Here is a 115,343-nt window from a genome sequence, read left to right as displayed (position 1 = left end):
CTCCCGCAACTCCTGTACCGGAACAAGGCGTTCCGAATTCATCGCCGCCGACGGATCCCGAGCACGTCGACTACCCTCTGGTAGCCGCCCCCTGACCTTCCGTTGTGGGGATTTATCGATACCGTGACCAGCGGTTTCGCGCTCAACTTCCCCCGCTGATAACGATTTCGAGTCGGAATGGTTATCAGACCGTACGACGGGACACCGGGGGCTTCCCCGTCCCTAGGATTCCCGGATACTCATGAGGCACTTGCTTCCAGTGGGGCAGTGAGTCTGCTGGCGGGTGCTCCCCCCACGCGTCTCGATCGAAGACGCGGAGCAGCCCGCACGGAGGGGAAATCCATGTTTTCAGTTCGGAGGCGCGGCGTTGCCCGCCTTGCCGCCGCGACGATGGTTTCGGGTCTCGTCGTTGCGGGTTCGATAGCCATCGCGGGACCGGCGATGGCCGACGGGGCCGACCAGGGAACGGGCGGCGCCACGGCGACGCTCGGCGACCTGAAGATCTACGACACCGTCGAGATCAAGGACTCGAACCGTGAGGTCTCGGCCGGCCTGTTCGAGATGGCCGTCAAGCCCGGTGGGTTCATCCAGACCTACTGCATCGACCTCTACACCGGTGCGAAGACGGGCCAGGAGTACAAGGAGGTCGGCTGGGACCAGTCGTCGCTCCACAACAACAAGGACGCCGGCAAGATCCGCTGGATCCTGCAGAACTCCTACCCGCAGGTGAACGACCTCACGAGCCTGGCCGCCAAGGCCGGTGCCACGCAGCTCACCGAGAAGACCGCCGCCGCTGCCACCCAGGCCGCCATCTGGCACTTCTCCGACAAGGTCGACGCCGTTCCGGTCAACGCCGACGCCGCGAAGCTGACGAAGTTCCTGGAGGAGAAGGCCGTCGAGCTCGACGAGCCCACCGCCTCCCTGAGCCTCTCCCCGTCGTCCGTCGCGGGCAAGGCGGGCAGCCGTCTCGGCCCGATCACGGTCGACACCAACTCCGGCACGGCGAAGGTCTCCCTCGCCCCCGGCGCCCCGGCCGGCGTGACCGTCGTCGACAAGGACGGCAAGGCCGTCACCAGCGTCGCCGACGGCTCCAAGGTCTACTTCGACGTTCCGGCCGGTACCGCCGACGGCACCGCCGAGCTGAACGTCCAGGCCGACACCACCGTCCCGATCGGCCGCGCCTTCGTCGCCACCAAGGTGAAGAGCCAGACCCTGATCCTGGCCGGCACCAGCACCTCCACCGTCTCCGCCAAGGCCTCCGCGAGCTGGGCGAAGCAGGGTGTGGTCCCCTCGGTCACCGCCGAGAAGAACTGCGCCAAGGGCGGCGTCGACATCACCCTCGGCAACAAGGGTGACGAGGCCTGGGAGGTGGACCTCAAGGGCGTGAAGTACTCGATTGCCGCCGGCGAGTCGAAGACCGTCACCGTCCCGGTCGCCGAGGACGAGGCGTACAAGTTCACCATCACCGGCCCGAACGGCTTCGAGAAGGTCATCGAGGGCGTCCTCGACTGCAAGACGGCCACCCCCGGCCCGACGCCGTCCGAGACCCCGACCGACACCCCGTCGCCGTCCCAGACCCCGGCGACCGGCGGCACCACCTCCGGCACCACCGGCGGCGGCGACCTCGCCGAGACCGGTAGCTCCAGCGCCACCCCGATGATCGCCGGCATCGCCGCCGCGCTCGTCGTGGTCGGCGGCGGCGCGATCTTCTTCCTCCGCAAGAAGAAGACCGCCGGTCAGTAACCCGCAGCGGCCGAGGACGGCCCCGTCGCGCACCGCGCGGCGGGGCCGTCCCGTTTCCGCCATCCCTCCGCCATCCGCTCCGTCGTCCACCCACGGTGACGGCCGGGTCACTCGGAGAAGGGGCAGGTCAGGCTCGCGAGGTGCCGTCCCGGCGGTACTGGTTTCCGCCGACGGGGCTCGGTCAGGCAAGATGGGACCTATCTGCCCACTCACTCCTTGCCGGACGGTTTCTCTTGGCTGAGTACATCTACACCATGCGCAAGACGCGCAAGGCGCACGGCGACAAGGTCATCCTCGATGACGTGACGCTGAGCTTCCTGCCCGGTGCGAAGATCGGTGTGGTCGGCCCGAACGGTGCCGGTAAGTCCACCGTGCTGAAGATCATGGCCGGCCTGGAGCAGCCCTCCAACGGTGACGCGTTCCTCTCGCCCGGTTACTCCGTCGGCATCCTCATGCAGGAGCCGAAGCTGGACGAGTCCAAGACCGTGCTGCAGAACGTCGAGGACGGCGTCGCCGAGGTCAAGGGCAAGCTCGACCGGTTCAACGCCATCGCCGAGGAGATGGCCACGAACTACACGGACGAGCTCATGGAGGAGATGGGCAAGCTCCAGGACGACCTGGACCACGCCAACGCGTGGGACCTGGACGCCCAGCTGGAGCAGGCCATGGACGCCCTGGGCTGCCCGCCCGGCGACTGGCAGGTCAACAACCTCTCCGGTGGCGAGAAGCGCCGCGTGGCGCTCTGCAAGCTGCTCCTGGAGGCCCCCGACCTGCTGCTCCTCGACGAGCCCACCAACCACCTCGACGCCGAGTCGGTGAACTGGCTGGAGCAGCACCTCGCCCAGTACAAGGGCACCGTCGTGGCCATCACCCACGACCGGTACTTCCTCGACAACGTCGCCGAGTGGATCCTCGAGCTCGACCGCGGCCGCGCCATCCCGTACGAGGGCAACTACTCCACGTACCTGGAGAACAAGGCCTCCCGCCTCAAGGTCGAGGGCCAGAAGGACGCCAAGCGGCAGAAGCGCCTCAAGGAAGAGCTGGAGTGGGTCCGCTCCAACGCCAAGGGCCGTCAGGCCAAGTCCAAGGCGCGCCTCGCCCGCTACGAGGAGATGGCCGCCGAGGCCGACAAGATGCGGAAGCTGGACTTCGAGGAGATCCAGATCCCGCCGGGCCCGCGGCTCGGCAGCATCGTCGTCGAGGTCGAGAAGCTCAACAAGGCCTTCGGCGAGAAGGTCCTGGTCGACGACCTGTCCTTCACCCTGCCCCGTAACGGCATCGTCGGCGTGATCGGCCCGAACGGCGCCGGCAAGACCACGCTCTTCAAGATGCTGCAGGGCCTGGAGACCCCGGACTCCGGCGACATCAAGGTCGGCGAGACCGTCAAGATCTCGTACGTCGACCAGGGCCGCGCCAACATCGACCCCAAGAAGACGCTGTGGGAGGTCGTCTCCGACGGCCTGGACTACATCAACGTCGGCCAGGTCGAGATGCCGTCCCGTGCCTACGTGTCCGCGTTCGGCTTCAAGGGCCCGGACCAGCAGAAGCCGGCCGGCGTGCTCTCCGGCGGTGAGCGCAACCGCCTCAACCTCGCGCTCACCCTCAAGCAGGGCGGCAACCTGCTGCTCCTCGACGAGCCGACCAACGACCTCGACGTCGAGACCCTCTCCTCGCTCGAGAACGCGCTGCTCGACTTCCCGGGCTGCGCCGTGGTCGTCTCCCACGACCGCTGGTTCCTCGACCGGGTCGCCACGCACATCCTGGCGTACGAGGGCGACTCGAAGTGGTTCTGGTTCGAGGGCAACTTCGAGTCCTACGAGAAGAACAAGATCGAGCGCCTCGGCCCGGACGCGGCCCGTCCGCACCGCGCCACCTACAAGAAGCTCACCCGAGGCTGATCAGCTCATGGCCCGGCACATCTACTCCTGCCCCCTCCGCTGGTCGGACATGGACGCGTTCGGCCACGTCAACAACGTGGTCTTCCTCCGCTACCTGGAGGAGGCGCGGATCGACTTCATGTTCCGGCTGGCACCGGGGGACGGAAGTCCGTCGTTCTCCGGCGGGTCCGTCGTGGCCCGCCACGAGATCGACTACCTGCGACCCCTTGTGCACCGGCACGAGCCGGTCACCATCGAGTCCTGGGTGACGAAGATGGGCGCGGCCTCGCTGACGATCGCGTACGAGATCAAGGACCCCGACGTCACGTACGTGCGGGCGTCCACGGTCGTCGTGCCGTTCAACCTGGAGACGCAGCGTCCGCGCCGCATCTCCGACGAGGAGAAGTCCTTCCTCAAGGAGTACATGGACGACGGGATGACCTCGGCCCCGTGACTCCTCTCGCTCCGCTGCACTTCGACGACGCCAGGGAGGCGGCGGGCCTCGCCGCCTTCCTGCGCCGGCTGCTGCACTACGACCGGGCCGCCGCCGTCCGCCTCCAGGCCGGGGGCGGCGCGCTCGCCGTGTTCGGACGCCCGCCGTCGTTCGAGGTCATCGCGATCCGCACGGCCCGCCTGGTCGACTCCGTCGACCTGGACGTGACCGTGTCCGCCGGCGAGCTCCTGGAGGGCATCGAGGAGTCCGCGGGCAAGGCGGTCGTCCCCGACGCCGTCACCGGCCCCCCGTGGGCCGGGGTCCTGCCGCCGCGCGGCGGCTGGGAGCCGGTCGCCGGGCTGCCGGACGCAGCCGCGATGCGCGGCGCGGTCGGCGCGGCCGTGGCCGAGTTCCGCACCCGCGACGAGGAACTGCCCGAGGAGCGGCGCACCCGCGCCGAGCGCGACCGCATCGGCCGCGAGATCTGGTCCCGCACCCTCGCCGACACGGGCCTCCCGCTGCGCGCCGTGCACGCCGCCCAGTCCCTCGGCTTCCTGCCGGACCTCCCCGGTGCCCAGCTCCCGGTCGCCCTGTTCGCTGCCGGGCCCTGGCTGCGGCTGCGCACCCCGTACGGGTCGGTCGCGCTCCGTACCGTACAGACGTCCCTCACGGTCACGCCGGCCGCCCGGTGACGGAACCGGCGACCGATGTGGTGCTCGCCGTCGACGCCGAGCTGACCTCCGACGCGCTCGACACGCTTTTCCACGCCTCCTGGCCCGGCCACCGGGACACCGACTTCACCGCCGTGTTCGCCCGCCGGCTGCTGCATGTCACCGCGTGGCGGGACGGCCGGCTCGTCGGCTATGTGAACGTCGTCGGCGACGGCGGCGCGCACGCCTTCCTGCTCGACACCACCGTCCACCCCGGCGAGCGCCGCCGGGGTCTTGGCGTCGCGCTGGTACGCGAGGCGGCCGAGGCCGCGCGCGGGCGCGGCGCGCACTGGCTGCACGTCGACCACGAGCCGCACCTCGCCGCCTTCTACGAGCAGTGCGGTTTCAAGCCCACGGCCGCCGGGCTCCTGGCCCTGCGCTAGCGGACGATTGGGCGGATTCAGCCCTTGTCGTCCGGCCACACCCCGATGTGGTCCTGCTCCAGTTCGAGCGCCACCCGGTGCCGCATCTCCAGGGCCTCGGTGTACTCGGCGGGCAGCTGGAGCCGGCCCGCGCGGTCGAGCATCGCGTACTCCCGGGCCACCAGGGACTCCTGGCCCGTCTCGTCGACCTCGGTGCGGCGCAGCACCTCGGAGGAGGTGCGGCCGTCGCGGATGGCGACGGTGCGGCGCACCTCGGAGGCGACCGCCTGGTCGTGGGTGACGATCACGATGGTGGTGCCCAGCTCCTCGTTGGCGCGCCGGAACGCGGCGAAGACCTGCTCGCCGGTAGCCGAGTCCAGCTCGCCGGTGGGTTCGTCGGCGAGCAGCACCGAGGGGTTGTTGGCGAGGGCGACGGCGATGGCCACCCGCTGCTGCTGACCGCCGGACATCTGGTGCGGGCGCCGGTCGGCGTGCTCGGACATGCCGAGCATCGCGAGCAGCTCCTCGGCCCGCCGGGCCTTCTGGCGGGTGCCGCCCTTGCGCCCGTCCTTCAACTGCATGGGAAGGGCCACATTCTGAGCCGCCGTCAGATAGGGGAGGAGATTGCGGGCGGTCTGCTGCCAGACGAAGCCGACGACCTCGCGGCGGTAGCGCAGCCGGGCCTTGCCGTCCATGGCGAGCAGGTCGCAGCCCGCGACCTTGGCCGCGCCGGCGGTCGGCACGTCGAGCCCGGCCAGGATGTTCATCAGGGTCGACTTGCCGGAGCCGGAGGCGCCGACGAGCGCCATCAGCTCGCCCTCCGTCACCAGCAGGTCCAGGCCCTGGAGGGCCTGCACCTCCACCCCGTCGGTGGTGAAGATGCGCACCAGCCGGTCGCAGGCGATCAGCGCGTCGTGTCCGTACGAGGGCCGGTCCCGGCGCGCCGTCGCCCGCCGCTCCAGCTCCTCCAGGGTCGTCGTAGAGGTGCCACTGGTCCCCGAGGTTGTCGTGGTCATCGTGCGTCTCCTGCCCTGAGTTCCTTGATCGAGCCCCTGCGGGCCACCCACCACGCCTGCGTTCCGGCCACCGCGCCGGTGAGGAGCACCACCGCGACCGCCGGGACCGCGAGCGACCAGCCGTCCGCCCGCAGCGCGGTGCCCAGGGCCATCGCCTCGTCCGGCGCGGCGGCGAGCGCCAGCCGGATCAGGTCGATGCCCGGCGAGAGCAGCGCGATCGTCGCCCAGCCCACGAGGACGCCGCCCACGGCCGCGAGGACCGCCTGCGGCAGCGCTTCGAGCCCGAGCAGCTGCCGGCCCTGGCGGCGGGTGAGGCCCATGGTGCGCAGCCGGGCGAGCAGCGTGGTGCGCTCGGGCGCGGCCTGCAGCAGCGAGAGCAGCACGGCCAGGACGGCGTAGCCCGCGCCCGCGCCGATCGCCGCGCGGTAGATCCGCTCGGCGCCCGTCTGCATGGGCGAGTCGACGTACGCGGCCCGCCTCTCCGCGCGCAGCACCACCTGGAGGGTCTGGTTCACCCCGCTGACCGCGCTCCGCAGCGCCGGCCCGTCGAGGGCGCCGTCCTTGCCGCCGGTGACGAGCAGGGAGGTGGCCGCCCGGTTGGTGAGGTCCGCGCCGTTGACGACGAGGAACTCCTTGTCGGGCAGGCCGGGGGTGGCGGTGCGGACGGCGACCACCTTCACATGGAAGCGGCCGGCCGCCGCGGTGATCTCCATGGGCTTGTCGCCGAGGCGTTCGGCGACCCGCGGCGAGGCGATGGCCGGGATCACCCGGGCGTTGTCCCCGACGTGCCCGGGGCCGCCCGTGCCGGTGGCCTTGAGCAGCCCGGCGGGGAAGCCGCCGATGCCGGTACGGGCCGCGAGCCGGGTGTACGAGGCGGGCTCGACGCCGATCAGCGGGGCGCCCATGCCGTGGTCGGAGGTGCCGCGGTGCGAGGGCAGTTCGAGCCCGTACTCGACCTGCACGGGCGACACCTCCCGGACGCCGGGGACGCCCCGTACCTTCTCGGCGACGCCGGCGGGCAGCGGGGCCGAGGCCAGTTCGCCGACCACCCGGGCGTCGGCGCCGGTGGCCAGGTAGGCGGCCGTGTCGCGGACGTCGGACACCCCGGTGAGCACGGAGCCGCCGAACGCGGCCGTCGTCAGCGCGAGCAGCAGGGCGAGCAGCGGCAGCGCGCCCGAGGCGGACGAGCGGCCCGCCCGGGCGAGGGACAGGAAGCCGATCGCGCCGCGCAGCCTGCGGATGGGCCGGGCGGCCCAGCGCAGCGGCAGCGGATAGAGCCGCACGAGCGCGAACGCGGCGATCAGGGCGACGAGCACCGGCGCGGCGCTGACCAGGTAGTCGCCGGAGTCGCCGGTGCCGCGGCGGCGCAGCGCGGTGACGGCGGCCACGGCGAGGACGAGGAAGGTCAGTTCGGCGACGGTGCGGCGGGTGGAGGGCCGGGCGCCGATCAGGTCCTCGCGGCCGCCGTGCAGCTGGGGCCTGCGGTGCAGGAACACCGCGCGCACCGGCAGCACCAGGGAGGCGACCGCGGCGACGGCGGCGGCGCCCGCGCAGGCGGGCAGCAGCCGGGCCCCGGCGCCGCCCGCGAGCAGCACGGCGAGGAGCAGTCCGAGCGCGGCGGCGGGCACGGCGATCGCGGCGGTCTCGGCGAGCAGCCGGCCGCCGATGCCGGTCAGGGAGGCGCCGCGCGAGCGCAGCAGGGCGAGTTCGTGGTGCCGGCGGGCGGTGAAGAGGCTGCCGGTCATGGCGAGGACGACGAGGGCGACGGCGCCGATGCCGAAGGCGGCGACGGCGACGACCGAGGCGATGGCGGTGCGGGTGCCCGCGTACCCGGCGAGGATCTCGTCGAGGTCGGTGCCGAACGCCCCGCCGGCGCCGAGGACATCGCGCAGCTTCACCAGGGCCGGTCCGTCGCCCGCCGAGTCGAGGGCGGCGGTGAGCCGTTCGGTGTCGAGGGCGGTGAGGTGGCGGACGTCGGGCGCGAACCGCCAGTACTGCTCGGGCTCGCCGAGCGTGCCGACCGTCGCGGGCGCGCTCTCGGGCGATACGAGGAGGGTGCCCACCCAGTAGTAGCGGGGCTCGTCCTCCTTCGTGGCGTCCAGGAACGGGTCGTGAAGGACCGGCTCGGTCGCCCAGTAGGGGCCCTCGGTCCCGCGCGGCTCGACGATGCCGGTGACGGTGACCGGCTTCGGGTTGCCGTCGACGCCCGGGACGTGGACGACGGAGCCGACCCTGATGCCGATGGCCTTGGCGGTCTTGGTGCTGACCGCCGCCTCCATGCCGCCCGCGCTTCCGTCGGCCGTGCCCCGTGGCATACGGCCGGCCGTGAGCGTGGCATGCCCGGCCAGGTCGGACGGGGCGTCCAGGACGAACTGCGGGGCCACCCCGTCCGGCCGGGTCAGGAACGGATCGGGCGCCGTCAGCCGCTTGGTCGTCCGCACCCCGTACGCCGACCCGACGGGGTCCGCCCGCAACGGCGCCGGCAGCGCCGGGAGCAGCTCGTCCCGGATCGCCCTCAGCTTCTCCGGCGCGAACTCCGCCGCCCGCGCCTCCGGCGCCAGGCTGCTCGGCACGTCGGTGGTCAGCGTCAGCGCGCTGGTGCGCGGCTCGGCACTGCCGACGGCGTGCCACAGCCCCTCGGTCTCGTACGTGTCCACGGTCCGCGGCAGCGCGGCGGCGAGGAACGCCGTCACCAGCACGAGCAGCCCATACGCGAACGCCGCCCCCGGCGCCGTCCGCAGTCGGGTACGGACCCAGGGCGCCACGGAGCGGACGGGCTTGCGGGGCATGGCGTTCGCCTTTCCGCGGGCGGGGGAGGTGGAGGACGGTGGCTGCGGGGAGCGGGTGGCCGGCATCAGACGCCCCCTCGGGTGGCGGCCGGCAGCATCGCGGTCCCCGTGGTCGGTGTCGTCACTGGTCCCCCTGGGTGCGCAGGGTGGACGCCGGGTCCGTGCGGCGGAGGGCGATGGTGGCGACGATCGTCAGGGGGAGCGCGGCGACGGCGGCGAGGAGCAGGGCCACGTGGGGGAGGGGGAGTTGGACCAGAGGGGTGGGGACCGGGCGGTCGGCCTGGGCGGTGAGGACGATCAGGGGGACGACCGCGCGGGTGAGGACGGTGCCGAGGGCGACGCCGACGAGCAGGCCGATGCCGACGAGGAGGCCCTGTTCGGCGGCGAGCAGGCGGGCGAGTTGGCGGCGTGGGGCGCCGAGGGCGCGGAGCAGGCCGAACTCGCGGCTGCGTTCCCGCAGGGAGCCGGCCGAGGAGACGGCGAAGCCGACGGCGGCGAGGGCGGCGGCGGCCGCCGCGACCGCCATGAGGGCGGAGTTGGGGCCGGCGCCGAGCGGGTCGCCGAGGAGTTCGGCCGCGGCCTCGTCCCGTACGAGCACCAGGGAGGGGTCGGCGTCGCTGCCGGACCGGAGGGTCCTGGCGACCTCGGCGGCCTTGCCCGGGGCGGTGGTGAGCCACCACTCGGTGGGCGCCAGGGTCGCGCCCGGGGCGCCGGACAGGGCCTGGTTGGCGGTGTTCAGGTCGACCAGGATCGCGCCGCCGTCCTGCGGGACGGAGTCGGGGGAGGCCGCGGTGACGGCCCGGGCGCCGGGCCCGGTGGTGGGCAGTTCGCGGACCGTGCCGGCGATCGTCACCTTGAGGGTGGCGCCGCCGAAGGTGACGCCGACGGTGTCGCCCTCCTTCGCGCGGGTCGCCGCGAGGAAGGCGTCGGTGGCGAGCGCCGGGACCGTCGCCGGCCGGGCGCCGCGCGGGGCGGACAGGGACAGCGTGTAGCCGTCGGTGCCGGGACCGGCCTCGCCGGGCCCGACGGTGAAGGGCGCGGAGAGCAGCACGCCGGAGCCGGAGCCGGAACCGGAGCCGGAGCCGGCAGCCACCGGCTGGGCCGTGGTCTCGCCGTTGTCGCGCTCGGCCCGGTACTCGCCGGTCCATTCGGCAAGGGAGCCGCTCGTGCCGCTCGTGCCGATCGGCCGCTGGGCCTTGCCGGCGCCCATCGAGACCAGCCCCTCGACCGCGAGCCGGTGCGGGCCGCCGTCCGCCGCCTCGCCGCTGATCTCCAGGCCGGTCAGCACGAAGCCCCGGGCGTCCGCGAGTTCGGGCAGGGCCACCTGGAGCCGGTGGCTGCGCCCGTCGGCCGGGAGGGTGCCGAGCAGCCGGCGGTACGGGACGCCGTAGCCGTCCTCCAGGACGACGGTGACCCGGGCGGGCGGTGGGCCGCCGGGTGCGCCGGCGCGCAGCGTGAGCGCCAGGGCGCGGGTGTCCCCGGGCAGTTCGACGCCCGTACGGGGACCGGCCTTGGGCTGTACGGCGGCGAGCCGCTCGGCCGCCGAGCCGCCCGCGAGATCGGGGCGGAACAGCATGCCGTCGGCGGCCCGCCGGGTGTCCATGGCGAGCACGGTGGCGTTGCGGCCGGTGAGGTCGGTGCTGCCCCGGTGCACCGGCGCGGCCTGCCGTACGCCCGGCATGGCCGCGAGCCGCTCGGTCCTGGCGAGTTCGCCGGGGCCCGCGCTCAGCACCCGCAGGTCCGCGCCGGTGCGGAAGTCGGCCTGGTCGCGCTGCGAACGGTCCCAGGAGTCGCGCTGGCCGATCGCCAGCATTCCCATGGCGACGGCGAGTACGAGCAGCAGCACCGGGCCCGCGCCGCGCAGCGGCCGGCGGCTGAACTGCCAGCCGGCGAGCGCCGCCGGCAGACCCCGGCCGCCCGCGGCGCGCCGCTCGGCCAGCCGGGCCGCGGGCGGCAGCAGCCGCAGGGTGAGGACGGTGCCGGCGAGCAGCCCGAGCGCGGGCGCGGCGACCAGCAGCGGGTCGACGCCGAGGGTGCCGGTACGGTCCCCGGCGAGCGCGCCGCCGCCGGTCTGCCGGTCGAGCTGCCAGTACGCGATGCCCGCGACGAGCAGCAGCGCGAGGTCGGCGCCGGCCCGGACGGGTCCGGGCAGCGCGGCGGAACGGCCCTTGCGCAGCGAGATCCCGGCGCCGTCCCCGGTGGCGAGCGCGGGGGCGACGACGGCGGCGGCGCAGCACAGCGCGACCGCGGCGGCCACCAGCCAGACCGTGGGCGGGGGAGCGGCGCCGAGCCCGCCGCCGAGCGCGTCGAGCGTGGTCCGGTCGGCGACGAGCCGGGTCAGCGGGCCGGAGAGCAGCGGCGCGGCGATCGCGGCGGGCAGCGCGAGGAACAGCGCCTCGACGGCGGCGAGTCCGGCGATCCGGCGGCGCGAGGCGCCCCGCGCCCGCAGCAGGTCGGTCTCGCCGGAGCGTTCGGTGCTGAGCAGCCGGGCGACGAGCAGCAGCGCGTAGGCGGCGAGCAGCACCAGCTGCACGGCCACGATGGAGAGGGTGGAGCGGGCGACGAGCAGCGCCCGGTCGGTCTGCTCCAGGACGGTCGGCAGCGAGGTGGTGGCGCTGATGGTGGTGCCGAAGCCCGCGGTGTCGGCGAGCAGCGCCTTGGGGCCCTCGGTGGCGGCGGTCCGCAGACCGTCCATCCGGTCGGTGGTGAGACCGGTGTAGTCGGCCACGCCGAGCCAGGAGGTGTCGCCGGCGGTGAGCCGCCCGGAGCCGAGCAGGGCGGGATCGGTGAGCAGCGGGCCGTACGTGGTGAAGACCAGGGTCTTCACGCCGCGGCCGGCCGCCGGGTCGAGCTGCCAGTAGAGGTCGGCGGTGTCGACGGGCCGGTAGACGCCGGTGATCCGGGTCGTCACGGTGGCGCCGGTGAGCCGGTCGGTGAGCTTCAGGACGGCGCCCGGGGCCACCCCGAGCCGGCGCGCGGCCTCCTCGGGCACGGCGCTCTCGACCGCGTCGCGGGCCCCGCCGGCCTTCGGCCAGGTACCCCGCACCAGGCTGATCCGGGAGCGGTCGAGCGCCGCGAACTGGGTGAGGTCCGGCTCGCCGGAGCGCGCGGCGGGCGGCTGGAGCGAGCGGGGCAGGGCGTACGGCCCCGAGGTCTCCAGCTTCCGCACGGTGACCGGGAGCCCGGCGAAGGTCCGCTCGGCGCCCGCGCGGGCGGCCGCGTCGGCGCTCGCCCGCTTGGCGTCCGGGATCCGGCCGCTGACCACGAGGGCGGCGGCGGGGGCGGAGCGGCCGGTGAGGGTGCTCCGCAGCGCGGCGTCGCCGACGGAACCGGAGAACGCGGCCAGGGTGGCGAGGACGGAGGTGGTCAGGAGGACCGCGAGCAGGGCCGCGGCCAGGAGCAGCCGGTGCGCCCTGACGCGCAGCAGTACGAACCCCGTCACCCGGTTCCCCCCTGAAAACACCGTGATCGTTCACTATCGAACGTTCTTCGGATGCTTTCAGAGGGCATCGGATCCGGAAACCGCTTTCGCGCCCACCTTGACGCGATCGTGACCGTTATCCGGCGTCAGGTCACCGGAATGTGTTCGTCCGCGAGCAGGCGGTCAGTCCGCGGCCGGTGGGGCGCTCAGCCGCCGCTCAGTCAGCGGTGTTGATCATCGAGGCGGCGGCGTACGTCAGATAGCGCCACAGCTGCTCCTCGTGCTCCGGCGCCAGCTCCAGCTCGTCCACCGCGTCCCGCATGTGCCGCAGCCACGCGTCGTGCGCCGCCCGGTCGACGGTGAACGGCGCGTGCCGCATCCGCAGCCGCGGATGGCCGCGGCGGTCGCTGTAGGTGTTCGGACCGCCCCAGTACTGCATGAGGAACAGCGCGAGCCGCTCCTCGGCCGGGCCCAGGTCCTCCTCCGGGTACATCGGCTTCAGCAGAGGGTCCTCCGCGACGCCCTGGTAGAAGCGGTGGACCAGGCGACGGAAGGTCTCCTCGCCCCCCACCTGCTCGTAGAAGGTCTGCTCCTGAAGCGTGCCGCGCGGAATCTCGTTCACCGTTCCATCGTCTCAGACGCACCGGACGAGGACCGGAGGTCTAGGACCTGTGGCCGGATCCGGGCGGGGCGCAGGACAGTGGAGACATGGAGGAGGCACGGCGCGACCCGTTCGCGGAGGAGGGCGCGCGGGCCCGGCGGGCACTGGTGCGGGAGATCGAGGCGTACGGCGCCCTGCGCGAGCCCGTCTGGCGCGCGGCCTTCGCCGCCGTCCCGCGCCATCTCTTCGTGCCGTCCTACTACGTCGCCGGGCCCGCCGGCTACGAACGCCGCTGGTCCGGCGACCCCGACCCGGCCCGCCGGACCCGCTGGCTGCGCGGCGCCTACCGCGACCTCGCCCTCGCCACCCGGGTCCGGGACGGCGAACTGCTCTCCTCCGCCAGCCAGCCCTCCCTGATGGCGAAGATGCTCGAAGCCCTGGACGTACGCGACGGGCACGACGTCCTGGAGATCGGCGCCGGCACCGGCTACCACGCGGCGCTGCTCTGCCACCGCCTCGGCGACGCCCACGTCACCACCGTCGACCTCGACGAGGAGATCGCCGAGTCCGCCCGCGCCCACCTCGCCGCCGCCGGGTACCGACCGGCCGTGCTCACCCGCGACGGCGCCCGCGGCTGCCCCGAGCGCGCCCCGTACGACCGGATCGTGGCGACCTGCGCGGTGCCCTCCGTCCCGTACGCCTGGCTGGCCCAGTGCCGCCCCGACGCGCGGATCCTCACCCCGCTCTCCACCGGCCTGCTGGTGCTCGCGGTCCGCGACCGGGACCGCGCCGAGGGCCGCTTCCTGGCCGGCTCCGCGTACTTCGTCGCCCTGCGCGGTTCCGCCGCCCGCACCCCGCGCCCGCGCACCGCCGGAGTGCCCCGGCGGGTGTACGAGGACGAGGGCTTCCAGTTCCTGACCGGCCTGGCCGGCGACCGCCTCGACCTGCGCGAAGCGCTCTCGCTCTGGCAGCGCGAACGGCGGCCGGAGCGAGAGCGCTTCGGGGTGACGGTGAGCGGCGGCCGGCAGTGGGCCTGGCTGGACGACCCCGAAGGGCCGTATGCCTGGCCCCTGCCGGAGCTCTAGCCGTTCTTCAGGGCTTTCGGCTTTCAGCCGCGCCGTACGGTGATCGTCGTCCAGGCGCCGACGTGCACCCGGTCGCCCTCCTGGAGCTGCACCGGCACATAGGGCTGGATCGGGTCGGGCGAGCCGTTGATCGTCGTGCCGTTGGTGGAGTTCTGGTCCACCACCGCCCACGAACCGTCCGGCTGCGCCACCAGCACCGCGTGCTGGTGCGAGACGCCCGGGTCCTCCGGCGGCACCGACAGGTCGATGTCGGGCGACTCGCCGGTGGAGTGCCGGCGGCGGCCGATGCTGATCTGGTTGCCCTGCAGCGGGATGTGCTGCTCGGGGGAGTACGCGGGGAGGTTGAGCCCCCCGGCCTCCGGGCCGCTGCGCTGCATCATCGCCATGAAGTACTCGCGGTCCGGGCCGATCACCGCGGTCCAGCCGAGCTGCGGCTGCGGAACCTGCGGCTGAGGAGCCTGAGGCGCCTGCGGGGCCTGGGGCTGCGGGACCGGCGGCGGGCCCTGCTGGAACTGCGGCGGCGGACCGCCCATCGGACCGGGACCCATCGGCGCGGGGGCCGGGGCCGGGGGCTGCGGCATCGAGGGCGGCGACAGCATCCAGTCGTCGTCGGCCCGCGGCTGCGGCGGGGCGGGCTGCGGGGGCGCGGCCTGCGGCGGCGCGGCCGGGAAGCCATGCGGGGCCTGGGGCGCCTGCGGGGCCTGCGGCATCGGCGGGCGCGGCGGCGCCTGGTGGTGCGTCGGGTCGGCGCCCAGCGGCTCGGCCGGCCGGTTCACCTGCGAGGGCCGCGAGCCCTGGTAGTCGAACGGGTCCGGCTGCTGACCCTGCATCGGCTGGCCCGGAACGGGCTGCGGCGGCATGGGCTGAGGCGGCATCGGCGGGCCCTGCGGCGGCTGACCCTGCACCGGCGGGGACTGGAAGCCCGGCGGCAGGTTCAGACCGGGCGGCGGACCCTGCGGACCCGGGCCCTGCGGCGCGTGGGGCGCGCTCTGCGGGGCGAGCGGGGTGTAGGAGGTCGCCGTGTTGGTGAGGAAGTTCCAGCGGCACTCCTCGCAGAACGGCGCCATGTGCTCGCGCGGCGTCCGGCACTGCGGGCAGAGCTCCGCCTGGGCGGTGGCGTTCGGGTCGCCGCCCGGGCCGAAGCCGCCGGGCGCGGCGGGCGGCGGCGGGACCGGCCCGCCGGGAGCACCCGGACCACCAGGGCCGGGACCACCGGGGCCGGGATATCCGTACGCGGGAGGCGGCGGCGGGGGAGGCGGCGGTACGGCACCCGTCGGCGCACCCGCCCCGGCCGCCATGCGGTGGCCGCAGACCTCGCACCAGTCGTCGGAGACCGACTGGTGTCCGTTCGGGCAGGTCGGCATGTCGGTGCTTCCCCCTCTCCTCGTCCTCGCCCTGCCGGGCGGCGGCTTCCTCGCCCTGACGGGCTACTTCTTCACGCGAACGGTCTTGGTGGAGCGCGTCTCGAGAGTCATCTCGTCCGCTTCCGCGACCTTCGCCTTCAAACGCACAGTACCCGTCGCGGCGTCGACCACGTCCACCACCTTCGAAAGCAGTTTCGCGGTATCGGCGTTCCCGGAGGCCGCCGCGAGCTGCACCGCGCGCCCGAGTTTGGCCGTCGCGCCGTCGTGATCGCCCGATTTGCGGGCGTCCATGCCCTGCTGGATGGCGTCGGCCAGCTCGGCCTGCCCGGTGTAGTGCGCGACCTGCGCGTTGATCGCGGTGGACATCACCATGTCGTCGGTCCACACCGCCCGTACCAGTCCCTGGGACAGCGTCACCGGCGCGCCGCCCGCCGGGTCCGGGACGATCAGCGAGACCCGGGCCGCCAGCATCTCCTGGCCGACGGCGGCCTGGGGCACCCGTACCGACACGTGGTAGTCGCGGGACTCGTCGCCCCACGAACCGGTCGGGTAGTCCCCGGCGCGCGGGCCCGCCTCGGTGCGCCGCCCGGACAGGTCCTCGACCGTCGGCGCCACCTGCTTCACGAAGCCGATCTCCACCCCGACCGGGGTCCACAGGCGCAGGGCGACGTCGGCGACCTCCTTGCCCATGGCGCCTTCCATCATGGTGGTGAAGTCGGCGGCGAGTCCGGCCGGGTCGGCGACGATGTCGGCGGTGCCGAGCAGCGCCGAGGCGATGCCGCGCACCTCCTCGACCTCCCAGTCGGTGCCGACCCCGCGCGCGTCGCAGGTGAAGCGGCCCGCGCAGGCGTCGAGCGCGGCCCGCAGGTCCTCCGGCGACTCGTGCTCGTTGCGCCCGTCGGTCAGCAGGATGCCGTGCCGGATGGCGGCGTCGGCGGAGGAGAGCAGCCGGTCGGCGAGGCGCAGCCAGGTGCCGATGGCGGTGCCGCCGCTCGCGCTCAGGGCGCGCAGCGCGTCCTTGGCCTCGGCGCGGGTCCGGGCGTCGGCGACGGCGAGCCGCCCGCCGCCCGGGTACACCTCGCGCGCGATGTGGGTGCCGGCGACGACGGCGAAGGAGGTGCCGTCGCGCAGGGTGTCGATGGCGGCGGCGGTCGCCTCGCGGGCGCCGCGCATCTTGGTCGCCGGGTAGTCCATCGAGCCCGAGCAGTCGAGCATCAGGACGACGGCCGCGGACCCGGCCCCGCCCCCGCCGGCCGCCGGCAGGGCGCCGTGCGCGGTGCCGCCGCCGGTCGCGGTCACGGTGACGATCGCGTTGACGTCCCGGCCGCCCTCCGGCAGGAACTCGTTCTGGTACACGTCCACCGAGAACTGCGGCCCGGTGGGTTTGGAGAAGTTGGCCATGGTGATTCGGCTCCTCGGCTCACGAGAAGAGAAGAAGGAAGGTCACGTACGAGTCGGCTGCGGAGCGGACGGCGCCGGGAGCGCGAACGGCAGCAGCGCGACCGTGATGTTGTCGTGGCCGCCCCCGTCCAGGGCGTGGCCGACGAGCACCTGTGCCGCGTGCAGCGGGCGTTCGGCGGCGTCCGGCGGCATGATCCGGGCCATGTCCTCGGCGCCCTCGGCGTAGTTCCACAGGCCGTCCGTGCAGACCACGACCACGCCCGGCCGGTCCGGCTTGAACGCGGCGGTGTGCGGCTCCAGTTCGTAGCTGTCGGCGCCGAGCCAGCCGGTGATCGCGTGGGCGCGCTCGTCGGCGTACGCCTGCGCCTCGTTCATCAGACCCGCGGCCACCATCTGCGCGGCCCACGAGTCGTCCTCGGTGAGCCGGGCGGGCGGTGTGCCGCGGTCGTCGGGCACCCAGTAGGCCCGGCTGTCGCCGACCCAGCCGACGGTCAGCAGTCCGTCGGCGACGATCGCGCTGACGATGGTGCAGGCCGGGGCGTTCTGGTGCTCCCGCTCGCCGGCCGCCGGACGCTCGGCGAGCGCGGTGACCGCGTCGGCGGCGGCCACGATCGCCTCCTGCATGGCCTGCTGCGGGTGCGTGCCCTGCGGCAGCGCCGCGAGCAGCGTGGTGCGGGCGGCGGTGGCCGCCGCGGCGGAGGCCTCGTCGGGGCGGGTCGCCGAGGACACGCCGTCGCAGACCACGGCGAGCGCGGCCGGCAGCCCGCCGGGCAGCGCCGCCGAGGCCACCGCGAAGGAGTCCTCGTTGCGGTGGTGCCGCAGCCCCCGGTCACTGACGGCGGCCACCGCCGCCAGCTCCTCCTCCATGTGATCGCGGTCGCGCGGCTGCGCGTGCCCGCAGTGCTCGCAGTACCCGTCCCCGTCGACCCGTCCGGTCCGGCAGGCCACACACACCTTCCGGTCGTCGCCGGCCGCGGCCGCCGCCGCACCCGCCGCCCCTGCGGCAAGGGCCGCCCGCGGATCGGGCGCGGGCAGGGTGAAGTCCCCGTCCCCGTGCTCACCGGTCGCGCCGGTGGGGGCCGCGGCCGCGCCTGCCGGGTCGGCCACCGCCCCCTCGCCCGCCTCCGGCACCCCGTCCGTCCGCACCGGGATCGTCGGCAGGTCGCGGCCGCCCGAGTCGGTGCCGGGCAGCTCGCCGGGATGCTGGGTGGCCGTGGTCAGGGAGTTGGGGTCGCGGGGCGGGGCGTCCGGCCAGTCCACGGGCAGCGCGATCGGGACCGTCGGGCGGTCCGGGACCTCGGCCGCCGAGAGGTCGTAGCCGCACGCGCCGCAGAACTTGTCCCCGGACTCCAGGGGTTCGGCGCACTCGGGGCAGGTCCCCAGGGGGTGCGGGGGCTTCGGTTTCAGCGGCATACTCACACCCACGTCCTGGGGCGGAAGCGGTTGGCCCGCTCCACCAGTTCGATCCTCTCCTCGCCGCGCTGGGCGAGCCGGGCGAGCACCCGGTAGGAGCGTTCGAGGCCGAAGCGCAGTCCGCGCTCGTCCAGTGCGCTGCCGAGCAGCACCGTGCCGGCCGGGCCCGCGCCCGGGCTGCCCGAGAGCACCCAGTCCAGGGCCGTGCCGAGCACCTCCGTCGACAGCTGCTCGCGGCGCACCGCGTCCAGGCCGAAGCCCTGCAGCGCCGAGACCTGCGCGGCGGCGGCCGTCAGGTCCGCGCCCAGCGGCTCGTTCGCGGGCCGCCGGCGCAGCCGGGCCCGTACCGCCGCGACCCGGGCCGCCGTGTAGTGGATCGACGACTCCGGCACCGACTCCAGGGTGCGCACCGCGCCGGGCCGGTCGCCGGCCGCGAGCTGCACCCGGGCCAGGCCGAAGGCGGCGCTGACATAGCTGGGGTCGGTCGCCCACACGAGCCGGTAGTACTCGGCGGCGTTGTCCAGCTGGCCGAGCAGCTCCGCGCACACGCCGAGCGCCAGCTTGGGCGTCGGCTCGCCGGGGAAGGCGTCGTAGATCGCGTCGAAGGACAGCGCCGCGCTCTCCCGGTCGCCCGCGATCAGCGCGGTCACGCCCCGGTACCAGACCACCCGCCAGTCGTCGGCGTGCCCGTCCTCCAGGTTGTCCAGGCTGCGCCCGGCGGCCACCAGGTTGCCCATCTCCAGGCGCGCCCGCAGCTCGCGCAGCCGCAGTTCGAGCGAGGCCACCGGCGCCGCGTGCAGCGCGGTGATCAGCTCGGCGGGCGCGGCGGCGAGCAGACCCGCGAGGAAACCGGCGTTGGGATCGGCCGCGTCGACCCGCGGCACCGGCAGCGCGAGCGCCGTCGCCGGCACGTCGAAGAGGCGCAGGAAACTGCCCGCCCGGCCGGTCACGGCGGTCGGCAGCGAGCGCCGGGCCCGCCGGGTCTCGCGCGCGCCGAGCACCGACACGTCCTCGGTCAGCTCCTCGAACAGCTCGGTGTCGGTGACCCGCGTCTCGGCGCCGAACAGCGTCGAGAGCGCCGGCCGAGGCCGCCCCGACTGCAGCGCGACGACCTCCCGGAGGACACCGGTCAGCTGCTCCGCCATCTCCTGCGCGGAGCCGAACCGGCGCGCCGGATCGGGGTCGGTGGCGCGCACCAGGAAACGGTAGAAGGACTCGTAGGTGCGGAAGACCTCGATGCCGTCCGGCTCGGGCAGCGAGTCGGCGAAGACATTGGTGTAGCCCTGGAAGTCGAAGGTCAGCACCGCCAGGGTGCGGGCCACCGTGTACAGGTCGCTCGCCACCGACGGGCCGACCTCGGCGACCTCCGGCGCCTGGTAGCCGACCGTGCCGTAGATCGCCGACTCGTCGTCGTCCATCCGCCGGACCGCGCCCATGTCGATGAGCTTCAGCTGGTCCTCGGTCTGGATCGCGTTGTCGACCTTGAAGTCGCAGTACAGCAGGTTGCGGCTGTGCAGATGGCCGAGCGCCTCCAGGGCCTCGATGCCGTACGCGCAGGCCTGCTCGACCGGCAGCGGATCGCGCCGTCCGTCCGGGGTGCGCCGGTCGTTGGCGATCTCCTTGAGCGACTTGCCGCCCACGTACTCCATGACGATGTAGCCGTCCAGGGAGCCGGTGCGCTGGTCCAGGTGCTCGACGAAGTTGTAGATGCGGACGATGTTGGAGTGCTCGATCTCGGCGAGGAAGCGCCGCTCGGAGATCGCCGCGGCCATCGCGTCCTGGTCGCCGGTGTCGAGCAGGCCCTTGAGCACCACCCAGCGGTCCGAGACCGCCTTGTCGACGGCCAGATAGATCCAGCCGAGACCGCCGTGCGCGAGACAGCCCGCCACCTCGTACTGCCCGTGCACCACGTCGCCCGCGCGCAGCTTCGGCACGAAGGAGTACGGGTGCCCGCATTTGGTGCAGAAGCCCTCGGTGCGGCCCGCCCGGTCTCCGCGCGAACGGCCCACCGGCGCACCGCAGTCGGAGCGCGAGCAGAATCGCTTCCTCTCGGGAACCTCGGGGCTCTCCATCACCGCGGCCCGCGGGTCGGGACGCGGTACCTCCGGCACCGTGACCAGGCCCGCGCCCAGCCGGCCGCGCGCCGAGGCGCCGCTCGACGAGCCCGAGCTGCGCACCGACACCGAACGGCCCGTGTTCCGCCCGGACAGCGAGCGCGACAGCCGCCCCGACACCGAACGCCGGGACGCCGAGGAGCGCGCCGACCGCGAGGACGTACGGGCGGAGGGCGCGGAACGGCCCGAGTCGCCGCCCCGGCCGGCCACGGCCATCCCGGTCCTGGTCGCCTGCAGCATCCCGCCGGGCGCGACGACCGGGGCGAGACCGCACGTGTCGCAGTACAGCTCGCCGCCGCCCATGTCCTCGTACGAGCCCTCGCACGTCGGACGCTGACAGCTGCTCACTCCGGTTCCCCCGCTCACCACTCGTTCCTCTGATCCCTCGGCCCGGACAGTACGTCCGCCGCCGCCTGCTGGTAGCGCAGCACCGCCTGCTCGGCGACCCGCAGATCGCAGGGGGCGCTCCACAGCATCCGGCGGGCCGCGTCGTACCGCTCGACGAGCAGCGGGTCCTCCGCCGCGCCGAGCCGGGCCACCTTCGCCTTGTACGCGTCGAGCCGGCCGCGCAGTTCCGCGCGGACCGCGAGCGGCGCGGTCACCGCCGTCAACGACTCGCGGGCCCGGAGGAGTTCCTCTTCCGCCTCCTGCTCCAGGGCATCGAGCAGCGGCGAGAGCCGGTGCCAGCGGGCGTGCCTGCGGTGCTCGGCGGCCGCCGCCAGGCGTTCCTGGAGGGCCATCGGCGGCCCGCTGACCGCCGGCACCTCGGACGCGGCGATCTTCGCGAGCACCTCGCCGCGCGCCGCCCGCGCCTCGGCGAGCGTGCGGTCCGCCCGGGACAGCACGTCGCGCAGCCGCAGCAGCCGCTCCTCCGCGTCCTGCCGGACCTGCAGCACCGCCTCGATCTCGCGCCGGATGTCCTCCAGGGCGCGCGCCGCCGTGTCGTACCGCTCGGTGTCGGGCCGGCCGCCGCCGGGCGCGGAACTGCCCTGCGCGGGCCGCCAGAAGGCCAGCGGGTCCGACACCACCTGGATGCGCAGCGCGGTCAGCTCGGCGGTGATCGACTCCAGTTCGTCCCCGGCCGGGTGCTCCCCGGGCCGTACGCCCACCGAGTGCGCGAGCGACCGGGTCCGGCCCAGCTCGGCGGCGAGCAGGTCTATCCGCGCGGGCAGCGCCGACCAGACCGCGTCGGCGGTGACCACCACGTCGAGGGAGGACGCGTACAGCTCGTTCATCCGCGTGACGAGCCCGTCCAGGGTGAACCGCTCGGCCAGCGCGGCCTGTTCCAGGGCTGCTCCCGGTACGTGCACGCTCTCGCCGCGCAGCCGGTCGGTCAGCTCGACGAGCTCGTCCCGCCCGGGCCAGCGGCGCCTCGCCCGTACCTCACGGGTGTCGTGCAGGGCGGCCGTGTACGCGTCGAAGTACGCCCACAGCAGGGTGATCGACCGCTCGGCGGTCTGCCAGCGGTCCCGGGTCGTGCCGGTCAGCTCGGCGCCCTCGAGCAGTCTGCGGCCGGCGTGGTCCTGGAGGGCGAGGAGCGAGTCCTCGACCGCCTTGTGCTCCGCGCCGAGCCGCGCCAGCGCACGGTCCACCTCGTCCCGGTCCATCACCGGAGAACCGGGGGGTCCCGCGACGCCGCCCATCGATCACCTCTCGTCTCGTGCTGCCTGTCCTGGGGTTACGTGTGTGGGGGGGGCCTACCTGTACATGGGGGCCGGCGGCCCGGCGATCCCCGGCAGGTCCGCCTTCAGCCACTTGTCGTACGCCTGCTGCCAGGGGCCCTGCCGGTACTCGACGAGCACCTGGTTGACCCGGCGCACCAGGTCGTCGTTGTGCAGCTTCGCCGCCACTCCGTAGTACTCGGTGGTGAAGGGCCGGCCCTTGAGCTCGACGGCCGGGTCCTGCGCGGCCTGGCCGGCGGCCAGCGCGTTGTCCGTGACCACCGCGTCGACCTCGCCCAGCTGCAGCCGGGCCAGACAGTCCAGCTGGTTGGGCACGGTCAGCAGGTCCGGGTCGTCCTTGGTGCCGTCGCCGACGTCCTTGTAGACCGCGCCGAAGGACTTCTCCTGGAGCGCCTCGAAGGCCGTCGAGCCCTCCGCCGTGCACACCCGCTTGCCGCTCAGCGAGCTGTCGTAGCCGGTGATCGGCGAGGACTTCGGCGCGAGCACCTGCTGACCGGCCTGGAAGTAGGCCGTGGAGAAGGCGACCTGCTGGATGCGCTTGCAGTTGATCGTCATGGTCCGCACCACGAGGTCGACCTTGTCGCCCTCGAGGGCGGCGATCCGCTGGTTGGTCGGAATCGCGCGGAAGATGACCGCGTTCTCGTCGCCGAGGATCGACTTGGCGATGGCCTTCGCCAGGTCGATGTCGAAGCCCTCCAGCTCGCCGGGGGTCTCCTTGACCGAGCCGTCGGGCTGCCGGGTGACCGTCGGCGGCGTGCGGAAGCCCCACTTGTAGCTGTTCTGGTCGACGCCGACGATCAGCTTTCCGCGCTTCTTGATCCGGGTGACCGCCTCTCCGTCGGCGGTCGACGGCGTCAGCGAGGCCTCCGGGTTCTGACAGCTCTCCGCGCTCTCCGCCCGCACCTGCACGCCCTTGCCGACGCCCGGCCCGGGCCCGGGCGACGGCACGGCGCCGTCGGCGGCGGTACGCGGCAGCGCGAACAGGGCGAGCGCGGCGGTCAGCGAACACGCCACCCCCATCGCGGCCACCCCGCCCCACCCACGGAGCCGTGCCGGCCCGCGCCGCGCGGGCGCGCCGCCGCCCGTGGTGCCCGTGGTGCCCTGCGGGCCGGGGACCGTCCCGGTCGTACGCTCGACGCCGTCCGGCAGCATCCCGCCCCCTCTCACCGGTACTCCGACAGTCTGCGGTTGACGCCGGTCACGGCGCACCCCGCGGCGAGCACGCCGAGGACCGCCGCGCCCAGCGGCAGCCCGGTCAGCGCGTCCCGGCCGCCCTCGGCGGCCAGGGTGAACTCGTCCTGCTCGTGCGACAGCGCCCGGCCGAGCGCCGCGTCGACCCGGTCGAAGGACTCGCCGGTCGAGCCGGTGCGGCCGATCACCTTGTTCATGGCGGCCGTGAAGTCGCCCGCGTCGTCGAGCTGCCGGGCCTGGGCGTGCCGGGTGCGCCACTCCTCGGTGCGGCTGGTGGCCTCGGCCACCGGGTCGCGGCCCGCGCCGTCGTCGGCGAGCCGGCCGGCCTCCTCCAGGGCGGCGGTCAGCGTCTTCGCGCTGCTCGTGTAGTCGGCCTCGTACTTGTCGTTCTTGCCGTCCTCGGTGAGCACGGCGCCGCGGCCCACCACGGCCAGGTTCTCGTTGGCGCGGGCCTTCAGGGAGCCGATCCGGGCCTCGTTGAGGACCTGCAGGGACTCCTGGCCGTGCGCCCGGGCGTCGTCGAGGCCGGCGCGGGCGAGCCCGTGGCCGGCCACCAGCCAGAGCAGCGCCACCGCGCAGGCGGTGGTCGCGCCGAGCAGCCCGCGGTTGAACACCCGGTTGGTGCGCAGATAGCTGCGGCGCTGCGCCCAGCCGAGCACGGCGAGCGCGAGCAGCCCGAGGCCGATCGACAGGAACGGCCAGGTGCGGGCCTCGTCGTCGTCCTGGGCGAGGCGCTCGGTCTCCGCCGCGTACAGCCGCTCGGCGGCCGGGAGCAGCTGCTGCGTCATCGTCAGGTTCGCGTAGCGCAGATAGGCGCCGCCGAGCGGCAGGCCCTGCCGGTTGGCGGCCCTGGCCCGCTCCACCAGACCGGTGTAGCGCGGCAGATGCTCGTTGAGCGTGGCGATCTCGCGGCCCGAGCCGCCGTCCGCGTCGGTGCTCGCGGCGGCCTTCACCAGGAGCCGGGAGGCGGTGGCGATGTCGTCCGTGTAGCGCTTGCGGAGCTGGTCGGACTCCTGCGGACCGGCCAGGAAGCCGCTGGCCGCGGTGGCGTCCGCGTCCGCGAGGGAGCGGTAGATGTCGGCGGCGTCCGCGCTCAGCGGCTGGCTGCGGCCCACCACGTCGTCCGCGTACGAGGCGCGGTCGAGCACCTCGTACGCCGTGACGGCGCCGAAGGCGACGACGAGCAGTGCCAGCACGGCGCCGAGGATCCGCAGCCGGCCAGGCTCGGTGGTGGCGGCGCGGCGCAGCACGGCGCGGGCCTCGGCCCAGGCGCCGGGCCCGTCGGGCGGCGGCGGCGCCGCAGCCGGGCCCGGCCCGGCCTGCCCCGCGGCTCCGCTCTGCGCGGGCACGCCGGAACCCGGCCGCGCGGGCGCGGTGGCGGTGCCCTGCGCCGCCGAGGCGGCGGGCGCGTTCGGCGGGTATGTCACGTGACCTCCCCCTCGGTCTCAGACGTCGACCCGTCCTGCCGGTGGCGGGGCGGACGGCTACTACCCGGCCAGCAGTATGGCCGCAGTGCCCGTCCCGTACACCGGGATTGACTCGATCTTGTTCCTATCGTGCCCCATGTCCCCCTGTGCGTCGCAGGCGAACCCCCTTCCTCAGGAACACGAGTGGTGGCCGGAATCGGTTCCACCCCGAACATCCTCGAACGAGTGAACATGCGTGCGGGGCGCCCCGGGAAGAGCGCCCCGCACACATGCGTCACGTGTCATGCGTCTCGTGCGTCGTACGGCGGCTCAGGCGTAGTACGCCCGCAGGCGCGCCGCCGCCTCCGGCGGAGCGCCGGCCGCGTCCAGGGCGAGCAGCCCCGCGCCCAGCACCGGCGGCGCCGTCACCACGACCGTCCGCGCCTTCGGCGCCTTCACGGCGAGGACTTCGGCGATCCGCCCGTCGAGCCGCGGATGCCGGGCGGCGAGCACGCTCCCGCCGAGCACCACCGGCGCCTCCTCGGCGAGCAGTCCGAGGCGGCCGAGCGCGACCGAGGCGAGCGCCACGACCTCGTCGGCGAGCCGGTCCACCAGGGACCGCGCCACCGGGTCGCCCTCCGCGCTCGTACGGAAGAGCACCGGCGTCAGCTCGTGCTTGCGCTCCGGCGGGATCCGGCCCAGGTGCAGCGCCTCGATCAGCGCGTACATGCTGGGCAGCCCGAAGTGCGTCGGCAGGGCGTGGGCGAGCTCGGTCGGCCCGCCCCGCCCGTCCTCGGCGCGCGCCGCGAACCACAGGGCCTCGTCGGCGAGTCCGCCGCCCCCGCCCCAGTCCCCGGAGATCTTGCCGATCGCCGGGAAGCGCGCCGTACGCCCGTCGGGCAGCATGCCGACGCAGTTGATGCCCGCGCCGCACACCACCGCGACACCGCGCGGTTCGTCGACCCCGGCGCGCAGGATCGCGAAGGTGTCGTTCCAGACGTGGACCGCGCCGCCCCAGCCGCGCGCCTCGAGGCCGGCCTTCAGACCGGCCTCCTCCACCGGCAGATCGGCATTGGCGAGACAGGCCGCGATCTGCGCGAACACCGGCTCCACGCCCGCCGCTTCGCACGCCCGCCCGACGATCTCCGCCAGCGCCTCGACCGCCGTCTCCACCCCCACCAGCGGCGGCTGGAACCCGCCGCCGCGAGCCCCGCCCAGGACCGTGCCGTCCGGGGCGAGGACCGCGACGTCGGTCTTGCTGTTGCCGGCGTCGATCGCCAGCAGCGCTCCGTTCAGGCCCACGCGAGGTGCTCCCGGTTGTGCGCGATCAGCCGGTCGGTCAGCCCGTCGGCGTACCCGAACTGCCCCACCAGCGGGTGCGCGAGCAGCGCCTTGAACACCCGGTCGCGGCCGCCGCGCAGCGCCGCCTCCAGGGCCAGGTCCTCGTACGCGGTGACGTTGGCGATCAGCCCCGCGTACAGCGGGTCGACCGGCGCCACCGGCAGCGGCACCGCCCCCTGCGGCCCCACCGCGGCCTGCACCTCGATGACGGCGTCGTCCGGCAGGAAGGGCAGCGTGCCGCGGTTGTACGTGTTCACCACCTGGTACGGCGAGCCACCGCCGCCCAGCAGGGACGCGGCCAGGTCCACGGCCGCCTCCGAGTAGAAGGCGCCGCCGCGCTTGGAGAGCAGCTCCGGCTTCTCGTCGAGCGCCGGGTCGCCGTACATCTCCAGGAGCTGCTTCTCCATCGCGGCCACCTCGGCGGCCCGCGAGGGCTTGGTGCGCAGCTCCTCGACGACGGCGTCGTGCGCGTAGAAGTAGCGCAGGTAGTACGAGGGGACGACGCCGAGCCGGTCCACGACGGCACGCGGCAGCCGCAGGTCGTCGGCGACGGCGTCGCCGTGCTCGGCGAGCAGCCGGGGCAGCACGTTCTCGCCCTCGGGGCCCCCGATCCGTACCCCGGTCTCCCAGGTCAGGTGGTTGAGCCCGACATGGTCGAGGTGGACGTCGGCCGGGGCGACGCCGAGCAGCGCGGCGAACTTGCGCTGGAAGCCGATCGCCACGTTGCACAGGCCGACGGCCTTGTGGCCGGCCTGGAGCAGCGCCCGGGTGACGATGCCGACCGGGTTGGTGAAGTCGATGATCCAGGCGTCCGGGTTGGTCCTGCGGACCCGCTCGGCGATGTCCAGGACCACCGGCACGGTGCGCAGCGCCTTGGCGAGACCGCCGGCGCCGGTGGTCTCCTGGCCGACGCAGCCGCACTCCAGCGGCCAGGTCTCGTCCCGCTCGCGGGCGGCCTGTCCGCCGACCCGCAGCTGGAGCAGCACGGCGTCGGCGCCGTCGACGCCGGCGTCGAGGTCGGAGGTGGTGACGATCCGGCCCTCGTGGCCCTGCTTGGCGAAGATCCGCCGGGCCAGGCCGCCGACCAGGTCGAGGCGGTCGGCGGCGGGGTCGACGAGGACGAGTTCGGTGACGGGCAGGGTGTCGCGCAACCGCGCGAACCCGTCGATGAGTTCGGGGGTGTAGGTGGAGCCGCCCCCCACGACAGCGAGCTTCATTGAACAGTCAGCCCTTCACTCCGGTCAGTGTGACGCCCTCGACGAATGCCTTCTGGGCGAAGAAGAAGACGAGGATCACGGGGGCCATGACCAGGACGGTCGCGGCCATGGTCAGATTCCAGTCGGTGTGGTGCGCGCCCTTGAAGGACTCCAGGCCGTAGCTCAGGGTCCAGGCGGCCGGGTTCTCGGAGGCGTAGATCTGCGGCCCGAAGTAGTCGTTCCAGGCAGCGAAGAACTGGAAGAGCGCGACGGCGGCGATGCCGGGCTTCGCCATCGGCAGCACGATCCGCAGCAGGGTGCGCAGTTCGCCGCAGCCGTCGACGCGGGCGGCGTCGAGGTATTCGTTCGGGATGGTCAGCAGGAACTGGCGCAGCAGGAAGATGGAGAAGGCGTCGCCGAAGGCCATCGGGATGATCAGCGGCCACAGCGTGCCGGACAGGTCCAGCTGCTTCGCCCAGAACAGGTACATCGGGATGACGACGACCTGCGGCGGCAGCATCATCATCGAGATGACCAGCATGAGCGCCAGCCGGCTGCCGCGGAAGCGGAACTTGGCGAGGGCGTACGCGACCGGGACCGACGACACCACGGTGAGGACGGTGCCGAGGCCCGCGTACAGCAGGGTGTTGCGCCACCAGGTGAGGAAGCCCGGGGTGTCGAGCACCGCCGTGTAGTTGTCCCACTCCCAGGTGGCGGGGACGAGGTCGCGGGTGAGCGTCTGCTGGTCGCTCATCAGCGAGGTGAGCAGCACGAAGACGAAGGGGAGGACGAAGAACAGCGCGGCGGCGATGCCGAGCGCGTGGACGGCGATCCAGCGCAGGACCGCCTTGCGGCGGGCGGCGCGGGCGGCCGGGGTGCCGGCGGACTTCCGCTCGGCGGGCGCGAGTTCGGGTGCTTCGAGGGTCTGGCTCATGGTTCAGTCACCTGCCTGGACGAGACCGCCGCGGCGGCGCATGAGCAGCAGGGTGAAGACCATGGCCAGGGCGAAGAGGATCAGGGCGGTGGCGCAGGCGGCGCCGTAGTCGAAGCGCTGGAAGCCGAGGTTGTAGACGAGCTGCGGCAGGGTCAGCGTGGACTTGTCCGGGTAGCCGGGTTCGAAGGACTGTCCGGAGCCGCCGATGACGCCGGAGGCGACCTTCCCGGCCACGAGCGGCTGGGTGTAGTACTGCATCGCCTGGATGATCCCGGTGACCACGGCGAACATCACGATGGGCGAGATGTTCGGCAGCGTGACGTAGCGGAAGCGCTGGAAGGCCGAGGCCCCGTCGAGCTCGGCCGCCTCGTACTGCTCCTTCGGTACGTCGAGCAGCGCGGCCATGAAGATGACCATGAGGTCGCCGACGCCCCACACCGCGAGCATGGTGAGCGCGGGCTTCGACCAGGCGGGGTCGTTGTACCAGGCGGGGGCCGGGACGCCGAGGCCTTCGAGGATCGCGTTGACCGGGCCGGTGCCGGGGTTGAGGAGGAAGACGAAGGCGAGCGTGGCGGCGACCGGCGGGGCCAGGTAGGGCAGGTAGAAGAGGGTCCGGAAGACTCCGGCGCCGGTCTTGATCTTCGTGATGAGCAGGCCGACGCCGAGTCCGAAGACGACCCGGCAGGCGGTCATCACCACGACGAGCCAGAGGGTGTTGCGGAGCGCCGGCCAGAACAGCGGGTAGTCCCGGAAGACGTACGTCCAGTTGGTCAGGCCGCTGAAGGTCGGCGGCCGGAAACCGTCGTAGTCCATGAAGGAGAAGTAGACGGTGGACACGAGGGGGTACGCGAAGAAGACCGCGAACCCGATGAGCCACGGGGAGAGGAAGGCCGCGGTACGAAGCGCCGCGCGCCGGCGCTTCGAGCGGAGGGTGATCGTACTGGTCATCGCGCCTACTTCGCCTTGGCGATGTCGGTGTCGATCTGCTCGGCGGTCTTCTGCAGCCCGCCCTTCAGGTCGGTCACCTCGCCCTTCTCGTACTGCACGGCGAAGTCCTGGAGGGTGTTGAGGTAGGTGGCGCCGTTGACGGCCCCTGCCGCGGTGTTGGACTTCGGGTGCTGCGCGATGTCGAGGAAGGTCTTGAAGCGCGGGTCGAACTTCAGGTTCGGGGACTTCAGCGCCTCGAAGGTGGAGGGCACGTTGCGGATGCCGTTGGCGAAGGCGACGACGGCCTCGGTGTCCGTGGTCATGAACTTGACCAGTTCCCAGGCGGCGTTCTGCTTCTTGCTCTGCGGGGCGATGCCCATGACCGTGCCGGAGAGATAGCCCTTGCCGTAGTCGGCGGCCTGCGCGTCCGGGACGGGCATCGGGGCGACGCCGATGTCGAAGGCGGCCTTGGCGTCGGTGGCCATGCCGAGCCGCCACTCGCCGTCGAGCTGCATGGCGACCTGGCCGGTGTGGAAGGGGTGCTTGGCGCCCCACTCGTCGCCGAAGGTGGTACGGAACTTCTCCAGCTTGGCGTAGCCGCCGAGCTCGTCGACCATCTTCTTCTGCACGGTCATCATCTCGGCCACGCCGGCGTCGGTGCCGACCGTCGACCTGCCGCTGGCGTCGAAGTACGCCGGGCCCCAACTGCCCAGGTAGTGCTCGGTGGTGGTCTCGTAGCCGCGGTAGTTCGGCATGAAGCCGAGCTGCGCGTAGCCGTCGCCCTTGGGCTTGGTGAGCGCCTTGGCGGCGGCGAGCAGCTCGGAGTAGGTCTTCGGGGGCTTCTCGGGGTCGAGACCGGCCGCCTTGAAGGCGGTCTTGTTGTAGTAGAGGCCGTACGCGTCGGTGAGCAGCGGCAGCGCGCAGCGCTTGCCCTCGAACTGGGTGTAGTCCAGGAGCGTCTTGGGGATGATCTTGTCGAGTTCCAGCTTGGACTTGGCTATGAAGGGCTGGAGGTCGGCGAAGGCCCCGGACGAGCAGAACTTGCCTATGTTCGACGTGGTGAAGGAGGAGACCACGTCGGGCCCCTTCGAACCGCCGGTGCGCAGCGCCTGGTTGAGCTTGTCGTCGTTGATGTTGCCGACGACGTTCACCTTGATGTTGGGGTGGGCCTTCTCGAAGCGCTTGATGTTGTCGTTGATGGCCTGCACCTCGGAGGGGGCGGACCAGCCGTGCCAGAAGGTGATTGTCGTCTGCGCGTTGGGGTCGTCGGTGGCGCCGTTGTTCGCGGAGCCGGTACAGGCGGCGGCGAAGAGCGCGACGGACGTGGTGGCGGCGAGGGCGGCGGCGAGTCTGCGGTGTCGGCGCGGTGCGGGCATGGCGGAATCTCCCTGGAACGGGGACGGGGTGGTTGTGGCTTTCTGGGACTACCTGGACGTGTCGAAGACCTCGTCGCGGGTGGCGGCGAGGGCGGATTCGAGGGCGCCGCGGAGCACCGGGTCGCGGTCGACGGCGGCGAGGACGAGCCGGGGCCGGGAGGCGGCCAGATCGGCGAGCTGGGCCTGGACGCGGGAGCGCAGCGGCTCGCCGCCGGGGCTGATGGCGAGGCCGGACAGCACGATCAGCTCGGGGTCGAGCACGGCGACGAGGGCGGCGAGCCCGGTGGCCAGGCGCTCGGCGTAGGTGTCGAGGAGCGCGGCGTACCGCTCGTCCTCGGCGTGCCGCTCGGCGGCCTCGGCGAGCAGCCGGGCCGCGGTCTCGACGTACGGCTGCTCGCGGGTGTCGATCCCGCAGGCCTTGGCGATCCGGGGCACCGACTGCACGCCGGCGAGCTCCTGGAAGCCGCCGGAGTTGGCCTTGGCGACCTGCCGTACGAGCGGGGTGCCGGGCACCGGCAGGAAGCCGACCTCGCCGGCGCCGCCGGTGAACCCGCGGTGCAGCCGCCCGCCGAGGACGAGCGCGGCGCCGACGCCGCCCTCGTTCCACAGCAGCACGAAGTTCTCGTGGTCGCGGGCGGCGCCGAGCCGCTGCTCGGCGAGGGCGACCAGGTTGACGTCGTTCTCGTACTCGAAGGGCATCGGCAGCGCGACGGCCAGCTCCTCGAGCAGCGTGGGGGAGTGCCAGCCCGGCAGGTGCGAGGCGTACCGCAGCCGCCCGGTGGCCGGGTCGAAGGCGCCGGGCGTGCCGATGACCACGCGGTGTACGTCCCCGAGGGCGAGCCCGGCGGCCTTCACGGCCCCGCCGAGCGCGTCGACCACCTGCCGCACCACGTCCTCGGCCCCGCGCCCGGGCGTCGCCACCGCGAACTCCCCGACCACGGCGCCGGTCACATCGGCGACCGCCGCGCGGATCCCCTCGGGCGTGACGTCGAGCCCGGCGGCGTACGCGGCCCGCGGATTCACCCCGTAAAGCTGCGCGTTCGGCCCCGGCCGCCCCTCGGTCGTCCCGGTCACCACGACGAGCCCGGCGGCTTCGAGTCGGGCGAGGAGCTGCGACGCCGTCGGCTTCGACAACCCGGTCAGCTTCCCGATCCGCGTCCGCGACAACGGCCCGTGCGCGAGCAGCAGATCCAGCGCGGCCCGATCATTCATGGCCCGCAACACCCGCGGCGTCCCGGGCGTCCCGGCTGCTCCCGTACTCGTACCGGCCACGACGCCCACCTGTCTGTGTACTGTTAGGAAGGTTTCCTATTGTGTTGGGAGGAACGTAAGGCCGCGGTCATCGGGGCGTCAAGGGCCGGGAACGTGAAGAACCAGCAGAAATGATCAGCCCTCAGTGGTCGGTGTGGGGACCGCATCGGTAACGTGCGGGGGAAGAACGGCCGTTCGGATTTCAGACACGGGGGTATCGGGAATGTCGTTCGAGGACGAGTGGGCCGCGGAGAAGGCGGCTGTCGCGACGCGGCTCAACCAGCTTCCCGACGCGGGAGGGGGGCACGCAGCGCCGGCCGCGAAGGGTTCGGCGGACTATGTGGTCGAGGACGACGACCTGGGCGAGATCGGCCACGCCGCGTACGGCCTGTTCAACGGCCTGCAGACGGGCGGCAAGCACGCGGACACGGCGAGCGAGACCGCGGGCACGAGTCTGAAGGGCGACGGCTTCGACTCGGGCGCCGCGCTCACGGAGGTGAACAAGACCTGGGAGACACAGGTCAAGACGCTGCTCCAGGCCTGCGCGCACATCTCCAACCACCTGAACTACACCAAGAAGTCCGCCAAGGCGGACGACGACTGGATCGCCGCCCAGATGCGCATCCTCGGCCCGGTCCCGCCGAACGTCGACGCCGCCGTGCCCGCGTCCCAGATCGACAAGTACTTCCGGTAAGGAGCCGAGCCAGACATGCCCACGTTCGAGCAACTCCTGAACGCCAAGCTCGGCCCGATGAACACCGCGGCCACCCAGTGGACCCAGATGATCTCGAAGCTGACGCAGCTGAAGACCGACGCGTCGGCGATGAAGACCAAGGCCGACAAGTCCACCTGGCGCGGCGAGAACGCCTCCGTGACGAAGGAGTTCGTCACCAAGACGGCCAAGGAGTTCGATGACGCCGTCACCGAGGCCGAGTCCGTGCGCGACCTCCTCCAGGACGCGTACACCCTGCTCAAGTCCGCGCAGGACGACCTCAAGAACGCGTACGACAACCCTCCGCCGGGCATCACCATCTACCCGAACGGTGTGCTCTCCCACCGGGTCCACCCCGATCGGCGATCGAAGGACAGCACGGAGCCCATCGCCACGGAGGCCCAGTTCGACGCCCTCAGGGAGAAGCTCGAAGGCATTCTGAAGCGTGCGAACGAGGCCGACGAGCTGTGCGCGTGGGGCCTGCGCGCGCTGATCAAGAACCACCCCAACGACTTCGGCAGCACCGACATCAACGGTGTCGCCGAGGCGAAGGAGATGCGCGCCGAGGAGAAGCAGCAGGCCGAGAACGGACGCGAGGCCGCCAAGCTGTACGCCCGCTGGGAGCACCTCGACGACAAGGAGCGCGAGCGGCTCCTCACCCTCGTCGAGGGCGGCAAGAACCACCCGGCCTTCGCCGCCGAGCTGATGACCAACCTCAGCTACAACGGCCGCGACGGGCAGGAGGCGGTCCTGCTCCTGGCCGGCAGCATGGAGCACGGCGGCCGCGACGGCTCGGTCTCGGCCACCGACGCCCGCCTCTACAAGGCGTTCTCCGGCAGCCTCGCCACCGCCACCGGCCCCGACTCCCCGCTCGGCTCCCCGGGCGGAATGACCTCGGCCTGGACCGACCGCCTCATCGGCCTGGCACGTGACGGCAACGGCCTGCCGAACCAGCACCCGGGGCAGCTGGGAGGCGGGGCGACGGGGCTGAGCACGCTGACGAAGCTGATGGCGGCGGACAATGACGCCTACGAGGTCTACGACCCGAACAAGGACCCCAAGGAGAAGTCCTCGCCCTGGAAGAAGGACGAGGGCGACCCGGTGTTCAGCGAGGCCTTCCTGACGGAGGTCGCCGACACCATCCGCGAGTGGGAGACGAACACCGACGACCCGTACGACGGCTACATGAAGAACTGGCAGGGCACCCAGGAGGACCCGATGAAGGGACTGCTGAACGCCATGAGCCGCAACCCGTCCGCCTCCACCGCGTACTTCGACCCGAACACCACGGACAACCTGAAGTACTTCATGGAGGAGCGGAAGTGGCCGGGGGGTGACGTCGAGAGCAAGATGCCGGAGGAGACCCAGTACACCTCGGCCCGCGCCGAGTTCGGCCTCGCGCTCGAGGCGGCGTCCACCGGCCGCGTCCCTGGTTCACCGCTGCACCCGGTGCCCGCTCACCACGACGGCGCCGAGACCGCGATCTTCGAGCGGGTGATGAGCGAGTACACGGAGGCGCTCCGCAAGGACCAGAGCGCCGTCCCCGTCTCCATGCGCCTGCCGATGGCCGACATGATCGCCGACTACGGCTCCGACGTGCACCAGATCCTGGGCAAGAAGATGGACGGGCCAACCGACTTCAACGAGCTCACGATCGACCGGGGGGACCTCACCCGGATCATCCGCTCCACAGCGGAGGACCCCAACGCCTACAAGATCATCCACGCCTCGCAGAGCGTGGTCATCGGCGAGGGGCTCAACCACTTCCCGGCGGAGTCCTTCCGCGAGAAGGACGAGGAGCTGCGGGCCTGGGTCAAGCAGTCGGCATCGGCGCTCGGGCACCTCGACGGTGTGCGCGGCGACGTGATCTACGACATGGGGCAGGCGGAGAAGGACGCCAACAACTGGAACAAGATGGTCAACTACCATGTCGTCGGCGGACTGCTGACCCCCATCCCGGTCGTCGGCGACGGGGTCCAGCGCACGGTGGACTGGGCTCTGAGCGGGGCCCTGAACAACGACAACGCTAGGGTCGACGCCGCGACCCGAGACAACATGATTAAGCATTACGACGAGGGTCAGCAGGAGATGTACCGCCTGCTGCGCGGGATGGCGACGAAACGCGGGCTCACGCCGGAGGAGCTGGACGCGAGCCCCGGTGAGTACGAGGACGGCCTCCAGTCGACCACCGAGCAGTGGTATGCGTACGGCATGGGGGAAGCGGATAAGGCGATGGGACAGTGACCGATGGACAAGAAGTGGCTGCCGCTGACCGTCGTGCTCGGCGTCGCCGGGGTAGCCGTCGTGACGGCGAGCCTCTGGCCTGAGGAGGAGAAGCCGCCGCTGCCGCGGACCTTGTGTTACGGGGCGCTCAGCCGGCAGACGGCGGAACTGATCGACGACGGCAAGGGGGGCGAGGTCAGCGCGGAGGAGTGGGAGAGCCCGGGCAAGGGCGAGCTCAAGGTGTTCAAGGGGTGTGGCGTGATGCGCGCCAACCCCGACAACGACTACCCCCGAGGCACCTTCAACCTGATCATCCAGGACGAGCTGCACGACTCCGGCCCCAGGAAGGATTCCGTCCCCCTCGGCCCTGGCTTCAAGGGCTGGGTGCGCCCCGACGAGGCCAAGGCGACACTGCCCGCCGGCTGTGCCGCCCGCATGGGCTCGACCGCCCCGTACATCACCGTCGAGCTCATCACCCCCTCGCAGGAGGAGAAGAAGAAGCTCGTCGACCGGGGCACGGCCATCCACAGAAGCACCACGGTGCTCCGCGAGGCGGCCACGAACCTCGCGCGTCTCGCCGGCTGCTGAGTCGCGCCATCCCACTGAAGAAGAGCGGTGGTCGAGATCGCCACTTTGCATGGGGCGATGGGCGGGATGGCGAAGGAGCCTGGGCACACGGAAAAGGGACCGGTGGCAGCGCGCCATGGGGGACGCTGACAAGGCGATGGGACAGTGACCGATGGACAAGAAGTGGCTGCCGCTGACCATCGTGCTCGGCGTCGCCGGGGTGGCCGTCGTGACGGCGAGCCTCTGGCCTGACGACAAGGAGAAGCCGCCGCTGCCGCAGACCTTGTGTTACGGGGCGCTCAGCCGGCAGACAGCGGAGCTGATCGACGACGGCAAGGGGGGTGAGGCCAGCGCGGAGGAGTGGGAGCGGAAGGGCAAGGGCGACTACGCGGTGTTCAAGACGTGCCACGTGATGCGGGCCAACCCGGACAGTGACTCTCCCCGCGGGATCTACCAACTGATCATTCAGGACACGCAGAGCGCCTCCGGCCACAAGAAGGACTCCGTCCCCCTCGGCCCCGGGTTCACCGGCTGGGCACTCCCGGACAGGGCCGAGGCCACGCTGCCCGTCGGCTGCGCCCGCCGCATGGGCTCGACGGCTCCCTACATCACAGTCGAGCTCATCGCCCCCTCGCAGGAGGAGGAGCAGGGCCTCGTCGACCGGGATACCGCCATTCGCAGAAGCGCCACGGTGGTGCGCGAGACCGCTACCAACCTCGCGCGTCTCGCGGGCTGCTGAGCCGTGGCCCAAGGGTACGGCCGACTTGTGGAAGGCAACCTCGACAAGGCAAGGGAAGCCATGCAGTGATGGAGAGCCGCCGCCGAACGGGTCCCGAAGACGATGACGCGGGGTGCCTGCGGTGGGTGATGGTGTCCCGGGGTGGGGGTGGGTGGTTCTGAGGCGGCTTCGGGGCGGTCAGGCGGCCGGGGGCTCGAACCTTATGGCCGGGCTCGGGCCAGGGGTGAGGCGCACCTCGGCGTGCAGGGCCTCGGCCAGGCGCTCGATCAGCTCCAGGGAGGGCTCGGTGCCCCCCTCCTCGATGCGCTCGATCTCGTCCGGCTCCATCCCCGCCAGCGCGGCGAGACGCTTCACGCTCAGGGCGCGCTCGATGCGGCAGTCGTACACGGCGAGGCCGAAGGCGAGACGCTTCCGGATGGCCGCACGCTCGGGATCGTCGCCAGGGGCCCGGTCGCGGAGCCAGCGCATGTGGGCGGTTGTGCTGTACCCGCTCATACCGTCCTCCTGTAGCTGTCCGCCGCCGTGCCGTGATCGCGTTCGCAGACTTTCCGGGCTCCTCGCGCCCTTTGTACCTCATCCTCTTCGTGCTGGCGCGTCTTGCGGAACACGGTCAGGAACACCACCCTCCCGGGGGCGAACCAGTACGTCACCCGCGCGGCCACCGCACCGTCCCTGATGCGTACCCGCAGCTCCCACACGCCGCCACCGAGGGGCTTCGCGAGCGACCCGGGCATGTCCGTGCCGCATGCGGCGAGCATTCCGGCGACCTCGTCCACGCGCTTGTAGTCGGACGCGCTCAGGGTGTCCAGCCATTCCCGTACCTCGGGTTCGATCTCGAATTCGTGCAGGCTCACGAGCTCCCCTCCTCCGGGCCGTCCTACCGGGCATCACCGGGGGGTGGGGAACTCTTTGATCGTCATCTTGGGCGGGTCGTGCGGGTGGTTGCGGATCTCCACCACGCAGTCCACCGCCGCCGATTCGTCGCGCTGCGGCCCCACTCCCATGTAGTGGTCGAACCACTGGACGAGCGCCGCGCAGGAGGGGCAGCCCGGGGACGGCTCGGGGCGGGGGCGGAGGCCGTGGTCGGCGGACAGCACGTAGGCCGTGCGCGGGACGGGGGTGGTGAGGACGCGGATGCGGGCCCACTCGTCCTCCGTGGGCGGCCGCAGGTCCGCCGGCGCCGCGGTCCACTCGATGCCGCCGCCCGGCGGGCGCAGGTAGAGGGTGCCGCCTTCGTGTGCGGTGACCTCGCCGAGGTGGGGCGTTCCGTTGCTGGTGTCGGCGACGAAGGAGCCGAGGGCGGGGGAGGGTTCGGGCATGACGGTGCCTCTCTGTAGCGAATCCACTACCAGGGGTCGTCAGCGTGGCGTAGGGTCGAGTCCCCCTTCAACTGGGCAGACTCGAAGGAAGAGTTGTGGTCAATCGCAAGGAATTACGCCCGGAGGACGGCCCGCGCGCGGCTTACGGTGCACATCTGCGCAGGCTGCGGGAGCGTCGGAGCTGGACGCAGGAGGACCTGGCGGGGCGGGTGAGCTACTCCAGCCAGCACATCTCTGCGGTGGAAACTGCTCGCAAACCGCCGACCCTCCCGTTCTCGCGGGAGCTCGATCAGGTCTTCGGCACAGTCGGAACGGCGGACTCGCTGGAACGCCTGTGGAGCGAGATGCGGTACGGCAACCTGTTGGAGGGCTTTTCGGAATACGTCGCCTACGAGGGCCGGGCGGTCGAGATCCGGTCGTTCCATCTCGGGATCATTCCGGGGCTGTTGCAGACGCCGGGGTACGCGCAAGCGCTCGCGAACAGCCACGTGCGGCGCGGCTCCCTCACACAGCAACAGGCGGACGAGCGCGTCGCGTTCCTCATGGAGCGGCAGGGGGCGCTGGTGAAGGACCGCCCGCCCATGCTGCTCGTGGTGATGGATGAGAGCTGCATCCGTCGCCCTGTTGGCGGTCCCGACGCCATGCGGGCGCAGTTGGAGCGGCTGGTCGAGTTCGCCGAGTTGCCGAACAGCGTGTTTCAGGTGGCACCGTACGACATGGGCGAGCGGCGCCCGTTCGACCTCCCGGTCAACCTGCTTACGCTGGCCGACCGTTCGATGATCGCGTACGCGGAGACCCATGCGCAGGGGCATGTCGAGCGGGAGCGCACAGCGGTGGTGTCCCTCTTGACGGCCTACCATCAACTCCAGGCGGAATGCCTCTCCCAGGCAGACTCCGTAGCCATGGTCGAGCAGGTACGAAAGGGCATGTCATGACGACCGAGTCCCCCCGTTGGTACAAGTCCTCCTACAGCAACAACGGCGAGTGCATCGAGGTCGCCATCAACCTCGCCGCCGCCCACCACACCGTCCCCGTCCGCGACTCCAAGAACACCGGCGGCCCCGTCCTCGGCCTCTCCGTCGCCGCCTTCTCCGCCTTCGTCGCGAGCGTCAAGGACGGCCGGCTCGGCCGCTGACCGGCCACGATGCCGCCTTCGCCTGCCCGGACTACTTGCCCAGCCTTCGCGCCGCTCGGCGGGCCTCCAGGCGTGCCACCGCCTCGGGGCTGCGGTTGTGCCAGAAGACGAGGGTGGCCAGCGCGAGGGTCGGGACGGTGAAGTAGACGGGGAAGGTCCAGCTTCCCGTGTTCACCTTGTGGTGCAGGGCCAGGGCGAAGGTGCCGAGGACCGGGATCGTGTAGACCCGCAGGGCGAGGGAGTATCTCGGAGACATGGGCGCAGATGCTACGGCTGCCCCTGGCCGAGGAGGCGGACGGGCCTGGTTACTTGAACGGACCTTGACCATGATCGGCGAAGGGGCGCCCCGCCGTCGTACGGCGGGGCGCCCCTTTCTCGTGTCGCGGCGGCGGGCTACTTGTTCAGGTCCGGCTTCGGCAATGGCGTCGCCGCCGCCGACTGCGGGGAGGCCGGGGAGGCGAAGGCCGAGGGGGCCGACATGCCGGCCGTGGGGTCGGCGGGCTTGGACTCGTCCGCCTGGGGCGGGATGCCGCCGACGATGCGGATGCCGGCGGCGTCGAGGGCGCGCTTGATGCGCCAGCGGAGTTCGCGTTCGACGCCGAGCTTCTTGCCGGGCATGGTCTTGGCGTTGACGCGGATGGTCATGGAGTCGAGCAGGACCTCGGTGAGGCCCAGGATCTCGACGGGGCCCCAGAGGCGCTCGTTCCAGGGCTCGTCCTTGGACATGGAGTCGGCGGCCTCGGTGATTACCGCGCTCACCCGGTCCAGGTCCTCGGTGGGGCGGACGGTGACGTCGACGGCGGCCGTGGCCCAGCCCTGGCTGAGGTTGCCGATGCGCTTGATCTCGCCGTTGCGGACGTACCAGATCTCGCCGTCGACGCCGCGCAGCTTGGTGACGCGCAGGCCCACCTCGACGACCTCGCCGGAGGCGACGCCCGCGTCGACGGAGTCGCCGACACCGTACTGGTCCTCCAGGATCATGAAGACGCCGGAGAGGAAGTCCGTCACCAGATTCCGCGCGCCGAAACCGATCGCGACACCCGCCACACCGGCGGACGCGAGCAGCGGCGCCAGGTCGATCTTGAAGGCGCCGAGGATCATCAGGCCGGCGGTGCCGAGGATCAGGAAGGAGGCCACGGAGCGGAGCACGGAGCCGATCGCCTCGGAGCGCTGGCGGCGGCGCTCGGCGTTGACGAGGAGGCCGCCGAGGGCGGTGCCCTCGACCGCCTGGGCCGAGCGGTTCATGCGGTCTATCAGCTTGGTCAGGGCCTTGCGGACCAGCATCCGCAGGGTGAAGGCGACGACCAGGATGAGGACGATCTTCAGGCCGGTGTTCAGCCAGGTGGACCAGTTCTGCTCCACCCACCCCGCGGCGTTCGTCGCCTTCTCCGCCGCCTCGTCCAGCGTCACCGGAACGTGCGTGGGATCGTCGGCGGCGGCGGTTCGCAGGGCGGACCAGGACAGGGGCGGCACGAGGGGACCTCCAGGCAGGCGTTCGCGAATCATCCACACTAGCGGGGGCAGGGGGGTGCCCCCGTTGACGTGTGCACACAGGTGCACCCGGAAAGACGGCCCACATGCGGGGATGACTCCCGTGCGGCGGCCGATGTGGTCGAGAACACCTCAGGACCATTACGTATACGTGGTGGCGCACCGGCCCGCTGTGAGGAGAGACTGAGAGCAGTTTCGTCCCGGCGCGAGCCACGCGCCGCCGGCGTCATAGGAGGCATCCGTGCCGCATGTCCTGGTCCTCAACGCGTCGTACGAGCCGCTCGGCGTCGTACCGCTCCGCCGCGCGCTCGTCCTCGTCCTGGAGAACAAGGCACTCTGCCTCGAGGAATCCGGCGCCTTCATGCACAGCGAGAGCCGTGTCGTCGCCGCGCCCAGTGTGGTGCGGCTGAAGCGGTTCGTGCGGGTCCCCTACCGGGGGCCCGTTCCCTTGACCCGCAGAGCCCTGTTCGCCCGCGACGGCGGACGCTGCGTGTACTGCGGTGGCGTCGCAACCAGCGTCGACCACGTCGTTCCGCGCAGCCGCGGGGGGACGCACGCCTGGGACAACGTCGTGGCGGCCTGCCGCCGCTGCAACCACGTCAAGGCCGACCGGCACCTGCGTGAGCTGGGCTGGCGGCTGCACCATCAACCCGCGCCGCCGACCGGTCTGGCCTGGCGGATCATCGGTACCGGCCATCGCGACCCACGCTGGCTGCCGTACCTCCAGCCGTACGGCGCCGACGACGTCCTGGCCCGGATCGACTCCGTCGCCACCGCCTCCCCGCAGGAGGCCGTGACGACGGGTTGAGCCGGGCCTTTCGCGTACGAGAGACACCCAGATCTACGGGGAGTCGGGCGGCGTACCGTCCGACTCCGGCTCCTCCGTGTCCGGGCCCGTCGGCGCGCCCGCAGGCGCCACCGCGTACGTCTCCACCGACCACAGCGAGTAGCCGTACTCCGTCGCCCGCGCGTCGCCCTGCACCCGCAGGAACCGCGTGTCGGCGGCGTCCATGCGCACCGACTCCCGCCCGCCCCGGCCGTCCCGTACGGTCGCGGCGGTACGCCACACCCGCCCGTCGGCGGAGACCTGGACGCGGTAGCGGGCGGCATAGGCGTCCTGCCAGTGCAGCACCACCTGCCCTATCCGGGCCGGCTCGGCCAGCTCCACCTGCCACCAGGCGCCGTCCTCGGCCGGCGAGGACCAGCGGGTCGCCGGATCGCCGTCGGCGGCGAGCGCGGCCGGGAAGTCGGGCGTCTCGTCGCCGGAGGACGAGGCCGTGCCCGTACGGACCAGGTCGGGGCCCTCGGTACGCGGGAAGGCGCGCACCGTGAGGACCTGCCGCTCGCCCGCGAAGGAGACGGGGACGGTGTACGAGCCGGAGGGCACGCCGGGCGCCACCGACACCTCCAGGGGCACGGTGGCCGTCGTGCCCCGCGGCACGACCGTCTCGTCCCTGGGCAGGCGCACGGTGATGCCCTTGGGAGCCTCGGCGGTCAGCGGACCGCGCACCTCGGCGGCCCGCCGCCCCTCCAGGGTGACGTCCACCCGCTGCGCGGGGCCGCCGATCTCGGCGTCGGCTTCGGTACGGGACAGGGCGAGCCCGGCCCGCGGCTCGTCGGCGAACCACGGCACGAGCGAGCGCACCCGCGGCGGCGCGCCGGCGCCGCCGGTCCACACGATCCGCAGCGCCTCGGCCCGCAGCCCCTTCAGGTCGGCCTGGGTCCAGCCGGACGCGGCGAGCGGCCCGATCCGCCGCCAGCCCTCGCCCGGCACGTACGCCTCCAGGAAGCCCGTCCCCCGACCGCCCCCGGCGGGGTCGACCGGGTCGGTCATCACGGTCAGGGTCTCCACCGGCCGCGTACGGTCCAGCCGGACGGTGTACGTGTCGCCGTCGCCGGAGGCCGCGCCCCCGGCCGCCCCGCGGTCCTGCTTCGGCTCACCGGTGCGCGACGGCGCCCGGTCGGCGCCGGTCCAGGCTGCCGACTCGGCGGCGGCCCGGTCGAGGAAGGCGTCCAGGACGCCCTTGCCGACCGTCACCCGCCCGGCGCCACCCGCAGCACGCAGGGCGGCCCGCTTCCGCTCAAGATCCAGCTGGGCCCGCCAGGCCCCTGCGCCGTCGCCGCGCGCCTGGGCGAGCAGCATGTCGACGGCGGTCTCGCCGGCCGCGCCGTACCGGGAGAGGCGTTCGAGCCACGGCCCGGCCTCGGCGCCCAGGCTGCCGTCGGCGGTGCCCTGCAGGCGCGCGGGCGCCTCGCGCATCACCGTGAACGCGGCGCGCAGCTCGCGCCCCGCCTTCTCCCGTACCGCCGGGTCGTGCTGCGCGCGGGCGGTCCAGAAGGCGGCGGCGAGCGGCTTCAGATAGGCGGACTCGGCGTCCGGGGCGAGGAGCGAGGAGGCGCCGTTCCCGGCGAGCGCGCGCAGCGCCTCGCGGGCGGCCGGATCGGGGCCCGCCAGCTCGTCGACGGCGGCCTGCCAGGACTCCTGCGGCCGGTAGCCCTTGGGGTTCCAGGCGAAGTCGGCGGCGGTGAACAGCGGCACCCGGGAGGCGGCGGCCTGCTCCATCGCGTTGGCGAGGAAGGCGGCGGACCCGGCGGCGACGGCCGGCTCGCGGCCGGTCGCCGGGCCGAGGAAGAGCCGGTCCTGCGCGTAGTCGTTGACCGGGTAGTTGTCCATGGTGACCAGCGGGTGGCGCAGCGCGTCCCGGGCCCCGGCCAGCTCCCGGCCCGTGATGGTGCGCGGTACGGCGCCGACGCCGGTCCAGGCCACCTCCACGCGCCGGTCGAGGGCGCCGGCGAGCGCGCTCCGGTAGTCGGTGGCGCCGTCCTGGTAGTACTCGGTCGGCATCAGCGACAGCGGGGCCGCGCCCGGGTGGCGCCGGGCCAGGTGGGCGGCGACGGCGTTCGCCACGCGCGCGTGCGCCCGGGCGGCGGCCTCGGGGCCGCTGCCGAAGGCGTCGGCGTCCGCGTCGCAGCTCCACTCGCTGTAGCTGACGTCCTGGAACTGCAGCTGGAAGGCCCGCGCCCCCAGCGCCCACATGGCGTCGAGCTTCCTGGTGAGCGCGGCGACGTCCGCGTCCGATGACAGACACATGGCCTGGGCAGGGGCGACGGCCCAGGCGAGGGTGACGTGGTTGGCGGTGGCGCGGGCGGCGAGCTCGCGGAAGGCGGCCCGCTCGGCGGCCGGGTAGGGCTCGCGCCACAGCGCGCGGCGGTAGGGGTCGTCGCCAGGGGCGTACAGATAGCGGTTCTGCTTGGTGCGGCCCATGAAGTCGATCTGGGCGAGCCGTTCGGCGGGCGTCCACGGCTCCCCGTAGAAGCCCTCGGTGAGGCCGCGGACGGCGGTGCCGGGCCAGTCGCGCACCACGACGCCGGGGACGACCGCGCCCTTGGGACCGGCTCCGGAGCCGTCTGCGGAGCCGATGAGCTGACGGAGGGTCTGTACGGCGTGGAAGAGGCCGTCCTCGCCGGCGCCGTCCACGACGACGGTGTCACGGCCGGCCAGCCGGCCGGTGGCGAGCCGGTAGCCGCCGTCCGGCAGATCGCCCCGCTCGGGCACCCTCAGGGCGCGCAGCGCCGCGTCCGTCTCCACGCTGTCGCCGAACCGGATCACCGGCCCGCGGCCGGGCAGCGTCTCGTGCACGGTGCGCACCCCGGCGGCCCGCAGCAGCCCGCGCAGGGCCCCGGCGGCGTACGGATCGGCCTCGGGCGCGACGAGCAGCGTCACCTCGCTGCCGAGCGGCACGGCCGCACCGGCCGGGGCGATCGACTGGGGCCGCGGCCAGACCGGGGGCACGGCCGCGGACTGCCGGTCGGGGGAGGTCACCGGGGAGCCGGGGGAGCCCGGAGAGCCGGGGGCGGCGTGGGCGACACCGGGCAGGGCGCCGCCGAGGAGTCCGCCGATGACCGCCGCGGCGACGGCGGTGGCCGTCCGCTTCCTGCGTCCGAGGGACACCCGGGGCTCCTCTCCGCCCGAAGATCACGATCGTGGATCGCGCCCGATGGTCACGATTGGATGACGAGCCCACCACCCGGGCCGACGGAGTGTCAATGCGGCAGGGCGAACTGTCCGCATTGCCCGGTGCGGTTTCGGCGAGGTGGCACGCTTTCGCCACATCCCGCCGGTAAAACGGGAATCGCTGGGTAGGGCTCCCTCTGCTGTCTTACCTGTCGAGACGAACACCGGGAGATCCCGTGACCGCGCCCGCGACCGACCACGCCTGCAAACGGATAGCGATCCCGAGGCAGAGCGCGCCGTTCAGCAGTGCGTCGCCCAGCAGCGAACCGCTCACCAGCGAACCGCCGCTCGCCGACGCCGCGCCGCTCACCAGCGAACCGCCCCTGATCGAGGCCGCCCCCCTGACCAGCGAACCCACCGCCCGCGCCACCGCGGGCGGTTCGGAGTCCCCCGGAGTGTGACGTGACCCTGGCCCGCCTCGCCGACCTGCACGGCGTCGCCACCTCGTACGCCCCCTCCGAGGGCGTCACGGTCCCCGTGTCCGAGGCCACCGTGGTGGCGGTGCTGCGCGCCCTCGGGGTGGACGCCTCGGGCCCGGAGGCGCTCGCCGCGGCGCTTGAGGCGGCCGAACGCACCGCCCGGGAACGGCTGCTGCCGCCCACCGTGGTCCGCTGGCAGGACGACGAGGGCGAAGCGGGGGAGGCGACAGAGGCGGGCGCTCGGCGCGGGCTCCGGCCGCCCCGCGGACTGCCACCCGGCACCCGGCTCACCGTCACCACCGAGGCCGGCCGGACCGTCACGGGCGCCGACTGGCGCGCCCTGCCCACCGGGGTGCACCGGCTGGTCGCCGAGGCCCCGGACGGGCGCCGTACGGCGAGCACCCTGATCGTGGCCCCCGCGCGCGTGCCCGCGCCGGTGGAGCAGGCCGGGGGTCGGGCCGGGGGACGGGCCTTCGGGCTGCTCGTCCAGCTCTACTCCCTCCTCTCCGCCCGTTCCTGGGGCATGGGCGACCTCGGTGACCTGCGGGAGCTCGCCGACTGGGCGGGCCGCACCCACGGTGCCGGCTTCGTGCAGGTCAACCCGCTGCACGCGGCGGTCCCCGGGGCGCCGTCCGACCCCTCCCCGTACCGCCCGTCCTCCCGCCGCTTCCCCGATCCGGTGCATCTGCGGATCGAGGACATCCCGGAGTACGCGTACGTGGACCCGGCCCGCCGCGACGAGCTCGACCGGATCCTCGCCGACGCCGCCGAGCTGCGCGAGAGGGTGCTCGGCAAGGGCGCGCTGATCGACCGGGACGCCGTGTGGGAGGTCAAGCGGCGCGCCCTGGAGCTGGTGCACACCGTCGAGCTGGGACCCGGCCGCCGGGCCGACTACCGCGACTTCCTGGCCGGCCGCGGCCGGGCCCTGGAGGACCACGCCACCTACCAGGCGCTCGCCGAGCGGCACGGCCACCACTGGCGCCGCTGGCCGGAAGAGCTGCGCGACCCGGAGGGGGCCGCGGCGGCGGTCCGGGCGGACGCCGACCTGGCCGCCCGGGTCGACTTCCACTGCCGGCTCGCCTGGCTGACGGACCGGCAGCTCGCCGACGCGGCGGACACCGCACGGCGGGCCGGGATGCCGGTCGGGATCGTCCACGACCTGGCCGTCGGCGTGCACCCGGACGGCTCCGACGCCTGGGCGCAGCAGCGGGTCTTCGCCGCAGGGATGTCGGTCGGCGCGCCGCCCGACGCATTCAACTCCCGGGGCCAGGACTGGGGCCTGCCGCCCTGGCGCCCGGACGCGCTCGCCGCCGCGGGCTACGCCCCGTACCGAGGTCTTCTCCGCGAACTCCTCCGGCACGCGGGCGCGCTGCGGATCGACCACGTCATGGGGCTGTTCCGGCTGTGGTGGGTGCCGGAGGGCGGCGAGCCGACCGAGGGCACGTACGTCCGTTACGACTCCGAGGCCATGCTCGCCGTCCTGGTCCTGGAGGCCCACCGGGCGGGCGCCTCGGTGGTCGGCGAGGACCTGGGCACGGTCGAGCCGGGGGTGCGCGAGGCGCTGGCCCGGCGCGGGGTGCTCGGCACCTCGGTGCTGTGGTTCGAGCGGGACTGGGCGGGCGGCGGGCGGCCGCTGGCGCCGGGGGAGTGGCGGGCCGACTGCGTGGCCACCGCCACCACCCACGACCTGCCGTCCACCGCCGCGCGCCTGTCCGGCTCCCATGTGACGCTCCGCCACCGGCTCGGGCTGCTGAGCGGCTCCGCGGACGGGGACGGGGGTCTGGCGCGCGAGCGGGCCCGGGACGCGGCGGAGACCTCGGAGTGGCTGGGGCTGCTGCAGCGGCTCGGATTCCTGCCGGAGGGGCCGGGCGACGAGGCGGCCGAGGTCCGGGCCTTCCACCGCTTCCTGGCGGCCACCCCGGCGCGCCTGGTCGGGGTGTGGCTGCCGGACGCGGTGGGGGACCGGCGGCCGCAGAACCTGCCGGGCACCTGGGACCAGTACCCCAACTGGCGGCTGCCGGTGGCGGGGCCCGACGGGCAGCCGATGTCCCTGGAGGAGCTCGCCGCCTCGCCCCGGGCGCACGATCTGCTGAGGGGGGTCTCGGAGGCGGTCTCGGATGCGGACGCGGACGCGGTCGCGGAGGCGCGCGGAGGGGGCGTGCGTGCCCGTACGGCACCCCCGGGCGCGCGGTCCGTTTAGGTGTTCGCTACTTTTGCACCGTGGACAAGAAGAACGCCCTGCGCGCCGGCGCCGTCGCGGCCGGTACGACGCTGATGATGCTGCTCATGTCGTCCCCCGCGCTCGCGAACACCCGCGACGACGGTGACGACCCGGCCCCCAAGCTGGAGGTCATCGAGACCATCGGTCTGTACGTGGCCGCGCCGATCGCACTGTTCCTGATCATCGCCGGCCTGGTGATGGTCCTCGACAAGTCCCGGAAGCAGGCCTAGGCCTCACTCGTACGTTCACGAGGGCGCCGCGCGGTACAACGGGTACCGCGCGGCGCCCTCGTGCGTCCTCAGGACCCCTGCCGGGGTGCTACTGCGTCCTCACGCGGTGGTGGCGAGCAGCTTCCGCAGCAGCCCGGCCAGTTGCTCCGCCTCCTCGGTGCTGAGCGCGGCCTCCAGGGCGGCCCGCTGCTGGGCGAGGCCCGCGCCGACGGCCTGGTCGACGAGCTCCCGGCCCTCGTCGGTGAGGGTGACCCGCAGCCCGCGCCGGTCGTTCGGGTCGGGGCTGCGGGTGATGAACCCGGCCCGCTCCAGCTTGTCGAGGCGGCCGGTCATCCCACCCGTCGTGATCATGAGCGTGGCGGTCAGCTCGCGCGGTGAGAGCGTGTACGGCTCACCGGAGCGGCGCAGCGTCGCGAGCACGTCGAACTCGCCGAGCCCCATGCCCCCGTACGGCTTGTACGCCTGGTCCACCTTTCCGCGCATGGCGCCGGCGAGCCGGTAGATCCGGCCGAAGACGGCCATCGGCAGCGTCTCCAGGTCCGGGCGGACGGCCGCCCACTGGTCGGTGATGGCGTCGACGGCGTCGTGATTCTCCATGCCCGCAGTCTCCCTCTCTCCTGAGCTGCTTGCAACTAAGTCACTTACCGAAAAGCCACTTGCGCATAAGTAGCTTAGTGCTAAGTTAATTACCGCTGAGCAAGTCGCCGCAGAGGGGGAACCGTCATGTCCCGCAAGGCCGCCACCGTCGCCCTGACCGCCCTGGCCCCGATCTCCTGGGGCTCGACCTACTTCGTCACCACGGAGTTCCTGCCGCCCGACCGGCCGCTCTTCACCGGACTCATGCGGGCGCTGCCCGCCGGACTGCTGCTCCTCGCCCTCACCCGCAAGCTCCCGCAGGGCGCCTGGTGGTGGAAGTCCGCGGTCCTCGGCGCCCTCAACATCGGCGCCTTCTTCCCGCTCCTCTTCCTCGCCGCCTACCGCCTGCCCGGCGGCGTCGCCGCCGTCGTCGGCTCGGTCGGACCGCTGTTCGTCGTGGCCCTCGCCGCCCTGCTCCTCGGTGACCGGCCCACCGTGCGGGGGCTGCTCACCGCCATCGCCGCCGCCTTCGGTGTCAGCCTCGTGGTCCTGAAGGCGGGAGCCGCCTTCGACACCGTCGGCGTGGTCGCCGGACTGCTCTCCTCCCTGTCGATGTCCGCCGGCACCGTCCTCACCAAGCGCTGGGGCCGCCCCGAGGGCGTCGGCGCCCTCGCCCTGACCGGCTGGCAGCTCGCCTCGGGCGGCCTCGTCCTGCTGCCCGTCGCCCTGCTGATCGAGGGCGCCCCGCCGGCCCTCACCGGCACCAACCTGGCCGGCTACGCCTATCTCGCCTTCGGCAACACCGCGATCTCCTACTTCCTCTGGTTCCGCGGCATCGAGCGGCTCAGCGCCTCCTCGGTCACCCTGCTCGGCCCGCTCTCGCCGATCACCGCCGCCGTCATCGGCTGGGCCGCCCTCGGCCAGGCCCTCGGTCCGGTCCAGGTGCTCGGCATGGTCATCGCCTTCGGCGCCACGCTGGCGGGCCAGCTCTCGCCCCGGCCCCGCGCCGTGAAGGAGCCCGCGGAGGCGCCCAAATCGTTCAGCTCTTCTGAAAAGAACGGTCAGGAAGTTTCGATGGACCTGGAGGTTTCTGCGGTGCGACGGTAGCGTCCATGAGCCTGATCGCCGCCGAGAAAACCGCCACTGGCAAGAACGCCACTGACAAGAACGCCGCTGAGAACGAGACCGCCACCGAGAGGCCGGCCCCCGCGAGCAACCACCGGGGCGCCGGCCTCGGCGTGCTCCTCGCCCTGCTCGCCACCGTCGTCTGGTCCGGCAGCTTCGTCGCCACCCGCGACATGGCCGACTCGATCCCGCCCGTCCAGGCCGTGTTCTGGCGCTGGATCATCGCGCTGCTCGCCGTCGCCCCCTTCGCCGCCCGCCCGCTGTGGCGGCAGCGGGCCCTGATCCGGCGGCACCTCGGCTTCGTCGCGCTCGCCTCGCTCTTCGGCGTCGCCCTCTACAACACCCTGGTCCACCAGGCCGGACTGACCACCTCCGCCGGCAACATGGGCATGATCATGGCCGCCTCGCCGGTGATCATGGCGGGCTACGCGCGGCTCGGCGGCGAACGGCTCGGCGCCCGGCGCCTCCTCGGCCTGCTGACCGCCGTCCTCGGCGTGCTGCTGCTCGTCGGCAAGGGCTCACCGACCTCGGACTTCACCCCCGGCGACCTCTGGATGTTCGCCGCGGCCCTGTCCTTCGCCACGTACAGCGCACTGCTCAAGCGCAAGCCCGCCGAGCTCGACGGACTCGCCTTCCTGCTCACCACCTTCGTGCTCGGCGCACTGATGCTCGCCCCCGCCTACGCGATCTCCCTCACCGTCCAGGGCGGCTTCCCGGTCACCGCCGGCACCGTCGGACCCCTGCTCTACGTCGGCGTGTTCTCCTCCGCCGTCGCCTTCTTCGCCTGGAACCGCGCCATCGCCCTGATCGGCGCCGCCCGCGCCGGCGTCGTCTACTACCTCCAGCCGGTCTGCGTCGCCCTGCTCTCCGCCCTCCTCCTCGGCGAACGGCTCGGGCTCGCCGGCGCCGGGTGCATGGTGCTCATCCTCGGCGGAGTGGCCCTGAGTTCGGCCCGGCAGCGGGGCCGGTAGGTTGCGGCCCATGACCGAGTGGGACATCAAGAAGCTCCAGATCCTCCGCACCCTGCGCGACCGCGGCACCGTCACCGCCACCGCGGAGGCCCTCCTGATGACCCCCTCCGCCGTCTCCCAGCAGCTCACCAACCTCTCCAAGCAGCTCGGCGTACGGCTCCTGGAGGCCCAGGGCCGGCGGGTCCGGCTCACCGACGCCGCCCATCTGGTGCTGCGGCACGCCGAGGCCGTCTTCGCCCAGCTGGAGCGGGCCGAGGCCGATCTCGACGCCTATCTCAGCGGCGAGGCCGGCCGGATCCGGGTCGCCGCCTTCTCCACCGCCGTCTCCGCCCTCGTCGTCCCCGCCGTACAGGCGCTGCGCCCCGCCCACCCCGGGCTCGACGTCCGGGTCCGCGAGGCCGAGGCGGCGGAGGCGTACGAACTGCTCACCGCCGGCCAGGTCGACCTGGCGCTCTCCCTCGCCGCCCACGCGCCCACCGCCCGCGACCCCAAGTTCAGCCGGGTGCCACTGCTCGCCGACCCGCTCGACGTCGCCCTGCCCGCCGGGCACCCGCTCGCCGACGCGGCCGGACTGCGGCTCGCCGACCTGTCCGCCGAGCCGTGGATCTTCGGCGGCTCCGGGCCCTGGTCCGAGATCACCACCGCCGCCTGTGAGGCCGCCGGCTTCGTGCCCGAACAGGCGCACAGCGCGGCCGGCTGGACCGCGATCCTCGCCCTGGTCGAGGCCGGGATGGGCGTCGCCCTGGTGCCCCGGATGGCCGCCGCCGAACGCCGTACCGGCGCCGGGGTCGTCATGCGGGTGCTCTCCGCCGACCAGCCGCGCCGCCATGTCGTCGCGGCCGTCCGGCGCGGCTCGGAGGAACGCCCCGCCGTCGCCCGGGTCCTCGCGGCCCTGCGCCAGGCCGCCGTCCAGCGCGAGACCGCCCAGACCGTTCAGTAGCACTACAAAGACCTGTCGAAAACATTCGATGGACCTGAGTCATGCTCCGGCGGCACAGTCGAAGCATGAGCCTCGACGCGAACGACCCGATCCAGGACCAGGACCCGCACGCCAACGACGCCGCGCCGTACGCCGGCGGCGACCCGTACGCCGACTACCGCACCGGTGACTTCCCCTTCACCGAGCTCGTCGACCTCGCCGACCGGCGCCTCGGCGCCGGTGTCGTGGCCGCCAACGACGAGTTCTTCGCCGAGCGGGAGAACCTGCTCGTCCGCGAGCGGGCCGTGTTCGACCCCGAGCACTTCGGCCACAAGGGCAAGATCATGGACGGCTGGGAGACCCGGCGCCGCCGCGGCGCCGACGCCGACCACCCGTTCCCGGCGCCCGAGGACCACGACTGGGCGATCGTCCGCCTCGGCGCCCCCGGCGTCATCCGCGGCATCATCGTCGACACCGCCCACTTCCGCGGCAACTACCCGCAGAAGGTGAGCATCCAGGCCGCCGCCGTCGAGGGAACCCCCAGCCCGGAGGAGCTTCTGGAGGCCAAGTGGGAGGAGCTCGTGCCGCCCACCCCGGTGCGCGGCCACGCCGCCAACGGCTTCGCGATCACCGCCGAGCGCCGCTACACCCACCTGCGCCTGTGCCAGCACCCCGACGGCGGCATCGCCCGCCTCCGCGTGCACGGCGAGGTGGTCCCGGACCCCGAGTGGCTGGACGTCCTCGGCACCCTCGACCTGATCTCGGTGCTCAACGGCGGCTCCTACGAGGACGCCTCCGACAAGTTCTACTCCTCGCCCACCCAGATCATCCTGCCCGGCACCTCGCGCAAGATGGACGACGGCTGGGAGAACCGCCGCCGCCGGGTCCGCGGCACCAACGACTGGGTGCGCTTCCGGCTCGCCGCCCAGGGCGCCGTCCGCGCCGTCGAGATCGACACCGCCTACCTCAAGGGCAACTCGGCGGGCTGGATCTCCCTCCAGGGCCGCAACGGCGGTCCCGAAGACGGCGCAGAGTGGTTCGAGATCATCCCGCGCACCCGCCTCCAGCCCGACACCCTGCACCGCTTCACGCTCGCCGCCCGGGCCGTGGTCACCCATGTGCGCCTGGACGCCTTCCCGGACGGCGGCGTCGCCCGGATGCGTCTGCACGGCAGCCTCACCGAGGACGGCGCCGCCGAACTGCGCGCGCGGTACGCCCGCCTGACCGACTGACGAGCTCCCCGTCGACGCACGGAAAACGATCACTACGCTCTGCGGACATGAGAATCCTCCACAGAGCCGTCACCGTGCTCGCGCTGCTGGCCGCCGCGGTCCTGCCGACCGCGGCGCAGGCCGCCGCCGACACGGTGGACCCCGGCACCGCGCCGTCGGTGCGCACCCTCTCGTACAACGTCTGCGGCGGCTACACCTGCCAGAGCGCGCTCGACCTGCCCACCTGGACCGCCAAGGTCAAGGACCAGACGCTCGCCTGGGACACCGACGCGCTGTTCCTCCAGGAGCTGTGCTTCGGCCAGTGGGCCGCGCTGCGCGACGCCCTGCCCGGCTACACCGGCGTGTGGACCTCGACCGTCAACGACGTCTCCGGCTGCGGCAAGTGGTCCACCGACAAGCGCTTCGGCCTCGGCGTCTTCGTCAAGGCGCCGGCCGTCGACCGCTACGCCGCCAACCTCACCGTCCCGGCGGGCGAGGAGGGCCGGGCGGTGCTGTGCGCCCGCGGACCGATCGACGGGCGCACCACGCTCCTCTGCAACACCCACCTCGCCCAGTACATCCAGCCCGACAACGGCTCCTCCCAGGTCATGGCCAAGGTCGACACCTGGGCCGCCGGGCTCCCCGTCATCCTCGGCGGCGACCTCAACGCGGGCCCCGACTACCCGGCCCTGGACCCGATACGGGCCGGGCTGCCCGGCACCGGGCCGTTCGCCGAGGCCGACGAGAACGACCAGGAGTGGTTCACCCAGGCCTGCCGCGACGCCGGCGCCACCGAGTGCCGCTCCGGCGAGCCCACCACGTACACCGGCAAGAAGTTCGACCACGTCTTCCTCAGCGCCCGTGACTTCCACACGGTCCGCGCCGACGCCCTCGAACCCGAACCGGCGCCCGCCGCCCCGCTCTCCGACCACCTGCTCCTGCGCGCCGCCGCCTACCCCGAGCCCCGGCCCGGCAGCGGCACCGACGGCGACCTCACCGGCGACGCCCGGCCCGACTTCGTCGCCGTGAAGGACGACGGCAATCTGCGCCTCTACTCCGGCACCGGCGGCGGCACCCTCGCCGGCATGCGCCAGATCGGCACCGGCGGCTGGGCCGGCGCCGCCGTCAGCCACCGCGGCGACTGGACCGGAGACGGCCGCGAGGATCTGCTCGCCCGGATCGGCGACACCCTCTGGGTCTACCCGAACGCCGGCAGCGGCGAGCTCGGCACCCGCGTCGCCATGGGCGGCCGCCCCACCGGCTGGAGCGACGCCACCCCGCTCGCCGCCGGCGACGTGGACGGCGACGGCCTCCCCGACGTCCTCGCCCGCAGCGCGACCGGCCTCTGGCTGCACCGCGGCGGCGCCGCCGTCGACGGCAAGCCGACCTTCGCCGCCAAGGCCGCGCTGAACATCGGCGGCCCCGAGTGGGCCGGCCACGACGTGATCCTGCCCGGCGACGTCACCGGCGACGGCAGGGCCGACGTGTGGGGCCGCGACCGGGCCACCGGCGCGATCAAGCAGTACGCGAGCCAGGGAGCGACCGCGCTCGCCGCCCCTGTCGCCCTGACCGGCGGCCCCTGGACCGTCGCCGACCGGCGCCTCGCCGTCTCGGCCGGCGACGTGACCGGCGACGGCCTGCCGGACCTGTGGACCACCCGTACCGCGGGCACCGCCGAGAACCTGGAGTTCCTCCCGGGCACGGCGACCGGCCTCGGCACCCCGACGACGATCGGCACCGGCGGCTGGCAGTGGCTCACGAACCTCGGCTGAGCCGCTGAAACGGGAAGGGCCCCGGACCGACACCGGTCCGGGGCCCTTCACCGAGGAGGAGCTACGGCCGTCAGGCCGCCGCCGCGTCCGCCGCCTGCGCCTTCAGGGCGCGCTCGACGCCCGCACGGCACTCGGTCACAAGCCGGCGCAGCGCCGGGGCCGGGTCGTTCGCCGCGATCCAGGCGTCCGTGGCGTCCAGGGTCGCCTGCGACACCTGGAGCGTCGGGTAGAGGCCGACCACGATCTGCTGAACCATCTCGTGGCTGCGGGTCTCGGAGACGTGCTTGATCGACGAGAAGTACTTCTCCGTGTACGGGGCGAGCAGCTCGCGCTGGTCGGCCTGGACGAAGCCGCCGATCACCGCCTCCTGCACCGCGTTCGCCAGCGTGTCGGACTCCACGACCGAGGCCCAGGCCTCGGCCTTGGCGGCCTCCGTCGGGCGGGCCGCGCGGGCCGTGGCGGCGTGGCGCTCGCCCGCGGCCGTCTTGTCGCGCTCCAGCTCGGCCGCGATCTCGGCCTCCTCGAAGCGGCCGGCCGCCGCGAGCCGCTGCACGAACGCCCAGCGCAGCTCGGCGTCCACCGCCAGGCCCTCGATCGTCTCGCCGCCGTCGAGCAGCGCCGCGAGCAGGCCGAGCTCGACGTCCTCACGGGCGGTCGCCGCGAAGGCCCGCGCCCACGCCAGCTGGTGGTCGCTGCCCGGGGCCGCCGCCCGCAGCTGCTGCTGCGCGGCCGTACCCCAGCGGGCCAGGCCCTCGGCGCGCCACTCCGGCGCCGCGTACAGGTCGAGGGCCACCTTCACCTGGCCCTGCAGCGACTGCACGACGCCGATGTCGGTCTCCTTGGTGATGCCGGAGAGCACCAGGTCCAGGTAGTCGCGGGTGGCGAGCTCGCCGTCCCGGGTCATGTCCCAGGCGGAGGCCCAGCACAGCGCGCGCGGCAGCGACTCGGTGAAGTCGCCGAGATGCGCGGTGACGTTCTTCAGGGACACCTCGTCGAGGCGGACCTTGGCGTACGACAGGTCGTCGTCGTTCAGCAGCACCACGGCCGGGCGCTGCTTGCCGGCGAGCTGCGGGACCGGCGTCAGCTCGGCCGCGTCGATGTCCAGCTCCAGGCGCTCGGTGCGCACCAGCTTGCCGGCCGCGTCGAGGTCGTACAGGCCGATCGCGATCCGGTGCGGACGGAGCACGGCCTCGCCCTTGGCGCCGGCGGGCAGCGCCGGGGCCTCCTGGCGGACGGCGAAGGAGGTGATCGCGCCGTTCTCGTCGGTCTCGATCTCGGGACGCAGGATGTTGATGCCCGCGGTCTCCAGCCACGCCTTCGACCAGGCCTTCAGGTCACGCCCGGAGGTCTCCTCAAGGGCGCCGAGCAGGTCGGCGAGGCGGGTGTTGCCGAACGCGTGGCGCTTGAAGTACGCCTGCACGCCCTGGAAGAACTCGTCCTGCCCGACGTACGCCACCAGCTGCTTCAGGACGGAGGCGCCCTTGGCGTAGGTGATGCCGTCGAAGTTGACGAGCACGTCCTCCAGGTCGTTGATGTCCGCCATGATCGGGTGCGTGGACGGCAGCTGGTCCTGACGGTAGGCCCAGGTCTTCTCCGCGTTGGCGAAGGTGGTCCAGGCGTTCGGCCAGCGGGTGCCCTCGACGGAGGCCTGGCAGGCGACCGAGGTGAAGGTGGCGAACGACTCGTTCAGCCACAGGTCGTTCCACCACTCCATGGTGACCAGGTCGCCGAACCACATGTGGGCCAGCTCGTGGAGGATGGTCTCGGCGCGCCGCTCGTAGGCCGCGTCCGTCACCTTGGAGCGGAAGACGTACTGGTCGCGGATGGTGACCGCGCCCGCGTTCTCCATGGCGCCGGCGTTGAACTCCGGCACGAAGAGCTGGTCGTACTTGGCGAACGGGTACGCGTAGTCGAACTTCTCCTGGAACCAGGTGAAGCCCTGCCGGGTCACGTCGAAGATGTGCTCCGCGTCCAGGAACTCGGCGAGCGACGGACGGCAGTAGATGCCGAGCGGCACGACCTGGCCGTCGGCGCCCTCGTACGACGAGTGCACCGCGTGGTACGGGCCGACGATCAGCGCGGTGATGTACGAGGAGATGCGCGGGGTCGGCGCGAACTCCCACACGCCGTCCTTCGGCTCCGGGGTGGGCGAGTTGGAGATCACGCTCCAGCCCTCGGGCGCCTTCACGGTGAACTGGAAGGTGGCCTTCAGGTCGGGCTGCTCGAAGGAGGCGAAGACCCGGCGGGCGTCCGGCACCTCGAACTGGGTGTAGAGATACGCCTGCCCGTCGACCGGGTCGACGAAGCGGTGCAGGCCCTCACCCGTGTTGGTGTACGCGCAGTCGGCGACGACCTTCAGCTCGTTGCGGCCCTGCTTCAGGTGCGGCAGCGCGATCCGCGAGTCCCGGAAGACCGCGGCCACGTCGAGGGCGTGCCCGTTCAGCACGACCTCGTGCACGGCGGGCGCGACGAGGTCGATGAAGGTCTCCGCGTTCTCCGCGGCGGAATCGAAGCGGACGGTGGTGACGGACCGGTAGGTGCCGCCCTCCTGCGCACCCGTGAGGTCGAGGTCGACCTCGTACGCGTCCACGGACAGCAGCTTCGCCCGCTGCTGAGCCTCTTCACGGGTCAGGTTCGTACCAGGCACCCGGTCAACTCCTCGGTTTCGTGACGTTTGGGCCATCCTTCCACGGGGTGAGCGGGAGGCGCACGGCACATTTCCCAGGGCGAACAAGAAGGAACGGCGGCCACCGTCACCGGTGACCGCCGTTCCTCCGTACGGCGGGGATCAGCCCTGCAGTTCCTTCGCGACGAGCTCCGCGATCTGCACGGCGTTCAGCGCCGCGCCCTTGCGCAGGTTGTCGTTGGAGAGGAAGAGCGCGAGGCCGTTCTCGACGGTCTCGTCGACCCGGATGCGGCCCACGTACGAGGCGTCCTTGCCGGCGGCCTGGAGCGGGGTCGGGATCTCGGAGAGCTCGACGCCCTCGGCGTCCTTCAGCAGCTCGTAGGCCCGCTCGACGCTGATCGGACGCTCGAAGCGGGCGTTGACCTGGAGCGAGTGGCCGGAGAAGACCGGGACGCGGACACAGGTGCCGGAGACCTTGAGCTCGGGGATCTCCAGGATCTTGCGGGACTCGTTGCGGAGCTTCTGCTCCTCGTCGGTCTCGTGGGTGCCGTCGTCGACGAGGTTGCCGGCGAGCGGGACGACGTTGAAGGCGATGGGGCGCCGGTAGACGTTCGGCTCGGGGAAGGCGACGGCCTCGCCGTCGAAGGCCAGCTGGTCGGCCTGCTCGGCCACGGCGCACGCCTGGGTGCGCAGCTCGGCGACGCCGGCCACGCCCGAGCCGGAGACGGCCTGGTAGGTGGTGGCGATCAGCGCGGTGAGGCCGGCCTCCTGGTGGAGCGGCTTGAGCACCGGCATCGCGGCCATGGTGGTGCAGTTCGGGTTGGCGATGATGCCCTTGGGGCGGTCCTTGACCGCGTGCGGGTTGACCTCGGAGACCACCAGGGGGACCTCGGGGTCGCGGCGCCAGGCGGAGGAGTTGTCGATCACCACGGCGCCCTGGGAGGCGACCTTCTCGGCGAGGGCCTTGGAGGTGGCGCCGCCGGCCGAGAAGAGCACGATGTCCAGGCCGGTGTAGTCGGCGGTGGCGGCGTCCTCGACGGTCACGCCGTCGACGACCTTGCCGGCGGAGCGGGCGGAGGCGAAGAGACGCAGCTCGTCGACCGGGAACTTCCGCTCGGCCAGAATCTTGCGCATGACTGTGCCGACCTGACCGGTGGCTCCGACGATTCCGACCTTCACGGGGACTCCTCCGTACGAGTGTGCAGGTGCTGCGGCTTCCATGATGCGTATGTCCCGGGTCGCCTTGTCCAATCCATTGTCCAAGGGCCGGACAGGTCACGGGACGGTCACATGCGGGGGGACGGCGAAGGGGTGGGCACCGGTTCCGGTGCCCACCCCCTCGTACTCCCGTGGATGCTACGGGGTGACCTTCTCGATCACCACGCTGCCGGTGCCTGCGGCGGTGCCCCGCGCGTTCACCAGCTGCACCTCGCCGAAGAACTGCCGGCCCTCGGGCGCGGCGGCGTTCACGACGACCTCGGCGGAGACGTCCGCCGAGCCGCCGTTGGCGAGCTGGACCGGCTTCGACTCGTCGACCTTCACGGTGCCGAGCGCGGACGAGTAGTACACGTCCTTGTAGTCGTAGGCGGTGCCGCCGGCCGCCTGCACGGAGTAGCCGTCGATGACGACGGTGTACGTGCCGGGGGCGGGCTTGAGCAGGGTCACGGCCTCCTCGGAGTCGCCGTCGGCGGACTGGCCGACCTGCTTGCCGTCGAGCGTGACCGTGAGGTCGAGGTCGGCGGCCAGGTCGGAGGTGTTGCCGATGGCGATGTCGAGGCGCTCCACGCCCTCACCGATGGTGACGGTGCGGGTCTGCTGCTCGTGGTGCTGGATGGTCGGGCGCTCGGACTTCTGCGAGCCGAGCGAGCCGCCCTTGAGGTGCCCGTCGATCGCGGCGAAGCCGTTGCCGACCTTCCACTGCACGGCGGCCGGGGTGCCGATCTTCGCCTCGGCGACCTTCTGGACGGCCGGGTCGAAGTCGGCGCCGAGGACGGACACGTTCAGGGTGAACGGGTTGTCCAGGTCCGGCGAGGTGCGGCGGGACTCGACGATGATCTCCCAGACGCCCGGGATCGGGTTGGCGTAGGAGCGCAGGTCGGGCCGGCAGGCGTTCGCCGGGTTGTAGTGCGGGTAGCACTGGTTCGACGCGGAGTCGTCCACCGCTACGCCGTACGGGTGCTGGGTGATGAACCGGGTCTGGCTCTTCTCCTTCAGCCCGCCGATCGAGACCTCGAGGGTCTTGGCGCCCTTCGGCACGGTCACGAAGTAGGACTTGTGACTGTTGCGCTGCGTGGTGCCGGTGGCGGTGAAGCCGAAGCCCGGCGCGACCAGGTCGTTCGACACGACCGAGGTGGCGAGGATCTGCTTGTCGACGCCCTCGGTGCGCTCGTCGTCGGCCTCCAGGATCACGCTGTGCACGCCGGCGGTCCGCGGGCGGGCCTCCAGCCTGACCGTGACCGGCTTGTTCAGCGGCAGGTCGATCTCGTCGTCGCCGAGGATCCGGAAGGTGCCGTCGTTGTACTTGAGGTCGAGCTCGTGCTCGATGGTCCGGTTCGGGCCGCTCGTGCGCGTGACGGTGACGTCGTAGACCTTCTTCTGGCCGACCTTGAGGCCGCCCTCGCGGTCGTACACACCGGTGCCGGTGTGCGGGGCCGGGAAGATCGCGGTGTCGACCGGGGCCTCGACCTTGTAGTCGTGGGCGGTGGCACCGTCCTTGATCGACTCCCAGGCCTCCTCGATGTCGATGAGGCCGGCGCCCTGCTCGTGGGCCGCGACGCCCGAGATGCGCTTGGCGGTCGAGGTGAGCGCGGTGCGCAGGGTGAGCGGGGAGAGCGCGATGCGCTTCTGCTTGGCGGCCGAGATCAGCAGCGCGCTCGCGCCCGCCGCCTGCGGCGAGGACATCGAGGTGCCGTTGAGCATGCCGTAACCGGCGGGCAGCGGGTAGCCGGCCTCCGCCACGCCCTGGCCCTCCAGCCAGGTCGGGATGGAGTTCACGGCCGAGCCGGGCGCGGTGATGGTGGGCGTGAAGCCGCCGTCCTCACGCGGGCCGCGCGAGGAGAACGGGAACATCGCGTACTTCTTCTCGACGGCCGAGCCGTAGTTGGCGGCCCAGGTGTCCTTGGAGACGGCCGCGCCGACCGAGAGGACCTTGTCGGCCAGGCCGGGGTCGCCGATCGTGTTGATGCCCGGGCCCTCGTTGCCGGCCGAGATGACCAGCTGCACGCCGTACTCGTCGATGAGCCGGGTGTAGAGGCGGGCGCGCACGTTGTCGCCGTCGTTCTGCAGCGGCAGACCGCCGATGGACATGTTGACGATGTCGACGCCGCGGTTCACGACGAGGTCCATCATGCCCTCGGTGAGCGCGGTGTTGGTGCAGCCGCCGGTCCACGTGCAGGCGCGCATGGAGACGAGCTTCGCGCCGGGCGCGGCGCCGCTCATCTTCCCGCCGAACAGGCCGTTGGCGGCGGTGATGCCGGCCACGTGGGTGCCGTGCGCGGACTCGACGAGACCGACGTTGACGAAGTCGGCCTTCTTGCCGACCCAGGTGCCGCCCAGCGGGTCCATCGGCACGTCCTTGCGGATCTGCACGACGAACGGGACCTTCTCGGCGACCGGGGTGGCCGGGTTGTCGGTACCGAAGTAGCCGACCTGGTTGCCGTCCTTGTACGGCTTCATCGGCGCGTTGTCCGTGAAGTCGCCGTTCTGGTCGGTGTCGACCCGGACGGTGCCGGCGGCGGCGTCGTAGAGCAGACCGAAGACGTCGGTGGTGTCGCCGTCCCGGTTGATGTCGCCCTTCGGGTCGCCGCCCGCGGTGACCGACTCGCGGAACACGCTGAAGCTGTAGGAGCCCTCGGGGGCCTTCCAGCTCTGGCTGCTCGCGGTGAAGACCGGGCCGGTGACCGGGGTGATCTGGGCGCGCCAGGTGCCGTCGCCCTCGGTGATCGGGTCGGTGGCGGTGACCCAGTCGACGATCTTGCGCTCGCCGGTGGTGGTCTTCTGCAGCGCCGGGTGGCCGAGGTCGACACCGGAGTCGAGGATGCCGATGGTCACGCCGCGGCCGTCGGCCTTGGGGTGCTCCTTGACGAAGTCGACCGCGCCCGTCTCATACGAGGGGTTGTACGGGTTCTTCGCCGGGGTGTACTTGCCGGGCGCCGGGTAGGTCCGGGTGACCGTGGTGCCCTCGACGGCGCCGGTGGTGCCGGCGTCCGGGGTGGGGTCGTCGAGCTCGATCTCCGCCTGGAGGTCGATCGACTGGACCGAGGAGAGCTTGGTGGCGGCCTTGATGGCCGCGTCGGCCTTCGCGGTCGGCAGGGTGGCGCGGACATAGCCGAGCCTGTCGTCCTGCTTGCCGACGGAGGCGCCGGGGACGGCGTCGAGCTGGCCGGCGACCTGCTCGGTCGCGCCGGGGGCGGTGGCGACGAGCACGGTGACGTTCGGCTGGTGCGCGGCCTCGGCCTCGTCGAGGCGCTGGGCGTCGGTGACGCCGAGCTTGTCGGCCGGGTCGGCGGTCTTCGCCGGGGAGGTGGCCGGGGTGCCGGTCGCCGGGTCGTCGGCGGCCAGGACCGGGGCGGCGCCGCTCGCGATCAGCGCGGTCACGAGTCCGGCGGCGGCGGCGATACGGGCCGCACGTCTGGTCCCGGGGGTCGAGCGCCCGGGTATGGAGCTCTGCGATTCGGGGGTGGTCATTTACATCCCTGAAGTGAAAGGAGAGGGTCCGGATTTCGGTACCGGATGACCGCTCAGCCTTTCGCAAGTGACAGGGGTTTGGGGAGAGTTCCCGGGCGGCGGAATGCGGGCGTGGCGCACATCCGCCACTGGGGATCGTGCGCCACGGAGAACGAATCACCTCAACAGGGGTGATTCGTCAGAGGGTTGGGACGGGGGTCGATATAGGGGTTGATAGGGGGGTTGACGAGGGTGCCGGAAAGGGGGTCGGGGAGGGGCTTGGGGAGGGGATCGGGGAGAGGGCCGGGAAGGGTCACTGGTCCTTCGTGCGGGCGTAGTGCCGGGAGGCCTTGGCCCGGTTGCCGCACAGGGCCATCGAGCACCAGCGGCGGGTCCCGTTCCGCGAGGTGTCGAAGAAGTGCAGGATGCACGCCTCGTGGGCGCACTTGCGGATCCGGTCCGGCTGGGTGCGCAGGAGGTCGAGGTAGTCGCGCGCGGCGGTCCAGCCGGGACCCCAGGCGGGGTCGGCGAACTCCGGCCGCTCGCCCGGGCCCTCGGTGCTGAGCACGGCCCGGATGCGCCCGTGGTCGAGGACCGCGTCCACCCGCGCGGTGGCCGCCGGGTCGCCGGGCCGGTCGACGAGCGCGCCGAGCGCGTCCCGGGCGGTGAGGGTGTGCCGCAGGGTGGCCGGGTCGGCGGCGAAGCGCCCGTCGAGTCCGTTGGCGGCCAGCCAGATCGCCAGCCCGTCGGTGTCCGTCAGCAGGTCCTGCCGTACGCCGTCCGCCATCCAGCGGGTGTTGAGCAGGTCCAGGGAGACGGGCTCGCCGGTGAGCGGCCGCGGGTCGGGGGCGGGGGCGGCGGCGGTCGGGACGGTCATGGCGGGCGCCCTCCTCGGCGGCGGCGGTTTTCGGACTAACCCTTGAAGGTTACGTGACTGGTTGCGCGATGGCGTCGCTAACCTCTAAAGTCCCGATGAAAGGTTAGCTGTCATCGGTCGTGAGGGGTGGGGCAGGCCCCTGGGCCCGCATCCCTGGAGGAACCATGCGCACGCACCTCCCCGGCTCCACCGTCCTCGAACGCACCGGCATCACCCCGGTGGCCGCCGCCTTCCTGGAGGCCCAGCCGATGCTGGTGCTCGGCGCCGCCGACCCGGCCGGCCGGGTCTGGGCGAGCCTGCTCACCGGCCGCCCCGGCTTCGCACGCGCCACCGGCCCGCACACCTTCTCCGTCGCCGGTGGCATCCCCGCCCACGACCCGCTCGGCACGGCGGTCACCGGCAGCGACACCGACATGGACACCGACACCGCCGGCACCCCCGTCGGCACCCTCGCCGTCGACCCGCGCACCCGGCGCCGGCTGCGCCTCAACGGCCTCGCCCGCCCCAGCGCGCGCGGGCTGCGCGTCGAGACCGAGCGGGTCTTCGCCAACTGTTCCGCGTACGTGTCACAGCGCCGGCTGTACGGCACGGGCGACGCGGGCGTCGTCCTGGGGCCCGGGGTCGGGGCCGTGCGGCGCGGCACCGCGCTCAGCCGCGCCCAGCAGCGCCTGGTCAAGGCCGCCGACACCTTCTTCGTCGCCAGCGCCACGCCCGACGGCGCCGACGTCAGCCACCGCGGCGGCCGCCCCGGCTTCGTCACCGTCGAATCGCCCACCGAGCTGAGCTGGCCCGACTACCCGGGCAACGACATGTTCCGCACCCTCGGCAACTTCGCCGCCGACGGGCGCGCCGGACTGCTCCTGCTCGACTGGCCCACCGGCACCACCCTCCAGCTCTCCGGCCTTGCCCACACCGAGTACGGCCCCGGTGGCCGGACCGTCCGCTTCCGCCTCGACCACACCGTCCAGGCCCGGACACCGATCCGCTGGTCGGCCCCCGTGACCCCCACTCCTCAACCCGCCGCTCACCCCGCCTCGAACCTCACCGCGAAGGACCACCTGTGACCACCGCCCAGCCCGCCGCCGCGCCCGCCGTCGCCGTCCGGCCCGCCTCGGCGCCGCCCCGGCCCCGCCCGCGCGTGCTGCTCGCCTCCACGGCCATCAGCGTCACGGCGCTCCTGCTGCTCGTCGCCGTCGGCACGGTCCTCCACCAGCCGCTGCTCATCCCGCCGCTCGCCGCCAGCATGGCCCTCGTCGCGGGCGCCCCCGACCTGCCGCTCGCCCAGCCCCGCTCGGTCGTCGGCGGCCAGCTCCTCTCCGCCCTCACCGGCTTCGCCGTCCTCGCCCTCGCCGGCCCCGGCCTCTGGTCCGCCGCCCTCGCCGGCGGCCTCGCCCTCGGCGTGATGGCCGCCGCCCGCACCCCCCACTCCCCGGCCGCCGCCACCGCGGTCATCGTCGCCCTCCAGCACCCCCCCGTTCTGGACCTTCCTGGCCCTCCTCGCCCTCGCGGCGGTGCTCCTGGTCGCCGTCGGCCTGGCGGGCGCGCGCGTGACGGGACGGCGCTATCCCGCGTACTGGATCTAGGGCCCGTCCCCGTTTCCCCCTAACCTCCCGGTATGAAGCAGGAGTTGCGGGTGGCGGCCTACGCCGTGTGCGTCCGGGACGGGGAGATACTGCTCGCCCGCTGGGTCGCCAAGGACGGGCGCAAGCGGTGGACACTGCCCGGAGGCGGGATGGACCACGGCGAGGAGCCGGTCGAGACCGTCGTGCGGGAGGTCGAGGAGGAGACCGGGTACGTGGCCGAGCCCACCGTGCTGCTCGGGATCGACTCCATCCGGCGCAACTGGCTGCGCCGGATGGGCGGGCCCGGCGACTGGCAGGGGCTGCGGATCATCTACGAGGCGCGGATCACCGGAGGCGAGCTGCGGCACGAGACCGACGGCTCCACCGACCTCGCCGCCTGGCACCCGCTCGACTCCGTACCCGCCCTCGACCGCGTCGATCTCGTCGACATCGGCCTCCAGCTCTGGCGCGACCGGCCCCCCTCGGGCCGCTCGCACCTCACCGATCCGGCGAACGGCTGAAAAAGGATCAACCGTCCGGACGGGTCTCAACCCGCCGCTCACCTCCCGCGGTCCCCTCCCGTGACCGCAGTTCACGATCACGGGAGACCCGGGAGTCCGCATGTCAGCCACACGCACCGCACGCACCGTCCGTACCCTCCTCGCCGCCGGACTGGTCGCCGGCCTCACCGCCACCGCGCTCGCCGCACCCGCCGTCGCCGCCACTGCGGCCCCGTCCGCCCCGGCCGCCTCGGCGAAGCCGTCCCACGCCCTCACCCAGCAGGCCCTGGACGCGGTCGTCGCCGAGGGCGTGCCCGGCGCCGTCGCGCAGGCCCGGGACGGCAAGGACCGCTGGACCGGCACCGCCGGCGAGCGCAACGGCAACGACCGTTTCCGGGTCGGCTCCATCACCAAGACCTTCACCGCCACCGTGCTGCTCCAGCTCCAGGCCGAGGGCCGGCTCGACCTCGACGACCCGGTCGAGAAATGGCTGCCCGGCGTGGTCCGCGGCCACGGCCACGACGGCCGCGAGATCACCGTCCGGCAGCTGCTCAACCACACCAGCGGCATCTACGGCTACACCGAGGACCCGGGCTTCCAGGAGAAGGTCTTCGGCCCCGGCTTCCTGGAGCACCGCTACGACACCTGGACCCCGGAGCAGCTCGTCGCCATCGCGATGACCCACGAGCCCGACTTCGCGCCGGGCACCTCCTGGAACTACTCCAACACCAACTTCGTGCTCGCCGGCATGGTCATCGAGAAGGTCACCGGCCGCCCCTACGGCAAGGCCGTCGAGAACCGGATCATCAAGCCCCTGAAGCTGCGGGCCACCAGCGTCCCCGGCGCCAAGTCCCGTATGCCGCAGCCGCATTCACCCGCGTACTCGAAGCTGACCCTGGACGGCACCGGACCGGTCCACGACGTCAGCGACCTCAACCCGAGCCTCGCCGGCGCGGCGGGCGAGATGATCTCCGACGCGAACGACCTGCAGACCTTCTACCGCGCCCTGCTCAAGGGCCGACTGCTCCCGAAGGCCGAGATGAAGGAGATGACCGACACGGTCGCCACTCCCCTCGACGGGGGGTCGACGCGGTACGGACTCGCGCTGACGCAGACGAAGCTGAGCTGCGGGAAGGAGGTCTGGGGCCACAGCGGCGGCATCCATGGATCCACCTCGCACGCCGTGGTCACCAGGGACGGCGCGCACTCGCTCGCCGCGAACCTCAACGCCGACTGGACGGGTGACACCCAGCCCCTCCTGGAGGCGGAGTTCTGCGGCACGGCCCCCAAGCAGTAGGGGTCAGCGGGGCAGGACGACGACATAGGCGGGCGGCTGCCGGTCGGCCGCGGCCATCAGGGCCGTACGGACCACGGTCGCCTGCTGGTCCATCGCCTCGCGCAGCTTGCGCGGGGTGAGGTGGACGACGGTGATGCCGAGCCGCTCCAGGTGCTCGCGCTTGCGCGTGTACTCCGTCCACAGCGCGTCGTCGTCCTGCCGCGGCGCCCGGGTGTCCAGCTCCACCGCGACCGCCTGGTCCGGCCAGTAGGCGTCGACGCCGCCGAGGTGCGGGCCGCCCGGCAGCCGCAGGTCCACGTTCCACAGCGGGTCCGGCAGCGCGAACTCCCGCACCATCGCGTACAGCCGGTCCTCGGCGATCGACCGGCCCTCGGCGAGCAGCGAGTCCACCGCGTCCACCACGTGCGGCCGGGTCAGCAGCCGGGCCCGGTTCAACTCCCGTACCACCGCGCCCGGTTCGCAGTGCCCGCCGCTGACCGCCTCGGTGAGCAGCTGGCGTACCACGCCCGCGTCGTTCAGCGACGCGACCGCGTCGGCGAGCGCCCGGGGGACCGGGGCGACCGGCATCCCGTCGATCTCCACCGGCTGCGGCGGCTCGGCGGTCCGCACCACCCGGACCTGCCCGGTGGACCGCACCCGGCGGGTGCGCGGGACGAGCACGTCGACCCGGTCGATCATGCCGGTCGGGGGAGCGGAGGCGAAGCGGTGCAGGGAGAGCGCGGCGAGCCCGGTGAGCATCGCCTCGGGGCGGGCGTGCCGGAGGGCCTCCCGGAACCGGTCGGCGCCGGTGTGGGGGAGGGGGGAGAGGGAAGCCTTGGGGGTGTTGTGGTTCATGTCGACGGTCTTCCGTCGTCCGAGCCTCAACTAACCGCTGTTACAAGCGCGTCGACGAATCCGGACAAGCCGGGGCTAAAGTACGCGCGTTCGAGTGCCGAGTAGGCCCCCGTCACCGGGGGCCCACCCGCTCGTACGGCTACGCGGCGCGCGCGTCGCACTCCTGGGCCCGCAGCGCCCGGGCCAGGTCGTCCCGCGCCTCCAGGACGAGCCGGCGCAGCGCCGGGGCGGCGTCGGCGTGGTCGGCGAGCCAGGCGTCGGTCGAGGCCAGCGTCTCGTCCCGGTCCTGCAGCCCCGGGAACAGCCCGCGCACCACGTCCATGCCGATCTGGATCGAGCGCTCGGCCCAGATCCGCTCGATCACCGCGAAGTACTTCTCCGCGTACGGCGCGATCAGCTCGCGCTGCGAGGGCCGCACGAAGCCCGCGATCGTCGCCTCCACCAGGGCGTTGGACAGCGCGTCCGACTCGACGACCTGCGCCCAGGCCTGCGCCTTGACCGCCGCCGACGGGCGGGCGGCCAGACAGCGCACCTGGTGGCGCTTGCCGGTCGCGGTGTCGTCCCGGGTCAGCTCCGCGCCGATCCGCGCCTCGTCGGCACGCCCGTGGGTGGCCAGCGGCTCCAGGAACGCCCAGCGCAGCTCCTGGTCGACGTCGAGGCCGTCGATGCCGGCCGAGCCGTCGAGCAGGCCCTCCAGAAGCTGGAGGTCGGCGTCCGAGGAGGCCACGGCGGCGAAGAAGCGCGCCCAGGTCAGCTGGTGCTCGCTGCCCGGCTCGGCGAGCCGCAGCTCGCGCAGCCCGCCCTCGGCGAGCAGCCGCCCGCCCTCCGGACGCCACTCGGGCGCCGCGTAGTGGGTGACCGCCGACTGCGCCCAGGCGTGCACCATCTGCAGCACGCCGATGTCGGTCTCGCGGCCCGCGAACTCCAGCGCGACCTTGACGAAGTCACGGGCCGGCATGAGGCCGTCGCGGGTCAGGTTCCACAGCGCCGACCAGCACAGCGCGCGGGCCAGCGGGTCGGTGATGTCGCCGAGGTGCGCGCGCAGCGTGGCGAGCGAGCCCTCGTCGAAGCGGACCTTGCAGTACGTGAGGTCGTCGTCGTTGACCAGGACCAGGTCGGGCTTCTCGGCGCCCGCCAGCTCGGCCACGACGGTGCGGGCGCCGGTGATGTCGGCCTCCACGCGCGCGTACCGCACGAGATCCCCGCCGGAGAGCTTGTACAGGCCGACGGCGGCGCGGTGCGGGCGCAGCTCGTCGCCCTCCTGGACCACGGCGAGCTCGGTGATCCGGCCCTCGGCGTCGTAGGTGACGTCCGGGGTGAGGCTGTTGACGCCGGAGGTCTGCAGCCAGGACTTCGCCCAGGCCTTCATGTCCCGGCCGGAGGTCTCCTCCAGGACGGTCAGCAGGTCGCTGAGGCGCGTGTTGCCGTAGGCGTGGCGCTTGAAGTAGCGGCGGGCGCCCTCCAGGAACGCGTCCCGGCCCGCGTACGCCACCAGCTGCTTCAGGACCGAGGCGCCCTTGGCGTAGGTGATGCCGTCGAAGTTCAGCTTGGCGTCCTCCAGGTCACGGATGTCGGCCGTGATCGGGTGGGTGGACGGCAGCTGGTCGGCGCGGTACGCCCACGCCTTGCGGTTGTTGGCGAAGGTCACCCAGCTGTTGGTGAAGCGGGTCGCCTCGGCGAGCGAGAAGGAGCCCATGAAGTCGGCGAAGGACTCCTTCAGCCACAGGTCGTCCCACCACACCATGGTGACCAGGTCGCCGAACCACATGTGGGCCATCTCGTGCAGGATCACGTTGGCCCGGCGCTCGTACGCCGCCTGCGTGACCTTGCCGCGGTAGATGTACTCCTCGCGGAAGGTGACCATGCCCGGGTTCTCCATGGCGCCGAGGTTGTACTCGGGCACGAAGGCCTGGTCGTACTTCCCGAAGGGGTACGGGTAGTCGAAGTTGTCGTGGAAGAAGTCGAAGCCCTGCTTGGTGATCAGGAAGACGTCGTCCGCGTCGAAGTGCTTGGCGAGCCCCTTGCGGCACATGGCGCCCAGCGGGATCTCCAGCTCGGAGCCGTCGGCGAGGGTGCGCTTGTACGTGTCCGTGACGTAGTGGTACGGACCGGCGACGACACAGGTGATGTACGTGGAGATGGGCGCCGTCTCGGCGAAGTGCCACCGTCCGTCGGCGTCCTGCTCGCCCACGCCGTTCGACCACACCGTCCAGCCCTCGGGCGCGTCCACCGCGAAGCGGTACGGCGCCTTGAGGTCGGGCTGCTCGAAATTGGCGTAGACGCGACGGGCGTCGGCCGGCTCGTACTGGGTGTAGAGGTAGACCTCGCCGTCCTCGGGGTCGACGAAGCGGTGCATGCCCTCGCCGGTGCGGCTGTAGGCGCACTGGGCGTCGACGACCAGCACGTTCTCGTCGGCGAGGCCGTCGACCGCGATCCGGGAGCCGTCGAAGACGGCCTTCGGGTCGAGCTCGCGCCCGTTGAGGGTGACCGCGTTCACCGAGGGGGCGATCAGGTCCACGAAGGTGGCGTCGCCCGAGCCGGTGCGCCGGAAGCGGATCGTGGTCACCGACCGGAAGGTGCGCACACCATCCCCGGACTCGCCGACCGCCGAACGCAGGTCGAGGTGGACCTCGTACCCGTCGACGGTCAGCAGCTCGGCCCGCTCGCGGGCCTCGTCGCGGGACAGATTCTCACCGGGCACGGGGCACTCCTTCGTGACGCCATCGAAACAGCACCGATCCTGCCATGTGCCACTGTCACCCGGCACAGGGGAATGCGATCCGGGGCTTGAAGCGTTGCGTCCTTCGGCGCAACGCTGACCGAGACCTTTTGCCGAGGAGACTTCATGTCCGAGAGCAGGACCACCGCAGAGTTCTTCTTCGACCCGCTGTGCCCGTGGGCCTGGATGACCTCCCGCTGGATGCTGGAGGTGGAGAAGGTGCGCCCGGTCGACGTGCGCTGGAAGGTCATGAGCCTGGCCGTGCTGAACGAGAACCGGCTCGACGAGCTGCCCGAGCAGTACCGGGAGATGCTGGAGACCCAGGCCTGGGGCCCGGTCCGCGTGGTGATCGCGGCCCAGCAGCTGCACGGCGACGAGGTCGTCGGCAAGCTCTACACGGCGCTCGGCACCCGGTTCCACAACAACGGCGAGGGCCCGACCCGCGAGGCGGTCGTCGGCGCGCTCACCGACGTCGGCCTGCCGGCCGAGCTCGCGGACTTCATGGACAAGGACACCTACGACACCGAGCTGCGCGCCTCCCACCAGGAGGGCATCGACAAGGTCGGCCAGGACGTCGGCACCCCGGTGATCTCCGTGCCCGGCCCGGACGGCGACGAGGTCTCCTTCTTCGGCCCGGTGGTCACCCCGACCCCGCGCGGCGAGGCCGCGGCCCGGCTGTGGGACGGCACCCTGCTCGTCGCCGCGACGCCCGGCTTCTTCGAGATCAAGCGCACCCGGACGGCGAACCCCAGCTTCGAGTAGTCCGCCCGCCCCTGTGCCGTACGGAAGAACCCCCGCGATTCACGTCATCGCGGGGGTTCCTCTTTCATCCGCCTGCCCGGTGAAGGTTGAGAAGACGATCACGAGCAGGAGTACGGGGAGCGCGGAGGCTCAGATGCCGATCAGCGGGGTGCGGCCCTTGGCGTCGGCGTAGCGCTTCTGCACGTCCTGCCAGTTGACGACCTGCCACATGGCCTCGATGAAGTCGACCTTCTGGTTCTTGTACTGCAGGTAGAAGGCGTGCTCCCAGGCGTCGAAGACCAGGATCGGGACCGAGCCCTGGCCCACGTTGCCCTGGTGGTCGTAGACCTGCTCGACGATCAGCCGGCCGCTGATCGGCTCGTAGGCGAGGACGCCCCAGCCGGAGCCCTGGGTGGTCGCGGCGGCCTTGGTCAGCTGGGTCTTGAACCCGGCGAAGGAGCCGAAGGACTCGGTGATCGCGTCGGCGAGCTCGCCGACCCCGTCGGCGGCCAGCGGCTCGCCGCCGCCTCCGTCCTTCGGGCTGTTCATGTTGTTCCAGTAGATCGAGTGCAGGATGTGGCCGGACAGATGGAAGGCCAGGCTCTTCTCCAGGCCGTTGACCGACCCCCACTGCTCCTTGTCGCGGGCCTCCGCCAGCTGCTCCAGGGTGTCGTTCGCCCCCTTCACATAGGCCGCGTGGTGCTTGTCGTGGTGCAGCTCGATGATCTGCGGGTTGATCACCGGCTCCAGCGCCGCGTAGTCGTACGGCAGTTCAGGAAGCGTGTAGATCGCCATGGGCCGACCCCTCCGAAGGCTTATTGCACATCATATGCAAGTGCAGGCTAGCAGCAGGTGCTGTCGAAGTTGATCAGCCCTCGGGCCTAGGTCCACCGCGCCCCGTGACTGCTTCCGTGCGCTCCGCCGATCGGAGTAGTCCGCCCTGTTCCGGCCCGTTCAAGATCCATAGCGTGCGGGGCATGAAGCTCACCCTGAGATTCGCCGTCGCCGCTGCCCTCGTCGCCCTGCTCACCACCCCGGCCCAGGCCGCCGACCCCTGGCAGCAGGTGGGCACCGACGCCCGCAGCGGCGTCAGCGGCCTCGCCAGTGAGGGGCCGGGCAGCGACAGCGCCCTGTACGTCAACGACAACAAGCGCTCCGGGCAGCCCCGGCTCTCCCGGGTCTCGTACCGGGACGGCGCCCTCGCCGTCGGGCGGCTCACCTGGAGCGGGGCCGAGCCCAACGACCTGGAGGCCATCGAGGCCGTCCCCGGAGCGCCCGGCGAGTACCTGGCGCTCGCCAGCCGCGGCATCGTCTACCGGATCAAGGTCGACGGCGCCACGGCCACCGTCGTGGACTACGCCCCGCTGCCCGCGATCGGGCAGGGCGACGACTACGAGAGCTTCGCGCTCGTCGCCCGGGACGGGAAGCTCGCCGCCCTCTGGGCCGACCGCGGCGACGGCCCGGACCGCCCGGCCACCCTGTACGCGGCGCCGCTCACCTTCGCCGCCTGGGGGCAGCCGCTGTTCGGCGCCGTGACCCGGCGCGCGTACACCTCCTCGTACCCGCAGGGCGACGGCACCCGGCACATCTCCGACCTCACGGTGACCGACTCCGGCCGGATCCTGGCCGGTTCGGCCTCGGACGCCGGTGACGACGGCCCCTTCGACTCCGCCGTCAGCGACATCGGCCAGCTGAGCCTGTCGGCCACCGGCCGCGTCCGGGTCGCCCTCGCCCCCACGCCCACCCTCCTCGGCACCTTCCCCGGCTACAAGGTCGAGGCGGTGGAGTGCCTGCCGGGCACGGGTGACGCGCTGCTCGGCACGGACGACGAGAACCAGGGCGGATACGTGCGCACCGCCCCGTACTGCGCGTGACCGCGCACAGAAAACACGGTGCCCCGCCGAGCAGAGGCTCGGCGGGGCACCGCACGTCCGATGACGGGATCCGTCAGACCTCCTCGGCCGCGGGCGTCACCGCGCCCGCACCGGCCGGCTCACCGGCCCGCGCCTTCTGCCGCACCACCCCGATCACGGCGAGGACCAGCGTCATCGCGCCCGTCGCGTACAGCTGCACGCGGGTGTCCGCCTCGCGGGCCATCAGGAAGAAGATGACCGCCATCCCGGCCAGGGCGACATAGGTCAGGCCCGGGTAGAGCCACATCCGCACGACCAGCTTCTCGGGCGCTTCGCGCTCCAGACGGCGGCGCAGCACCAGCTGCGAGGCCGCGATGAAGATCCAGACGACCAGGATCACGCCGCCGATCATGTTGAGCAGCCACGGGAAGATCTTGTCCGGCGACCAGTAGTTCAGGCCCACGCAGACAAAGCCGAAGAAGCAGGAGGCGAGCACGGCCGGGCGCGGCACGCCGGCGGAGACCTTGCCGAGCACCTTCGGGCCGAGGCCGCGGCCGACCAGGGAGAAGGCGATGCGCGAGGAGCCGTAGATGTTGGCGTTCATCGCGGAGAGCAGGGCGACCAGGACCACGACGTTCATGATCTGGCCGGCGCCGGGGATGCCCAGGTGGTCGAGGGCGGCGACGTACGGGCCCTTCTCGACGACCGCCTTGTCGTCCCACGGGATGAGGGTGACGACGACGGCCATCGAGCCGATGTAGAAGAGCGAGATGCGCCACATCGCGGTGCGCACGGCCTTCGCGACGCCCTGGACGGGGTTGTCGGACTCGGCGGCGGCGATGGTGACGGTCTCCATGCCGCCGTACGAGAAGACCGAGGCGAGCAGGCCGATGACCAGGCCCTCACTGCCGTTGGGCAGGAAGCCGCCCTGGCCGAAGAGGTTGGCGGTGCCGGGGGAGTCGGTGCCGGGCAGCACGCCCGTGATGGCGAGCACGCCGAGGCCGAGGAAGAGCGCGATCGCGCCGACCTTCAGGGCGGCGAACCAGAACTCGAACTCGCCGAAGTTCTTCACGGCCGCCAGGTTGGTGCCGCAGAACACCAGCATGAAGAGCGCGACCCAGGCCCACTCGGGCGTGCCGGGCAGCCAGCCGGTGACGATCTTCGCCGCGCCGATGCCCTCCAGACCGACGGCCACGCTGAGCAGCACCCAGAACGCCCAGCCGGAGGCGAAGCCCGCCCACGAGCCGAAGGCCCGCTCGGCGTGCGAGGAGAACGAGCCGGAGGACGGGTACGCCGCCGACATCTCGCCCAGCATGCGCATCACGAGCATGACGAGCAGACCGGAGAGCGTGTACGCGAGGACGATCGACGGTCCGGCGGCGGCGATGCCGGCGCCGGAGCCGACGAACAGGCCGGCGCCGATGACGCCGCCGAGCGCGATCATCGACAGATGGCGCTGCTTGAGGCCATGGGTCAGGCCCCCGGTGGGGGTCGTCGCGCCGTCCTTGCGGTCGGCCGGCGCGGGCGCGGTGGTCCGAGACATGGGCGAACTCTGTTCACTAGCTGAGACAGGGGAGGTGGCCCACAGTCTGTGGGGCCGCCCCGCTCACAGGGAACAGGTGTCCGCTATACGGGCACCGGTTTCACACAAGGTGAAGATTCAGGTGCGGCCCGTGCGGATCTCGCGCACCCACGCCACCACCAGGACCGCCGCCGTCGCCCCCGCCGACCACAGCACCTGCGGCCGCGCCCCGTCGTCCAGCAGCATCAGGACGAGCACCACGCCCATCGCCGCGAGCGCCACCCAGGTCAGCCACGGGAAGCCCCACATCCGCAGGGTCAGCGTCTCCGGCGCCTCCCGCTCGATCCGGCGCCGCAGCCGCAGCTGGGACACCGCGATCAGCGCCCACACGAACAGCAGCACCGCGCCGACCGCGTTGAGCATGTAGAGGAAGACGGAATCCGGCCACTTCAGATTGAGCAGCACCGAGACGAAGCCGAAGGCCACCGAGGCGAGCACCGCCCGCAGCGGCACCCCGCCGCCCGAGACCTTCAGCAGCCCCTGCGGCGCCTCCCCGCGCTCGGCCAGCGAGAACACCATCCGGGACGAGCCGTAGAGGTTGGCGTTCAGCGCCGAGAGCAGCGCCACGAACACCACCACGTTCATGATCTGGCCGGCCCCCGGCACCCCGATCGCGTCGAGCACCGCCACGTACGGCGACTCGCCCGGCTCGATCGCCGTCCACGGCAGCAGGGTCACGATCACCAGCATCGAGCCCACGTAGAAGAAGAGGATGCGCCACACCGCGCTGCGCACCGCGCGCGCCACATTGCGCGCCGGGTCGTCGGACTCGGCCGCCGCGATCGTCACGACCTCCAGACCGCCGAAGGCGAAGACGACGGCGAGGACCCCGGACACCACCCCGGACCAGCCGTGCGGCAGGAAACCGCCCTGACCCGTCAGATTCGCGAGCCCCACCGGATCCGTGTCAGGGAGCCAGCCGACGATCGCGAGGACCCCGAGCGCCAGGAAGAGGACGATCGCGCCGACCTTCAGGGCGGCGAACCAGAACTCGAACTCGCCGAAGTTCTTCACCGCCGCCAGGTTGGCCGCCGTGAACACCAGCATGAAGACCAGCACCCAGCCCCACTGCGGCACTCCGGGCACCCAGCCGTGCGCGATCCGGGCCGCGCCCGTCGCCTCCACCGCGAGCACCACGACGAGCAGGAACCAGTACAGCCAGCCCACCGAGAAGCCCGCCCAGCGCCCGAGCGCCCGCTCCGCGTGCACCGAGAACGCGCCGGAGGCCGGCATCGCCGCGGACATCTCGCCCAGCATCCGCATGACCAGCATCGCCAGCGCGCCCGCGAGCAGATACGAGACGACGATCCCGGGACCCGCGACCGCGATGCCCGCGCCCGAACCGACGAACAGACCGGCGCCGATCACCCCGCCCAGGCCCAGCATCGTCAGATGACGCTGCTTCAGCCCGTGCGAGAGCGGCTCCGGTTCGGGGGCCAGGCGGGACGGCGGGGCGGGTGGTGCGTCGTGCATGTGGGGGGCTCACGCTCTTCGGTTGTTTATGGGGACCCCACAGTCTCTCCGTTGAGGCGGCGCCGACGCAAAAGGGACCTCCTGGCAGGTCTTCCCCGTGACGAGCGTCACGTGGCGCGCGGGCGTGAGCGGCCGACTTGTTCGATCTCCACGAAGAGCGCGCCCCGGGCTTTGTGGGCGGCTGACCGTGATCGGGCGTTCACTCCTGGCATACGGTCGAGCCTGCCCCTGTCCCCTCGCCCCGCGGAGTACCGATGAGCACCGCCGCCGCCCCCGTCTCCTCCCTCCGTTCCGGTACGGTCCTCGCCGACCTGATCCCGGCGAGCCGCGTCCGCGACCTCGCGCTCGTCGTCGGCGGCGCCGCGCTCACCGGCCTCGCCGCGCAGCTCACCGTGCCCGTCCCGGGCTCCCCGGTCCCGGTCTCCGGCCAGACCTTCGCCGCCCTGCTCGTCGGCACCGCCCTCGGCGCCCGCCGCGGCTTCCTCTCCCTCGCGCTGTACGCCGTCGCCGGCATGGCGGGCGTGCCGTGGTTCGCCGAGGCGTCCTCGGGCTGGGCCATGCCGTCCTTCGGCTACATCCTCGGCATGCTGCTCGCCGCCACCGTGGTCGGCGGCCTCGCCCGCCGCGGCGCCGACCGCTCGGTGCTGCGCACGGCCGGCACGATGGTGCTCGGCTCCGCGATCATCTACGCGGTCGGCGTGCCCTACCTGGCCCTCGCCACCGGCATGTCCTTCGGCCAGGCCGTCGCCGCGGGCCTGACGCCCTTCCTCATCGGCGACGCCCTGAAGGCGGCCCTGGCCATGGGCCTGCTGCCCGCCTCCTGGAAGCTGGTCGGCGGCCGCCAGGGCTGACCATCCCTTCCTTCCTTCTTTCTGCGTTCACCCGAAGAGGTTCGCCGGATCGAGCTCCGACTTGACCGCGGCGAGCCTCTTCGCCGTCTCCGGGTCGTACAGCCCCTCCGTGCGCTCCCGGTCGCCGAACACGAAGTTCACCGCGCGGCCGAGGGTCCGCGGCGCCAGCGCCGCCTCCACGCGCGCGTGCAGCTCCCGTACGGGCGCCGCCCCCGCCTCGTCCAGCGGATACAGCGCCCGCACCAGCCAGCCCGCCTCGCGGTACGGCACCGAGGCCGGCCCCTCCGCGGCCAGCGCCCCGCCCAGGTGGTTGAGCTGCACCACCGCCATCCGCCCGGCCTCCGGCCCGGTCAGCCGCAGCACCTCCACCAGGGCGTCGACGTCCGCCGTGTCCAGCAGGATCCCGTCGCCCCAGTAGGCGTGCGGGAAGTCCGGGTCGGCGTGGATCGAGGGGCTCTCGCTGTACGGGAGCTCCCGCAGCGAGTCCGAGAGCGCGGGTCCGAGCGCCCGCAGCGGCGCCACCAGGCGCTCGCCCTCGACGGCGTCCCCCGTGAAGGCGACCCGCACCGAGAGCACGTACCGCCCGCGCAGCCGCGGCGGCAGAGCGGGCGCGTCGGGGTGGACGAGCGCGGCGAGCGAGGAGGTCAGGGCGGCCGGCAGGCCCTCGGCCCAGCGCACGTACCCCCGCAGCAGCCCGGCCGGGTCCACCGCCGCCCCGTCGAAGGCGATCGAGCCGCCGTAGAGCCGCGCGACCGGCACCAGGTCGACGGTCACCTCGGTGACCACGCCGAACCGGTGCACGGCTCCGCCGCCGAGCAGCGCTCCGAACGCCGCATCTCCCGGCACCAGGCGTCGCACGGCGCCGTCCGCCGTCACCAGGTCGACCGCGCGCACCCGGTCGGCGGCCCAGCCGTGGGTCCGGCCCAGGATCCCGAGCCCGCCGCCGAGGAGATAGCCGACCGCGCCGACGCCCGGCGAGGAGCCGTTCAGCGGGGCCAGGCCGTGCGGCGCGGCCGCCTCGACCACCTGCCCCCAGCGCGCCCCGGCGCCGATCCGCGCGGTGCGGGCCACCGGGTCGACCTCGACCCCGTCCATGGCCCGGGTGTCGATCAGGACCCCGCCCTCGACGGGCCCGCCGAGCCCGTGCCCGGTGCTGGTGACGGTGACGGACAGGCCGTGCTCGGCGGCGTACCGCACGGCGGCACGGACGTCCTCCGGCCCGGTGGCGGAGACGAGGCGGTCGGGCCGGACGGCGAAGGCGGTCTGGAAAAACACGGAAGCTCTCCGTTCCCGAGGGGGTGGGTGTACGGAGAGCTTCCGCCTCATACCTGACAGCCTCCGTCAGGTATGGGAAGCGATCGCGGTGATCGCGGTTCGGACGGTGATCGCGGTTCAGACCGTGTCGACGAGCTCCGACTGCGCCTTGGACTTCCGGACCCGGTCCTTGACCAGGCCGATCGCCAGGACGAGCGCCGCGACGAGCAGCGAGAGCACGACCTGCTCACGGTTGCTGCCGCCGTCGTAGACCATGTAGCCGAGGACGAAGACGATCATCGCGGCGGTGGCATAGGTCAGGTACGGGAAGAGCCACATCTTCACGACGAGCTTCTCCGGCGACTCGCGCAGGATGATCTTCCGCATCCGCAGCTGGGTGAGGCAGATGACCAGCCACACGAACAGCGCCACCGCGCCGGAGGAGTTCAGCAGGAAGGCGAAGACGTCGTCCGGGCGCCAGTAGTTGAAGAAGACCGCGACGAAGCCGAAGACCACCGAGGCGAGGATCGCCGCCACCGGGACACCGCGGGTGTTGGTGCGGGCGAAGGCCTTGGGCGCGTCACCGCGCTGGCCGAGGGAGAAGGCCATGCGGGAGGCGGTGTAGAGGCCCGAGTTCAGGCAGGACAGGACGGCGGTCAGGACGATCACGTTCATGATCTGGCCGGCGCCCGGGATGCCGATGGAGTCGAGGGCCGCGACGTACGAGCCCTTCTCGGTGATCGACTTGTCGTTCCACGGCAGCAGGGTGAGGACGACGAAGATCGAGCCCAGGTAGAAGACGCCGATCCGCCAGATCACGCTGTTGGTGGCCTTGGTGACGGCGCGCTGCGGGTCCTCCGACTCGCCGGCGGCGAGGGTGACGATCTCGGAGCCCATGAAGGAGAAGACGACCATCAGCACACCGGTGAGGATCGCGCCCGCGCCCATCGGGAAGAACCCGCCGGCGTCGGTGAGATGCGCGAATCCGGCGCCCGGGTTGTCCGAGCCGGGCAGTACGCCGAAGACGGCGAGCAGGCCGATGACCACGAAGGCGCCGATGGCGACGACCTTGATGCCGGCGAACCAGAACTCGAACTCGCCGTACGAGGCGACGGAGCCGAGGTTGGTCGCGGTGAGCACGACCATCACGATGAGCGCCCAGGCCCACTGCGGGACGGCCGGGATCCAGCTCTCCAGGATCACGGCACCGGCGGTCGCCTCGACGGCGAGCACGACCACCCAGAAGAACCAGTACAGCCAGCCGATGGTGAAGCCGGCCCAGCGACCGAGCGCCTGGTCCGCGTAGGCGGAGAAGGAGCCGGAGGAGGGGCGGGCGGCGGCCATCTCGCCGAGCATCCGCATCACGAAGACGACCATGGCGCCGACGAGCGCGTAGGAGAGGAGGATGGCGGGACCGGCGGCGGCGATGCCGGAGCCGGAGCCGACGAAGAGACCGGCGCCGATGACACCGCCGATGGCGATCATCGACAGGTGGCGGTTCTTCAGCCCGGCCTTCAGGCCGTTGGAGTCGGTGGGCTGGGTTTCACCGGGGTTTCCGGTGGCTCCGCCTTCCTTCGCCAGGGTCGGCTGCGTGTTCATGAACGCTTCCTTCGGTGTGGGGGCGTGCTCGGGTCGCGAGCTGGAGACATGAAACAGGGCGACCGGTGGGTACGGAAGAGTTGATTCCGGATCGTGATTCAGGACATATGCGGGACATAAGGTCCAGACCAGGCGGGACCAAAGTCCTTCCGACGGCCTGTCGGAGGTCCCGACCCCGCTGACCGCTACCCGCTCCCGGCCGTGCCACACTCGGAACATGCGCGTCTACCTCGGCTCCGATCACGCCGGCTACGAACTCAAGAACCACCTCGTCGAATGGCTGAAGGCCCACGGCCACGAGGCCGTCGACTGCGGTCCCCACATCTACGACGCCCAGGACGACTACCCGCCGTTCTGCCTGCGCGCCGCGGAGAAGACCGCCGCCGACGAGGGCAGCCTCGGCATCGTGATCGGCGGCTCCGGCAACGGCGAGCAGATCGCCGCCAACAAGGTCAAGGGCGTCCGTGCCGCCCTCGCCTGGAGCGAGCAGACCGCCGCCCTCGGCCGCGAGCACAACAACGCCAACGTGGTCGCCGTCGGCGCCCGGATGCACTCCGAGGAAGAGGCGACCAAGTTCGTCGAGATCTTCCTGAACACGCCGTACTCCGGTGACGAGCGTCACACCCGCCGCATCGACATGCTGTCGAAGTACGAGACCACCGGCGAGCTCCCGGCCATCCCGGCCCACCACCCGCAGGAGCCCACCGCCTGATGCCCGAAGGGCACACCATCCACCGGCTGGCCGCCGACTACCGGGAACGGTTCGGCGGCCGGTCCGTGCGCGTCTCCAGCCCCCAGGGCAAGTTCGCCGACTCGGCGGCCCTGCTCGACGGCACCGTCCTGGAGCGCACCGAGGCGCACGGCAAGCACCTCTTCCTCGGCTTCGCGGGCTTCCCGGGCGGCGAGTGGGTCCACATCCACCTCGGCCTCTTCGGCAAGGTCAACTTCGGCGACGCCCCGGCCCCGCCCGCGACGGACACCGTCCGACTGCGGCTGGCCAACCCCGACGCGTACGTCGACCTGCGCGGCCCCACCACCTGTGCGCTCATCACCGACGCCGAGAAGCAGGCGATACACGAGCGCCTCGGCCCCGACCCGCTCCGCGCCGACGCCGACCCCGGCCGCGCCTGGAAGCGCATCTCCCGCTCCCGTACGACCGTCGCCGCGCTCCTCATGGACCAGAAGATCGTCGCGGGCGTCGGCAACGTCTACCGCGCCGAGGTCCTCTTCCGGCACGGCATCGACCCGTACCGCGCGGGCAAGGACCTCACCCCGGGGGAGTGGGACGCGATCTGGGCCGACCTGGCGATGCTGATGCGCGAGGGCGTCCGCCTCAACCGCATCGACACGGTCCGCCCCGAACACACCCCCGAGGCGATGGGCCGCCCACCCCGCGTCGATGACCACGGCGGCGAGGTCTACGTCTACCGCCGCGCCCACCAGCCCTGCCACATCTGCACCGCGGAGATCCGCACGGCGGAACTGGCGGCACGGAACCTGTTCTGGTGCCCGGAGTGCCAACAGTCCTAGCTCGCTAGAACCCGTGCGGCAACCACGGCGCCACGGGCGACCCGAAGGCGACGGACGCCTCCGTCAACGCCCCCGCCCGCAGCTCGCGCACGCGCCCCGCCGCCGCCAGCGACACCAGCGACACGCCGCCCAGGTACGCCGCCCCCAACTCCCGCACGGACAGCGCCAGATCCGCAGGATCGTCCGTACGGACGCAACTGGCTCCGGTGCCGTCCCCCGTCAGCCGCCAACGCCCCTCGTTCCACGGACAGAACGCGTCCGCGACCTCCAACACCACATCCACCGGCGCCTGATACGTCCGCGCCGCCAGCGCCCCGCCCACGTCCACGAGCCGCACGAAGAGGATCTCGCGCAGCGTCGGCTCGCAGCGCCGGATGTCCGACACCAGGTGCTGCCAGGCGTCGTCCACCGGCCGGCTGTGCACCTTCACCCGCGCCGTCAGGTCCACCGAGCACAGGTACCGCCACAGCGCCGCCTCCGCCACCGGGTCGAGCCCGGCCAGCTGGTGCACCGACACGGAGCCGTCCGCGCCCGCGAAGGACCAGTCCGGCTTGACCGCGTAGTGCGCGTAGCCGACGACCTCCCCGTCCCGCTCCGCGAGCACGCACAGGCGCGGCGAGGCGCCCGCCCGGTCGCCCGGCGGGTCGAGCAGCGCAAGGCGCTCCCAGCCGGGGCGCCGCTCCAGCATCCCGGGCCGGCCGGCGACCAGCTTCGCGTACACCGCCTCGGTCGCGTCGAGCGCCTCCGTCGGCGTCGTCACCCGCAGCGCGATCCCGTCCACGCCCTCCGGGCCCTCCGGCACCTCCAGCCGCACCCGGGTCGTATCGATCGTCGCGTGCGCCGCGAACGTCGCCGCCCCGTAGCCGAAGCGGCCGTAGATCACCGGCTCCGAGGCCGTCAGGACCGCCAGCGGCTCGCCCCAGCTCCGTACGTCCTCCAGCTGGCGCCGCATCATCGAGGTGAGGATCCCGCGCCGCCGGTGCGTGCCGGCCACGCTCACCATCGTCACGCCCGCCGCCGGCACCACGCGCCCGCCGGGCACCGACAGGCGGAAGGAGAAGGCGCCCGCCGTGCCCACGCACCGGTCCCCGTCCCAGGCGCCGAGGAACCGCTCGTGCTCGGTGAGCTCCTGCCAGAGCTTGCGCTCCTCGTCGGCCTCCGGGACGCCGCCGAACGCGCGTTCAAGGACCGCGTACCAGTCGTCCCACTCGGCAGCGTCGAGCATCCGCAGTTCAGTCGTCATATGCCATCGATATCAGCGTCTCCTGACCCGACGCGACCCGATTTCGTACACGTTGTCACCTGGGTCCCCCTGCACGAGCTCCGACCGGGTGGATAGGGTCCAGGCCAATGGGACGTCGCGGCGCAGTGGACTCGTACGCGGCCCGGATGCGCAGGCGCGCCCGCCGGGCCCGCGTCGCGCTGCGCCGGAGCGGGGTCGACTACTTCCGCGGCGACGGCTCCGACTGGATCGCGCTCGCCGGACTCCTCCTCACCGTCCCCGCCATCACCGCCGGCTCGCTCGTCGACCCGGTGTGGTGCTCGCCCGTCGCCCTCGTCCTGCCGATCGTCGCCGGCGGGCTGCTGCTGCGGCCCGCCAGCCTGCTCGGCCTGTACGCTGCGGCGGCCGGCGCGCTCATCGTCGAGTCCGTCGTCCTCGGCCCCTACACCCAGGGCCCCGCCCGGGTCACCCCCGGCACCGTCCTCGTCGTCGCCGCCTGCGGACTCTTCGGCCTGCTCATCGCCCAGTTCCGGGCCCGCGTCGGCGTGCCCTGGCGGCGCGGCGGCACCATGCTCTTCGACCTGCGCGAACGCATCCGGGTGCAGAGCGCGCTGCCCCGGCTGCCGGCCGGCTGGCACCGCGAGATGGCGCTCCGCCCGGCCGGCGGCCAGTCCTTCTCCGGCGACTTCGTCGTCGCCGCCCGCACCCACGGCGGCCGCACCCTCGAAGTCGTCCTCACCGACGTCTCCGGCAAGGGCATGGACGCCGGCTCCCGCGCCCTGCTGCTCTCCGGCGCCTTCGGCGGTCTCCTCGGCTCGCTGCCCCCGCACGGCTTCCTGCCCGCCGCCAACGGCTATCTGCTCCGCCAGGACTGGGACGAGGGCTTCGCCACCTCCGTCCACCTCGTCCTCGACCTGGAGTCCGGCGACTACGAACTCCTCTCCGCCGGCCATCTGCCCGCGCTCCAACTGCACGCCGGCACCGGCCGCTGGGAGGAGAAGGACGCCGACGGACCGCTGCTCGGCGTGTACGACGGCGCCGAGTTCCACCCGGTCAAGGGCTCCCTGCGCCCCGGCGACGTCCTGATGCTCTTCACCGACGGCCTCGTCGAGAGTCCCGACCGCGACATCGCCGAGGGCATCGACCGCCTCACCGGCGAGGCCGACCGCCATGTCGCCGGCGGCTTCGAGGGCGCCGCCTGGCACCTCATCGAGGCCTGCGCCAAGGACGTCAACGACGACCGCGCGCTGCTCCTGATCAGCCGGGGGGGTTGAGAAATGACCGACACCCCGTACCTCACCCTGGCCGAGATCGAGGCCCTCGCCGTCGCCGCCCACGCCGGGCAGACCGACAAGGCGGGCCGCCCCTACGCGGAGCACCTGAGGGCCGTCGCCGAGGGGGTGCGGGCCCGGGGCGGCAGCGAGGCGCAGATCGCGGCCGGCTGGCTGCACGACAGCGTCGAGGACGACGCCCTGTCCGAGGAGTGGCTGACCGGCGCCGCACTGCCGGCGGAGGTCAAGGCCATGGTCCGCGCCCTCACCAAGCGCCCCGGCGAGCCCGTCGAGGAGTACACCCGTCGCATTCTGGCCACCCCGGGCGCCCTCCTGGTCAAGGAGGCCGACCTCGCCCACAACGCCGACCCGGCCCGGCTCGCCGTCCTCGACCCCGCGACCAGGGACCGCCTCACCGCCAAGTACGCGCGCGTGCGGGCCCTTCTGGGCCTCACCCGGCCCGCCTGAGGGGACGGCCGGCGGACGAGAAATACGTCACGTCGGCCGGATCCGTGCATCAACGATTCGTCACCCGGCCGCAGCGGGCAGGTAGTTGGTGGCACGATAGATGCGGCGGGGGTGTTCTGTGACGTGCGCTCCCGGGCGGCAAGGCGGACCGACCGAGGGTGTGATCAGTTGTGGCCATTTCACTGTCTGTGGTGCTGCTGTTGGCGATCATCCTGGTGGTGCTGATCCGCGGCGGAAACCTCAAGGCCGGACCGGCCGTCGTCGCGGTGCTCTTCGGCTTCTTCCTCGCCTCCACGGGCATGGCCGACGACATCCAGCGCTTCCTCGACTCGATAACGCAGACGATCGGCGGCATCAAGTTCTGACGTTCTGACGCCGAAGGCCCGCCGGACGATGTCCGGCGGGCCTTCGGTCGGTGGAGCGGGCGACGGGAATCGAACCCGCGTAGCTAGTTTGGAAGACTAGGGCTCTACCATTGAGCTACGCCCGCAAACAGGGAGCCGCAGGCCAGGGCCGCGGCACGGACGCCATCGTAGCGGGTCCGGACGGGTCGTCGCACACCCCTTGGAAAGGGGGGCGTCGCACCGTCTCCGTCCATGTACCCTACGTGTCGCACCGACGGGGTGTGGCGCAGCTTGGTAGCGCGTCCGCTTTGGGAGCGGAAGGCCGTGGGTTCAAATCCCGCCACCCCGACCAGCCAGGAACACGTGACCAGCCAAGATCACGTTGTGGGGCGCCCACTGCTTGCGGTTACTATGCAAGCTGCGTGCCCGTGTGTCTCTCTGACCGGGCCGATCGGCCGGAACCGCCCCTGGCGGTGCCGCCGGAAACCAGGAATCAGCCATCAAGGAGACCTAACCGTGAAGAGCGCCGTGGAGACCCTGAACCCGACCCGGGTTCGGCTCACTGTCGAGGTGCCCTTCGAGGAGCTCAAGGACAGCCTCGACGCGGCGTACAAGAAGATCAACCAGCAGGTCACGGTCAAGGGCTTCCGCAAGGGCAAGATCCCCGCGCGCGTCATCGACCAGCGCTTCGGCCGCGGTGCGGTGCTGGAGGAGGCCGTCAACGACGCCCTTCCGAAGTTCTACACCGAGGCCGTGAACGAGGCCGAGGTCAACCCGCTGGGTCAGCCCGAGGTCGACATCACGGAGCTGAAGGACGGCGAGCTGCTGGCCTTCACCGCCGAGGTCGACGTCCGCCCGACCATCGAGATCCCGGACTACTCCGGCATCGAGGTCGAGGTCGACGCCATCGAGGTCACCGACGAGGACGTCGAGAAGTCCGTGGAGCAGCTGCGCGAGCGCTTCGCCTCCACGAACCCGGTCGAGCGCGCCGCCGCCGAGGGCGACGTCGTCACGATCGACCTGCAGGCCAAGGTCGACGGCGAGGTCCTGCCCGACGGTGTCGCCGACGGTGTCTCGTACACCATCGGCTCCGGCGAGCTGCTCGACGGCATCGACGCCGCCGTCACCGGCCTGGAGGCCGGCGGCGAGGCCACCTTCACCTCCGAGCTGAAGGGCGGCTCGGCCGCGGGCAAGGAGGCCGAGGTCACCGTCAAGGTCACCGCCGTCGCCGCCCGCGAGCTCCCCGAGCTCGACGACGAGTTCGCTCAGATGGCGTCGGAGTTCGACACCCTCGACGAGCTCAAGGCCGACAGCCGCAAGCGCCTCGAGAACATGAAGCAGTTCGACCAGGCCACCCAGGCCCAGGAGCGCGTCCTGGAGAAGTTCCTGGAGATCGCGGAGATCCCCGTTCCCGAGAAGCTGCTCGAGGACGAGATCAACACCCGCAAGCACAACCTGGAGCACCACCAGCTCGGCCAGATGGGCCTGACCCTCGAGAAGTACCTGGAGTTCCAGGGCAAGACGGTCGAGGAGTTCGAGGCCGAGACCAAGGAGCAGGCGGTCAAGGGCATCAAGACCCAGTTCCTGCTCGACGAGCTGGTCTCCCAGGAGAAGCTGAACGTGGACCAGGAGGAGCTCACCGAGCACCTCATGCGCCGCGCCGCCTCCTCCGGCATGTCCCCCGACCAGTTCGCCCAGGCCGTCGTCCAGGGCGGCCAGGTGCCGATGCTGGTCGGCGAGGTCGCCCGCGGCAAGGCCCTCGCGGTCGTCGTCGAGGCCGCCAAGGTCGTCGACACCAACGGCAACGAGGTCGACCTGTCCGACGAGGACGAGGAGCAGGCCACGGAGACGGTCGAGGCCGTCACCGGCGAGGCCGAGGTCGCCGAGGACAAGTAAGGCTCTCCGGGCGGCCCGCGCCGCCCGCCGAACGCCGCGCCACGGGCCCGGACGCACGATCGTGCGCCCGGGCCCGTGGACGTACCGGGACCTGCGGCCTGCCGCACCGCCTGGCCCCGTGGTGACCCGTTCATGCGTGCCCAACTACCTTGCGCTCCCAGCGAACAGTTCGGGAACCGGGATGGCGTTGTCCTACCTGCGCGTTAGGGTCCATGAATACGGGGGCAGTGCCCTCAGAACGAGACGCGAGACGGCTTGGGGCCGTCGGAGACGAGCAGGTGGATACGTGACGAATCTGAAGCCTTACGCCGCGGGTGAGCCGTCCATCGGTGGCGGCCTCGGCGACCATGTCTACAACCGGCTGCTCGGCGAGCGGATCATCTTCCTCGGCCAGCAGGTCGACGACGAGATCGCGAACAAGATCACCGCGCAGATGCTCCTCCTGGCCGCCGACCCGGAGAAGGACATCTTCCTCTACATCAACAGCCCCGGTGGCTCGGTGACGGCCGGCATGGCCATCTACGACACCATGCAGTACATCCCCAACGACGTCGTGACGATCGGTATGGGCATGGCGGCCTCCATGGGCCAGTTCCTGCTCACCGGCGGCACCGCCGGCAAGCGCTTCGCGCTCCCGAACACCGACGTCCTGATGCACCAGGGCTCCGCCGGCATCGGCGGCACCGCCTCGGACATCAAGATCCAGGCCGAGTACCTGCTCCGTACGAAGAAGCGGATGGCCGAGATCACCGCGCACCACTCCGGCCAGACCGTCGAGACGATCATCCGCGACGGCGACCGCGACCGCTGGTTCACCGCGCAGGAGGCCAAGGAGTACGGCCTCATCGACGACATCATCACCCACGCCGCGGGTGTCCCGGGCGGCGGCGGCACGGGCGCCTGAGCCCAGGCAGCCCGCTCCAGAGCCCCACCCCCGCCGAACGCCACCAGGACGGTGAACACCCAGATGCAGAACAACCTCTCCGCGAGCGGCCTCTACACCGGCGCGCCGATGGACAACCGCTATGTCGTCCCGCGCTTCGTGGAGCGCACCTCGCAGGGCGTGCGCGAGTACGACCCGTACGCGAAGCTGTTCGAGGAGCGCGTGATCTTCCTCGGCGTGCAGATCGACGACGCCTCCGCCAACGACGTCATGGCGCAGCTGCTGTGCCTGGAGTCGATGGACCCGGACCGCGACATCTCGATCTACATCAACAGCCCCGGTGGCTCCTTCACCGCGCTGACGGCCATCTACGACACGATGCAGTTCGTGAAGCCGGACATCCAGACGGTCTGCATGGGTCAGGCGGCCTCCGCCGCGGCCGTGCTGCTCGCCGCCGGCACCCCCGGCAAGCGGATGGCCCTGCCGAACGCGCGCGTGCTGATCCACCAGCCCTCCGGCGGCACCGGCCGTGAGCAGCTCTCCGACCTGGAGATCGCGGCCAACGAGATCCTGCGCATGCGCACCCAGCTGGAGGAGATGCTGGCCAAGCACTCCTCGACCCCCATCGAGAAGATCCGCGACGACATCGAGCGCGACAAGATCCTGACCGCCGAGGACGCCCTCGCGTACGGCCTGATCGACCAGATCATCTCGACCCGCAAGAGCACGGCGGGCGCGTCGGTCTGACGCTCGACCTTCCCCTGGCACGGTCCGCACGGCAGGTGTGGCCGAATCGCATCCATGTGAACCGTGCCAAGGGGGGCCCGAACGGGGGGCCCGGCAAGGTACCGTCGAATATGAGGCACCAGGAGTCGCTGAACCAAGCGCTCCCAGGCGAAGGGGAAGCACCTCGTGGCACGCATCGGTGATGGCGGCGATCTGCTCAAGTGCTCGTTCTGCGGAAAGAGCCAGAAGCAGGTGAAGAAGCTCATCGCAGGACCCGGTGTGTACATCTGCGACGAGTGCATCGACCTCTGCAACGAGATCATCGAGGAAGAGCTCGCGGAGACGAGCGAAGTGCGGTGGGAGGAACTCCCCAAGCCGCGCGAGATCTACGAGTTCCTCGAGGGGTACGTCGTCGGGCAGGAGCCCGCGAAGAAGGCCCTCTCGGTCGCGGTCTACAACCACTACAAGCGCGTCCAGGCCGGCGAGAACGGCGGCGCGCAGGGCCGGGACGACGCCATCGAACTGGCGAAGTCCAACATCCTGCTGCTCGGCCCGACCGGCTCCGGCAAGACGCTCCTGGCGCAGACCCTGGCCCGGATGCTCAACGTGCCGTTCGCCATCGCCGACGCCACCGCGCTGACGGAGGCCGGCTATGTCGGCGAGGACGTCGAGAACATCCTGCTCAAGCTGATCCAGGCCGCGGACTACGACGTCAAGAAGGCCGAGACCGGCATCATCTACATCGACGAGATCGACAAGGTCGCCCGTAAGAGCGAAAACCCGTCGATCACGCGCGACGTCTCCGGCGAGGGCGTGCAGCAGGCCCTGCTGAAGATCCTGGAGGGCACCACGGCCTCCGTCCCGCCGCAGGGCGGCCGGAAGCACCCGCACCAGGAGTTCATCCAGATCGACACGACGAACGTGCTCTTCATCGTGGGCGGCGCCTTCGCCGGCCTCGAGAAGATCATCGAGTCGCGGGCCGGCGCCAAGGGCATCGGCTTCGGGGCGACCATCCGCTCCAAGCGCGAGATCGAGGCGAGCGACCAGTTCCAGGAGGTCATGCCGGAGGACCTGGTGAAGTTCGGGATGATCCCCGAGTTCATCGGCCGTCTCCCCGTCATCACCTCGGTCCACAACCTGGACCGAGAGGCCCTGCTCAAGATCCTCGTCGAGCCGCGCAACGCGCTGGTGAAGCAGTACCAGCGCCTCTTCGAACTCGACGGCGTCGAGCTGGACTTCGACCGCCCGGCCCTGGAGGCCATCGCCGACCAGGCCATCCTCCGCGGCACCGGCGCGCGCGGCCTGCGCGCCATCATGGAGGAGGTCCTCCAGTCGGTGATGTACGAGGTCCCGTCCCGTAAGGACGTGGCCCGCGTGGTCATCACGGCGGACGTGGTCCGCGACAACGTCAACCCGACGCTGGTCCCGCGCATCGTGAAGAACGACGGCCGTCACGAGAAGAGCGCGTAAGCGCCGTAGGGACACGAAGCGACACGAAGCGGCACCAAGAGGGGCGCCCCACCGGACTGGTGGGGCGCCCCTCTTCATATCCGTACCCGATCAGGCCTTGCTGCGCGCCGTGTTGTAGAGCTTCGCCGCGAGGTCGGCCACCTCGGACTGCGGGAGCGCCGCGCCGCCCGTCATCATGGTCGACAGATCGATCAGATTGACCGAGCCGACGGTCGAGTAGTCGGCCCAGATGCAGGTCGGGGCCTCCATCGTCTTGGGGCCGAGGGCCGCCGAGCCGGTGCTCTTCTCGTTGGTCATCTTCACGTTCTGGCACTTCATCAGCGCGCCCTCGAAACCGGCGGGCTCCACGACCTCGGCGGTGCCGACGAGTTCGTACGTGATGCCGAGCTGCTTGGCCTCGGGGTTCTTCCCGATGCTGGCGAAGTAGTTGTCGATGGTCTTGTCCGGGTCGGCGATCTCGCCGTACAGACCGCTGAAGCTGAGCTGCTTGCCCTTGAGCGGCGCGGTGTCGTTCTTGTACTGGGCGAAGACCTGGGCGGGGTTCTTCACGCCCAGCGCCTCGGCACGGGCCTTCTGCTCGGCGTTCAGGGTGGTCGGCTTGGGCGCCGCCCCGGTGCTCTTGTACTCGCCCACCGTCGTCGGGGCGGTCAGCTTGTACCCCTTGGTGTCGTCGCTCACCGCGCTGTTCCCCGCGCCGCCCCCGCCCAGGACGAAGTACGCGCCCACACCGATCGCCGCCACGACCGCGATGCCGCCGATGACCCAGCCCGCCTTGGACTTCTTCGGCGCCGGCGGCTGCGGCAGGTATCCGCCCGGGCCCTGCGGGGCGCCGTACGGGGGCTGCTGCGGCTGGCCGTAGGGGCCGGGCTGCTGGGGCTGCTGGGGGTAGCCGTACGGGGCGCCCTGCGGGGCCTGCTGCGGGTAGCCGTAGCCCGGCTGCGGGGCGGGCTGCTGGCCGTAAGGGTTCGGCTGGCCGCCGTACGGGCCGGGCTGCTGCTGGCCGTAGGGGTTCGGCTGGCCGCCGCCGTACGGGCCCGGCTGGTTGTAGCTCATGGACAGGTTCCCCTCACAGGATGTTTATGCGTAGCGAACATCCTGTCGGAAGCCGCGACGGGCCGGAGCGCTGGGGGGCACACCGTTACGGAACAATCGAGTTTCAGGACAGCTCCGGGACACCCCTAAACTGGGCCCGTGACCGAGAACACTCAGCAGCAGACAGCAGCCACCACCGAATTGCCGACCCAGTACACGCCGGCCGAGGTAGAGGGGCCGCTGTACGAGCGCTGGGTGGAGCGCGGCTACTTCGAGGCCGACGCGAAGTCCGACAAGCCGCCGTACACCATCGTCATCCCGCCGCCGAACGTCACCGGCGCCCTGCACCTGGGCCACGCCTTCCAGGTGACGCTGATGGACGCCCTCACCCGCCGCAAGCGCATGCAGGGCTTCGAGACGCTGTGGCTGCCGGGCATGGACCACGCCGGCATCGCGACCCAGAACAAGGTCGAGCAGCAGCTCGCCGAGGAGGGCAAGTCCCGTCACGACCTGGGCCGCGAGGAGTTCGTCGAGCGCGTCTGGCAGTGGAAGGACGAGTACGGCGGCCGGATCCTCGGCCAGCTGCGCCGCCTCGGCGCCGGTCTCGACTGGTCGCGCGAGCGCTTCACCATGGACGAGGGCCTTTCCCGGGCCGTCCAGAAGATCTTCAAGGACCTGTACGAGGACGGTCTGATCTACCGCGCCGAGCGCATCATCAACTGGTGCCCGCGCTGTCTGACCGCGATCTCCGACATCGAGGTCGAGTACCAGGACGACGCCGGCGAGCTCGTCTCCATCCGGTACGGCGAGGGCGAGGACTCCCTGGTCGTCGCGACGACCCGCGCCGAGACGATGCTCGGTGACACGGCCGTCGCCGTCCACCCGGACGACGAGCGGTACGCCCACCTGATCGGCAAGCAGATCAAGCTGCCGCTGACGGACCGTACGATCCCGGTCGTCGCGGACACGCACGTCGACCCGGAGTTCGGCACCGGCGCCGTCAAGGTGACCCCGGCGCACGACCCGAACGACTTCGCGATCGGCCAGCGCCACGACCTGCCCTCGCTCACCGTCATGGACGAGCACGGCGTCATCACCGTCCACGGCCCCTTCCTCGGCCTGGACCGCTTCGAGGCCCGCTCGGCGATCGTCGGCGCGCTGAAGGAGCAGGGCCGGATCGTCGCCGAGAAGCGCCCGTACATGCACTCCGTCGGCCACTGCTCGCGCTGCAAGACGACCGTCGAGCCGCGTCTGTCGATGCAGTGGTGGGTCAAGGTCGGCCCGCTGGCGCAGGCCGCCGGCGACGCCGTCCGCGACGGCTCCGTCGACATCCACCCGAAGGAGCTCTCCAAGCGCTACTTCGACTGGGTCGACAACATGCACGACTGGTGCATCTCGCGCCAGCTGTGGTGGGGCCACCGCATCCCGATCTGGTACGGCCCCGACGGCGAGGTCGTCTGCCTCGGACCGGACGACGAGGCGCCGACGGGCGAGGGCTGGACCCAGGACCCCGACGTCCTGGACACCTGGTTCTCCTCCGGCCTGTGGCCGTTCTCCACGCTCGGCTGGCCGGAGCAGACCCCGGACCTGGCGAAGTTCTACTCGACCGACGTCCTGCTCACCGGCCACGACATCATCTTCTTCTGGGTCGCCCGGATGATGATGTTCGGCCTGTACGCGATGGACGGCGAGGTCCCGTTCAAGACCGTCGCCCTCACCGGCCTCGTCCGCGACGAGTTCGGCAAGAAGATGTCGAAGTCCAACCCGAACGCGGTCGACCCGCTGGACTGGATGAACGCGTACGGCTCCGACGCCGTCCGCTTCACCCTGGCCAAGGGCGCCAACCCGGGCGCGGACGTGCCGATCGGCGAGGACTGGGTCCAGGCGTCCCGGAACTTCGCCAACAAGATCTGGAACGCGACCCGTTTCGCGATGATGAACGGCGCCACGATCGAGGGTCCGCTGCCGGACGCCTCCGAGATGTCGGCGACCGACCGCTGGATCCTGTCCCGGCTCAACGAGACGGTCGCGCAGGTCGACGCGTACTACGAGGACTTCCAGTTCGCCAAGCTGAGCGAGTCGCTCTACCACTTCGCGTGGGACGAGGTCTTCGCCTGGTACGTCGAGCTGTCGAAGACCACGTTCTTCGCCGGCGGCGAGCAGGCCAAGGTCTCCGGCCGTGTCCTCGGCGAGGTCCTGGACGTGATGCTGCGGCTGCTGCACCCGATCGTCCCGTTCGTCACCGACACCCTGTGGACCACCCTCACGGGCGGCGAGTCCCTGGTCATCGCCGACTGGCCGAAGGACTCGGGCTTCCGCGACAAGGCCGCCGAGGACGAGATCGAGCTGGTCCAGCGGCTCGTCACCGAGGTTCGCCGGTTCCGCAAGGAGCAGGGTCTCCAGGACGCCCAGAAGGTCCCGGCCCGCCTGGAGCTGGCCGGCACCGCGCTCGCCGCGCACGAGGCCGCCATCCGCCAGCTGCTCCGCCTCCAGCCGGAGGGCGAGGGTTTCGCCGCCACCGCGAGCCTCCCGGTCGCCGGCGCGACGGTCTCGCTCGACCTGTCGGGCACGATCGACGTCGCCGCCGAGCGCAAGCGGCTCGCCAAGGACCTGGCCGCCGCCGAGAAGGAGAAGGCGCAGGCCGAGGCCAAGCTCGGCAACGAGGCGTTCCTGGCCAAGGCCCCGGACAACGTGGTCGACAAGATCAAGGGCCGTCTCGCCAAGGCGGACGAGGACATCGCCCGCATCCAGGCGCAGCTGGAGCGCCTGCCGCAGGCGTAGCCCGTAGGCAGTAAGAGCAGTAAGAGGCAGTACGGAAGGGCCCGGTACCGCACGCGCGGTGCCGGGCCTTTTCCGTGTCGCCGCGGCGGCCGGTTCGTACCCATTTCAGTGGGAAGTGCCCGATCTCACACCGGACGGGACTTCAGGTCCCCCGTCCCGGGACGAAAGACCCGGGATGATGGAACGCATGCTTCCCCTTCCCACCCCGTCCGCGCTGCGCCGCTGCGTGGACCGGTGGGCGGTGTCGCCCCGCGCCATGGACGTGGTCGCCGCGCTGAGCGCGTTCGGCCTGATGGTCCTGGACGTGCCGGGGCTCGCTCGCGGGGACAACTCGCTCACCGGGGTCACCGCCACCCTGGTCCTCGGCGCCGGCGCGGCCACGCTGGTGCTGCGCCGCAAGGCGCCCTGGGTGCCGTTCGCGGTGGCGCTCGTCCTGATGGGCTGGCTGCACGAGCTGACGATGATCCAGTTCGCGCTGTACTCGCTCGGCCGCTTCCGGGGCCGGCGGACCGCCGTGCTCGCCACGCTGCTGTACGTGGCCGCCGCCTACGCGTACTTCAACACGCCCGGCTGGCCCGCCCGGCACGGCGACACGCTCAGCGACTTCCTGAGCCTGGTCGTGCCGATCGGCGTCCTCGCGGCGGGCGTCGGCATCGCCGCGTACCGCCACGATCTGGTGCGCGCCCTGGAGGCCCAGCGCCGCGAGGCCGCCGCCCGGCAGGCCGTCCAGGAGGAGCGGATCTCGGTCGGCCGGGACGTCCACGACCTGGTCGGCCGCGAGCTGACGGTGCTCGCGGTACGGGCCGAGGTGCTCGCCGTACGGGCCAGGCGGGACGCCGGGGGAGCGGCGTACCGGCAGGACTTCGAGGAGCTCGCGGACACCGCGCGGCGGGCCCACCGGATGCTCAACGAGACGATCGTGCGGCGCGGCGACGACGGCGCCGCCGCGCCCGGCCTGGACGGCCCCGACGGTCTCGCCGCGCTCGCCGAGGAGAGCGAGCGGATGGGCAGCCCGGTCCACCTGGAGGTCGCCGAGGAGGCGAAGGCCCTGTCACCGCTGCGCCAGACGGCCGTCCACCGGGTGGTCCGCGAGTGCCTCACGAACGCCGCCAAGCACGCCCCCGGCCTCCCGGTCACTGTCACGATCACCGTCGAGGACCCCGACGACCTCCGCGTCGAGGTCCGCAACCCCCTCCCGCCGGCCCCGCCCACCCGCGCCCCCGTCTCCACCGGCACCGGCCTGGTCTCCATGGCCGAACGCGTCACCAGCATGGGCGGCACCCTGAACGCCGGGCGCGAGCACGGCGCGTACGTGGTGCGGGCCGCGCTGCCGGCGGGCCTTCGGTAGCGAGGCGAGCCCGCCTGGGCCGGGCGTCCGTCCCGGGGCCTCGCGGGCCGTGGTCCGCGCCGGCTGCGCCGGGCAGGCCTGCGTCCGCCCGGGGCCGTCGCGGCCCCGCGACCCCGGCGCCCGCGCCGCCCGGCCGAGGTCCTCGTCGGGTCCCGTCGGGTCCTGTCGGTGGCGCTCCGTAGACTGGACGCGTGAGTGAGCCGAGCGACCCGACCGACCCGCGCGATCCCAGCGACGACCTGTTCGACGACATCGTCGACAACGAGACCGACCGCGACCCCGACCTGGCGGTGATCGAGGCCGGCAGCCGCACCCTGCGCACCATGGGCGGCCCGCCGCAGGGCGACCCGGTGCCGAGCGCGCCGGCCGACCCCGAGGTCGCCAAGGCGCTGCGCGAGGTCGAGACCGAGCTGTCCACCCGCTGGGGCGAGACCAAGCTGGAGCCCTCCGTCACGCGGATCGCCGCGCTGATGGACGTGCTCGGCGAGCCGCAGCGCGCGTACCCGTCGATCCACATCACCGGCACCAACGGCAAGACCTCCACCGCCCGCATGATCGAGGCCCTGCTCGGCGCCTTCGACCTGCGCACCGGCCGCTACACCTCGCCGCATGTGCAGACCATCACCGAGCGCATCAGCCTGGACGGCGCCCCGATCGCCCCGGAGCGGTTCGTCGAGACCTACCGGGACATCGCGCCGTACGTGGAGCTGGTCGACGCCCGCGAGGAGTACCGGCTCTCCTTCTTCGAGGTCCTCACCGGAATGGCGTACGCGGCCTTCGCCGACGCCCCGGTCGACGCGGCCGTCGTCGAGGTCGGCATGGGCGGCACCTGGGACGCGACGAACGTCATCGACGCCTCCGTCGCCGTCGTCACCCCGATCGACCTCGACCACACCGACCGGCTCGGCGAGACGCCCGCCGAGATCGCCGGCGAGAAGTCCGGGGTCATCAAGCAGGGCGCGACCGTGATCCTGGCCCAGCAGCCGGTCGACGCGGCGCAGGTGCTCCTGAAGAAGGCCGTCGACGTGGACGCGACCGTGGCCCGCGAGGGCATGGAGTTCGGCGTCGTCTCCCGCGAGATCGCGGTCGGCGGCCAGCTCCTCACCCTGCGCGGCCTCGGCGGCGAGTACGACAACGTGTTCCTGCCGCTGCACGGTGCGCACCAGGCGCACAACGCGGCCGTGGCGCTCGCCGCCGTCGAGGCCTTCTTCGGCATCGGCGCGCAGCACGCCCGCACCCTCGACCTCGACACCGTCCGCCGGGCCTTCGCCCAGGTGGCCTCGCCCGGCCGCCTGGAGGTCGTGCGCAAGTCGCCGACGGTGATCCTGGACGCCGCGCACAACCCGCACGGCGCCCGCGCCACCGCCGACGGCGTCAGCGAGGCGTTCGGCTTCTCGCGGCTCATCGGCGTGGTGTCCACCAGCGGCGACAAGGACGCGAAGGGGCTCCTGGAGGCCTTCGAGCCGATCTTCGCGGAGGTCGTGATCACCGCGAACTCCAACCCGCGGGCCACCGACGTCGACGCGCTCGCCGCGCTGGCCGTCGAGGTCTTCGGCGAGGACCGCGTGGTGGTCGAGCCGCGGCTCGACGACGCCCTGGAGACGGCGATCACCCTCGCCGAGGAAGAGGGCGAGTATGCGGGCGCGGGAGTCCTCGTGACCGGTTCGATCTTCACGGTCGGCGACGCCCGGCTGCTGCTCAAGAGGGGCTGAGGCGGGGCCATGCGGGTGCTGTGTTCCTCGACGCTGATCGGTGAGTTCTTCGTCATCGGCTTCGCCGGTCTGGTCGCCATGAAGGACGACTCGCTGGCGATGTCCACGGTGTGGTGGGTCTGCGGGGTCGCCATGGTCCTGTCGGTGCTGCTCTGCGGGACGCTCACCCGTCCGGGCGGCGTGCAGCTCGGCTGGGCCCTCCAGATCGCGCTGATCGCCAGCGGTGTCTTCGTGCCGGTGATGTTCTTCCTCGGCGCGGTCTTCGCCGTCCTGTGGTGGTGCTCGGTGCACTACGGACGCCGCATCGACCAGGTCAAGGCCGACTGGGCCGCCCGCCAGGAGGCCGCCCAGGGCTCCGCAGGGCCTGACGCTGCGTGATGACAGCTGGTGCGGGCCCTGTAGATTCTTAGGGCCTGTCCGGCGGATCATGGCCGGGCCCGCGACGCCTGGCACGGCACCTCGCCGCGTTGCCGAAGCGCCCCGATAGCTCCGCTATCGCGACGCTCCGGCGCCTTGCGATCCACCGCACCAGACGCCGCGGCCTTTCCGACCCTGATCCGCCGGACAGGCCCTAGCCCCGCACACCGTTGTCTGAAGGAGTTCCCCCGTGAGCCAGCGCACGCTCGTCCTGCTCAAGCCCGACGCCGTCCGCCGTGGCCTGATCGGCGAGATCATCGGCCGTATCGAGCGCAAGGCCGGCTGGACCATCGCGGCCCTGGAGATGCGCGAGCTGGACCAGGAGACCCTGGAGCAGCACTACGGCGAGCACAAGGGCAAGCCGTTCTACGAGCCGCTCATGGGCTTCATGGCCTCCGGCCCGATCGTCGCGCTGGTCGTCGAGGGCGAGCGGGTCATCGAGGGCCTGCGCACCCTGGCCGGCCCGACCGACCCGATCGCCGCCGCGCCCGGCTCCATCCGCGGCGACTACGGCACCATCGTCCGCGAGAACCTGATCCACGCCTCGGACTCCGAGGAGTCCGCCGCCCGCGAGCTGAAGCTCTTCTTCCCGGGCCTCTGACCTGGCCTTCGGCCGGTCCGAGGGCACGCGCCTGAACGGGTGTCAGCCGATCGGCGGCATCGCCTGGGGGCGACCGAAGGAATTCGGTCGCCCCCAGGCATATGAACGCCGATCCCGGGAACGGATCGCCGCGTCATACCGTCACCTATACAGAGGTGGACTGGGGCGGTCCGCCGCGCGGTATCCGTGCGGGCGGCACTACGATGGGAAAACTCCACGCCGCACCACCTTCAGTCACCACCTCGCCTACCTGAGAAGCCGTCAACGCTCCGCTAGGGAAGGCCCGACGCATCCTCATGGGACACAAGGGGAACTCAATGTCGTTCATCGGCCGTGACATGGCTGTCGACCTCGGGACCGCCAACACGCTGGTGTACGTCAGGGGTCGAGGCATCGTTCTGAACGAGCCGTCCGTCGTCGCGATCAACACCAACACCGGCGGCATCCTCGCGGTCGGTGCCGAGGCGAAGAAGATGATCGGCCGGACGCCCGGCAACATCGTCGCCGTCCGCCCGCTCAAGGACGGCGTCATCGCCGACTTCGAGATCACGGAGCGGATGCTCCGCTACTTCATCCTCAAGATCCACAAGCGCCGCTACCTGGCCCGCCCCCGGGTCGTCGTCTGCGTGCCCTCCGGCATCACCGGAGTCGAGCGCCGCGCCGTCATCGAGGCCTCCACCCAGGCCGGCGCCCGCCAGGTGCACATCATCGAGGAGCCCATGGCCGCGGCCATCGGCTCGGGCCTCCCGGTCCACGAGGCCACCGGCAACATGGTCGTCGACATCGGCGGCGGCACCACCGAGGTGGCCGTCATCAGCCTCGGCGGAATCGTCACAGCACAGTCCATCCGGGTGGCCGGCGACGAGCTGGACAACGCGATCATCCAGCACATCAAGAAGGAGTACTCGCTCCTCCTCGGTGAGCGCACCGCCGAACAGATCAAGATCACCATCGGCTCGGCGTACGACCTCGAACAGGACGAGCACACCGAGATCCGCGGCCGCGACCTGGTCTCCGGCCTGCCCAAGACCGTGGTGATCTCCGCCGCCGAGGTCCGCAAGGCCATCGAGGAGCCGGTCAACGCGATCGTCGACGCGGTCAAGACCACCCTCGACAAGTGCCCGCCGGAGCTCTCCGGTGACGTCATGGACCGTGGCATCGTTCTCACGGGTGGCGGCGCCCTGCTCCGCGGCCTCGACGAGCGGCTCCGCCGCGAGACCGGCATGCCGATCCACATCGCCGAGGACCCGCTGGACTCGGTGGCGCTCGGATCCGGCAAGTGCGTCGAGGAGTTCGAGGCCCTCCAGCAGGTCCTCGACGCCCAGCCGCGCCGCTGACCCGCGGGGCCCCGCCGACCGGCGGCCCCGCACCCGTACCCGTACAACTTCATCTTCACCACCCGTCACATCCCGTCATTTCGAGGAAGGGCACGGCCGCCGCACGTGAGGGACACACGAGAGAGCCGGCTGCTCCTGGTGCTGCTGATCGCCATCGCGTTCGCACTGATCACGGTGGACATCCGAGGAGGCCAGGAGTCGCCGGTCGACGGTGCCCGACAGGCCGCGGCCGCGGTCTTCGGTCCCGTCGAGAACGGAGTCGCCTCGGCGGTCGACCCCATCGGCAACGCCATAGGAGCGGTCCGCGACTCCGGCGAGCGGCACGACCGGATCGCCGCCCTGGAGCAGGAGAACGCCGCCCTCAAGGCGAAGCTCGGCAGCGACGACCGCAACCGCAGCCGACTGCGCGAGCTCGACGCCATGCTGAAGACCGCCGGCGCCGGCCAGTACGGCATCAAGGGCGCCGAGGTCATCGCCATAGGAGCGGCCCAGGGCTTCTCCTGGACGGTCACCATCGACATCGGCGCCCGCGACGGCATCCGCCGCGACATGACCGTGCTCAACGGCTCCGGCCTGGTCGGCCGGGTCACCACCGTCGGCCCCTCCACGTCGACCGTGCTGCTCGCCAACGACCCCGACTTCACCGTCGGCACCCGCATGGAGAAGACCGACGAGCTCGGCTTCGCCACCGGCCAGGGCGACCGCCCGCTGCTCGTGCAGCTCCTCAACGGCAAGGCCAAGGTCAAGGCCGGAGACCGCCTCGTCACCTTCGGCTCGCAGGCCGACAAGCCCTTCGTGCCCGGCGTGCCGGTCGGCGAGGTGGTCCGCGTCGACCCCTCGGGCGGCGGCCTCACCCGTAACGTCTACGTCCGCCCGTACGTCGGCTTCACCAAGCTCGACATCGTCGGCGTCGTCGTCCAGGCCCCGCGCACCGACCCGCGCGACATGGTCCTGCCGCAGAAGCCCAAGCCGGCCCCGACCGTCACCGTCACGGTCACCCCGCCGCCCCCGGACGGACAGCAGCAGGGCGTGAAGCCGGAGGACCAGGCCCAGGGACAGGCCCAGGACCAGGCACAGAAGCCGGCCGGACAGCAGGACCAGCAGCAGCCGCAGGACCAGGGGGAGACACCGTGAAGATCAACCGCATCCTCCTCTCCGCCGCCCTGATCGTCGTCGCCCTCGTCGTCCAGGTCTCCGTCCTCGCCCGCCTCCAGCTCCCCGGCGCCGTCCCCGACCTCGTCCTGCTCACCGTCGTCGCCCTCGCCCTCGTGTACGGGCACGTCACCGGCGCCCTCGCCGGCTTCAGCGCCGGACTGCTCGCCGACCTCGCGCCGCCCGCCGACCACGCCGCCGGGCGCTACGCCCTGGTGCTGTGCGTCGTCGGCTATCTGTGCGGCCTCGCCAAGCCCGAGAACGGCCGGCTCAAGTCCGCCACCGGCCCGATGACCGTGGTCGTCGTCGCCGCGATCGGCTCCACTCTGCTCTACGCGGGCGTCGGCGCCCTCGTCGGCGACACCGCCGCCCGCCATGTCGGCCTCGGCTTCCTGCTGTTCACCGCGGCCCTCTACGACCTGCTCCTCGCGCCCTTCACCGTGCCGCTGATCATGGCGATCGCCCGGCGCGCGGAGAACGACCCGCTGGCCGACACCAACGGCGGCAGCGGCGCCGACGTCGCCTCCGGCTGGCTGTCCTCCGGCACCGGCCTGCGGATCGGCACCCAGCGCAGCGGCCTGCGCGTCAAGGCCGCCCGCACCCGCGCCTCACGCGCCGGACGCATCAAGGGAGTCAAGCGACTGTGACCCAGGGGGAAGCCGCAGCATGAGCAACATCCCCGAGACCGGGCGGACCCCCCGGGTCCAGATCCGGCTCGTCGTCATCCAGGTCCTCGTCTTCTCGCTGCTCTTCACCCTCGGCGGACGCCTCTGGTACCTCCAGATCCGCAACGGCAAGGAGTACACGGACGAGGCCAAGAACAACCACGTCCAGCAGGTCGTCCAGCCCGCCGTCCGCGGCTCCATCCTGGACGCCCGCGGCGTGCCGCTCGCCGACAACGAGACCCGGCTCGTGGTCTCCGCCTCGCGCACCGAGCTGATGAAGATGAAGGACGACGGCAAGGGCGTCCTCACCCGGCTCGCCGGCATCCTCGGCATGAAGCCCGAGGAGGTCGTCAACAAGATCCGGCTCTGCGACTCCAAGACCCCCAAGCCCTGCTGGAACGGCTCGCCCTACCAGCCGATCCCGGTCACCGACGAGGCCACCACCCAGCAGGCCCTGCAGATCCGCGAGCGCGCCGAGGACTTCCCCGGCATCACCGCCGAGCCCGCCGCCGTACGCCGCTACCCGGCCCCCGGCAAGTCCCGTACCTCCCAGGTCCTCGGCTACCTCTCGCCCGTCACCGACGAAGAGATCACCAAGGCCAAGGACACCGACTCGCCCTATCTGCGCTCCGACCAGGTCGGCCGCTCCGGCCTGGAGCGCACCTACGACAAGCAGCTGCGCGGCAAGGCCGGCGTCACCCGCTACGAGGTCGACAACCTCGGCCGGGTCATCGGCCAGGCCAAGAGCGACCAGGCCGTGCCCGGCGCCAACGTCGTCACCTCCATCGACGCCCGCGTCCAGGCGGTCGCCGAATGGGAGCTGCACAACGCGATGGTCGAGGCCCGCAAGACCTTCGACAAGAACACCAACGAGAACTACAAGGCCGACGCCGGCGCCGTCGTCGTCATGGAGGCGAAGACCGGCCGCGTCGTCGCCATGGCCTCGCAGCCCGACTACGACCCCAACGCCTGGGTCGGCGGCATCTCCGCGAAGGACTACGCGGCCCTCACCGGCAAGAACTCCAACTTCCCGCTGCTCAACCGGGCCATCCAGGGCCAGGCCGCCCCCGGCTCCATCTTCAAGGTCATCTCGACCACCGCCGCCGTCAACGCCGGCTACGACTTCGACGGCCGCTACCCCTGCACCAGCTCGTACTCCATCGGCAACCAGGTCTTCAAGAACTTCGAGTCGCAGAACCACGGCCCGATCTCGCTCGGCCGCGCCCTCGAAGTCTCCTGCGACACCGTCTTCTACGCCCTCGCCCACCAGCAGTGGCAGCGCGACGGCGGGATGAAGCCGAAGAAGAACCCGGGCGACTGGTTCTACAAGACGGCCCACCAGTTCGGCCTCGGCGCCGAGACCGGCATCGACCTCCCCAACGAGGTCACCGGCCGCGTCCCCGACCGCCAGTGGAAGCAGAAGTTCTGGGAGGACAACAAGGACTGGTGGTGCAAGAACGGCAAGAAGGGCGGCACCTACGTCCAGCAGCTCTCCTACGAGAACTGCCTCGAAGGCAACCTGATGCGCGCCGGTGACTCCGTCAACTACTCCATCGGACAGGGCGACACCCTCGTCACCCCCATCCAGATGGCCACCATCTACTCCGCCATCTCCAACGGCGGCACCCTGTGGAACCCCAGCGTCGGCAAGGCCGTCATCAGCGCCGACGGCAAGACCGTGAACGAGATCGCGCCCAAGTCGCACGGCAGGCTCCCGTTCGACGCCAAGACCCGCGACTTGATAGACGAAGCCCTCGCGGGAGTCGCCACCCGCGGTACGGCCGCCTGGCGGTTCGGCGGCTGGCCGCAGGACAAGATCCCGATGCACGCCAAGACGGGTACCGCCGAGGTCTACGGCAAGCAGACGACCTCCTGGTTCGCCACGTACACCAAGGACTACGCGATCGTCATGACGATCGCCCAGGGCGGTACGGGCTCCGGCGCCTCCGGCCCCGCCGTGCGCAACATCTACGACGCGCTGTACGGGCTCGACGACGCCGGCAAGCAGGACCTGAAGAAGGCCCTCCTGCCGCAGCCGCAGAAGGCGCTGCCGAAGATCGAGGCCGACGGCTCCATCGACGCGCCGAAGATCAAGCCGTACGACCCGGAGGCCGGGAAGGTCGACCCGGAGAAGGCGACGGCCGACGGCACCCAGCAGGCCGACCCGCCCGCCGACCCGCCGACGGACCCCGCGAAGAAGCCCGACGACGACCCACAGGAACTCGCGGGCCCGCCCGCCACCCACCGAGGGAGGCTCTGACCCGATGAGCGCACCCCACGGCTTCTCCGTCTCCCGTTACGCCCCCGAGCGCGGCACCCTCGCGAAGCTCACCGCCCGCGACTCGGTGCTCCGCCGGCTCGACTGGCCGATCCTGCTCTCGGCGCTCGCGCTGTCGCTGATCGGCTCGCTGCTCGTGTGGTCCGCGACCCGCGGCCGCACCTCGCTCAACCAGGGCGACCCGTACTACTTCCTCTTCCGGCACGTCCTCAACACCGGCATCGGGCTCGCCCTGATGGTCGGCACGATCTGGCTCGGCCACCGCACCCTGCGCGGGGCCGTGCCGGTCCTCTACGGGATCTCGATCCTGCTGATCCTCGCCGTCCTCACCCCGCTCGGCGCGACCATCAACGGCGCGCACGCGTGGATCGTGATCGGCGGCGGATTCTCGCTCCAGCCCAGCGAGTTCGTGAAGATCACGATCATCCTGGTGATGGCGATGCTGCTCGCCGCGAAGGTCGACGCCGGCGACCAGCTCCACCCCGACCACCGCACCGTCGCCAAGGCCCTCGGCCTCGCCGCCCTGCCGATGGGCATCGTCATGCTGATGCCCGACCTCGGCTCGGTGATGGTCATGGCGGTCATCGTGCTCGGCGTGCTGCTCGCCTCCGGCGCCTCCAACCGCTGGGTCCTCGGCCTGATCGGCGCGGGCGTCGCGGGAGCGGTCCTGGTCACCGCGCTCGGCATGCTCGACGAGTACCAGATCAACCGCTTCGCCGCCTTCGCCAACCCCGACCTCGACCCGGCCGGCGTCGGCTACAACACCAACCAGGCCCGTATCGCCATCGGCTCCGGCGGCCTGCTCGGCGCCGGCCTCTTCAAGGGCTCCCAGACCACCGGCCAGTTCGTCCCCGAACAGCAGACCGACTTCGTCTTCACCGTCGCCGGCGAGGAACTCGGCTTCGTCGGAGCGGGCCTCATCCTGGTCCTGCTCGGCGTCATCCTGTGGCGCGCCTGCCGGATAGCGCGTGAGACGACGGAGCTGTACGGCACGATCGTCGCCGCCGGCATCATCGCCTGGTTCGCCTTCCAGGCCTTCGAGAACATCGGCATGACACTCGGCATCATGCCGGTCGCCGGCCTCCCGCTGCCCTTCGTGTCGTACGGCGGCTCGTCGATGTTCGCGGTGTGGGTGGCGATCGGACTGCTCCAGTCGATCCGCGTGCAGCGCCCGATGACGGCCTAGGGCCTCCGGCCGTAGATTCGTCTCATGGAGACGAAGCGCGAGGTCGAGCGGAAGTACGAGGCCGACGGCGCCGACGTGCCGCTCCCGGACCTGACCGGGGTCCGGGGCGTGGCCGCCGTCCACGACGAGGGCGTCACCGAACTCGACGCCGTCTACTACGACACCGCCGACCTGCGCCTCGCCGCCGCCTCCCTCACCCTCCGCCGCCGCACCGGCGGCGCGGACGCCGGCTGGCACCTCAAGTTCCCGGTCGCCACCGGAATCCGCGACGAGATCAGAGCCCCGCTCTCGGAGAGCCTCCCGGCCTCCCTGGCGGGGCTCCTCCGCTCCCGCACCCGCAACGAGCCCGTCGCCCCCGTCGTCCGCCTCCGCACCTCCCGTGCCGTCCACCACCTGACGGCCCCCGACGGCACCCCCCTCGCCGAACTCTCCACGGACACCGTCCACGCCCAACGCCTCCCCACCGGCCGCGCCACCACCTGGACCGAGATCGAGGTCGAGCTGACGGACGACACGACCGGCGCCGACGAGGCCCTCCTCGACGCGGTCGAGAAGCGCTTGAAGAAGGCGGGCATCCGGCGTTCGTCGTCCCCGTCGAAACTGGCGAGGGCGCTGGAGGAGACGGGTACGGACGTGCCCGAGGCCAGGGGAGGCACGGAGGGCGACGGCACCGCCGGGGCCGCCGTGCTCGCGTACGTACGCACCCAGGTCGACGCCCTCGTCGCCCTCGACCCCGCCGTCCGCCGCGACCTCCCCGACGCCGTCCACCAGATGCGCGTCGCCGCCCGCCGCCTGCGCAGCGCGTTCAAGACGTACCGGAAGGTCCTCGACCGGGCCGTCACCGACCCGGTCGGCGAGGAGCTGAAGTGGCTGGCCGGGGAGCTCGGGCACGCCCGGGACCAGGAGGTGCTCGAGGCCCGGCTGAGCGCCGCGCTCGACGCGCTGCCGCCCGCACTGGTCGTCGGCCCGGCGCGCAAGCGGCTGCGGACCTGGGACAGGACCAGGAGCGGCGAGGCGAAGAGCCGCGGGCTCGTCGCCCTGGACTCCGCCCGCCACCTCGCCCTCCTCGACCGCCTCGACGCCCTCCTCGCCGCCCCGCCCCTGCGCCCCGCCGCCCGCAAGAAGGCGAAGAAGGCCCTCCCCAAGGCCGTCCTGCGCGACTACCGCCGCCTCGCCGACCGCGTCGACCACGCCCTCGCCCTCGACCCCGGCACCGAGCGCGACCTCGCCCTCCACGAGGCCCGCAAGGCCGCCAAGCGCGCCCGCTACGCCGGCGAGGCCGCCACCCCCACCCTCGGCAAGCCCGCCAAGCGCTTCGCCAAACGCATGAAGCGCGTCCAGTCCTGCCTCGGCGACCACCAGGACAGCGTCGTCGCCCGCGCCGCCCTCCTCGACCTCGCGACCGAGGCCCACGAGGCCGGCGAGTCCGCCTTCACCTGGGGCGTTCTGCACGGCCGCGAAGCGCAGGCCGCGGAGGCCGACGAGCGCGCGCTCCCCGAGCTCTGGGACCGGGCCTCCGCCCCGGAAATCCGGGCGGCGCTGACCCACTGAGCACCGGGGTACGCTTGAGAGTCGCCCCCCTGCCAGCTCACGAAGGTTCGAGATGTCTGCTGCCGAGTCTGTCTTCCCGCAGCTCGAAGCTCTGCTCCCGCACGTGCAGAAGCCGATTCAGTACGTCGGTGGAGAGCTGAACTCCACGGTCAAGCCGTGGGAGTCCGCCGACGTCCGCTGGGCGCTGATGTACCCGGACGCGTACGAGGTCGGTCTGCCCAACCAGGGCGTCATGATCCTCTATGAGGTGCTCAACGAGCGCGACGGCGTCCTCGCCGAGCGCACCTACAGCGTGTGGCCGGACCTCGAAGCGCTGATGCGCGAGCACAACGTGCCGCAGTTCACCGTGGACTCGCACCGCCCGGTGAGCGCGTTCGACGTCTTCGGCCTCAGCTTCTCCACCGAGCTCGGCTACACGAACATGCTCACCGCCCTCGACCTGGCGGGCATCCCGCTGGAGTCGAAGGACCGCACCGTCGACCACCCCATCGTGCTCGCCGGCGGCCACGCCGCCTTCAACCCCGAGCCGATCGCGGACTTCATCGACGCGGCGATCATCGGCGACGGCGAGCAGGCCGTGCTCGACATGACCGAGATCATCCGCCAGTGGAAGGCCGAGGGCCGGCCCGGCGGCCGCGAGGAGGTCCTCTTCCGCCTCGCGAAGACCGGCAGCGTCTACATCCCGGGCTTCTACGACGTCGAGTACCTGCCGGACGGCCGCATCGGCCGCGTCGTCCCCAACAAGTCCGGCGTGCCGTGGCGCGTGTCCAAGCACACCGTCATGGACCTCGACGAGTGGCCCTACCCCAAGCAGCCGCTCGTCCCGCTCGCGGAGACCGTCCACGAGCGCATGTCCGTCGAGATCTTCCGCGGCTGCACCCGCGGCTGCCGCTTCTGCCAGGCCGGCATGATCACGCGCCCCGTGCGGGAGCGAAGCATCACCGGCATCGGCGAGATGGTGGAGCGCGGTCTGAAGGCCACCGGCTTCGAGGAGGTCGGCCTCCTCTCCCTGTCCTCCGCGGACCACTCGGAGATCGGCGACATCGCCAAGGGCCTCGCCGACCGCTACACGGACGACAAGGTCGGCCTGTCCCTCCCCTCGACCCGCGTGGACGCGTTCAACGTCGACCTTGCCAACGAGCTGACCCGCAACGGACGCCGCTCCGGCCTCACCTTCGCCCCCGAGGGCGGCTCCGAGCGCATGCGCAAGGTCATCAACAAGATGGTCTCGGAGGAGGACCTGATCCGGACCGTCGCCACCGCCTACGGCAACGGCTGGCGCCAGGTGAAGCTGTACTTCATGTGCGGCCTGCCCACCGAGACCGACGAGGACGTGCTGCAGATCGCCGACATGGCGATCAACGTCATCGCGAAGGGCCGCGAGGTCTCCGGCCAGAACGACATCCGCTGCACCGTCTCCATCGGCGGCTTCGTGCCCAAGCCGCACACGCCGTTCCAGTGGGCCCCGCAGCTGTCGGCCGAGGAGACGGACGAGCGTCTGCAGAAGCTCCGCGACAAGATCCGCGGCGACAAGAAGTACGGCCGCTCGATCGGCTTCCGCTACCACGACGGCAAGCCCGGCATCGTCGAGGGCCTGCTGTCCCGCGGCGACCGCCGCATCGGCGCGGTCATCCGCGCGGTGTACGAGGACGGCGGCCGCTTCGACGGCTGGCGCGAGCACTTCTCGTACGACCGCTGGATGGCGTGCGCCGAGAAGACGCTGCCCGAGTTCGGCGTGGACGTCGCCTGGTACACCACCCGCGAGCGCACCTACGAGGAGGTCCTGCCCTGGGACCACCTGGACTCCGGTCTCGACAAGGACTGGCTCTGGGAGGACTGGCAGGACGCGCTCGACGAGACCGAGGTCGAGGACTGCCGCTGGACCCCGTGCTTCGACTGCGGCGTCTGCCCGCAGATGGACACGCACATCCAGATCGGCCCGACCGGCAAGAAGCTGCTGCCGCTGACGGTCGTGAAGTAGTCCCGGTATTGCGATCGGGTGACGGCCCGGCGGAGGGAGAACCCTCCGCCGGGCCGTCTGCGTCCTTCTCGCCATGAGCACGGAAAACCCGGCGCCGCCCCCACCCGCCGCCCCACACCCGCTGATCCGCATCCCGGTGCGGATCGTCGTGCTGCTCCTGATCCTCCCGATCCGCATGACCTGGGACGCCCTCAAGGCCACCGCCCGCTTCCTCGACCGCACTGTCCTCCGCCCGCTCGGCCGGGCCCTCGCCTGGCCCTTCGTCATGCTGTGGCGGTACGTGGTCGTCGTGCCGTTGGTGTGGTTGTACGGCGCGGTGCTCGCCCCGCTGGGCCGGGGCATCGACTGGCTGCTCACTCGTACGGGCCAGGGGCTGGCCTGGGTGTTCACCGGCCTCGGCCGTGGTCTGGCCTGGCTGCTCATCGGCCTCGGCCGGATCATCGCCTGGCCGTTGGTGATGCTGTGGCGGTACGTGATCGTCGTCCCGGTGGTCTGGCTGTACGGCGCGGTGCTCGCGCCGCTCGGCCGGGGCATCGGCTGGCTGCTCACCCGTACGGGCCACGGCCTGGCGTGGGTGTTCACCGGCCTGGGGCGGGGGCTCGCCTGGTTCTTCGGCGGGATCTGGCAGGGGTTGGCCTGGGGGCTCGTCCGGATCGGCCGCGGCCTCGCCGTCGCCGCGCGGTGGGCCGGGATCGGCGTCGCCTGGCCGTTCGCCGTCCTCTGGCGGTATCTGGTCGTGCCCTTCGTCACGTACGGCATCGTCCGGCCCGCCGGCTGGCTGTGGCGGCGGGTGCTCGCCCCGCTCGGGCGCGAGATCGGCGACGCCATCGGGGTCTGCTGGCGGGCCGCCGGGTTCGTGTCGCGGGCCGTGGGGCGGGCGATCGGGTGGGCGGTGCGCATCCTGCTCGTACGTCCCCTCGCCTGGCTGGGCCGCAACCTGGTCCGGCGGCCCCTCGCCTGGGCGTACCGCCAGGTCTGCAGCCCCGTCGGGCACTGGATCCGCGACGCCGTCTGGAACCCGGCCCGCACCGCGCTCGCCCAGGCCCGCCACGCCGCGCGCACCGCGCTCGCGTCGGCCCGCGACACCGTCCGCCAGGCCCGGCGGGACGCCTGGCGGGCGCTCGTCGGCGGGGCCCGGCCGGACCGGGGCGGGGAACCGCAGGTGGCGGGTGCGCGTACTCTGGGTAGTACAACGAACGTCCCCGGCGCGGCGCCCGCACCCGAGATCTCCCTGCACAAGCAGGGGTGAGCCGGGCGGGACCCCCAGGGCACCACCGCATTTCGAGGGCGGCGCGGACGGCCGCGCCCGCCCCGCACCGAGGAGAAGAACCACTGGGCAAGCGACAGCCCGAAGGCCCGCCGCCCGCACCGGCGGTGCAGCGCATCCGACTGCGCTACACCAAGCGCGGCCGCCTCCGGTTCACCAGCCACCGTGACTTCCAGCGCGCCTTCGAGCGCGCACTGCGCCGTGCCGAGGTGCCCATGGCGTACTCGGCCGGCTTCACCCCGCACCCGAAGGTGTCGTACGCGAACGCCGCACCGACGGGTACCGGCTCCGAGGCCGAGTACCTGGAGATCGCGCTCACCGCGACCCGCGACCCGGAGACCCTGCGGGCCATGCTCGACGAGTCCATGCCGACCGGCCTCGACATCGTCGACGCCGTCGAGGCCCGGACCTCCGGCCTCGCCGACCGGCTCACCGCCTCCGTGTGGGAGCTGCGGCTCGACGGGGTCGACACCGACACGGCCCGCAAGGCCGCCGAGGCGTTTCTCGCGGCCGAGACCGTGGAAGTACAGCGCAAGACCAAGAACGGAATCCGCACCTTCGACACCCGCGGTGCCGTCGTGGAACTGACCGCGGCCCCCGCCCAGGGCGATCCCCAGGGTGATAGGCCGCTGGACAGCGCCTGTGCGATACTGCGGCTGGTTGTTCGGCACGTAGCACCTGCCGTGCGACCCGACGACGTCCTGTCCGGTCTCCGAGCTGTGGCCGACCTGGCGCCGCCGGTCCCCGCAGCGGTGACCAGGCTGGCGCAGGGGCTCTTCGACGAGGAGTCCGGCACGGTGACCGACCCGCTCGCGCCCGACCGCGAGGCAGTCACGGCCGCTCCACCCACGGCCGCCGCGACCGCTTCTGCGACGGCGCCGGGTGCGGGTACCGCGTAGGGAGCGTCGTCGCAGCGCCGCCCTGGTACTCGGGAGCCACCTGGGTCGGGCAGCGCACTGACCAGGAGACTTTCGCCAGGCCGTCCGCAGAAGGCGTACGGAACCGGCGAGCCAGACACTGAAGCTCCCGTGCGGCGCCCGCGCCCCGGACGGCGGCACCGCGCTTCACGCGCGTCCGTGCCGCCGGACCGGAACCAGACGCGGCGCCCGGGAGCGTGACGGGAGAACCGCCCGCATGCTCGAACAGCACGAAGAAAACGAGAACGGCAACGCCGGTGACAAGCTGCCGCCGCGCCGCCGTCGCCGCGCCGCGTCCCGGCCGGCCGGTCCGCCGGTGACGGCCGAAGCCGCCGCCGGGACCACCGAGATCGTGGAGACCACGCCGGTCGCCGCGCCCGTGGCCGAGGCCGCGCCGGTCGAGGAGGCCGCTCCGGCCCCCCGCACCCGCCGCCGCGCCACCCGCAAGGCCACCGCGCCCGAGACCACCCCCGCCCCGGCCGAGGCCGAGGCCGCCGCACCAGTGGCGGAGCCGGCCGCCGAGCCCGAGGCCGCCCCGGCCCCGCGCACCCGCCGCCGTCGCGCCACGCGTGCCACCGCCGCCCCGGCCCCTGAGGCCGCCGAGGCCGTGCCCCCCCGGCCGAGGAGCCCGCCGCCGAGCCCGAGGCCGCTCCGGCGCCCCGTACCCGCCGTCGCGCCACGCGCGCCACCGCCGCTCCGGCCCCCGAGGCTGTCGAGGCCGTGGCCCCGGCCGAGGAGCCGGCCGCCGAGGTCGAGGCCGCTCCGGCGCCCCGTACCCGCCGCCGGGCCACCCGTAAGGCCACCGCGCCCGCCCCGGTCGAGGCCGTGACCGCGGACGTCGCCGCCGAGATCGCCGCGGAGACCTCCGGCGAGGGCCTGCCCGAGGACACCGTCGAGGAGATCGCCTCGCACACCGCCGAGGTCGTCGCCGCCGAGCAGGCCGCCACCCGCGGCCGCACCCGCCGCCGCGCGTCCTCGCCGCAGTTCACCGCCGGCACCGAGGCCGCCCCGGCCAAGGAGGCCAAGGAGGCCGAGGAGGCCCCGCGCGGCCGCCGCGCCGCCCGCCCGGCCGTCGCCGTCTTCCAGGCCCCGGTCTTCACCGAGCCGATGTTCCAGACCCCGGAGACCGCCGCCGCCATGGCCGCGGCCGAGGTCGTCGAGGAGGAGCCGGAGGAGGAGACCGCCGAGGCCGAGACCGTCGCGCCGGTCGTCGAGGCCGTCGAGGCCGAGGAGTCCCCGCGCTCCCGCCGCCGTCGCCGCCGCCGCGGCGAGCCCGTCGCCGTCGAGCCGGTCCCGGCCACCGTCGCCGACGAGCCCGAGGTCGAGTCCACCCCCGAGGCGGAGGCCGAGGTCGAGGGCGAGGCCGAGGAGACCGACGAGTACGAGGACCGGCCGTCCCGCCGCCGTCGTCGTGGTGGCCGCCGCCGGCGCCGCGGTGAGCTCGCCGAGGCCGAGGACACCGAGTCCGAGGAGGGCGAGGAGTTCCACGCCGAGGAGACCGAGGCCGAGGAGGCGGAGGAGTCCGAGGAGGACACCGAGGCCGAGGGCGCCGCGGGCGGCTCCAGCAGCTCCCGCCGCCGTCGCCGCCGCCGTCGCCGCAGCGACGCCGCCGGTGAGGCCGAGGCCGCCGACGAGGACGGCGTCCGCACGGTCGTCAAGGTCCGCGAGCCCCGCCCGGCCCGCGAGAAGGCCGAGCCGTCCGACGAGGTGCAGTCCATCAAGGGCTCCACCCGTCTGGAGGCCAAGAAGCAGCGCCGCCGCGAGGGCCGCGAGCAGGGCCGCCGCCGCGTCCCGATCATCACCGAGGCCGAGTTCCTGGCCCGCCGCGAGGCCGTCGAGCGCGTCATGGTCGTCCGCCAGAACGGCGAGCGCACCCAGATCGGCGTCCTCGAGGACAACGTGCTCGTCGAGCACTACGTCAACAAGGAGCAGGCCACCTCGTACGTCGGCAACGTCTACCTGGGCAAGGTCCAGAACGTGCTGCCGTCGATGGAGGCCGCGTTCGTCGACATCGGCAAGGGCCGCAACGCCGTCCTGTACGCCGGAGAGGTCAACTTCGAGGCGCTCGGCATGGGCAACGGCCCGCGCCGCATCGAGGCCGCCCTCAAGTCCGGCCAGTCGGTCCTGGTGCAGGTCACCAAGGACCCGATCGGCCACAAGGGCGCCCGCCTGACCAGCCAGGTCTCCCTGCCGGGCCGCTACCTCGTGTACGTGCCCGAGGGCTCCATGACCGGCATCAGCCGCAAGCTCCCGGACACCGAGCGCGCGCGTCTGAAGACCATCCTCAAGAAGATCGTCCCCGAGGACGCGGGCGTCATCGTGCGCACCGCCGCCGAGGGCGCGAGCGAGGACGAGCTGCGCCGCGACGTCGAGCGCCTGCAGGCGCAGTGGGCCGACATCCAGAAGAAGGCCACCCAGATCTCGACCTCCGCGCCGAGCCTGCTCTACGGCGAGCCGGACATGACCGTCCGGGTCGTCCGCGACATCTTCAACGAGGACTTCTCCAAGGTCATCGTCAGCGGCGAGGACGCCTGGGAGACCATCCACGGCTACGTGAACCACGTCGCCCCGGACCTGTCGGACCGCCTGTCCAAGTGGACCAGCGAGGTCGACGTCTTCGCGACGTACCGGATCGACGAGCAGCTGATGAAGGCGCTCGACCGCAAGGTCTGGCTGCCGTCCGGCGGCTCGCTGGTGATCGACAAGACCGAGGCGATGGTCGTCGTCGACGTCAACACCGGCAAGTTCACCGGCCAGGGCGGCAACCTCGAGGAGACCGTCACCAGGAACAACCTGGAGGCGGCCGAGGAGATCGTGCGCCAGCTGCGGCTGCGCGACCTCGGCGGCATCGTCGTCATCGACTTCATCGACATGGTCCTGGAGTCCAACCGCGACCTGGTGCTGCGCCGCCTCCTGGAGTGCCTGGGCCGCGACCGGACCAAGCACCAGGTGGCCGAGGTCACCTCGCTCGGCCTGGTCCAGATGACCCGCAAGCGGGTCGGCCAGGGCCTCCTGGAGTCCTTCTCCGAGACCTGCGTCCACTGCAACGGCCGCGGTGTCATCGTCCACATGGAGCAGCCCGCCACCCACGGTGGCGGTGGCGGCGGCAAGCGCTCGAAGAAGCGCGGCCGCGGCGGCGCCGAGCACGTCCACGAGCACGAGCACGAGCACGCCGAGACGGAGCCGACGGAGGCCGAGACCGAGGCCGAGGTCGCCGCCGAGCTCGCCGCCCCGGTGGCTCTGCCCGAGCCGATCGCCGCGGACGAGGAGCTGTACGGCAGCGCCGCCGAGGCCGAGGCCGCCGCCACGCGCGGTCGCGGCCGTCGCCGGGCGACCCGCCGGGTGTCCGCGCCCGTCGCCTCCCCGGCGGTCACCGAGACGGAGACCTACGAGGTCGTCGTACCGGAGCCCAAGGCGGAGCCGAAGGCCGAGGAGCCCGTCGCGGCGCCCGAGCCGGTCGTCGCGCCCGTTGCCGAGCCCGTCGCCGAGGAGGAGGCCGCCCCGGCGCCTCGTACCCGCCGCCGTGCTACCCGTAAGGTCTCCGCGCCGGCCCCCGAGGCCGTCGTCGAGGCGCCGGTCGTGACCGAGGAGGCCCCGGCCGAGACCGTCGAGCCGGTTGCCGAGCCCGTCGCCGAGCCGGTCGTCGAGGAGGCCCCCGTGGCCGCCCCGCCGCGGGCCCGCCGCCGGGTGGTCCGCAAGGCCACCGCTCCGGCCGGTCCGCCGACCGGTGCCGAGGAGGCCGCCGTGGTCGTCGTGGCGTCCGCGCTCCCGGCCGAGCCGGCGGAGAGCGCGGAGGAGGCCGCGGAGGGGGCCGCCGAGACCGAGGCTCCCGCCCCGGCCAAGAAGGCGGCCCGCAAGACCGCCAAGAAGGCCACCGCGAAGAAGGCCGCCACCAAGAAGACGGCGGCCAAGAAGACCGCGGCGAAGAAGACGACCGCCAAGAAGGCGGCCAAGAAGACCGCCGCTCCCGCGCAGGACTGACCCAGTCCCCGACGCGACCCGTGTGGACCGTCCTCCCGCCGAGGACGGTCCACACGGCATTCACCCAGGATCGGAATCAGGAAACCCAGCCCGATGAACAACACCCCCGCTCCCCGCGTGCGCAAGGCCGTCATCCCCGCCGCCGGTCTCGGCACGCGCTTCCTGCCCGCCACCAAGGCGACGCCGAAGGAGATGCTGCCGGTCGTCGACAAGCCGGCCATCCAGTACGTGGTGGAGGAGGCGGTCTCGGCCGGGCTGTCGGACGTCCTGATGATCACGGGCCGCAACAAGCGCCCGCTCGAGGACCACTTCGACCGGAACTACGAGCTGGAGGAGGCGCTCGTCCGCAAGGGCGACGAGGAGCGCCTGGCCCGGGTCCAGGAGTCCAGCGAGCTCGCCACCATGCACTACGTGCGCCAGGGCGACCCGCGCGGCCTCGGCCACGCCGTGCTGTGCGCGCAGCCGCACGTCGGCGACGAGCCCTTCGCGGTGCTCCTCGGCGACGACCTGATCGACCCGCGCGACCCGCTGCTCGCCCGGATGCTGGAGGTCCTCGCCGAGCAGGGCGGCAGCGTCGTCGCCCTCATGGAGGTCGACCCGGCGCAGATCCACCTGTACGGCTGCGCCGCCGTCGAGCCGTCCGCCGACGCCGACGTCGTGCGCATCACCGGCCTGGTCGAGAAGCCGGACCCGGCCGAGGCGCCCAGCAACTACGCGATCATCGGCCGCTACGTCCTCGACCCGGCCGTCTTCGACGTGCTGAGCGGGACCGAGCCGGGCCGCGGCGGCGAGATCCAGCTGACCGACGCCCTGCAGAAGATGGCCGCCGACCAGCGGCTCGGCGGGCCGGTGCACGGCGTGGTCTTCAAGGGCCGCCGCTACGACACCGGTGACCGCGGCGACTACCTGCGCGCCATCGTGCGCCTCGCCTGCGAGCGCGAGGACCTGGGCCCGGACTTCCGCGCCTGGCTCAAGGGCTTCGTCGCCGAGACGGACGCGAGCGCCGGCACCGTCTGACACTTCGACCGGGATTTGACCCCTTCCGGGGCCCGCCCGTAACCTAGACCGTCGGCGTGTCGACTGGCACGCCACCACCTCTGAGCACCTTCCTCCCAGCTCACGCCGGGAGAGGCCGCGGTCCGTCAGGGCAGGCGGCTGGCGTCAGAGGTCCCTTTACCGAGTGAGAGAGAGATCCGCGTGTACGCCATCGTGCGCAGCGGTGGTCGCCAGCACAAGGTTGCTGTCGGCGACATCGTTGAGGTTGACAAGATTTCCACCGCCAAGGCTGGCGACACGGTCGAGCTCTCGACCCTGCTCGTCGTCGACGGCGACGCCGTGACCAGCGACCCGTGGGTCCTGGCGGGCATCAAGGTCCAGGCCGAGGTCGTGGACCACACCAAGGGCGCCAAGATCGACATCCTGCGCTACAAGAACAAGACCGGCTACCGCCGTCGCCAGGGTCACCGTCAGCAGTACACGGCGATCAAGGTCACGTCCATCCCGACGGCCGCGAAGTAAAGAGGGACTGAGCAATGGCACACAAGAAGGGCGCATCGTCCACCCGGAACGGTCGCGATTCCAACGCCCAGCGGCTCGGCGTGAAGCGCTTCGGCGGTCAGGTCGTCAACGCGGGTGAGATCCTGGTCCGCCAGCGCGGCACCCACTTCCACCCGGGCTCGGGTGTCGGTCGCGGTGGCGACGACACGCTGTTCGCCCTGCAGGCCGGTTCGGTGCAGTTCGGCACCTTCCGTGGCCGCAAGGTCGTGAACATCGTTCCGGTCGCCTGATCGGAACAGCTTGGCGGAGGCGGACCTCACTTCCCGTAAGGGAAGCGGGTCCGCCTTTCGCGTGTTACTAGATAGACATTCCCACCCATAGCTTTAGCTCTCTGGAGGCCCAACCATGACCACCTTCGTGGACCGCGTCGAGCTGCACGTCGCCGCGGGTAACGGAGGCCACGGCTGCGCCTCCGTCCACCGGGAGAAGTTCAAGCCGCTCGGCGGCCCGGACGGCGGCAACGGCGGCCGTGGCGGCGATGTGATCCTCACGGTGGACCAGTCGGTGACCACGCTCCTCGAGTACCACCACTCGCCGCACCGCAAGGCCACCAACGGCAAGCCCGGTGAGGGCGGCAACCGCGCGGGCAAGGACGGTCAGGACCTGGTCCTGACCGTGCCCGACGGCACCGTCATCCTCGACAAGAAGGGCAATGTGCTCGCCGACCTGGTCGGCGAGGGCACCACCTACGTGGCGGCCCAGGGCGGCCGCGGCGGCCTCGGCAACGCGGCGCTGTCCTCGGCCCGCCGCAAGGCCCCCGGCTTCGCGCTGCTCGGCGAGCCCGGCGACCTCCAGGACATCGTCCTGGAGCTGAAGACGGTCGCCGACGTGGCGCTCGTCGGCTACCCGAGCGCCGGCAAGTCGTCGCTGATCTCCGTCCTCTCGGCCGCCAAGCCGAAGATCGCGGACTACCCCTTCACGACGCTCGTCCCCAACCTCGGCGTGGTCACGGCCGGCTCGACCGTCTACACCATCGCCGACGTCCCCGGCCTCATCCCCGGCGCCAGCCAGGGCCGCGGCCTGGGCCTGGAGTTCCTGCGCCACGTCGAGCGCTGCTCGGTCCTGGTGCACGTCCTCGACACCGCGACCCTGGAGTCCGACCGGGACCCGGTCAGCGACCTGGACGCGATCGAGGAGGAGCTGACGCAGTACGGCGGCCTCGGCGACCGCCCGCGCATCGTCGTCCTCAACAAGATCGACGTCCCGGACGGCAAGGACCTCGCGGACATGATCCGCCCGGACCTGGAGGAGCGCGGCTACCGCGTCTTCGAGATCTCCGCGGTCGCCCGTACGGGCCTCAAGGAGCTCTCCTACGCGATCGCCGACATCGTCGCGAAGGCCCGCGCGGCCAAGCCGAAGGAGGAGGCGACCCGGATCGTCATCCGCCCGAAGGCGGTCGACGACGCCGGCTTCACCGTCACCTACGAGGAGCACGAGGACCTGTACCGCGTGCGCGGCGAGAAGCCCGAGCGCTGGGTCCGCCAGACCGACTTCAACAACGACGAGGCCGTCGGCTACCTCGCGGACCGCCTCAACCGCCTCGGCGTCGAGGACGAGCTCATGAAGGCCGGCGCCCGCGCCGGCGACGGCGTCGCCATCGGCCCCGAGGACAACGCGGTCGTCTTCGACTGGGAGCCCTCCATGGTCTCCGGCGCCGAAATGCTCGGCCGCCGCGGCGAGGACCACCGTCTGGAAGCCCCTCGTCCGGCCGCCCAGCGCCGCCGCGACCGGGACGCCGAGCGGGACGACGCGCAGCGCGAGTTCGACGAGTTCAACCCGTTCTAAGGCGCACTAAAGGGGCCCGGCCTCCTCTCACGAGGAGGCCGGGCCCCTTTGCGTACATCCGTCAGGTCGTCAGGCGACCGGGGTCGGAACGGGCTCCGGGTCCGAGTCGGGGTTTTCGCGCTGGGACTCGGTGGGCTGCGAGGGCTCCGGGTCCGGGGTCGGGCCGAAGTTCGGCTTCGCGCGGAGGAGCGGGAGCAGCAGGATGCCGAGGAAGATCGGGCCGATCATGTAGCGCCACAGCGGCGCCGGGTTCGCGGCCAGGACCGTCAGCTGG

Annotated in this window: 94 protein-coding genes, 2 tRNA genes and 1 pseudogene (2 of these 97 running past the window's edge); 58 read left to right on the top strand and 39 right to left on the bottom strand. The window is 72.2% G+C overall.

Translation table 11 applies throughout. From position 1 onward, the window contains the following. From JAO84_RS12040 to JAO84_RS12015, 6 genes are all read left to right on the top strand, one after another. A protein-coding gene (locus JAO84_RS12040; protein ID WP_370412861.1) for a single-stranded DNA-binding protein crosses the window boundary here: on the top strand, positions 1–95 show its 3' portion. It extends 391 nt beyond the left edge of the window; the window shows 95 of its 486 coding nt (coding positions 392–486); its start codon lies beyond the left edge, outside the window; the stop codon is at positions 93–95. Between the two features lie 247 nt (positions 96–342). After that, on the top strand, positions 343–1,743 hold the full coding sequence (locus JAO84_RS12035; RefSeq protein WP_370412860.1) for a Cys-Gln thioester bond-forming surface protein: 1,401 nt from the start codon (positions 343–345) through the stop codon (positions 1,741–1,743). 233 nt (positions 1,744–1,976) lie between these two features. Next, on the top strand, positions 1,977–3,641 hold the full coding sequence (gene ettA, locus JAO84_RS12030) for an energy-dependent translational throttle protein EttA (protein WP_265862502.1): 1,665 nt from the start codon (positions 1,977–1,979) through the stop codon (positions 3,639–3,641). A 7-nt stretch (positions 3,642–3,648) separates the two neighbouring features. Continuing rightward, a complete protein-coding gene (locus JAO84_RS12025; RefSeq protein WP_365756856.1) occupies positions 3,649–4,074 on the top strand; it encodes a thioesterase family protein in 426 nt (141 codons plus the stop codon). Next, positions 4,071–4,745 (top strand): hypothetical protein, encoded by a 675-nt coding sequence (locus JAO84_RS12020; protein ID WP_370412859.1) that lies wholly within the window; start codon positions 4,071–4,073, stop codon positions 4,743–4,745. The genes JAO84_RS12025 and JAO84_RS12020 overlap by 4 nt, the downstream gene beginning before the upstream one ends. Beyond that, positions 4,742–5,146 (top strand): GNAT family N-acetyltransferase, encoded by a 405-nt coding sequence (locus tag JAO84_RS12015; protein WP_370412858.1) that lies wholly within the window; start codon positions 4,742–4,744, stop codon positions 5,144–5,146. Before JAO84_RS12020 ends, JAO84_RS12015 begins: the two co-directional genes overlap by 4 nt. A gap of 17 nt (positions 5,147–5,163) precedes the next feature. On the opposite strand, the gene JAO84_RS12010 is transcribed toward JAO84_RS12015, so the two are convergent. The 4 genes from JAO84_RS12010 to JAO84_RS11995 all read right to left on the bottom strand — a co-directional run bounded on the left by JAO84_RS12010 (position 5,164) and on the right by JAO84_RS11995 (position 12,973). Next, positions 5,164–6,141: an ABC transporter ATP-binding protein gene (locus JAO84_RS12010; RefSeq protein WP_370412857.1), complete on the bottom strand. Its 978-nt coding sequence runs from the start codon at positions 6,139–6,141 to the stop codon at positions 5,164–5,166. After that, entirely contained in the window at positions 6,138–8,930 is a 2,793-nt protein-coding gene (locus JAO84_RS12005; RefSeq protein WP_370412856.1) for an FtsX-like permease family protein, read from the bottom strand. The genes JAO84_RS12010 and JAO84_RS12005 overlap by 4 nt, the downstream gene beginning before the upstream one ends. Positions 8,931–9,051: 121 nt before the next feature. Next, entirely contained in the window at positions 9,052–12,372 is a 3,321-nt protein-coding gene (locus JAO84_RS12000) for an FtsX-like permease family protein (RefSeq protein WP_370412855.1), read from the bottom strand. A 196-nt stretch (positions 12,373–12,568) separates the two neighbouring features. Beyond that, positions 12,569–12,973 carry a globin gene (locus JAO84_RS11995; protein ID WP_265862492.1) on the bottom strand — a complete coding sequence of 135 codons (405 nt, stop codon included), beginning with the start codon at positions 12,971–12,973 and terminating at the stop codon, positions 12,569–12,571. A gap of 86 nt (positions 12,974–13,059) precedes the next feature. Between JAO84_RS11995 and JAO84_RS11990 the strand changes: the two genes are divergently transcribed. Beyond that, the gene (locus JAO84_RS11990) at positions 13,060–14,037 is read left to right on the top strand and encodes a methyltransferase domain-containing protein (RefSeq protein ID WP_370412854.1); all 978 of its coding nucleotides are present in this window, start codon (positions 13,060–13,062) and stop codon (positions 14,035–14,037) included. 23 nt (positions 14,038–14,060) lie between these two features. Here JAO84_RS11990 and JAO84_RS11985 read toward each other — a convergent pair whose 3' ends face one another. The 13 genes from JAO84_RS11985 to JAO84_RS11925 all read right to left on the bottom strand — a co-directional run bounded on the left by JAO84_RS11985 (position 14,061) and on the right by JAO84_RS11925 (position 31,594). Next, complete coding sequence (locus JAO84_RS11985) at positions 14,061–15,401, bottom strand: FHA domain-containing protein (protein WP_370412853.1); 1,341 nt, start codon at positions 15,399–15,401, stop codon at positions 14,061–14,063. A 63-nt stretch (positions 15,402–15,464) separates the two neighbouring features. Then, positions 15,465–16,802: a VWA domain-containing protein gene (locus JAO84_RS11980; RefSeq protein WP_370412852.1), complete on the bottom strand. Its 1,338-nt coding sequence runs from the start codon at positions 16,800–16,802 to the stop codon at positions 15,465–15,467. Between the two features lie 42 nt (positions 16,803–16,844). Then, positions 16,845–18,215: a PP2C family serine/threonine-protein phosphatase gene (locus JAO84_RS11975; protein ID WP_370416731.1), complete on the bottom strand. Its 1,371-nt coding sequence runs from the start codon at positions 18,213–18,215 to the stop codon at positions 16,845–16,847. A gap of 2 nt (positions 18,216–18,217) precedes the next feature. Beyond that, positions 18,218–20,632: a tetratricopeptide repeat protein gene (locus JAO84_RS11970; protein WP_370416730.1), complete on the bottom strand. Its 2,415-nt coding sequence runs from the start codon at positions 20,630–20,632 to the stop codon at positions 18,218–18,220. A 59-nt stretch (positions 20,633–20,691) separates the two neighbouring features. Beyond that, on the bottom strand, positions 20,692–21,936 hold the full coding sequence (locus JAO84_RS11965; RefSeq protein WP_370412851.1) for a hypothetical protein: 1,245 nt from the start codon (positions 21,934–21,936) through the stop codon (positions 20,692–20,694). A 90-nt stretch (positions 21,937–22,026) separates the two neighbouring features. Further along, positions 22,027–23,163, bottom strand: coding sequence for a glutamate ABC transporter substrate-binding protein (locus JAO84_RS11960; RefSeq protein ID WP_370412850.1), 1,137 nt, complete (start codon positions 23,161–23,163; stop codon positions 22,027–22,029). An 11-nt stretch (positions 23,164–23,174) separates the two neighbouring features. Continuing rightward, on the bottom strand, positions 23,175–24,629 hold the full coding sequence (locus JAO84_RS11955) for a hypothetical protein (protein WP_370412849.1): 1,455 nt from the start codon (positions 24,627–24,629) through the stop codon (positions 23,175–23,177). Positions 24,630–24,938: 309 nt separating this feature from the next. Next, entirely contained in the window at positions 24,939–25,910 is a 972-nt protein-coding gene (locus JAO84_RS11950) for an N-acetylglucosamine kinase (RefSeq protein ID WP_370412848.1), read from the bottom strand. Further along, positions 25,901–27,166: a 6-phospho-beta-glucosidase gene (locus JAO84_RS11945; RefSeq protein WP_370412847.1), complete on the bottom strand. Its 1,266-nt coding sequence runs from the start codon at positions 27,164–27,166 to the stop codon at positions 25,901–25,903. Before JAO84_RS11945 ends, JAO84_RS11950 begins: the two co-directional genes overlap by 10 nt. Before the next feature lie 7 nt (positions 27,167–27,173). Then, complete coding sequence (locus tag JAO84_RS11940) at positions 27,174–28,079, bottom strand: carbohydrate ABC transporter permease (RefSeq protein WP_370412846.1); 906 nt, start codon at positions 28,077–28,079, stop codon at positions 27,174–27,176. A 3-nt stretch (positions 28,080–28,082) separates the two neighbouring features. Continuing rightward, entirely contained in the window at positions 28,083–29,027 is a 945-nt protein-coding gene (locus JAO84_RS11935; protein WP_265862474.1) for a carbohydrate ABC transporter permease, read from the bottom strand. Positions 29,028–29,032: 5 nt separating this feature from the next. After that, positions 29,033–30,382, bottom strand: coding sequence for an ABC transporter substrate-binding protein (locus JAO84_RS11930; protein ID WP_370412845.1), 1,350 nt, complete (start codon positions 30,380–30,382; stop codon positions 29,033–29,035). A gap of 48 nt (positions 30,383–30,430) precedes the next feature. Next, positions 30,431–31,594: an ROK family transcriptional regulator gene (locus JAO84_RS11925; RefSeq protein WP_370412844.1), complete on the bottom strand. Its 1,164-nt coding sequence runs from the start codon at positions 31,592–31,594 to the stop codon at positions 30,431–30,433. A gap of 262 nt (positions 31,595–31,856) precedes the next feature. Here JAO84_RS11925 and JAO84_RS11920 point away from each other — a divergent pair, with 262 nt between their 5' ends. From JAO84_RS11920 to JAO84_RS11905, 4 genes are all read left to right on the top strand, one after another. Further along, complete coding sequence (locus tag JAO84_RS11920; protein ID WP_370412843.1) at positions 31,857–32,327, top strand: hypothetical protein; 471 nt, start codon at positions 31,857–31,859, stop codon at positions 32,325–32,327. A gap of 15 nt (positions 32,328–32,342) precedes the next feature. Next, positions 32,343–34,589 carry a DUF6571 family protein gene (locus tag JAO84_RS11915; protein ID WP_370412842.1) on the top strand — a complete coding sequence of 749 codons (2,247 nt, stop codon included), beginning with the start codon at positions 32,343–32,345 and terminating at the stop codon, positions 34,587–34,589. 3 nt (positions 34,590–34,592) lie between these two features. Next, entirely contained in the window at positions 34,593–35,156 is a 564-nt protein-coding gene (locus JAO84_RS11910) for a hypothetical protein (RefSeq protein WP_370412841.1), read from the top strand. A 151-nt stretch (positions 35,157–35,307) separates the two neighbouring features. Next, the gene (locus JAO84_RS11905) at positions 35,308–35,874 is read left to right on the top strand and encodes a hypothetical protein (protein ID WP_370412840.1); all 567 of its coding nucleotides are present in this window, start codon (positions 35,308–35,310) and stop codon (positions 35,872–35,874) included. Between the two features lie 177 nt (positions 35,875–36,051). Here the strand turns inward: JAO84_RS11905 and JAO84_RS11900 are convergent, their stop codons facing one another. The 3 genes from JAO84_RS11900 to JAO84_RS11890 are packed head-to-tail and all read right to left on the bottom strand — an operon-like array spanning position 36,052 to position 37,193. Then, on the bottom strand, positions 36,052–36,369 hold the full coding sequence (locus tag JAO84_RS11900) for a helix-turn-helix domain-containing protein (protein WP_370412839.1): 318 nt from the start codon (positions 36,367–36,369) through the stop codon (positions 36,052–36,054). Beyond that, on the bottom strand, positions 36,366–36,728 hold the full coding sequence (locus JAO84_RS11895) for a type II toxin-antitoxin system RelE/ParE family toxin (protein WP_370412838.1): 363 nt from the start codon (positions 36,726–36,728) through the stop codon (positions 36,366–36,368). The genes JAO84_RS11900 and JAO84_RS11895 overlap by 4 nt, the downstream gene beginning before the upstream one ends. 33 nt (positions 36,729–36,761) lie before the next feature. Further along, positions 36,762–37,193, bottom strand: a complete 432-nt coding sequence (locus JAO84_RS11890) for a hypothetical protein (RefSeq protein WP_370412837.1) — start codon at positions 37,191–37,193, stop codon at positions 36,762–36,764. A gap of 95 nt (positions 37,194–37,288) precedes the next feature. On the opposite strand from JAO84_RS11890, the gene JAO84_RS11885 reads away from it, so the two are divergent. After that, positions 37,289–38,128 carry a Scr1 family TA system antitoxin-like transcriptional regulator gene (locus JAO84_RS11885; RefSeq protein ID WP_370412836.1) on the top strand — a complete coding sequence of 280 codons (840 nt, stop codon included), beginning with the start codon at positions 37,289–37,291 and terminating at the stop codon, positions 38,126–38,128. Beyond that, on the top strand, positions 38,125–38,328 hold the full coding sequence (locus JAO84_RS11880) for a DUF397 domain-containing protein (protein WP_370412835.1): 204 nt from the start codon (positions 38,125–38,127) through the stop codon (positions 38,326–38,328). The genes JAO84_RS11885 and JAO84_RS11880 overlap by 4 nt, the downstream gene beginning before the upstream one ends. A 31-nt stretch (positions 38,329–38,359) precedes the next feature. On the opposite strand, the gene JAO84_RS11875 is transcribed toward JAO84_RS11880, so the two are convergent. Both JAO84_RS11875 and JAO84_RS11870 read right to left on the bottom strand, forming a co-directional pair. Further along, positions 38,360–38,584, bottom strand: a complete 225-nt coding sequence (locus JAO84_RS11875) for a hypothetical protein (RefSeq protein ID WP_370412834.1) — start codon at positions 38,582–38,584, stop codon at positions 38,360–38,362. Positions 38,585–38,721: 137 nt separating this feature from the next. Then, the gene (locus JAO84_RS11870) at positions 38,722–39,792 is read right to left on the bottom strand and encodes a mechanosensitive ion channel family protein (protein WP_370416729.1); all 1,071 of its coding nucleotides are present in this window, start codon (positions 39,790–39,792) and stop codon (positions 38,722–38,724) included. Positions 39,793–40,060: 268 nt separating this feature from the next. Between JAO84_RS11870 and JAO84_RS11865 the strand changes: the two genes are divergently transcribed. Next, positions 40,061–40,627 carry an HNH endonuclease gene (locus JAO84_RS11865; RefSeq protein WP_265862453.1) on the top strand — a complete coding sequence of 189 codons (567 nt, stop codon included), beginning with the start codon at positions 40,061–40,063 and terminating at the stop codon, positions 40,625–40,627. Positions 40,628–40,660: 33 nt separating this feature from the next. Here the strand turns inward: JAO84_RS11865 and JAO84_RS11860 are convergent, their stop codons facing one another. Then, positions 40,661–43,771 carry a beta-N-acetylglucosaminidase domain-containing protein gene (locus JAO84_RS11860; protein WP_370412833.1) on the bottom strand — a complete coding sequence of 1,037 codons (3,111 nt, stop codon included), beginning with the start codon at positions 43,769–43,771 and terminating at the stop codon, positions 40,661–40,663. 200 nt (positions 43,772–43,971) lie between these two features. Here JAO84_RS11860 and JAO84_RS11855 point away from each other — a divergent pair, with 200 nt between their 5' ends. The 3 genes from JAO84_RS11855 to JAO84_RS11845 are packed head-to-tail and all read left to right on the top strand — an operon-like array spanning position 43,972 to position 46,704. After that, entirely contained in the window at positions 43,972–44,235 is a 264-nt protein-coding gene (locus JAO84_RS11855) for a hypothetical protein (RefSeq protein ID WP_370416727.1), read from the top strand. Between the two features lies 1 nt (position 44,236). Then, positions 44,237–46,453, top strand: coding sequence for a 4-alpha-glucanotransferase (gene malQ / locus JAO84_RS11850; protein ID WP_370412832.1), 2,217 nt, complete (start codon positions 44,237–44,239; stop codon positions 46,451–46,453). A gap of 20 nt (positions 46,454–46,473) precedes the next feature. After that, entirely contained in the window at positions 46,474–46,704 is a 231-nt protein-coding gene (locus tag JAO84_RS11845) for a hypothetical protein (RefSeq protein ID WP_370412831.1), read from the top strand. A 99-nt stretch (positions 46,705–46,803) separates the two neighbouring features. Here the strand turns inward: JAO84_RS11845 and JAO84_RS11840 are convergent, their stop codons facing one another. Next, entirely contained in the window at positions 46,804–47,301 is a 498-nt protein-coding gene (locus JAO84_RS11840; RefSeq protein ID WP_370412830.1) for a MarR family winged helix-turn-helix transcriptional regulator, read from the bottom strand. A 126-nt stretch (positions 47,302–47,427) separates the two neighbouring features. Between JAO84_RS11840 and JAO84_RS11835 the strand changes: the two genes are divergently transcribed. The 5 genes from JAO84_RS11835 (at position 47,428) to JAO84_RS11815 (ending at position 53,278) form a co-directional block, all read left to right on the top strand. Further along, on the top strand, positions 47,428–48,387 hold the full coding sequence (locus JAO84_RS11835; RefSeq protein ID WP_370412829.1) for an EamA family transporter: 960 nt from the start codon (positions 47,428–47,430) through the stop codon (positions 48,385–48,387). A gap of 5 nt (positions 48,388–48,392) precedes the next feature. After that, positions 48,393–49,376, top strand: a complete 984-nt coding sequence (locus tag JAO84_RS11830; protein ID WP_370412828.1) for a DMT family transporter — start codon at positions 48,393–48,395, stop codon at positions 49,374–49,376. Positions 49,377–49,386: 10 nt separating this feature from the next. Further along, complete coding sequence (locus JAO84_RS11825) at positions 49,387–50,316, top strand: LysR family transcriptional regulator (protein WP_370412827.1); 930 nt, start codon at positions 49,387–49,389, stop codon at positions 50,314–50,316. Positions 50,317–50,381: 65 nt separating this feature from the next. Beyond that, positions 50,382–51,527: an allantoicase gene (alc, locus tag JAO84_RS11820; RefSeq protein ID WP_370412826.1), complete on the top strand. Its 1,146-nt coding sequence runs from the start codon at positions 50,382–50,384 to the stop codon at positions 51,525–51,527. A 47-nt stretch (positions 51,528–51,574) separates the two neighbouring features. Beyond that, positions 51,575–53,278, top strand: coding sequence for an FG-GAP-like repeat-containing protein (locus tag JAO84_RS11815; RefSeq protein WP_370412824.1), 1,704 nt, complete (start codon positions 51,575–51,577; stop codon positions 53,276–53,278). A gap of 70 nt (positions 53,279–53,348) precedes the next feature. Here the strand turns inward: JAO84_RS11815 and pepN (JAO84_RS11810) are convergent, their stop codons facing one another. The 4 genes from pepN (JAO84_RS11810) to JAO84_RS11795 form a co-directional block, all read right to left on the bottom strand. Further along, the gene (pepN, locus tag JAO84_RS11810) at positions 53,349–55,925 is read right to left on the bottom strand and encodes an aminopeptidase N (RefSeq protein WP_370412823.1); all 2,577 of its coding nucleotides are present in this window, start codon (positions 55,923–55,925) and stop codon (positions 53,349–53,351) included. A gap of 141 nt (positions 55,926–56,066) precedes the next feature. After that, positions 56,067–57,083: an aspartate-semialdehyde dehydrogenase gene (locus JAO84_RS11805; RefSeq protein ID WP_370412822.1), complete on the bottom strand. Its 1,017-nt coding sequence runs from the start codon at positions 57,081–57,083 to the stop codon at positions 56,067–56,069. A 177-nt stretch (positions 57,084–57,260) separates the two neighbouring features. Next, positions 57,261–60,590, bottom strand: coding sequence for a S8 family serine peptidase (locus JAO84_RS11800; RefSeq protein ID WP_370412821.1), 3,330 nt, complete (start codon positions 60,588–60,590; stop codon positions 57,261–57,263). Between the two features lie 292 nt (positions 60,591–60,882). Then, positions 60,883–61,446, bottom strand: coding sequence for a CGNR zinc finger domain-containing protein (locus tag JAO84_RS11795; protein ID WP_265862428.1), 564 nt, complete (start codon positions 61,444–61,446; stop codon positions 60,883–60,885). Between the two features lie 164 nt (positions 61,447–61,610). On the opposite strand from JAO84_RS11795, the gene JAO84_RS11790 reads away from it, so the two are divergent. The 4 genes from JAO84_RS11790 (at position 61,611) to JAO84_RS11775 (ending at position 64,805) form a co-directional block, all read left to right on the top strand. Beyond that, positions 61,611–62,510 (top strand): pyridoxamine 5'-phosphate oxidase family protein, encoded by a 900-nt coding sequence (locus tag JAO84_RS11790; RefSeq protein ID WP_370412819.1) that lies wholly within the window; start codon positions 61,611–61,613, stop codon positions 62,508–62,510. After that, positions 62,507–63,052: an HPP family protein gene (locus JAO84_RS11785; RefSeq protein ID WP_370412818.1), complete on the top strand. Its 546-nt coding sequence runs from the start codon at positions 62,507–62,509 to the stop codon at positions 63,050–63,052. Before JAO84_RS11790 ends, JAO84_RS11785 begins: the two co-directional genes overlap by 4 nt. 9 nt (positions 63,053–63,061) lie before the next feature. Next, complete coding sequence (locus JAO84_RS11780) at positions 63,062–63,529, top strand: NUDIX hydrolase (RefSeq protein ID WP_265862421.1); 468 nt, start codon at positions 63,062–63,064, stop codon at positions 63,527–63,529. Positions 63,530–63,629: 100 nt separating this feature from the next. Further along, positions 63,630–64,805: a serine hydrolase domain-containing protein gene (locus JAO84_RS11775; RefSeq protein WP_370412817.1), complete on the top strand. Its 1,176-nt coding sequence runs from the start codon at positions 63,630–63,632 to the stop codon at positions 64,803–64,805. Positions 64,806–64,808: 3 nt separating this feature from the next. Here the strand turns inward: JAO84_RS11775 and JAO84_RS11770 are convergent, their stop codons facing one another. Together JAO84_RS11770 and pepN (JAO84_RS11765) are read right to left on the bottom strand one after the other, a co-directional pair. Continuing rightward, positions 64,809–65,639 (bottom strand): hypothetical protein, encoded by an 831-nt coding sequence (locus tag JAO84_RS11770; protein ID WP_370412816.1) that lies wholly within the window; start codon positions 65,637–65,639, stop codon positions 64,809–64,811. A gap of 139 nt (positions 65,640–65,778) precedes the next feature. Continuing rightward, positions 65,779–68,340 (bottom strand): aminopeptidase N, encoded by a 2,562-nt coding sequence (pepN, locus tag JAO84_RS11765; RefSeq protein ID WP_370412815.1) that lies wholly within the window; start codon positions 68,338–68,340, stop codon positions 65,779–65,781. Between the two features lie 144 nt (positions 68,341–68,484). Here pepN (JAO84_RS11765) and JAO84_RS11760 point away from each other — a divergent pair, with 144 nt between their 5' ends. Beyond that, positions 68,485–69,120: a DsbA family protein gene (locus JAO84_RS11760; protein WP_265862414.1), complete on the top strand. Its 636-nt coding sequence runs from the start codon at positions 68,485–68,487 to the stop codon at positions 69,118–69,120. Between the two features lie 129 nt (positions 69,121–69,249). Here the strand turns inward: JAO84_RS11760 and JAO84_RS11755 are convergent, their stop codons facing one another. Further along, entirely contained in the window at positions 69,250–69,894 is a 645-nt protein-coding gene (locus JAO84_RS11755) for a superoxide dismutase (protein WP_370412814.1), read from the bottom strand. A gap of 182 nt (positions 69,895–70,076) precedes the next feature. Between JAO84_RS11755 and JAO84_RS11750 the strand changes: the two genes are divergently transcribed. Then, positions 70,077–70,973, top strand: a complete 897-nt coding sequence (locus JAO84_RS11750) for a hypothetical protein (protein WP_370412813.1) — start codon at positions 70,077–70,079, stop codon at positions 70,971–70,973. Between the two features lie 73 nt (positions 70,974–71,046). Here JAO84_RS11750 and JAO84_RS11745 read toward each other — a convergent pair whose 3' ends face one another. Next, positions 71,047–72,495 carry an amino acid permease gene (locus tag JAO84_RS11745; RefSeq protein WP_370412812.1) on the bottom strand — a complete coding sequence of 483 codons (1,449 nt, stop codon included), beginning with the start codon at positions 72,493–72,495 and terminating at the stop codon, positions 71,047–71,049. A 117-nt stretch (positions 72,496–72,612) separates the two neighbouring features. Continuing rightward, the gene (locus JAO84_RS11740) at positions 72,613–74,007 is read right to left on the bottom strand and encodes an amino acid permease (RefSeq protein WP_370412811.1); all 1,395 of its coding nucleotides are present in this window, start codon (positions 74,005–74,007) and stop codon (positions 72,613–72,615) included. A gap of 254 nt (positions 74,008–74,261) precedes the next feature. Between JAO84_RS11740 and JAO84_RS11735 the strand changes: the two genes are divergently transcribed. Continuing rightward, on the top strand, positions 74,262–74,858 hold the full coding sequence (locus tag JAO84_RS11735) for a biotin transporter BioY (RefSeq protein ID WP_370412810.1): 597 nt from the start codon (positions 74,262–74,264) through the stop codon (positions 74,856–74,858). Between the two features lie 27 nt (positions 74,859–74,885). Here the strand turns inward: JAO84_RS11735 and JAO84_RS11730 are convergent, their stop codons facing one another. Both JAO84_RS11730 and JAO84_RS11725 read right to left on the bottom strand, forming a co-directional pair. Then, positions 74,886–76,184 (bottom strand): FAD-binding oxidoreductase, encoded by a 1,299-nt coding sequence (locus JAO84_RS11730; protein WP_370412809.1) that lies wholly within the window; start codon positions 76,182–76,184, stop codon positions 74,886–74,888. A 66-nt stretch (positions 76,185–76,250) separates the two neighbouring features. Further along, positions 76,251–77,711 carry an amino acid permease gene (locus JAO84_RS11725; protein WP_370412808.1) on the bottom strand — a complete coding sequence of 487 codons (1,461 nt, stop codon included), beginning with the start codon at positions 77,709–77,711 and terminating at the stop codon, positions 76,251–76,253. A 217-nt stretch (positions 77,712–77,928) separates the two neighbouring features. On the opposite strand from JAO84_RS11725, the gene JAO84_RS11720 reads away from it, so the two are divergent. Then, positions 77,929–78,423, top strand: a complete 495-nt coding sequence (locus JAO84_RS11720) for a ribose-5-phosphate isomerase (protein WP_370412806.1) — start codon at positions 77,929–77,931, stop codon at positions 78,421–78,423. Continuing rightward, positions 78,423–79,241 (top strand): Fpg/Nei family DNA glycosylase, encoded by an 819-nt coding sequence (locus JAO84_RS11715; RefSeq protein WP_370412805.1) that lies wholly within the window; start codon positions 78,423–78,425, stop codon positions 79,239–79,241. The genes JAO84_RS11720 and JAO84_RS11715 overlap by 1 nt, the downstream gene beginning before the upstream one ends. A gap of 4 nt (positions 79,242–79,245) precedes the next feature. Here the strand turns inward: JAO84_RS11715 and JAO84_RS11710 are convergent, their stop codons facing one another. After that, on the bottom strand, positions 79,246–80,484 hold the full coding sequence (locus JAO84_RS11710; RefSeq protein WP_370412804.1) for a GNAT family N-acetyltransferase: 1,239 nt from the start codon (positions 80,482–80,484) through the stop codon (positions 79,246–79,248). 107 nt (positions 80,485–80,591) lie between these two features. Between JAO84_RS11710 and JAO84_RS11705 the strand changes: the two genes are divergently transcribed. The 3 genes from JAO84_RS11705 (at position 80,592) to JAO84_RS11695 (ending at position 82,567) form a co-directional block, all read left to right on the top strand. Next, the gene (locus JAO84_RS11705; protein WP_370412803.1) at positions 80,592–81,737 is read left to right on the top strand and encodes a PP2C family protein-serine/threonine phosphatase; all 1,146 of its coding nucleotides are present in this window, start codon (positions 80,592–80,594) and stop codon (positions 81,735–81,737) included. A 3-nt stretch (positions 81,738–81,740) separates the two neighbouring features. Continuing rightward, the gene (locus JAO84_RS11700; protein ID WP_370412802.1) at positions 81,741–82,202 is read left to right on the top strand and encodes an HD domain-containing protein; all 462 of its coding nucleotides are present in this window, start codon (positions 81,741–81,743) and stop codon (positions 82,200–82,202) included. Between the two features lie 170 nt (positions 82,203–82,372). Then, complete coding sequence (locus JAO84_RS11695) at positions 82,373–82,567, top strand: hypothetical protein (protein ID WP_265862396.1); 195 nt, start codon at positions 82,373–82,375, stop codon at positions 82,565–82,567. 51 nt (positions 82,568–82,618) lie between these two features. On the opposite strand, the gene JAO84_RS11690 is transcribed toward JAO84_RS11695, so the two are convergent. Further along, positions 82,619–82,692: transfer RNA gene (locus JAO84_RS11690), tRNA-Gly, on the bottom strand. 129 nt (positions 82,693–82,821) lie between these two features. Here JAO84_RS11690 and JAO84_RS11685 point away from each other — a divergent pair. The 5 genes from JAO84_RS11685 (at position 82,822) to clpX (ending at position 87,521) form a co-directional block, all read left to right on the top strand. Then, a tRNA-Pro gene (locus JAO84_RS11685) sits at positions 82,822–82,898 on the top strand. A gap of 164 nt (positions 82,899–83,062) precedes the next feature. Beyond that, positions 83,063–84,442 (top strand): trigger factor, encoded by a 1,380-nt coding sequence (gene tig / locus JAO84_RS11680; protein ID WP_265862394.1) that lies wholly within the window; start codon positions 83,063–83,065, stop codon positions 84,440–84,442. A gap of 286 nt (positions 84,443–84,728) precedes the next feature. Then, positions 84,729–85,346: an ATP-dependent Clp protease proteolytic subunit gene (locus JAO84_RS11675; RefSeq protein ID WP_265862392.1), complete on the top strand. Its 618-nt coding sequence runs from the start codon at positions 84,729–84,731 to the stop codon at positions 85,344–85,346. Positions 85,347–85,409: 63 nt separating this feature from the next. Next, positions 85,410–86,072 (top strand): ATP-dependent Clp protease proteolytic subunit, encoded by a 663-nt coding sequence (locus JAO84_RS11670; RefSeq protein WP_265862391.1) that lies wholly within the window; start codon positions 85,410–85,412, stop codon positions 86,070–86,072. A 165-nt stretch (positions 86,073–86,237) separates the two neighbouring features. After that, entirely contained in the window at positions 86,238–87,521 is a 1,284-nt protein-coding gene (gene clpX / locus JAO84_RS11665) for an ATP-dependent Clp protease ATP-binding subunit ClpX (protein ID WP_128980430.1), read from the top strand. 90 nt (positions 87,522–87,611) lie between these two features. Here clpX and JAO84_RS11660 read toward each other — a convergent pair whose 3' ends face one another. Next, on the bottom strand, positions 87,612–88,574 hold the full coding sequence (locus tag JAO84_RS11660) for a hypothetical protein (RefSeq protein ID WP_370412801.1): 963 nt from the start codon (positions 88,572–88,574) through the stop codon (positions 87,612–87,614). Positions 88,575–88,712: 138 nt separating this feature from the next. Between JAO84_RS11660 and JAO84_RS11655 the strand changes: the two genes are divergently transcribed. The 19 genes and pseudogenes from JAO84_RS11655 (at position 88,713) to obgE (ending at position 115,069) form a co-directional block, all read left to right on the top strand. Beyond that, a complete protein-coding gene (locus tag JAO84_RS11655) occupies positions 88,713–91,334 on the top strand; it encodes a valine--tRNA ligase (protein ID WP_370412800.1) in 2,622 nt (873 codons plus the stop codon). A gap of 187 nt (positions 91,335–91,521) precedes the next feature. Beyond that, positions 91,522–92,682, top strand: coding sequence for a sensor histidine kinase (locus tag JAO84_RS11650; protein WP_370412799.1), 1,161 nt, complete (start codon positions 91,522–91,524; stop codon positions 92,680–92,682). 191 nt (positions 92,683–92,873) lie between these two features. Continuing rightward, positions 92,874–94,394 (top strand): folylpolyglutamate synthase/dihydrofolate synthase family protein, encoded by a 1,521-nt coding sequence (locus JAO84_RS11645; protein ID WP_370412798.1) that lies wholly within the window; start codon positions 92,874–92,876, stop codon positions 94,392–94,394. Between the two features lie 9 nt (positions 94,395–94,403). Continuing rightward, positions 94,404–94,772 carry a DUF4233 domain-containing protein gene (locus tag JAO84_RS11640; protein WP_265862382.1) on the top strand — a complete coding sequence of 123 codons (369 nt, stop codon included), beginning with the start codon at positions 94,404–94,406 and terminating at the stop codon, positions 94,770–94,772. Between the two features lie 229 nt (positions 94,773–95,001). After that, positions 95,002–95,412 carry a nucleoside-diphosphate kinase gene (ndk, locus tag JAO84_RS11635; protein WP_265862381.1) on the top strand — a complete coding sequence of 137 codons (411 nt, stop codon included), beginning with the start codon at positions 95,002–95,004 and terminating at the stop codon, positions 95,410–95,412. A gap of 317 nt (positions 95,413–95,729) precedes the next feature. After that, positions 95,730–96,749: a rod shape-determining protein gene (locus JAO84_RS11630; protein ID WP_019886273.1), complete on the top strand. Its 1,020-nt coding sequence runs from the start codon at positions 95,730–95,732 to the stop codon at positions 96,747–96,749. A 105-nt stretch (positions 96,750–96,854) separates the two neighbouring features. Then, entirely contained in the window at positions 96,855–97,883 is a 1,029-nt protein-coding gene (gene mreC, locus JAO84_RS11625) for a rod shape-determining protein MreC (RefSeq protein WP_370412797.1), read from the top strand. After that, positions 97,880–98,548 (top strand): rod shape-determining protein MreD, encoded by a 669-nt coding sequence (mreD, locus tag JAO84_RS11620; RefSeq protein WP_265862377.1) that lies wholly within the window; start codon positions 97,880–97,882, stop codon positions 98,546–98,548. The genes mreC and mreD overlap by 4 nt, the downstream gene beginning before the upstream one ends. Positions 98,549–98,567: 19 nt before the next feature. Next, positions 98,568–100,826 (top strand): penicillin-binding protein 2, encoded by a 2,259-nt coding sequence (mrdA, locus tag JAO84_RS11615; protein ID WP_370412796.1) that lies wholly within the window; start codon positions 98,568–98,570, stop codon positions 100,824–100,826. Positions 100,827–100,830: 4 nt separating this feature from the next. Beyond that, positions 100,831–102,030 (top strand): rod shape-determining protein RodA, encoded by a 1,200-nt coding sequence (rodA, locus tag JAO84_RS11610; RefSeq protein WP_370412795.1) that lies wholly within the window; start codon positions 100,831–100,833, stop codon positions 102,028–102,030. 24 nt (positions 102,031–102,054) lie between these two features. Beyond that, a complete protein-coding gene (locus JAO84_RS11605; RefSeq protein WP_370412794.1) occupies positions 102,055–103,581 on the top strand; it encodes a CHAD domain-containing protein in 1,527 nt (508 codons plus the stop codon). A gap of 52 nt (positions 103,582–103,633) precedes the next feature. Then, positions 103,634–105,562, top strand: coding sequence for a TIGR03960 family B12-binding radical SAM protein (locus tag JAO84_RS11600; RefSeq protein ID WP_265862372.1), 1,929 nt, complete (start codon positions 103,634–103,636; stop codon positions 105,560–105,562). A 73-nt stretch (positions 105,563–105,635) separates the two neighbouring features. Then, positions 105,636–106,811, top strand: coding sequence for a hypothetical protein (locus JAO84_RS11595; RefSeq protein ID WP_370412793.1), 1,176 nt, complete (start codon positions 105,636–105,638; stop codon positions 106,809–106,811). Between the two features lie 125 nt (positions 106,812–106,936). Next, entirely contained in the window at positions 106,937–107,728 is a 792-nt protein-coding gene (locus JAO84_RS11590; RefSeq protein WP_370412792.1) for a TIGR03936 family radical SAM-associated protein, read from the top strand. Positions 107,729–108,011: 283 nt separating this feature from the next. Beyond that, a pseudogene (locus tag JAO84_RS11585) lies at positions 108,012–111,727 on the top strand (Rne/Rng family ribonuclease). Positions 111,728–111,820: 93 nt separating this feature from the next. After that, complete coding sequence (gene galU, locus JAO84_RS11580) at positions 111,821–112,744, top strand: UTP--glucose-1-phosphate uridylyltransferase GalU (protein WP_370412791.1); 924 nt, start codon at positions 111,821–111,823, stop codon at positions 112,742–112,744. 180 nt (positions 112,745–112,924) lie between these two features. Further along, on the top strand, positions 112,925–113,245 hold the full coding sequence (gene rplU / locus JAO84_RS11575; RefSeq protein WP_265862363.1) for a 50S ribosomal protein L21: 321 nt from the start codon (positions 112,925–112,927) through the stop codon (positions 113,243–113,245). Between the two features lie 14 nt (positions 113,246–113,259). Further along, positions 113,260–113,514 carry a 50S ribosomal protein L27 gene (gene rpmA / locus JAO84_RS11570; RefSeq protein WP_030494090.1) on the top strand — a complete coding sequence of 85 codons (255 nt, stop codon included), beginning with the start codon at positions 113,260–113,262 and terminating at the stop codon, positions 113,512–113,514. 115 nt (positions 113,515–113,629) lie between these two features. Then, a complete protein-coding gene (gene obgE / locus JAO84_RS11565; RefSeq protein ID WP_370412790.1) occupies positions 113,630–115,069 on the top strand; it encodes a GTPase ObgE in 1,440 nt (479 codons plus the stop codon). A gap of 69 nt (positions 115,070–115,138) precedes the next feature. Here obgE and JAO84_RS11560 read toward each other — a convergent pair whose 3' ends face one another. Continuing rightward, positions 115,139–115,343, bottom strand: partial view of a hypothetical protein gene (locus tag JAO84_RS11560; protein WP_370412789.1) — the 3' portion only. 1,346 nt of this gene lie beyond the right edge of the window; only the last 205 of its 1,551 coding nucleotides appear in the window; its start codon lies beyond the right edge, outside the window; its stop codon occupies positions 115,139–115,141.

This window comes from Streptomyces fradiae, from assembly GCF_041270065.1.
GTDB lineage: Bacteria > Actinomycetota > Actinomycetes > Streptomycetales > Streptomycetaceae > Streptomyces.
The sequence above is the reverse complement of the archived record's forward strand: the minus strand, read 5'-3'. Positions and strand labels throughout refer to the sequence as shown.

Excerpts from the sequence above, each read along its gene's own strand:
- JAO84_RS12035 (WP_370412860.1), top strand. The coding sequence starts at position 343 with ATGTTTTCAGTTCGGAGGCGCGGCGTTGCCCGCCTTGCCGCCGCGACG.
- JAO84_RS12025 (WP_365756856.1), top strand. The coding sequence starts at position 3,649 with ATGGCCCGGCACATCTACTCCTGCCCCCTCCGCTGGTCGGACATGGAC.
- JAO84_RS12010 (WP_370412857.1), bottom strand. The coding sequence starts at position 6,141 with ATGACCACGACAACCTCGGGGACCAGTGGCACCTCTACGACGACCCTG.
- JAO84_RS12005 (WP_370412856.1), bottom strand. The coding sequence starts at position 8,930 with ATGCCCCGCAAGCCCGTCCGCTCCGTGGCGCCCTGGGTCCGTACCCGA.
- JAO84_RS11990 (WP_370412854.1), top strand. The coding sequence starts at position 13,060 with ATGGAGGAGGCACGGCGCGACCCGTTCGCGGAGGAGGGCGCGCGGGCC.
- JAO84_RS11985 (WP_370412853.1), bottom strand. The coding sequence starts at position 15,401 with ATGCCGACCTGCCCGAACGGACACCAGTCGGTCTCCGACGACTGGTGC.
- JAO84_RS11980 (WP_370412852.1), bottom strand. The coding sequence starts at position 16,802 with ATGGCCAACTTCTCCAAACCCACCGGGCCGCAGTTCTCGGTGGACGTG.
- JAO84_RS11975 (WP_370416731.1), bottom strand. The coding sequence starts at position 18,215 with ATGCCGCTGAAACCGAAGCCCCCGCACCCCCTGGGGACCTGCCCCGAG.
- JAO84_RS11970 (WP_370416730.1), bottom strand. The coding sequence starts at position 20,632 with ATGGGCGGCGGCGAGCTGTACTGCGACACGTGCGGTCTCGCCCCGGTC.
- JAO84_RS11965 (WP_370412851.1), bottom strand. The coding sequence starts at position 21,936 with ATGGACCGGGACGAGGTGGACCGTGCGCTGGCGCGGCTCGGCGCGGAG.
- JAO84_RS11960 (WP_370412850.1), bottom strand. The coding sequence starts at position 23,163 with ATGCTGCCGGACGGCGTCGAGCGTACGACCGGGACGGTCCCCGGCCCG.
- JAO84_RS11945 (WP_370412847.1), bottom strand. The coding sequence starts at position 27,166 with ATGAAGCTCGCTGTCGTGGGGGGCGGCTCCACCTACACCCCCGAACTC.
- JAO84_RS11940 (WP_370412846.1), bottom strand. The coding sequence starts at position 28,079 with ATGAGCCAGACCCTCGAAGCACCCGAACTCGCGCCCGCCGAGCGGAAG.
- JAO84_RS11935 (WP_265862474.1), bottom strand. The coding sequence starts at position 29,027 with ATGACCAGTACGATCACCCTCCGCTCGAAGCGCCGGCGCGCGGCGCTT.
- JAO84_RS11930 (WP_370412845.1), bottom strand. The coding sequence starts at position 30,382 with ATGCCCGCACCGCGCCGACACCGCAGACTCGCCGCCGCCCTCGCCGCC.
- JAO84_RS11925 (WP_370412844.1), bottom strand. The coding sequence starts at position 31,594 with ATGAATGATCGGGCCGCGCTGGATCTGCTGCTCGCGCACGGGCCGTTG.
- JAO84_RS11920 (WP_370412843.1), top strand. The coding sequence starts at position 31,857 with ATGTCGTTCGAGGACGAGTGGGCCGCGGAGAAGGCGGCTGTCGCGACG.
- JAO84_RS11915 (WP_370412842.1), top strand. The coding sequence starts at position 32,343 with ATGCCCACGTTCGAGCAACTCCTGAACGCCAAGCTCGGCCCGATGAAC.
- JAO84_RS11910 (WP_370412841.1), top strand. The coding sequence starts at position 34,593 with ATGGACAAGAAGTGGCTGCCGCTGACCGTCGTGCTCGGCGTCGCCGGG.
- JAO84_RS11905 (WP_370412840.1), top strand. The coding sequence starts at position 35,308 with ATGGACAAGAAGTGGCTGCCGCTGACCATCGTGCTCGGCGTCGCCGGG.
- JAO84_RS11900 (WP_370412839.1), bottom strand. The coding sequence starts at position 36,369 with ATGAGCGGGTACAGCACAACCGCCCACATGCGCTGGCTCCGCGACCGG.
- JAO84_RS11890 (WP_370412837.1), bottom strand. The coding sequence starts at position 37,193 with ATGCCCGAACCCTCCCCCGCCCTCGGCTCCTTCGTCGCCGACACCAGC.
- JAO84_RS11880 (WP_370412835.1), top strand. The coding sequence starts at position 38,125 with ATGACGACCGAGTCCCCCCGTTGGTACAAGTCCTCCTACAGCAACAAC.
- JAO84_RS11875 (WP_370412834.1), bottom strand. The coding sequence starts at position 38,584 with ATGTCTCCGAGATACTCCCTCGCCCTGCGGGTCTACACGATCCCGGTC.
- JAO84_RS11840 (WP_370412830.1), bottom strand. The coding sequence starts at position 47,301 with ATGGAGAATCACGACGCCGTCGACGCCATCACCGACCAGTGGGCGGCC.
- JAO84_RS11835 (WP_370412829.1), top strand. The coding sequence starts at position 47,428 with ATGTCCCGCAAGGCCGCCACCGTCGCCCTGACCGCCCTGGCCCCGATC.
- JAO84_RS11830 (WP_370412828.1), top strand. The coding sequence starts at position 48,393 with ATGAGCCTGATCGCCGCCGAGAAAACCGCCACTGGCAAGAACGCCACT.
- JAO84_RS11825 (WP_370412827.1), top strand. The coding sequence starts at position 49,387 with ATGACCGAGTGGGACATCAAGAAGCTCCAGATCCTCCGCACCCTGCGC.
- alc (WP_370412826.1), top strand. The coding sequence starts at position 50,382 with ATGAGCCTCGACGCGAACGACCCGATCCAGGACCAGGACCCGCACGCC.
- JAO84_RS11815 (WP_370412824.1), top strand. The coding sequence starts at position 51,575 with ATGAGAATCCTCCACAGAGCCGTCACCGTGCTCGCGCTGCTGGCCGCC.
- JAO84_RS11800 (WP_370412821.1), bottom strand. The coding sequence starts at position 60,590 with ATGACCACCCCCGAATCGCAGAGCTCCATACCCGGGCGCTCGACCCCC.
- JAO84_RS11795 (WP_265862428.1), bottom strand. The coding sequence starts at position 61,446 with ATGACCGTCCCGACCGCCGCCGCCCCCGCCCCCGACCCGCGGCCGCTC.
- JAO84_RS11790 (WP_370412819.1), top strand. The coding sequence starts at position 61,611 with ATGCGCACGCACCTCCCCGGCTCCACCGTCCTCGAACGCACCGGCATC.
- JAO84_RS11780 (WP_265862421.1), top strand. The coding sequence starts at position 63,062 with ATGAAGCAGGAGTTGCGGGTGGCGGCCTACGCCGTGTGCGTCCGGGAC.
- JAO84_RS11775 (WP_370412817.1), top strand. The coding sequence starts at position 63,630 with ATGTCAGCCACACGCACCGCACGCACCGTCCGTACCCTCCTCGCCGCC.
- JAO84_RS11770 (WP_370412816.1), bottom strand. The coding sequence starts at position 65,639 with ATGAACCACAACACCCCCAAGGCTTCCCTCTCCCCCCTCCCCCACACC.
- JAO84_RS11760 (WP_265862414.1), top strand. The coding sequence starts at position 68,485 with ATGTCCGAGAGCAGGACCACCGCAGAGTTCTTCTTCGACCCGCTGTGC.
- JAO84_RS11755 (WP_370412814.1), bottom strand. The coding sequence starts at position 69,894 with ATGGCGATCTACACGCTTCCTGAACTGCCGTACGACTACGCGGCGCTG.
- JAO84_RS11750 (WP_370412813.1), top strand. The coding sequence starts at position 70,077 with ATGAAGCTCACCCTGAGATTCGCCGTCGCCGCTGCCCTCGTCGCCCTG.
- JAO84_RS11745 (WP_370412812.1), bottom strand. The coding sequence starts at position 72,495 with ATGTCTCGGACCACCGCGCCCGCGCCGGCCGACCGCAAGGACGGCGCG.
- JAO84_RS11740 (WP_370412811.1), bottom strand. The coding sequence starts at position 74,007 with ATGCACGACGCACCACCCGCCCCGCCGTCCCGCCTGGCCCCCGAACCG.
- JAO84_RS11735 (WP_370412810.1), top strand. The coding sequence starts at position 74,262 with ATGAGCACCGCCGCCGCCCCCGTCTCCTCCCTCCGTTCCGGTACGGTC.
- JAO84_RS11730 (WP_370412809.1), bottom strand. The coding sequence starts at position 76,184 with ATGAGGCGGAAGCTCTCCGTACACCCACCCCCTCGGGAACGGAGAGCT.
- JAO84_RS11725 (WP_370412808.1), bottom strand. The coding sequence starts at position 77,711 with ATGAACACGCAGCCGACCCTGGCGAAGGAAGGCGGAGCCACCGGAAAC.
- JAO84_RS11720 (WP_370412806.1), top strand. The coding sequence starts at position 77,929 with ATGCGCGTCTACCTCGGCTCCGATCACGCCGGCTACGAACTCAAGAAC.
- JAO84_RS11715 (WP_370412805.1), top strand. The coding sequence starts at position 78,423 with ATGCCCGAAGGGCACACCATCCACCGGCTGGCCGCCGACTACCGGGAA.
- JAO84_RS11710 (WP_370412804.1), bottom strand. The coding sequence starts at position 80,484 with ATGACGACTGAACTGCGGATGCTCGACGCTGCCGAGTGGGACGACTGG.
- JAO84_RS11705 (WP_370412803.1), top strand. The coding sequence starts at position 80,592 with ATGGGACGTCGCGGCGCAGTGGACTCGTACGCGGCCCGGATGCGCAGG.
- JAO84_RS11700 (WP_370412802.1), top strand. The coding sequence starts at position 81,741 with ATGACCGACACCCCGTACCTCACCCTGGCCGAGATCGAGGCCCTCGCC.
- JAO84_RS11670 (WP_265862391.1), top strand. The coding sequence starts at position 85,410 with ATGCAGAACAACCTCTCCGCGAGCGGCCTCTACACCGGCGCGCCGATG.
- JAO84_RS11660 (WP_370412801.1), bottom strand. The coding sequence starts at position 88,574 with ATGAGCTACAACCAGCCGGGCCCGTACGGCGGCGGCCAGCCGAACCCC.
- JAO84_RS11650 (WP_370412799.1), top strand. The coding sequence starts at position 91,522 with ATGCTTCCCCTTCCCACCCCGTCCGCGCTGCGCCGCTGCGTGGACCGG.
- JAO84_RS11640 (WP_265862382.1), top strand. The coding sequence starts at position 94,404 with ATGCGGGTGCTGTGTTCCTCGACGCTGATCGGTGAGTTCTTCGTCATC.
- JAO84_RS11630 (WP_019886273.1), top strand. The coding sequence starts at position 95,730 with ATGTCGTTCATCGGCCGTGACATGGCTGTCGACCTCGGGACCGCCAAC.
- mrdA (WP_370412796.1), top strand. The coding sequence starts at position 98,568 with ATGAGCAACATCCCCGAGACCGGGCGGACCCCCCGGGTCCAGATCCGG.
- rodA (WP_370412795.1), top strand. The coding sequence starts at position 100,831 with ATGAGCGCACCCCACGGCTTCTCCGTCTCCCGTTACGCCCCCGAGCGC.
- JAO84_RS11605 (WP_370412794.1), top strand. The coding sequence starts at position 102,055 with ATGGAGACGAAGCGCGAGGTCGAGCGGAAGTACGAGGCCGACGGCGCC.
- JAO84_RS11600 (WP_265862372.1), top strand. The coding sequence starts at position 103,634 with ATGTCTGCTGCCGAGTCTGTCTTCCCGCAGCTCGAAGCTCTGCTCCCG.
- JAO84_RS11595 (WP_370412793.1), top strand. The coding sequence starts at position 105,636 with ATGAGCACGGAAAACCCGGCGCCGCCCCCACCCGCCGCCCCACACCCG.
- galU (WP_370412791.1), top strand. The coding sequence starts at position 111,821 with ATGAACAACACCCCCGCTCCCCGCGTGCGCAAGGCCGTCATCCCCGCC.
- rpmA (WP_030494090.1), top strand. The coding sequence starts at position 113,260 with ATGGCACACAAGAAGGGCGCATCGTCCACCCGGAACGGTCGCGATTCC.
- obgE (WP_370412790.1), top strand. The coding sequence starts at position 113,630 with ATGACCACCTTCGTGGACCGCGTCGAGCTGCACGTCGCCGCGGGTAAC.